Annotated in this window: 108 protein-coding genes, 1 tRNA gene and 1 pseudogene (1 of these 110 cut by a window edge); 55 read left to right on the top strand and 55 right to left on the bottom strand. The window is 65.4% G+C overall.

Annotated elements, in window-relative coordinates; translation table 11 throughout:
- The 17 genes from IM784_RS12580 to IM784_RS12500 form a co-directional block, all read right to left on the bottom strand.
- Positions 1-429 carry a ribbon-helix-helix protein, CopG family gene (locus tag IM784_RS12580; protein WP_066648874.1) on the bottom strand — a complete coding sequence of 143 codons (429 nt, stop codon included), beginning with the start codon at positions 427-429 and terminating at the stop codon, positions 1-3.
- The gene (locus IM784_RS12575) at positions 426-2,486 is read right to left on the bottom strand and encodes a conjugal transfer protein TraG (RefSeq protein ID WP_199555678.1); all 2,061 of its coding nucleotides are present in this window, start codon (positions 2,484-2,486) and stop codon (positions 426-428) included. The genes IM784_RS12580 and IM784_RS12575 overlap by 4 nt, the downstream gene beginning before the upstream one ends.
- A 34-nt stretch (positions 2,487-2,520) precedes the next feature.
- A complete protein-coding gene (locus IM784_RS12570) occupies positions 2,521-4,275 on the bottom strand; it encodes a relaxase/mobilization nuclease domain-containing protein (protein WP_199555677.1) in 1,755 nt (584 codons plus the stop codon).
- Positions 4,276-4,510: 235 nt separating this feature from the next.
- A complete protein-coding gene (locus IM784_RS12565; RefSeq protein WP_199555718.1) occupies positions 4,511-5,143 on the bottom strand; it encodes a lytic transglycosylase domain-containing protein in 633 nt (210 codons plus the stop codon).
- Positions 5,144-5,287: 144 nt separating this feature from the next.
- Entirely contained in the window at positions 5,288-5,620 is a 333-nt protein-coding gene (locus IM784_RS12560; RefSeq protein ID WP_199555676.1) for a DUF736 domain-containing protein, read from the bottom strand.
- A complete protein-coding gene (locus IM784_RS12555) occupies positions 5,617-6,210 on the bottom strand; it encodes a S26 family signal peptidase (RefSeq protein WP_199555675.1) in 594 nt (197 codons plus the stop codon). The genes IM784_RS12560 and IM784_RS12555 overlap by 4 nt, the downstream gene beginning before the upstream one ends.
- Positions 6,207-6,728 carry a DUF2840 domain-containing protein gene (locus IM784_RS12550; protein ID WP_199555674.1) on the bottom strand — a complete coding sequence of 174 codons (522 nt, stop codon included), beginning with the start codon at positions 6,726-6,728 and terminating at the stop codon, positions 6,207-6,209. Before IM784_RS12550 ends, IM784_RS12555 begins: the two co-directional genes overlap by 4 nt.
- A 247-nt stretch (positions 6,729-6,975) precedes the next feature.
- Positions 6,976-7,842: a replication initiator protein A gene (locus tag IM784_RS12545; protein WP_037491898.1), complete on the bottom strand. Its 867-nt coding sequence runs from the start codon at positions 7,840-7,842 to the stop codon at positions 6,976-6,978.
- Positions 7,842-8,093: a helix-turn-helix transcriptional regulator gene (locus IM784_RS12540; RefSeq protein ID WP_006964014.1), complete on the bottom strand. Its 252-nt coding sequence runs from the start codon at positions 8,091-8,093 to the stop codon at positions 7,842-7,844. The genes IM784_RS12545 and IM784_RS12540 overlap by 1 nt, the downstream gene beginning before the upstream one ends.
- Positions 8,094-8,211: 118 nt before the next feature.
- Complete coding sequence (locus IM784_RS12535; protein WP_199555673.1) at positions 8,212-8,667, bottom strand: DUF2285 domain-containing protein; 456 nt, start codon at positions 8,665-8,667, stop codon at positions 8,212-8,214.
- A 118-nt stretch (positions 8,668-8,785) separates the two neighbouring features.
- A complete protein-coding gene (locus tag IM784_RS12530; RefSeq protein ID WP_199555672.1) occupies positions 8,786-8,983 on the bottom strand; it encodes a transcriptional regulator domain-containing protein in 198 nt (65 codons plus the stop codon).
- Between the two features lie 137 nt (positions 8,984-9,120).
- Positions 9,121-9,384 (bottom strand): DNA -binding domain-containing protein, encoded by a 264-nt coding sequence (locus IM784_RS12525; RefSeq protein ID WP_199555671.1) that lies wholly within the window; start codon positions 9,382-9,384, stop codon positions 9,121-9,123.
- Positions 9,385-9,610: 226 nt separating this feature from the next.
- Positions 9,611-9,829 (bottom strand): helix-turn-helix domain-containing protein, encoded by a 219-nt coding sequence (locus IM784_RS12520; RefSeq protein WP_013831674.1) that lies wholly within the window; start codon positions 9,827-9,829, stop codon positions 9,611-9,613.
- Between the two features lie 93 nt (positions 9,830-9,922).
- Positions 9,923-10,240 carry a DUF736 domain-containing protein gene (locus IM784_RS12515; RefSeq protein ID WP_199555670.1) on the bottom strand — a complete coding sequence of 106 codons (318 nt, stop codon included), beginning with the start codon at positions 10,238-10,240 and terminating at the stop codon, positions 9,923-9,925.
- 379 nt (positions 10,241-10,619) lie between these two features.
- Entirely contained in the window at positions 10,620-11,099 is a 480-nt protein-coding gene (locus tag IM784_RS12510) for a hypothetical protein (protein ID WP_199555669.1), read from the bottom strand.
- A 105-nt stretch (positions 11,100-11,204) separates the two neighbouring features.
- On the bottom strand, positions 11,205-11,369 hold the full coding sequence (locus IM784_RS12505) for a hypothetical protein (protein WP_006964003.1): 165 nt from the start codon (positions 11,367-11,369) through the stop codon (positions 11,205-11,207).
- Between the two features lie 637 nt (positions 11,370-12,006).
- A tRNA-Gly gene (locus IM784_RS12500) sits at positions 12,007-12,081 on the bottom strand.
- A 157-nt stretch (positions 12,082-12,238) separates the two neighbouring features.
- Here IM784_RS12500 and IM784_RS12495 point away from each other — a divergent pair.
- Together IM784_RS12495 and IM784_RS12490 are read left to right on the top strand one after the other, a co-directional pair.
- Positions 12,239-13,159, top strand: a complete 921-nt coding sequence (locus IM784_RS12495; RefSeq protein WP_328799528.1) for a tetratricopeptide repeat protein — start codon at positions 12,239-12,241, stop codon at positions 13,157-13,159.
- A gap of 25 nt (positions 13,160-13,184) precedes the next feature.
- Complete coding sequence (locus IM784_RS12490) at positions 13,185-13,835, top strand: LON peptidase substrate-binding domain-containing protein (RefSeq protein ID WP_199555668.1); 651 nt, start codon at positions 13,185-13,187, stop codon at positions 13,833-13,835.
- Between the two features lies 1 nt (position 13,836).
- Here the strand turns inward: IM784_RS12490 and IM784_RS12485 are convergent, their stop codons facing one another.
- Positions 13,837-15,066 (bottom strand): UbiH/UbiF/VisC/COQ6 family ubiquinone biosynthesis hydroxylase, encoded by a 1,230-nt coding sequence (locus IM784_RS12485; RefSeq protein WP_199555667.1) that lies wholly within the window; start codon positions 15,064-15,066, stop codon positions 13,837-13,839.
- Positions 15,067-15,517: 451 nt separating this feature from the next.
- Between IM784_RS12485 and IM784_RS12480 the strand changes: the two genes are divergently transcribed.
- Entirely contained in the window at positions 15,518-17,875 is a 2,358-nt protein-coding gene (locus tag IM784_RS12480; protein ID WP_199555716.1) for an FtsK/SpoIIIE family DNA translocase, read from the top strand.
- A gap of 157 nt (positions 17,876-18,032) precedes the next feature.
- On the opposite strand, the gene IM784_RS17450 is transcribed toward IM784_RS12480, so the two are convergent.
- Positions 18,033-18,167, bottom strand: a complete 135-nt coding sequence (locus IM784_RS17450; RefSeq protein WP_268920849.1) for a hypothetical protein — start codon at positions 18,165-18,167, stop codon at positions 18,033-18,035.
- Between the two features lie 183 nt (positions 18,168-18,350).
- On the opposite strand from IM784_RS17450, the gene IM784_RS12475 reads away from it, so the two are divergent.
- Complete coding sequence (locus IM784_RS12475; RefSeq protein WP_199555666.1) at positions 18,351-19,187, top strand: oxygenase MpaB family protein; 837 nt, start codon at positions 18,351-18,353, stop codon at positions 19,185-19,187.
- Positions 19,188-19,414: 227 nt separating this feature from the next.
- Here IM784_RS12475 and IM784_RS12470 read toward each other — a convergent pair whose 3' ends face one another.
- Positions 19,415-21,067 (bottom strand): electron transfer flavoprotein-ubiquinone oxidoreductase, encoded by a 1,653-nt coding sequence (locus IM784_RS12470; RefSeq protein ID WP_199555665.1) that lies wholly within the window; start codon positions 21,065-21,067, stop codon positions 19,415-19,417.
- Positions 21,068-21,201: 134 nt separating this feature from the next.
- Between IM784_RS12470 and IM784_RS12465 the strand changes: the two genes are divergently transcribed.
- The 7 genes from IM784_RS12465 (at position 21,202) to IM784_RS12435 (ending at position 28,273) form a co-directional block, all read left to right on the top strand.
- Positions 21,202-21,918, top strand: a complete 717-nt coding sequence (locus IM784_RS12465; RefSeq protein ID WP_199555664.1) for a uracil-DNA glycosylase — start codon at positions 21,202-21,204, stop codon at positions 21,916-21,918.
- Positions 21,918-23,669: a lytic transglycosylase domain-containing protein gene (locus tag IM784_RS17285; protein WP_199555663.1), complete on the top strand. Its 1,752-nt coding sequence runs from the start codon at positions 21,918-21,920 to the stop codon at positions 23,667-23,669. Before IM784_RS12465 ends, IM784_RS17285 begins: the two co-directional genes overlap by 1 nt.
- Complete coding sequence (moaB, locus tag IM784_RS12455; RefSeq protein ID WP_199555715.1) at positions 23,669-24,193, top strand: molybdenum cofactor biosynthesis protein B; 525 nt, start codon at positions 23,669-23,671, stop codon at positions 24,191-24,193. The genes IM784_RS17285 and moaB overlap by 1 nt, the downstream gene beginning before the upstream one ends.
- A 155-nt stretch (positions 24,194-24,348) precedes the next feature.
- On the top strand, positions 24,349-24,681 hold the full coding sequence (locus tag IM784_RS12450) for a hypothetical protein (RefSeq protein ID WP_199555662.1): 333 nt from the start codon (positions 24,349-24,351) through the stop codon (positions 24,679-24,681).
- 14 nt (positions 24,682-24,695) lie between these two features.
- Positions 24,696-25,721 (top strand): magnesium transporter CorA family protein, encoded by a 1,026-nt coding sequence (locus tag IM784_RS12445; RefSeq protein WP_199555661.1) that lies wholly within the window; start codon positions 24,696-24,698, stop codon positions 25,719-25,721.
- A 39-nt stretch (positions 25,722-25,760) separates the two neighbouring features.
- Positions 25,761-26,828: a PA0069 family radical SAM protein gene (locus IM784_RS12440; RefSeq protein ID WP_199555660.1), complete on the top strand. Its 1,068-nt coding sequence runs from the start codon at positions 25,761-25,763 to the stop codon at positions 26,826-26,828.
- Positions 26,829-26,905: 77 nt separating this feature from the next.
- On the top strand, positions 26,906-28,273 hold the full coding sequence (locus IM784_RS12435) for a helix-hairpin-helix domain-containing protein (protein ID WP_199555659.1): 1,368 nt from the start codon (positions 26,906-26,908) through the stop codon (positions 28,271-28,273).
- Between the two features lie 97 nt (positions 28,274-28,370).
- Here IM784_RS12435 and IM784_RS12430 read toward each other — a convergent pair whose 3' ends face one another.
- Together IM784_RS12430 and IM784_RS12425 are read right to left on the bottom strand one after the other, a co-directional pair.
- Positions 28,371-28,955 carry a hypothetical protein gene (locus IM784_RS12430; RefSeq protein ID WP_199555658.1) on the bottom strand — a complete coding sequence of 195 codons (585 nt, stop codon included), beginning with the start codon at positions 28,953-28,955 and terminating at the stop codon, positions 28,371-28,373.
- A gap of 11 nt (positions 28,956-28,966) precedes the next feature.
- Positions 28,967-29,650, bottom strand: a complete 684-nt coding sequence (locus IM784_RS12425) for an MBL fold metallo-hydrolase (protein ID WP_199555657.1) — start codon at positions 29,648-29,650, stop codon at positions 28,967-28,969.
- A gap of 52 nt (positions 29,651-29,702) precedes the next feature.
- Between IM784_RS12425 and IM784_RS12420 the strand changes: the two genes are divergently transcribed.
- Positions 29,703-31,529 (top strand): ABCB family ABC transporter ATP-binding protein/permease, encoded by a 1,827-nt coding sequence (locus IM784_RS12420; RefSeq protein WP_199555656.1) that lies wholly within the window; start codon positions 29,703-29,705, stop codon positions 31,527-31,529.
- 8 nt (positions 31,530-31,537) lie between these two features.
- On the opposite strand, the gene IM784_RS17445 is transcribed toward IM784_RS12420, so the two are convergent.
- The 5 genes from IM784_RS17445 to IM784_RS12400 all read right to left on the bottom strand — a co-directional run bounded on the left by IM784_RS17445 (position 31,538) and on the right by IM784_RS12400 (position 36,806).
- Complete coding sequence (locus IM784_RS17445; protein ID WP_268920848.1) at positions 31,538-31,669, bottom strand: hypothetical protein; 132 nt, start codon at positions 31,667-31,669, stop codon at positions 31,538-31,540.
- 249 nt (positions 31,670-31,918) lie between these two features.
- On the bottom strand, positions 31,919-32,686 hold the full coding sequence (locus IM784_RS12415) for an ABC transporter ATP-binding protein (RefSeq protein WP_199555655.1): 768 nt from the start codon (positions 32,684-32,686) through the stop codon (positions 31,919-31,921).
- On the bottom strand, positions 32,683-33,477 hold the full coding sequence (locus IM784_RS12410; RefSeq protein ID WP_199555654.1) for an MlaE family ABC transporter permease: 795 nt from the start codon (positions 33,475-33,477) through the stop codon (positions 32,683-32,685). Before IM784_RS12410 ends, IM784_RS12415 begins: the two co-directional genes overlap by 4 nt.
- A gap of 54 nt (positions 33,478-33,531) precedes the next feature.
- Positions 33,532-34,068, bottom strand: a complete 537-nt coding sequence (locus IM784_RS12405) for a SixA phosphatase family protein (RefSeq protein WP_199555653.1) — start codon at positions 34,066-34,068, stop codon at positions 33,532-33,534.
- Positions 34,068-36,806: an ATP-dependent DNA helicase gene (locus IM784_RS12400; protein WP_199555714.1), complete on the bottom strand. Its 2,739-nt coding sequence runs from the start codon at positions 36,804-36,806 to the stop codon at positions 34,068-34,070. Before IM784_RS12400 ends, IM784_RS12405 begins: the two co-directional genes overlap by 1 nt.
- Here IM784_RS12400 and IM784_RS12395 point away from each other — a divergent pair.
- From IM784_RS12395 to IM784_RS17280, 3 genes are all read left to right on the top strand, one after another.
- A complete protein-coding gene (locus tag IM784_RS12395; RefSeq protein ID WP_199555652.1) occupies positions 36,805-38,418 on the top strand; it encodes a lysine--tRNA ligase in 1,614 nt (537 codons plus the stop codon). The two genes, IM784_RS12400 and IM784_RS12395, sit on opposite strands and share 2 nt — an antisense overlap.
- Complete coding sequence (locus IM784_RS12390; RefSeq protein WP_199555651.1) at positions 38,415-39,179, top strand: tetratricopeptide repeat protein; 765 nt, start codon at positions 38,415-38,417, stop codon at positions 39,177-39,179. The genes IM784_RS12395 and IM784_RS12390 overlap by 4 nt, the downstream gene beginning before the upstream one ends.
- 125 nt (positions 39,180-39,304) lie before the next feature.
- On the top strand, positions 39,305-40,168 hold the full coding sequence (locus IM784_RS17280; protein WP_235977150.1) for a PEPxxWA-CTERM sorting domain-containing protein: 864 nt from the start codon (positions 39,305-39,307) through the stop codon (positions 40,166-40,168).
- A 54-nt stretch (positions 40,169-40,222) separates the two neighbouring features.
- On the opposite strand, the gene IM784_RS12380 is transcribed toward IM784_RS17280, so the two are convergent.
- On the bottom strand, positions 40,223-42,031 hold the full coding sequence (locus tag IM784_RS12380) for a DUF885 domain-containing protein (protein ID WP_199555650.1): 1,809 nt from the start codon (positions 42,029-42,031) through the stop codon (positions 40,223-40,225).
- Between the two features lie 325 nt (positions 42,032-42,356).
- Here IM784_RS12380 and rplU point away from each other — a divergent pair, with 325 nt between their 5' ends.
- On the top strand, positions 42,357-42,653 hold the full coding sequence (gene rplU, locus IM784_RS12375; RefSeq protein ID WP_199555649.1) for a 50S ribosomal protein L21: 297 nt from the start codon (positions 42,357-42,359) through the stop codon (positions 42,651-42,653).
- A gap of 12 nt (positions 42,654-42,665) precedes the next feature.
- On the top strand, positions 42,666-42,932 hold the full coding sequence (gene rpmA, locus IM784_RS12370) for a 50S ribosomal protein L27 (RefSeq protein ID WP_199555648.1): 267 nt from the start codon (positions 42,666-42,668) through the stop codon (positions 42,930-42,932).
- A gap of 146 nt (positions 42,933-43,078) precedes the next feature.
- On the opposite strand, the gene IM784_RS12365 is transcribed toward rpmA, so the two are convergent.
- Entirely contained in the window at positions 43,079-43,243 is a 165-nt protein-coding gene (locus tag IM784_RS12365; RefSeq protein WP_199555647.1) for a hypothetical protein, read from the bottom strand.
- Positions 43,244-43,388: 145 nt separating this feature from the next.
- On the opposite strand from IM784_RS12365, the gene obgE reads away from it, so the two are divergent.
- The 16 genes from obgE to IM784_RS12285 all read left to right on the top strand — a co-directional run bounded on the left by obgE (position 43,389) and on the right by IM784_RS12285 (position 56,994).
- Entirely contained in the window at positions 43,389-44,414 is a 1,026-nt protein-coding gene (gene obgE, locus IM784_RS12360) for a GTPase ObgE (protein WP_199555646.1), read from the top strand.
- Positions 44,414-45,538 (top strand): glutamate 5-kinase, encoded by a 1,125-nt coding sequence (gene proB / locus IM784_RS12355; protein ID WP_199555645.1) that lies wholly within the window; start codon positions 44,414-44,416, stop codon positions 45,536-45,538. Before obgE ends, proB begins: the two co-directional genes overlap by 1 nt.
- 49 nt (positions 45,539-45,587) lie before the next feature.
- Positions 45,588-46,820: a glutamate-5-semialdehyde dehydrogenase gene (locus IM784_RS12350; protein WP_199555713.1), complete on the top strand. Its 1,233-nt coding sequence runs from the start codon at positions 45,588-45,590 to the stop codon at positions 46,818-46,820.
- Between the two features lie 28 nt (positions 46,821-46,848).
- Positions 46,849-47,460 (top strand): nicotinate-nucleotide adenylyltransferase, encoded by a 612-nt coding sequence (locus tag IM784_RS12345; RefSeq protein WP_199555644.1) that lies wholly within the window; start codon positions 46,849-46,851, stop codon positions 47,458-47,460.
- Positions 47,457-47,843, top strand: a complete 387-nt coding sequence (gene rsfS / locus IM784_RS12340) for a ribosome silencing factor (RefSeq protein ID WP_199555643.1) — start codon at positions 47,457-47,459, stop codon at positions 47,841-47,843. Before IM784_RS12345 ends, rsfS begins: the two co-directional genes overlap by 4 nt.
- Before the next feature lie 241 nt (positions 47,844-48,084).
- A complete protein-coding gene (locus tag IM784_RS12335; protein WP_199555712.1) occupies positions 48,085-48,504 on the top strand; it encodes a 23S rRNA (pseudouridine(1915)-N(3))-methyltransferase RlmH in 420 nt (139 codons plus the stop codon).
- 89 nt (positions 48,505-48,593) lie between these two features.
- Positions 48,594-49,931: a S41 family peptidase gene (locus IM784_RS12330; RefSeq protein ID WP_199555642.1), complete on the top strand. Its 1,338-nt coding sequence runs from the start codon at positions 48,594-48,596 to the stop codon at positions 49,929-49,931.
- On the top strand, positions 49,928-50,401 hold the full coding sequence (locus IM784_RS12325; RefSeq protein WP_199555641.1) for a disulfide bond formation protein B: 474 nt from the start codon (positions 49,928-49,930) through the stop codon (positions 50,399-50,401). Before IM784_RS12330 ends, IM784_RS12325 begins: the two co-directional genes overlap by 4 nt.
- Positions 50,398-50,931, top strand: coding sequence for a demethoxyubiquinone hydroxylase family protein (locus IM784_RS12320; protein ID WP_235977148.1), 534 nt, complete (start codon positions 50,398-50,400; stop codon positions 50,929-50,931). The genes IM784_RS12325 and IM784_RS12320 overlap by 4 nt, the downstream gene beginning before the upstream one ends.
- A 234-nt stretch (positions 50,932-51,165) precedes the next feature.
- The gene (locus IM784_RS12315; protein WP_199555640.1) at positions 51,166-51,738 is read left to right on the top strand and encodes a manganese efflux pump MntP; all 573 of its coding nucleotides are present in this window, start codon (positions 51,166-51,168) and stop codon (positions 51,736-51,738) included.
- Positions 51,739-51,797: 59 nt separating this feature from the next.
- The gene (gene moaA, locus IM784_RS12310; RefSeq protein ID WP_199555639.1) at positions 51,798-52,796 is read left to right on the top strand and encodes a GTP 3',8-cyclase MoaA; all 999 of its coding nucleotides are present in this window, start codon (positions 51,798-51,800) and stop codon (positions 52,794-52,796) included.
- Between the two features lie 8 nt (positions 52,797-52,804).
- On the top strand, positions 52,805-53,590 hold the full coding sequence (locus IM784_RS12305; protein ID WP_199555638.1) for an NAD kinase: 786 nt from the start codon (positions 52,805-52,807) through the stop codon (positions 53,588-53,590).
- Between the two features lie 27 nt (positions 53,591-53,617).
- Positions 53,618-54,541, top strand: coding sequence for an alpha/beta hydrolase (locus IM784_RS12300; RefSeq protein WP_199555637.1), 924 nt, complete (start codon positions 53,618-53,620; stop codon positions 54,539-54,541).
- A 22-nt stretch (positions 54,542-54,563) separates the two neighbouring features.
- Positions 54,564-55,046, top strand: coding sequence for an RNA pyrophosphohydrolase (locus IM784_RS12295; RefSeq protein ID WP_328799526.1), 483 nt, complete (start codon positions 54,564-54,566; stop codon positions 55,044-55,046).
- Positions 55,047-55,122: 76 nt separating this feature from the next.
- Positions 55,123-56,109 (top strand): biotin synthase BioB, encoded by a 987-nt coding sequence (gene bioB / locus IM784_RS12290; protein ID WP_199555636.1) that lies wholly within the window; start codon positions 55,123-55,125, stop codon positions 56,107-56,109.
- Between the two features lie 105 nt (positions 56,110-56,214).
- Positions 56,215-56,994, top strand: a complete 780-nt coding sequence (locus IM784_RS12285) for a hypothetical protein (RefSeq protein WP_199555635.1) — start codon at positions 56,215-56,217, stop codon at positions 56,992-56,994.
- A gap of 4 nt (positions 56,995-56,998) precedes the next feature.
- Here IM784_RS12285 and IM784_RS12280 read toward each other — a convergent pair whose 3' ends face one another.
- The gene (locus IM784_RS12280; protein ID WP_328799525.1) at positions 56,999-57,427 is read right to left on the bottom strand and encodes a DUF1801 domain-containing protein; all 429 of its coding nucleotides are present in this window, start codon (positions 57,425-57,427) and stop codon (positions 56,999-57,001) included.
- Between the two features lie 111 nt (positions 57,428-57,538).
- On the opposite strand from IM784_RS12280, the gene IM784_RS12275 reads away from it, so the two are divergent.
- Positions 57,539-58,630, top strand: a complete 1,092-nt coding sequence (locus IM784_RS12275; protein ID WP_199555634.1) for a hypothetical protein — start codon at positions 57,539-57,541, stop codon at positions 58,628-58,630.
- A 10-nt stretch (positions 58,631-58,640) separates the two neighbouring features.
- On the opposite strand, the gene thiS is transcribed toward IM784_RS12275, so the two are convergent.
- Complete coding sequence (thiS, locus tag IM784_RS12270; RefSeq protein WP_199555633.1) at positions 58,641-59,645, bottom strand: sulfur carrier protein ThiS; 1,005 nt, start codon at positions 59,643-59,645, stop codon at positions 58,641-58,643.
- A gap of 48 nt (positions 59,646-59,693) precedes the next feature.
- Here thiS and aroQ point away from each other — a divergent pair, with 48 nt between their 5' ends.
- From aroQ to IM784_RS12245, 5 genes are all read left to right on the top strand, one after another.
- Complete coding sequence (aroQ, locus tag IM784_RS12265) at positions 59,694-60,143, top strand: type II 3-dehydroquinate dehydratase (RefSeq protein WP_199555632.1); 450 nt, start codon at positions 59,694-59,696, stop codon at positions 60,141-60,143.
- Between the two features lie 27 nt (positions 60,144-60,170).
- Complete coding sequence (accB, locus tag IM784_RS12260) at positions 60,171-60,641, top strand: acetyl-CoA carboxylase biotin carboxyl carrier protein (RefSeq protein WP_235977145.1); 471 nt, start codon at positions 60,171-60,173, stop codon at positions 60,639-60,641.
- Positions 60,642-60,646: 5 nt separating this feature from the next.
- Entirely contained in the window at positions 60,647-61,999 is a 1,353-nt protein-coding gene (gene accC, locus IM784_RS12255) for an acetyl-CoA carboxylase biotin carboxylase subunit (RefSeq protein ID WP_199555631.1), read from the top strand.
- Between the two features lie 176 nt (positions 62,000-62,175).
- Positions 62,176-62,610, top strand: a complete 435-nt coding sequence (locus tag IM784_RS12250) for an ester cyclase (protein WP_199555630.1) — start codon at positions 62,176-62,178, stop codon at positions 62,608-62,610.
- Between the two features lie 44 nt (positions 62,611-62,654).
- Positions 62,655-63,947, top strand: a complete 1,293-nt coding sequence (locus tag IM784_RS12245) for an Hsp70 family protein (RefSeq protein ID WP_199555629.1) — start codon at positions 62,655-62,657, stop codon at positions 63,945-63,947.
- Position 63,948: 1 nt separating this feature from the next.
- On the opposite strand, the gene IM784_RS12240 is transcribed toward IM784_RS12245, so the two are convergent.
- The 4 genes from IM784_RS12240 to rpsU form a co-directional block, all read right to left on the bottom strand.
- Positions 63,949-64,905 carry a hypothetical protein gene (locus IM784_RS12240; protein WP_199555628.1) on the bottom strand — a complete coding sequence of 319 codons (957 nt, stop codon included), beginning with the start codon at positions 64,903-64,905 and terminating at the stop codon, positions 63,949-63,951.
- A 62-nt stretch (positions 64,906-64,967) separates the two neighbouring features.
- Positions 64,968-65,369, bottom strand: a complete 402-nt coding sequence (locus tag IM784_RS12235; RefSeq protein WP_199555627.1) for a DUF805 domain-containing protein — start codon at positions 65,367-65,369, stop codon at positions 64,968-64,970.
- Positions 65,370-65,472: 103 nt separating this feature from the next.
- Positions 65,473-65,994: an FKBP-type peptidyl-prolyl cis-trans isomerase gene (locus IM784_RS12230; protein ID WP_199555626.1), complete on the bottom strand. Its 522-nt coding sequence runs from the start codon at positions 65,992-65,994 to the stop codon at positions 65,473-65,475.
- An 11-nt stretch (positions 65,995-66,005) separates the two neighbouring features.
- Positions 66,006-66,212, bottom strand: a complete 207-nt coding sequence (gene rpsU / locus IM784_RS12225) for a 30S ribosomal protein S21 (protein ID WP_199555625.1) — start codon at positions 66,210-66,212, stop codon at positions 66,006-66,008.
- 201 nt (positions 66,213-66,413) lie between these two features.
- Here rpsU and IM784_RS12220 point away from each other — a divergent pair, with 201 nt between their 5' ends.
- The 3 genes from IM784_RS12220 to feoB are packed head-to-tail and all read left to right on the top strand — an operon-like array spanning position 66,414 to position 69,230.
- A complete protein-coding gene (locus IM784_RS12220) occupies positions 66,414-67,094 on the top strand; it encodes a COQ9 family protein (RefSeq protein ID WP_199555624.1) in 681 nt (226 codons plus the stop codon).
- A 40-nt stretch (positions 67,095-67,134) separates the two neighbouring features.
- Positions 67,135-67,359 (top strand): FeoA family protein, encoded by a 225-nt coding sequence (locus IM784_RS12215; protein ID WP_199555622.1) that lies wholly within the window; start codon positions 67,135-67,137, stop codon positions 67,357-67,359.
- On the top strand, positions 67,356-69,230 hold the full coding sequence (gene feoB / locus IM784_RS12210; protein ID WP_199555620.1) for a ferrous iron transporter B: 1,875 nt from the start codon (positions 67,356-67,358) through the stop codon (positions 69,228-69,230). Before IM784_RS12215 ends, feoB begins: the two co-directional genes overlap by 4 nt.
- Before the next feature lie 101 nt (positions 69,231-69,331).
- On the opposite strand, the gene IM784_RS12205 is transcribed toward feoB, so the two are convergent.
- On the bottom strand, positions 69,332-70,438 hold the full coding sequence (locus IM784_RS12205) for a DUF3667 domain-containing protein (protein WP_199555618.1): 1,107 nt from the start codon (positions 70,436-70,438) through the stop codon (positions 69,332-69,334).
- A 92-nt stretch (positions 70,439-70,530) separates the two neighbouring features.
- On the opposite strand from IM784_RS12205, the gene ssb reads away from it, so the two are divergent.
- Positions 70,531-71,034, top strand: a complete 504-nt coding sequence (gene ssb, locus IM784_RS12200; protein ID WP_199555616.1) for a single-stranded DNA-binding protein — start codon at positions 70,531-70,533, stop codon at positions 71,032-71,034.
- 14 nt (positions 71,035-71,048) lie between these two features.
- The gene (mce, locus tag IM784_RS12195) at positions 71,049-71,468 is read left to right on the top strand and encodes a methylmalonyl-CoA epimerase (protein ID WP_199555614.1); all 420 of its coding nucleotides are present in this window, start codon (positions 71,049-71,051) and stop codon (positions 71,466-71,468) included.
- 413 nt (positions 71,469-71,881) lie between these two features.
- On the opposite strand, the gene IM784_RS12190 is transcribed toward mce, so the two are convergent.
- The 4 genes from IM784_RS12190 to IM784_RS12175 are packed head-to-tail and all read right to left on the bottom strand — an operon-like array spanning position 71,882 to position 75,024.
- Positions 71,882-72,454: a nucleotidyltransferase family protein gene (locus tag IM784_RS12190; protein ID WP_199555613.1), complete on the bottom strand. Its 573-nt coding sequence runs from the start codon at positions 72,452-72,454 to the stop codon at positions 71,882-71,884.
- Positions 72,436-73,419, bottom strand: a complete 984-nt coding sequence (locus tag IM784_RS12185; protein WP_199555612.1) for a molybdopterin-binding domain-containing protein — start codon at positions 73,417-73,419, stop codon at positions 72,436-72,438. The genes IM784_RS12190 and IM784_RS12185 overlap by 19 nt, the downstream gene beginning before the upstream one ends.
- A gap of 28 nt (positions 73,420-73,447) precedes the next feature.
- The gene (locus IM784_RS12180) at positions 73,448-74,368 is read right to left on the bottom strand and encodes an XdhC family protein (RefSeq protein WP_199555611.1); all 921 of its coding nucleotides are present in this window, start codon (positions 74,366-74,368) and stop codon (positions 73,448-73,450) included.
- 2 nt (positions 74,369-74,370) lie between these two features.
- Entirely contained in the window at positions 74,371-75,024 is a 654-nt protein-coding gene (locus IM784_RS12175; protein WP_199555610.1) for a CoxG family protein, read from the bottom strand.
- Positions 75,025-75,246: 222 nt separating this feature from the next.
- Here IM784_RS12175 and IM784_RS17655 point away from each other — a divergent pair, with 222 nt between their 5' ends.
- The 5 genes and pseudogenes from IM784_RS17655 to IM784_RS17265 all read left to right on the top strand — a co-directional run.
- Positions 75,247-75,912, top strand: a complete 666-nt coding sequence (locus IM784_RS17655) for a cold-shock protein (RefSeq protein WP_328799524.1) — start codon at positions 75,247-75,249, stop codon at positions 75,910-75,912.
- Entirely contained in the window at positions 75,905-76,417 is a 513-nt protein-coding gene (locus tag IM784_RS12165; protein ID WP_199555609.1) for a DUF192 domain-containing protein, read from the top strand. Before IM784_RS17655 ends, IM784_RS12165 begins: the two co-directional genes overlap by 8 nt.
- Positions 76,418-76,469: 52 nt before the next feature.
- The gene (locus tag IM784_RS12160) at positions 76,470-76,859 is read left to right on the top strand and encodes an NADH:ubiquinone oxidoreductase subunit NDUFA12 (protein ID WP_199555607.1); all 390 of its coding nucleotides are present in this window, start codon (positions 76,470-76,472) and stop codon (positions 76,857-76,859) included.
- Between the two features lie 7 nt (positions 76,860-76,866).
- Positions 76,867-77,370, top strand: a complete 504-nt coding sequence (gene mlaD / locus IM784_RS12155) for an outer membrane lipid asymmetry maintenance protein MlaD (RefSeq protein ID WP_199555606.1) — start codon at positions 76,867-76,869, stop codon at positions 77,368-77,370.
- A pseudogene (locus IM784_RS17265) lies at positions 77,367-77,900 on the top strand (DUF2155 domain-containing protein); the annotation flags it as partial. The gene mlaD and the pseudogene IM784_RS17265, both read left to right, overlap by 4 nt.
- 35 nt (positions 77,901-77,935) lie before the next feature.
- Here IM784_RS17265 and aat read toward each other — a convergent pair.
- Positions 77,936-78,718 carry a leucyl/phenylalanyl-tRNA--protein transferase gene (gene aat / locus IM784_RS12150; protein WP_199555604.1) on the bottom strand — a complete coding sequence of 261 codons (783 nt, stop codon included), beginning with the start codon at positions 78,716-78,718 and terminating at the stop codon, positions 77,936-77,938.
- Positions 78,719-78,935: 217 nt separating this feature from the next.
- Between aat and IM784_RS12145 the strand changes: the two genes are divergently transcribed.
- On the top strand, positions 78,936-80,420 hold the full coding sequence (locus IM784_RS12145) for a Do family serine endopeptidase (protein ID WP_199555602.1): 1,485 nt from the start codon (positions 78,936-78,938) through the stop codon (positions 80,418-80,420).
- Between the two features lie 253 nt (positions 80,421-80,673).
- Here the strand turns inward: IM784_RS12145 and IM784_RS12140 are convergent, their stop codons facing one another.
- The 3 genes from IM784_RS12140 to IM784_RS12130 all read right to left on the bottom strand — a co-directional run bounded on the left by IM784_RS12140 (position 80,674) and on the right by IM784_RS12130 (position 83,926).
- A complete protein-coding gene (locus tag IM784_RS12140; protein ID WP_199555601.1) occupies positions 80,674-80,949 on the bottom strand; it encodes a hypothetical protein in 276 nt (91 codons plus the stop codon).
- 178 nt (positions 80,950-81,127) lie between these two features.
- Positions 81,128-83,113, bottom strand: a complete 1,986-nt coding sequence (locus IM784_RS12135; RefSeq protein WP_199555706.1) for an acetyl-CoA carboxylase biotin carboxylase subunit — start codon at positions 83,111-83,113, stop codon at positions 81,128-81,130.
- A gap of 252 nt (positions 83,114-83,365) precedes the next feature.
- Positions 83,366-83,926: a YqgE/AlgH family protein gene (locus IM784_RS12130; RefSeq protein WP_199555599.1), complete on the bottom strand. Its 561-nt coding sequence runs from the start codon at positions 83,924-83,926 to the stop codon at positions 83,366-83,368.
- Positions 83,927-84,037: 111 nt separating this feature from the next.
- Between IM784_RS12130 and IM784_RS12125 the strand changes: the two genes are divergently transcribed.
- Positions 84,038-84,520, top strand: a complete 483-nt coding sequence (locus IM784_RS12125; RefSeq protein ID WP_199555598.1) for a peroxiredoxin — start codon at positions 84,038-84,040, stop codon at positions 84,518-84,520.
- 12 nt (positions 84,521-84,532) lie between these two features.
- Positions 84,533-85,246: a dienelactone hydrolase family protein gene (locus IM784_RS12120; RefSeq protein ID WP_199555597.1), complete on the top strand. Its 714-nt coding sequence runs from the start codon at positions 84,533-84,535 to the stop codon at positions 85,244-85,246.
- Positions 85,247-85,502: 256 nt separating this feature from the next.
- Here IM784_RS12120 and IM784_RS12115 read toward each other — a convergent pair whose 3' ends face one another.
- From IM784_RS12115 to IM784_RS12105, 3 genes are read right to left on the bottom strand one after another with little or no spacing between them, the layout of a single operon-like run.
- The gene (locus IM784_RS12115; RefSeq protein ID WP_199555596.1) at positions 85,503-85,904 is read right to left on the bottom strand and encodes a DUF2147 domain-containing protein; all 402 of its coding nucleotides are present in this window, start codon (positions 85,902-85,904) and stop codon (positions 85,503-85,505) included.
- A 49-nt stretch (positions 85,905-85,953) separates the two neighbouring features.
- Positions 85,954-86,805: a 2,3,4,5-tetrahydropyridine-2,6-dicarboxylate N-succinyltransferase gene (gene dapD / locus IM784_RS12110; protein ID WP_199555595.1), complete on the bottom strand. Its 852-nt coding sequence runs from the start codon at positions 86,803-86,805 to the stop codon at positions 85,954-85,956.
- The gene (locus IM784_RS12105; protein WP_408015295.1) at positions 86,802-87,422 is read right to left on the bottom strand and encodes a pyrimidine 5'-nucleotidase; all 621 of its coding nucleotides are present in this window, start codon (positions 87,420-87,422) and stop codon (positions 86,802-86,804) included. The genes dapD and IM784_RS12105 overlap by 4 nt, the downstream gene beginning before the upstream one ends.
- A gap of 138 nt (positions 87,423-87,560) precedes the next feature.
- Here IM784_RS12105 and IM784_RS12100 point away from each other — a divergent pair, with 138 nt between their 5' ends.
- The 3 genes from IM784_RS12100 to IM784_RS12090 all read left to right on the top strand — a co-directional run bounded on the left by IM784_RS12100 (position 87,561) and on the right by IM784_RS12090 (position 92,373).
- Positions 87,561-89,813, top strand: coding sequence for a S8 family peptidase (locus IM784_RS12100; RefSeq protein ID WP_199555594.1), 2,253 nt, complete (start codon positions 87,561-87,563; stop codon positions 89,811-89,813).
- A gap of 44 nt (positions 89,814-89,857) precedes the next feature.
- The gene (locus IM784_RS12095) at positions 89,858-90,931 is read left to right on the top strand and encodes a calcium:proton antiporter (protein ID WP_199555592.1); all 1,074 of its coding nucleotides are present in this window, start codon (positions 89,858-89,860) and stop codon (positions 90,929-90,931) included.
- A gap of 65 nt (positions 90,932-90,996) precedes the next feature.
- A complete protein-coding gene (locus IM784_RS12090; RefSeq protein WP_199555590.1) occupies positions 90,997-92,373 on the top strand; it encodes a M20/M25/M40 family metallo-hydrolase in 1,377 nt (458 codons plus the stop codon).
- Here IM784_RS12090 and IM784_RS12085 read toward each other — a convergent pair whose 3' ends face one another.
- The 8 genes from IM784_RS12085 to metZ form a co-directional block, all read right to left on the bottom strand.
- Positions 92,374-94,098 (bottom strand): efflux RND transporter periplasmic adaptor subunit, encoded by a 1,725-nt coding sequence (locus IM784_RS12085; RefSeq protein WP_199555589.1) that lies wholly within the window; start codon positions 94,096-94,098, stop codon positions 92,374-92,376.
- Positions 94,095-94,940, bottom strand: coding sequence for an efflux RND transporter periplasmic adaptor subunit (locus IM784_RS12080; protein WP_199555587.1), 846 nt, complete (start codon positions 94,938-94,940; stop codon positions 94,095-94,097). The genes IM784_RS12085 and IM784_RS12080 overlap by 4 nt, the downstream gene beginning before the upstream one ends.
- 6 nt (positions 94,941-94,946) lie before the next feature.
- Positions 94,947-97,010, bottom strand: coding sequence for a hypothetical protein (locus IM784_RS12075; protein WP_199555586.1), 2,064 nt, complete (start codon positions 97,008-97,010; stop codon positions 94,947-94,949).
- A 7-nt stretch (positions 97,011-97,017) separates the two neighbouring features.
- Entirely contained in the window at positions 97,018-108,702 is an 11,685-nt protein-coding gene (locus IM784_RS12070; RefSeq protein WP_199555585.1) for an isopeptide-forming domain-containing fimbrial protein, read from the bottom strand.
- Positions 108,699-110,591: a TolC family protein gene (locus IM784_RS12065; RefSeq protein WP_199555584.1), complete on the bottom strand. Its 1,893-nt coding sequence runs from the start codon at positions 110,589-110,591 to the stop codon at positions 108,699-108,701. The genes IM784_RS12070 and IM784_RS12065 overlap by 4 nt, the downstream gene beginning before the upstream one ends.
- 357 nt (positions 110,592-110,948) lie before the next feature.
- Positions 110,949-111,731: a LysR family transcriptional regulator gene (locus tag IM784_RS12060; protein ID WP_199555583.1), complete on the bottom strand. Its 783-nt coding sequence runs from the start codon at positions 111,729-111,731 to the stop codon at positions 110,949-110,951.
- Between the two features lies 1 nt (position 111,732).
- Positions 111,733-112,146, bottom strand: a complete 414-nt coding sequence (gene apaG, locus IM784_RS12055; protein ID WP_408015294.1) for a Co2+/Mg2+ efflux protein ApaG — start codon at positions 112,144-112,146, stop codon at positions 111,733-111,735.
- A protein-coding gene (gene metZ, locus IM784_RS12050) for an O-succinylhomoserine sulfhydrylase (RefSeq protein ID WP_199555582.1) crosses the window boundary here: on the bottom strand, positions 112,143-112,176 show its 3' portion. 1,175 nt of this gene lie beyond the right edge of the window; the window shows 34 of its 1,209 coding nt (coding positions 1,176-1,209); the start codon falls outside the window, past its right edge — the gene reads right to left on this strand; its stop codon occupies positions 112,143-112,145. The genes apaG and metZ overlap by 4 nt, the downstream gene beginning before the upstream one ends.

Here is a 112,176-nt window from a genome sequence, read left to right as displayed (position 1 = left end):
TCAGCTGATTGATGCGTCGGACTTCCCAAGTTCGACTTCATCCCGCAGCTTTGGTCCCGCCTCCATGCGCCGCGAGAGTGATTCCACAAATCCGTGCCACCTCTTCTTGCCCATCGCCTGCGCCGCCTTCATCGCGGCATCAGGCAGCGGCGGATTGCTGGTGAGCCAGAAGCGCACGAACAGGCCGATCGCTTCGTTCGTCAATTCCACATGCCATTCGAGCCGATCCAATTGCCGCGACAGACGATCGAGCCGTCTCGCCAGAGCGGCTTCCATCCGTTCATCCTGATCGGACTGCAGCAGAGACATCAACGCCGCCTCCACCACTTCGGTGCGCGAGACGCCGCGGGCATGAGCGCGTTCCTCCAGCAATTTGGCCAGTTCGATATCGAGCCGGAAGGTTTGTTTGCTGTGGGGCTTCTTCCTCACAGGTCGATGCCGTCATCGGGGTCGAGCGATGCATTGCGGGCATTGCGGTTCATTGTGCGATCAGCTTCCCGTTTGACCCTGGCTGCGTCATCCTCGGGCACATCGCGATCAAGATCGAACTCATTGACCGGTGGCTTGGGGACGGGAACGACATCCTCATGTTCGCCCAGTTCGGGTTCTCGCCTGATCCCGGAGTTCGCCGTATCATTTTCTGATTTGGCCCGATCAGCAGCTGACGGCACACCCGGCTTTGGCTGATCAACTGGCGGCTGTTCGGAGCATTTCTCTTCTGCCTTGGCTGGTTTGGTCGGCAGCGGTGCCGCAATGGGTGCGAGCGCAGACCAGTCGTCCTTTGGCCGTTTTTTTGGGTGCAGCGGCTTGGGAGTGGGTGCGGGTAGAAGACGCGCGCGAAACCGTGGGTCGAGAAAGTATTTTGCCTTTTCCGCGCGGATCGGCGGAGTGCTGGCCACCAGCACTATCTCCTCGTGCTCAGAAAATTGCTGAACTTCGCCGGGGGTCAGCAACGGCCTCGCGGTCTCAGTACGTGAGACCATGATATGGCCGAGCCATGGCGAGAGGCGATGCCCGGCATAATTCTTCATTGCCCGCATCTGGGTGGCGGTGCCGAGCGCATTGGAAACGCGGCTGGCGGTATTGTCATCATTGGCCGCGAACGCGACGCGGACATGGCAATTGTCGAGAATGGCGTTGTTTGACCCGTAGGCTTTTTCAATCTGGTTGAGCGACTGCGCGATCAGGAATGCCTTGATCCCGTAGCCTGCAACAAAGGCCAGGGCGCTTTCGAAGAAGTCGAGCCTCCCCAGAGCCGGGAATTCGTCGAGCATGAACATGACGCGCTGTCGGCGTCCTTTGGCTCTCAGCTCTTCGGTCAAGCGGCGCCCGATCTGATTGAGCATCAGGCGGACGAGCGGCTTGGTCCGGCTGATATCGGAAGGAGGAATGACCAGATAGAGCGACACAGGTGCCGCTGAATCGACAAGATCGGTGATGCGCCAGTCCGAGGCTCCGGTCACCTGCGCAATCACAGGGTCGCGGTAGAGGCCGAGGAACGACATGGCCGTCGACAGGACGCCAGACCGCTCATTGTCAGACTTGTTCAGCAGTTCCTGTGCTGCGGCAGCCACGACGGGGTGAACACCGTCTTTACCCAGGTGCGGGGTCGTCTTCATGCGGTGCAGCGTGGTTTCTATCGAACGGCGCGGATCGGAAAGGAAGCCAGCGACCCCGGCCAGCGACTTGTCTTTCTCGGCATAAAGGACGTGCAGGATCGTGCCGACGAGCAGCGAATGACTGGTCTTCTCCCAATGCGTGCGCTTTTCCAGTGACCCTTCTGGATCGATCAAGATGTCGGCGATGTTTTGGGCGTCACGCACTTCCCAATCGCCCTTCCGGACTTCGAGCAGCGGGTTGTAGGGGTTGGATGCGGGGTTGGTCGGATCGAACAGCAAGACGCGGCCATGCCGGGCGCGAAAGCCCGCTGTCAGATCCCAGTTCTCGCCCTTGATATCGTGGACGATGCAGCTGCCCGGCCAGGCGAGCAGCGAGGGGATTACGAGACCAACGCCCTTGCCGGAACGGGTCGGCGCAAAGCAGAGAATATGCTCGGGGCCATTGTGCCGCAGATACCGGTTCTTGTGCGAGCCGATCACCACGCCGTCTTGCTTCAGGAGGCCCGCCTTCTTGATTTCCTTGTCGGTTGCCCACCGCGCAGACCCATAGGTCTCTGACTGCTTCTCCTCCCGCGCGCGCCACACTGACATGGCGATCGCGATGACTATGGCGGCCATGGCACCCGAGACCGCGATGAATGCGCCGGTCTGGAAGATCTGTGGTGCATAGGCGTCGAACGCAAACCACCACCAGAAGAAGGCGTAGGGCGGGTAGATTGGCCAAGGTCCAAGCCAGAACCAGGGCTGGCCGAGCTCGGGTTGGTACGCAAGGGCGTGGGCCGTCCATTGGGTGGCACACCAGATGCCAAGCAAGGTGACGCTGATGACGGCGATGACCTGACCCCAGAGAATACGGGTGGCGTTCATTGAAAGTTACTCCTGATGAGGGGGTAAATGAGGGTCACAGGCTGATCCCGCGTCCGCGGCCCAAGGCCCAGTCGACAGTACCGCCCGGCGACATGGTGCCGGTGATGTGCTGGCCGAGGTGCTGATCGAGCGCCGGGCGCCAGGGCACGAGCTGAAAGCCCAGCCCTTCGTCGATCATCGCGAAGCGGCCCGTCGAAAGCGTCACGCGCTCCCGGTAGATGCCGCTGACATAGTCGCCTGCGCTCGATGGTTTGTGCTCAAGTCCCGTGCGCGCGGCGATGGCCTGAGTGACGGCCGTCAGTTCCTGATTCTTCAGCGTCCCAACGAGATCCTGAGCAAGGATGACCCGCTGGCCCTGCCGGCGGGCAAGACCCTGGGTTTCGAGATGGCTGGCGCGGGCATCCAGGGCATCGCGCACCTCGCGCCCGAAACCATTGCCCGTTGCGACGGGATCGCGGGCCACAAGCTGGCGATCAAGCCACGTCGCGCCAGGTGCTTTGATCTGTGCCTCGAGGGGTATGTCTGATCGTGTGGCGAGCGACAGCCGGTCATCCCCTTTGGCATCCTCCCATGAGCGCAGTTCGACGATCGACCCGGCTTTGGCGTCGCCGGTCATCTCCATGTCCTTGAACCGCAGATGGTGCGTGCGACCATCGACGCCGTCGACGATGGCATAGGCGCTGCCCGTTAGCTCGTTGTGGAGGCCACGTTCGACCAGGCGTCCGATGACCGGTTCGCTTGGAACGTCCTGATGCAGGGCCAATGCCGATACATCAAACCGCCCGCCGTCGCGGCTTATGGCATTGTGCATCGTCTTGATGATGTCGTTGCGCACCGAAAGGTCGCGCAATGTGGCTTCTGCACCGGGCTCCAGAGCCCACACCGCAGGCCCTTCGCGCGCGGCCAGTCCCAGCTGTTCTAGTTTGGCGGCGCGGCCCAGCAGCAGCCGGCGCATTTCGGGATCGGCGTCGCCGCCTGGACGCAGATCGACAAGGCCTGCGGTATCCTGACCCAAGCGTTCAAGCTGCCGGTCAAGACTGGTCCAGCGCTCTGCATCGACCTCGCGTTCGAGCGCGGTGCGGATGTCCAGCTCGGTGCGCGGCCCCAGTTCGAGCGTCACCCGCTCTTCCGCCCGGAACCGCAGACCTTCGCTGATATAGCCCCGGTCAATGACAAGATCGGTGCCGTCACTGGCAACGCCGCGCACCAGCACATGGATGTGCGGATTGTCGGTGTTCCAATGGTCAACGGCGACCCAGTCCAGTTCGGTGCCCAGATCCTTGGCCGCGTCAGCCATCAATTCGCGGGTGAAGCTGCGCAGGTCTTCCATGTCCCCTGCATCTTCGGGCGAGACGATGAAGCGAAAGTGGTGCCGGTCATCTTCGCAACGCCCTGCAAAGGCATCCCGATCAGCGCTGTCGTTCTGCGCATCGAACATTGAGGCGTCGCGCCCGTCGCGGGACACGCCATCACGCTCAAGATAGATGATGTGCTTTGCCAGCGGTGCGGCGCGGTACTGTGCACCTTTATGCCGAGCGATGCGCGCCATGACAGTAACGCGGCGTTGGCCAGGTGTGCGGCGCATCGCGGCAACCGTCCGACGCCCGCGCGCGGCTTTGCCGCTACCGCTGCCGCGTTTCAGACCCGCTCGCCGTGAACCCGCATGGCCCGCCTTGTTGGCGGCACGCTGGACCTGAGCCGCCAGCTTCTGGCTTCGCCTTCCAGAGGCTGCACCGCTGTCCCTGCTTCTTCCCGGCCGCACCCGAAATTCATTGTCGTCGCGGCTCATTTTGAAGGTGCCAGACGATTACGCCGCAGTTTTGCGGGTGTTTGGGAAACATTGTATGGCAGGCTTTGCCCGGTGCCATACGAAATTATCGCACTACAACAATCACATGAGAGCCAGGTGCTGGCACTCCTTTTATCTTGCCCTCCAAAATTGCCCTTTCGCTCAAACATATGCTTCCCCGCCGTGTCCATCCGACACGACGCCAGAGCTGCCTGAAGTATGCTTGAGCATCCCATCACGGATTTCGCGGTGAAAGCGACACAAACAGGGGGTGCGGCGCGGGGGTCGGTGACGGCAAAGAGGCCGACGGCGACGCAAGCTGGGTACGCTGTGGCTGCACATCGGCAGCACCGTCATTGCTGCTTGCTTCTCCATCGCCGCGTGGTGTGAACAATGTAGCCTGACGCCAGGGATGAGCATTGGCAGGTGGCATGGCAGCAGGCGAAGCGATGCGGGCCATTCCAAGACTTGGCGCGATCTGGGCGACGTAGTTGACGGTTTCTGCCGGAAGACTGCGACGACCGGCAGCATAACCATCGGCACGGCCTGGTCCGGCATTGTAGGCCGCCAGCATCAAGCTGACATTGCGATACCGGTCCCACATGGCGCGCAGATAGGCCGCACCCCCAAGGATGTTCGCACGCACATCGAACGGGTCAGAGCCAAGGCCATGCCGCGCGCTCAGCATCGACCAAGTGCCGGGCATGATCTGCATCAGCCCTATGGCCCCTGCAGGCGAAACCGCGCGCGAATTGCCGCGACTTTCCGCCCGCATCACCGCCCATATCCACAGCTCGGGAATGCCGAAGCGCTGCGATGCCTCTGCGACATGCGGCGCATAAGGATGCGATGCAAACTGGTCAGGCACCGTCGCAACCGCGGCAACCGGAGACGTCGCCGCTGCCAAGCCGAGAGCGAAACAAGTGCCGGGAAGGAGAAGGTGAATGCGCAGCCGAACGGCAATCCAAATTACGGAACACCGGCGACGGCGAAGCAAAGCAACGGTCATGGCTTATTTCCGATCGCGATTGGTCGGACGCGACCAGAGCAGGTGATGCTCGTCGTCACGGGACATGGAGCGAAGCAGGTTGGCGCGCAGGGGTTGGGCAAAGGCTGGGTCGTCGATCTGCACCGCGACAAAGGCACCGGCGCGCTCGCCTGTGCGGTTCCAGCCAGCACCGATTTCAGTGCCGGTTTCGGCATCGCCGAGCAGCACGCGCCAGTCGGGTGCATTGCCGCTGTCGTTCGATGGAGCCGGGACGAGCGTCACGACAGCATCGAGCGTGAGGGTCCGGATTTGCCCGGTGAAACTGTCCTGCGCGGAATGAAAGACGCCGATCATCATGGCCTGTGCTCCTGGTTGGTGGTTGGGGAAGCGGCGGATGCACCAAAGCCTCGCCAGCGCAGGGACTGGTCAGGTGCATCACGGGTAAGGATGGGGTGTGCCGTGCCGATAAGACCGGCTGCCGGCAGAGCGCCGAAATAGCGCCCATCAAGGCTGTCGGGCGCCGGGTTCAACAGGAACAATTCGTCTGTCCGAACACGGTGACAGCCCTGCCAGCTTGGCAAAGGCCGACCCATTCTGTCGTGCGATTTGGCTATGGCGACACGCTTGCCGTCCACCGAGACGACAGCGCCGGCGCGGCACGCCCATTGCCCGGGCAAGGCCGCGATATGTTTCATGAGCGGCACGCCGATGGGCAGATAGTGGCGCTCGGCCATCATCCGTGCGGTCGCAGTCGGCGGCACAATGGCGACCAGTTCGCCGAGCCTTGGGCGTGTGTCGCTCACGAGGCGATAGAGGCCGACGGGCGCACTGGCGCTCGCGTTCCACATCAGTCGCGGTCGCGGCGATAGCATGGCGACTGCTGCGAACCCGGCGCTGAACAAGCCTGCCCACAGTATCGTGGCGCGAACATAGCGGCGGCGGCTCATGCTTCGAGCGCCTTGCGCCGGAGCCAGGCCGCGTGCCGCTCCGCTGTGTAAGCCCTGAACGGCATTCCGGCATTCAGCCGGTTGCCGACGTGGCGCCAGTGATCGGGCGATGCGTCGCACGGATCAACACCGGCGGCTTCGACCGCATCGATGGCCTGCAACACCTGTGCGACCTTGGGCCAGCCGTCGATGTGCAGCAGAATGTCAGCGCCGGGACGGACAAACGGCAACGTCGTGTAGGCCTCGCCCGGTGCCACGGCCGTCACGATGTCGATGCACGAATGGATGGTGCCATAGTCGTTCGAGGACCAGCGCACGAAGGCGAAGACCGCGCCGGGACGGAAGGCGATGACGCGCGTGCGGCGGTTGATGATCGTGTCAGCCGCGATGCGCCCGAAGCGGATCCATTGTTCGTAGCGCTTCTCGATCCAGGTCACTTCGACTTCGGTCAGGGCGCTGGCTGTTGCTGACCTGATGGCGTGCGAGGAGCTGTGCCGCTGCGCAGTTGGCTCGCTCATGGCCGCGCTCCTGCCACCGCGAACCCGACAAGCTTGACACGGACGTTGAGCAGGCTCGTCGCACCGCGATTATCCACAGGCTGCAAAAGGGTTAGCAAGAATCCGAAGGATTCTTTTCTATTAGCATCGTTAGAGGAGCGCCGATTTGCCGCAGAATTCTGCGGGTTTCCGCATGGTCCCGGTTTTCGATAGGCCGAGGATCGGGTTTCCGATGGGCCGAGTCCGACGGTTTTTAATAGGCCGAATGTCATGCCAACTTCTCCACAGGGAAACCGACGCGCCGGGCAGCGGCAACGAATGGGTCGACGGGGATGGGTTTGAAGATCAGCCGCTCGCGGCCGAAGCTGTGCTCAAGGCTCAAATGGTAGCCCGGGAGAGACTGCTGCCGGACGATGGTCCGCAGCTCGAATGCGAATTGCTTGAGAGGCGAAAGCGCACCTGATTTGAGATGAAGGTGCGGAACGTCGAAGCTCCAGCCACCGCGCTGATGTCCACCATGCTTGCGCACGATACGGTAGAGCCAGCGCTCGACGCCGCCAGTCAGCGCAAAGTAGGCGCGGTCGATTGTCAGGATCAGGCCGCGATCGAGCACACCCGCATAGAACCAGTCGGGCAGGATGAGCTCGATGCCAACGGCTCGGCCACGGTCGTCGAGTGTCTCCCGCCATTCGTTGATCCAGGAGAAGCGGTGGCGGCGGCGCTGGTGTTGCTGGCGGATCGACGTGGCAACGGTCGTCGATTGCAAGCGGTCGAGCGCTGCGCGCAGCCGCTCATAATGGTCCTTGCCAGTCCCACGCCCGATGAAGGTCAGAATCTCGTGCGGACGGGCGGCGATGTGCCGAGATGTCGGGCGGCCTGCGTCGCGCGCTTCAACGAGCTGACTCGCCGCCCAAATCAGAATGTCGGCATCCCAGATGGTCGCCATGCCGTGTTCGGCTACGGCTTCGACCGAGATCCATGTGGCCCCCATCGCAAAGTCGATCGGTGCGGAACGCCGCGACTTGGCAAGGCTGAAGAAGGGCCAGGACATCAGATCCTGAGCATCGCGCGCGGCAATGTCACCGGGCATCGAGTAGAACAGGTCGAGCTGTTGCTGGGGGCTCACCGAACGCATCAACGGCGCACCGGTCGTGCTGACAGGCAAATGCCTTGTCCGGGATCGGATGTTGAATTGCGGCGACCATTTTGCGCCCAGGCATCGAGATCGACTATGGCATAGACGATCCGCCGACCGAGTTTGTGAAAGGCCGGCCCCGTCCCATAGCAACGATGCTTTTCAAGCGTGCGGGCTGACAGACCCAAATGCACGGCAGCATCTGGCGTCCTGACATAACGCGGGAATACCGGGACGAAATCTCCATCCATGAAACGTCTCCTGTGAAGTGCCGGACACAAGGGGTGGGCCCGGCGAGCAGGAGGCGAGATTTGAGATTTTCAGGGACTTGGGTGAACGGACATAGGGCAGCCCTGCCGAATGTCCCGATCAGTGGCCGCTCAACAGGGCGATATAGCCGCCGTCGCGCATAGCGAGCGCCTGTCGCTGCCAGCGCGCAATCCGCTTACGCTCGCTCGACGTGTCCCATTCGGCGGCCGAATATCGCCCGGCATCGCGGGCGATAAGTTCGATGGCCAATTCGCGCGTGGTTGCACCGCCGGACAGCGCATCGAGCAACCGAAGCCATTGGACCAGACGCCAGTGCTCTGACGGACCGGGCGCAAGGCAGAACGGGAGCTTCTTCACATGTCCGAGATGGCAATGCTCATGAAAGTCGGAAACGGCGGCCTTCCGTGTTTCCCAAAATGCGTCGCCCGGAAGAACATAGGCGAGCGGTTCGGTCTCTGTTGTCTCGCCGCGAATATTCAGGCGGTAGCGGCGCTTCGCCGTCGAGAGGACGAGATGCCGCCCTTCATCATCGCGGTGCTCGGCCGCGATATCCATGCCGCCGACAATTTCGGCTTGGCTGCAGCCGTCGCAAGGGAAAGGAGCCGGGCGCAAAAGGATGACGCTGGCCGCTGTAGATGGGTGCCAGATGATCGGGAGATGGTGGGCCGGGAGGTCAGGGTCCGCAGCGAAAGACCAACCCCCAGTGCCGAGCCAGACGCCTCAGCGCGAGTGGCGCAGCGTCAACGGCTTCAGCATATTGGTCGCGGTATTCAGGATTGCGGCGCAGGAATTCCTGCGCGAAATCCGTGCGGTCATAGTTTTCATACGCTTTGGCGTAATTCTCCGAACGCCAGTCGGGCGGCTTCTCCATCGCACCTCTCCTATGAGGTTTTTTTGGAGTCGAACGATCACGTCGGAGCCGTGACGAGAGAAGTGCTCGAGTCAGTTCCGGGCTCCCCCGCGGCAAGGCACAATCGATTGCGCCAGATTGGTGCTAAATGCCCAGTTTTATTGGGTTCGCGGGACCATCAGGTGTTTGTAGCCTTGTTCCGTCATCCACCTGGCGCGGGCGAGATGGGTATCATAGACCCTTCGCGCGCGGTCCGGCTCACTGGCGGGATCAATGGCGAAGATGATCGAAACCACCTCTTCCCATGATGCCTCGTCCTTTTCGGCATCCAGCAGGCGAAGATACGTGACGAGGTGGCGCTCATCATAAGCGCTCAATCGGTCTGACTGCGGTGGTTCATCGGCAAACTCAGGAGCCGACATGGGTCTCTCCTTGTAGCAAAACCTGTTTAGTGACTGCGCCCCTGCAACGCGCGCAGAGAAGCAGGGTGAACTTATCCCCAATAGGGCAGTGCGCTATCCCCAGCACGGGATAATGCCGAGCCCAGATTGCCGGGGCAAAACATTCCCAGAGGCAATGATCTGCCTGTTGTAGTTCAGAAATTGTAAAATTGCTGCTGAGATTCGGTGAATGGCGGTGGGTTTGCGTTCAACGACCGCCAGGTTTTTCGAAAAATCGCACGGGATCGACGGCAAGTTCTTCTGCGAGTCGCTCAATCGTGTCGAGCGTCGGCGAATTGGCTGCGCGTTCGAGAAGGCCGACATAGTTTCGGTTGATTCCGGCACGATGCGCCAATTCCTCCTGCGAAAGCCCACTGGCGTGTCGCAATCGCCTTAAATTCGTCCCAAAAATCTCCCGAAGCCTCATGCTTCGTGGGTCGGCGTAACCCTAATATACTGCCACCCAATATACTAGGGATTCGTCATCGCCCGGTGTGACCCGGGCGATGACTTGGTCGATTCAATGGTCGTTGCGGCGGCTCGGGCGGTTCCAGACCAGATCGTGACTGCCGTCTTCGGCTTCGAAGAGCTGTGCGAAGATTGCGGCAGTAAAGCTGGGGTCGTCGAGCTTCACCGAGAGGTAAGGCCGGTCGTCCTGGGTGTGCTTTTTCCAGGCTGCGCCGATTTCGACTTCGCCGATGAGGACGCGGTGGGTCGGGGCATTGCCGCTGGTGTTTTCTTCCGCGACGATCCTGACTGATTTGGCCTGAAGGGCGAGAGTGACGATCTGGCCCCGGAGTTCGCCCGAAACCATCTTGAAGTTGCCGATCTTTGCCATGGGTATTTCCTTTCCGTTGGACGGGACCGCGCCAGTGCGGCCTCGATGCGCGGATAAGGGTCAGCCAGTGGCAGGCGCCGCAGCGTCAGCCCGCAGCGTTAGCGAAGGACGGTGTGGCCGGGCTTTCTTGTCTCGCGAGGAACGGCGGAACGCCGGGGGAAGAAAGTTCGGCAAGCACCGTTGCGGCAAGCCTGCCAAGCGAAGCGTCTGGCTGACATGGGCGCGGATCGAAAGAGGCCGTACTGGTCGGTTCTGCCGGGAAGGACGCCAGATGCTGATCGCATGCACTGGCTCGGGTGAACGCAGGCCCCGAACCCTCGGTTCAAAATCGGCCCCGCAAAGGAAGCGTCTGGACCGCCGGTATTGCCCCCTCACGCCATTACTCGGCCGACATGGATTGGCCTGTAGAGGCTTGCCCAGCCACGGGACCGGCAAACTGTGAGGTGACGTGGGTATCACGCTCCGACATCGTCACGCTTCGCCATGCCGAGAGGGATGTCGCCATAGCAGCGATGTATCCAAGGATCGCCAGCAGCATGCTGTTGTCCGTTGCCAGTGATCCAAGCGCGTGCGCGGCCTGAAAGCCGGCGATGCCCGCGGGTATGGCAAAGAGGAGCGCGATCCCGACACGGAGCATGGGAGAGCGGACAAAGGCGATGAGGCCCTGTCCAATCAGAAGCGTAGCAATGCCTGCCGACAGTCCGCCCAGGATTGCTCCGAGATGACCAACATCATGGCGGAGCAGCAGGAAAGCACACGTGAGCCCGACATAGACAGGCAGCGCGTAGCTGGCGAGGCGGAAGAGCAGCGCGAGCACATAAAGGCCAGCCACGGCCCCGAGGATGAGAAAAATGGTCATAAGCGTCCCTTGTCTGGACGCGCTCGCCACCACCTCCTCAGCGCAATCTGCGGTGTAAGAATAGCACGGCAGGGCACAGGCCGAAAAGGCGAAATGTGCCTGAGGTTAGCGGCTGAAGGGGTCATATTCGCGAACCACCTGTTCGGGGTCACCGTCAAATTCGTCAGCGGGGATGACGAAGTAGCCCTGATTGGTTTCGATGAGGACGATGACCGTCATCAGCGTCCGGGAGAGGTTCCAGCCAAGCGATTGTGCGGTTGCCAGTGGCATTTTGCGGCTCCTGCCTAGGAGCGGGACCACCCCGCTCGACAGTCGCCCCACAGGCCGGGGGCTGGCCGCAATCACCGCAGCAAAGCTGCGGCCGCACGCGCACGCGTAGCGGACCCTTCACGGGTTGATTGAAGGAGGACAGGCTTCGAGCCCAGGGATCAGCGGCTAATGCGAGCGAGTGGTTCTGCGGCGGTTCGAGTTATGCCAATTGCGCCAGTCAGATTTCGGCGGTGACATATTCTTCAGGTATCCGCCGTTGACGGCCAGTTTCTCAAGAACGGTCAGGCACTACGCGGCCGGCAATATCGATATGTGCGACCTCGGCGATCCGAAAAAGACTTTACCTTGCGCTGTTCTGGCGCAGCACGCTGCCCCTCGGCCAAGGCGCCCGACTGCTAGCAGCGAGATGAGCCGTTTCACACCACACGTTAGGCGCAAGTTCGGGCGACATTGATCGACAATTTAGCTGCAAAAAGGGGGCTCAAAATTCACGAGCTACGACCGGCTTTCCCCACGACGCCCCAACCTGTACCAAAATTGGAGACAATATGGAGACAATGGGGGTCTCGGTGAGGCGTTGTCTCCAGAATTTCAAGGGTCGCCGGTCGGCGAAATCTTTGATTTTCTTGGAGAAAACTGGAGCGGGCGAAGGGATTCGAACCCTCGACTTCAACCTTGGCAAGGTTGCGCTCTACCCCTGAGCTACGCCCGCATCCGGCACAAAAGGCAGAGGCTTCAAGGCACCCTGCCGGGGTGAGGGCGCGGCTTTAACGGACGAATGCAGCCCGCGCAAGCCCCTTCCATAACTCTTCTTGCGCGCCCATATGACCGCCAGCATTTCTAGACCCACAGAAGGCCGGAGCAGCAACGTGGCATCAGTTACTCCCCCCATCGGCGGACTTGGCGGCATGTCCGCCGAAGATCGCGCTTCCATCGAGGCCTTCCGCCGCGACGTTCTGGAGGCCTCGCTCACCGGGCTCGTCATCGTCCGCTTCACGGCAGACTGGTGCGGGCCCTGCAAGCAGCTGGCCCCCGTCATCGACAAGGTGATCGCCGAAAACGGCCAGGGCCGCACCACGCAGGTCGTCGTCGACATCGACCGCCAGCGCATGATTGCCGAGCAATTCCGCATCCAGTCCGTCCCCACTGTCTATGCCTTCCTTGGCGGACAGCCGGTCGACGGCTTCGTCGGCGTCAAGTCCGAGCGCGAGCTGAAGGCCTTCATCGACAAGCTGCTCACCAGCCTGCCCCCCACCGAAGAGGAAGTGTCGCTGGAGGCGCTGCTGGAGGCGGCGACTGCAATCCTCGAAGAAGGGGACGCCGAGCAGGCTGTCGGAGCCTTTGCCGAACTGGCCAGGGAAGCGCCCGAGCATCCCGGCATCATCGCCGGCTATGCCCGAGCCCTGCTGGGGCTGGGCCATGTCGAGGGCGCCGAGTCCGCGCTCGCAACCCTGCCGGCCGATCTCAAGGATCAGGCGGTCGTGCAGGCCCGCGCCGCGCTGGATCTGGCGAAGTCCGCGGCTCCTGCCGGCGAACTGGCAGCACTCGAATCGCGCATCGCTGCAAACCCGCAAGACCATGAAGCCCGGCTGGAGCTGGCAAGCGCCCTGTTCGCCGCCGGCCGCCACGACGAGGCCGCCGACCAGCTCCTCGCCTCCATTGCCGCCGACCGCGAATGGAACGAAGGCGCCGCCCGCGCCCAGCTGCTGAAATTCATCGAGGCGCAGGGTCTCGCCAGCCCCTGGGCCGCCGGCATCCGCCGCAAACTGTCCTCGATCCTCTTCACATGAGCAGCGGCCACAAAAGGCAGCGGGCATGACGTTGCAGCCGCCAGCGAGCATCGCCGACCTTCCGAACAGGGTCCGGCTGTTCCCGCTTGGTGGCTCCATCCTGCTGCCCCGCGCCGTCATGCCGCTCAACATATTCGAGCCGCGCTATCTGGCCATGGTGCGCGATGCGATGGCCGACGATCATATGATTGCGATGATCCAGCCCCGGGCCGAAGGCGAGCCTCGCCCGCCTCTGTATGAAGTCGGCTGTATCGGCAGGATCACGCAATATTCCGAAACCGGCGACGGCCGTTTTCTGATCGCCCTGACCGGCCTTGCCCGCTTTCAGCTCCGCAGGGAGCTGTCGGTCACCACCCCCTATCGGCAGGCAGAGGTGGAGTATGAGGCCCACGCAGCCGACTGGAGCCCGGCCGAACCGCTGGCAGCCACCGCCCGGGCCAATCTGGAGGACGTGCTGAAATCCTATCTCGAGGCGCAGGGCCTGTCGGCGGACTGGGACGCTGTTCGTTCCGCCGACGACGAGAGCCTCGTCAATACGCTGTCCGCCGTCTGCCCGTTCGTCCCGTCCGAGCGGCAGGCGCTGCTGGAGGCCCAGGGCCTTCCAGAGCGGGCCGATACGCTGGCCACGCTGATGAGCTTCGCTCTGGGCGCCTCCGACGGCCGCACCCTGCAATAACTCAGCCGAGCTCGCCTCTCAGCAATGGCGGCAGATCGCCGCCCTCGCCGCGCGCCACGCGCATGAAGGCCTGCCGCAGCCGCGGCATCCGGTTCACCGCCGCCAGCCCAAAGCTGCGCACCTCTTGCGGCAACCGCCCCGGCAGCCCGAACAGACGCACCAGCCCGTCGGTCGCAAACGCCGTCGCCCAATTATCGCCCCGCCGCCACCGCTCATAGCGCCGCGCCACGTCGGGATGGCCCAGATCCATGCCGATCCGCGCCGAGCTGCTCAGCACTTCCGCCAGCGCCGCCACGTCGCGCAGCCCCATGTTAAGGCCCTGCCCGGCAATCGGGTGGATGGCATGCGCCGCATCGCCCACCAGGATCAGCCGGTTCGCCCAATAGCGCTCGGCATGGTGCAGCCCCAGCGGAAAGCTGGAGGCCGGCGCCAGCAGCTCCAGCCGGCCCAGGAAGCCGCCCATCCGCTTCTCGGCCTCACGCGCAATTGCCCGCGCGGAGAGTGCCTTGATCCCCTCTGCTTCGCTGCTCCTCACCGTCCACACCAGGGCGGAGCGATGCCGCCCGTCCGGCAGGTCGTTCATCGGCAGCTGCGCAAAAGGCCCGTCGGGAAAGAACAGTTCCGACGCCACATGTTCGTGCGGCTTCTCATGCGCCAGCATCGAAACGATCGCCGTCGCGTCATAGCGCCAGTTTGCCGTGCGTATGCCCGCGTCGCGGCGCAGCCCGCTGTGCCGGCCGTCGCAGCCGAGAATCACCGGCGCCGCAAGCATCCGCCCGCTAGCCAGCGTGACAGTTGCCCGGTCGGCTCCCCGGCCGATCGCCGCGATGTCGGCGGGCGCAACCAGCTCTATTCCGACCGTCTCGCGCACCCGCGCCAGCAAAGCCACCCGCAGCATCCTGTTTTCCAGCATCGTGCCCAGCGGCTCCGCCGGTTCGGCCTCGGCGCTGTCGAAATGCAGGTGGCGCGGAGACAGGCCTTCGGTCACCCGGATCGCCCGGATCGTGCAGCCTTCCCGATCGAATGTCTCGGCAAGGCCCAGCTTCCGCAGCATCCGCGCGGTGGAAGAGGCTATCGCCGAAGCCCGGCCATCGAACTCTGGCGCCAGATGCGCTTCCGGATCGCTGCGCTCGATTACCGCCACATCCAGCCCATGCGCCACCAGCGCCAGGGCAAGCGCCTGGCCCACCAGCCCGCCCCCCACGATTATCGCGTCAAACCTGTCTTGCATGCAGCCCTGATAGACCGGTGGCATATTCCACCCAAGCCCGGAATGTGCCGAAATTTCGTGCATGCGCGCAACATCGAAACAAAAATGCCCTATTTTTGAGCATTGTTTGTCACATGGCCTTCCAATGTCCACTACGCAACCACTTGGGCAACCACTTGGGCAACCACTTGGCACAACTCTTGAAGAGGCATTTGCGGGTGCCTTCGGGCTCCTGTGCTCGCTTCGGGACTTTCATAGGTCCTCTCCTTTCAAGGCCCGGGACTGCGGTTCCGGGCCTTTTTTATGCGCGCGTTCGTGCTCACAGCGCCACACCGCCTCGCCCATCGCACCAAAATCGGGGACATAAAGGGAACAGACTCTTGACCGCCGCGAGTCCCACCGGGCAAGGATTGCAACGTGCGGGCCATTCGGCCCTTCGGGAGGCAGCGTGGCAACGACCTATCAATCGCTGATGGATGCCGCCCCGTGGCGACGTTCGCGAAAGGAAGCCGGCGGCCCGGCTTTGGCTGACCGCCTGCGCGCGTTCGGCCGCGCCTTTCTGCGCGTGTTCGCCGGGATGGCGCTGGCCGCCCTCGGCCTCTCGCTCGCCGCCGCGCTCCTCAGCTATCACCCCTCAGACCCGTCCATGAACAGCGCCACCGACGCCGCGCCGCTCAACCTGCTTGGCCGCCCCGGCGCCTGGTTTGCCGACCTGGTCCTGCAGGGCTTCGGCCTCGCCGCTATCCTGCTGATCCCGATCTTTCTTGCCTGGGGCGTCCGGCTGATCGTCGCCCGCCCCATCCGCCATCCGCGCCGTTCTGCCCTGCTCACGCTGGCGGCAATGCTGATCGGTTCCGCCGCGCTTGGTCTTGCCTGGCCCGCGCCCATCGGCCCTCTGGATGCAGGCGCCGGCGGCGTCGCCGGGCTTGCGGCCGCGCACATCGTCTCCACCCTCCCCTGGCCGCAAGGCTTCGATCCCGCACTTGCCGCCATCGGATTCGCGCTTGCCTCTGGCCTCGGCGCACTCTGGCTGTTTGTCTGGGGGCTGGGCATCAACCGGGAGGAGCTGGCGGCGGTCTCGGGCCTCATCAGCTTCCGCCGCAGCTACGACGAGGAGGAGGCCGAGGAGGACGAACCCTATCGCCCCGCTGCCGCCCGTCCGCAGGCGCGCCCGGCGCGACAAAACCCGCTCCCGCCAGAGGATATCGAGCCCGAGGCCCCCACCCGCCGCATCGCCGGCCCGGCGCCGCGCCCCAGCCCGCCCAAGGTGGAGCCCGGCCGCCAGACGAGCCTGCAACTGGGCGACCGCGCCGACCTGCCACCGCTCAGCCTGCTGAAACCGCCGCCGCGCGGACCTTCGGTCGGCCTCGATGAAGCCGCGCTGGAGCAGAACGCCCGGCTGCTGGAAGTCGTGCTCGACGATTATGGCGTGAAGGGCCGCATCGTCGGCTTGGCCCAGGGCCCCGTCGTTACCCTCTACGAACTGGAGCCGGCCGCCGGCATCAAGGCCAGCCGCGTCATCGGCCTCGCCGACGATATCGCCCGTTCGATGAGCGCGGTTTCCGCCCGCGTCGCCGTCATCCCCGGCCGCAACGTCATCGGCATCGAGCTCCCCAACATGAAGCGGGAAATGGTGTCGCTTTCCGAGCTGCTCGCCGCCGACAATTTCCAGAATTCCGCCGCCACCCTGCCGATGATCCTGGGCAAGGACATTTCCGGCGCCCCCGTCGTTGCCGATCTCGCCCCCATGCCGCACCTGCTGATTGCCGGCACCACCGGCTCGGGCAAATCCGTCGGCCTCAACGCCATGATCCTGTCGCTGCTCTACCGGCTCCGCCCGGACCAGTGCCGGATGATCATGATCGATCCCAAGATGCTGGAACTCAGCGTCTATGACGATATCCCGCACCTGCTGGCACCGGTCGTCACCGAGCCGACCAAGGCCATCCGCGCCCTCAAATGGGCAGTCGAGCAGATGGAAGACCGCTATCGCAACATGGCGCACATCAACGTGCGCTCCTTGAGCGGCTACAATGAAAAGGTCCGCGAGGCGCAGAAGGCCGGCAAGCCTTTCGTAAAGCGCGTGCAGACCGGCTGGGACGAGGAAGGCAAGCCCGAGTTCGAGGATGTCTCGCTGCCGCTGGAGCCGCTGCCGCTGATCGTGGTCGTGGTGGACGAGCTCGCCGACCTGATGATGACGGCCGGCAAGGAAGTCGAATTCCTGATCCAGCGCCTCGCGCAAAAGGCCCGCGCCGCCGGCATCCACCTCATCATGGCGACGCAGCGCCCCTCGGTCGACGTCATCACCGGCGTGATCAAGGCCAACCTGCCCACCCGCATCAGCTTCCAGGTAACCAGCAAGATCGACAGCCGCACGATCCTGGGCGAAATGGGCGCCGAGCAGCTGCTGGGCAAGGGCGACATGCTCTACATGCCCGGCGGCAAGCAGTGCGTCCGCGTGCACGGCCCCTTCGTCTCCGATGAAGAAGTCGAGGAAGTGGCAAAGCACTGGAAGGCGCAAGGCTCGCCCGACTATATCGGCGCCGTCACCGAGGAACCCGAAGGCGGCGACCTGCTGGCCGGCCCCGGCGCTGCCCGCGGCGAAGGCAAGATGGCCGTTGCCGGCGACGGCGACATCCTTTCGCAGGCAATCCAGGTGGTCGCCACCAGCCGCAAGGCCACCATCAGCTACCTGCAGCGCCAGCTGCGCATCGGCTACAACAGCGCCGCCCGCCTGATCGACCAGATGGAGGAAATGGGGCTTGTCTCCTCGCCGGATCATGTCGGCCGCCGCGAAGTGCTGATGGATGAGGCCGGAAATCGGCTGTGATTAGCGCGCAGCGCTAACTCATAGACTCGATTGCAGGCCCGGCCGGCGGGGCGGCGGGTCTCAACCCGCCGAACCCGTCCGACGAGCGGGCTTCGCCCGCAACTTCTTCCCTTTTATCTCTCCCCAGCGGACTCGGCAGCTTTGCTGCCGGCCGCTGTCAGCGCGTCTTTGCGACTGCGACAGCCGCCGCCAGCAACAAGCCCAGCACGACACCCACCACCAATATTCCGACTGCGGACGTCGCTTTCGGCTCGATCTCCACGCGATCGAACAGCGATTTCCCTTCCGGCATGGCATTTCCCCTGCTGTCAGATGCTGAAAATCTAGCACGATCTGGCCTAAACGTCTGTAGTCAGCCTGAAATCCCAATAACTCGCGCTCTCTTGCAGCCGGTTTCCCTTCAACAGAGACTTCGTTGACCAACATGGCGGACCCTCTCCTTGGCCGCGGCGCCGTTTTCCCCCATCATGGCGTAATGGCGCTGAGAGACCGGATTGCGGCACAAGTCCGCGCGAGCTTTGCCGACCCGTCCGGGCGAAAAGTGACGCCGGCGCGACAGGATGCCCGGCTGTTGCCGCCGGGCTCCGTCGCGTTCGATGTGCATGCCGACGTCACCACCATGATGATCGGCGGCATTTCCTCGCTGCTGCTGCAGATGCTGCACCCAAAGGCACTGGCCGGCGTCTGGGATTTCTCCAATTTCCGCGACGATATGGGCGGCCGCCTGCGCCGCACAGCCGCCTTCATCGCTGTCACGACCTTTGGCGAGAAGCACGCCGCCGAAGTAGCGATTGCCCGCGTGCGCAGCATTCACGACCGGGTGGAAGGCCTGCTGCCCGATGGCACAGCCTACCGCGCTGCCGATCCTGGCCTGCTGGCCTTTGTCGGCGCGGTCGAGGCGCTGTCCTTTCTCGGCGCCTGGATGCGCTATCGCGATCCGCTGATGCGCCGCCGCGATCAGGATCGCTACATGGCGGAGATGGCGGAGGTTTCGCGGCTGCTCGGCGCCGCTCCGGTGCCGGAAACGCGGGCCGGGGCGATAGACTATATTCGATCCATGCGCCCGGAGCTGCGGGTGGATGATCGAACCCGCGAGGTTTCGCGCCTGATGCTGACGGCGCCGCCACCCTCCCCTGCTGCCGCACCCGCGCAGCGGCTGCTGGTGGAGGCCGGTATCGACCTGCTTCCGGATTGGGCGCGGCGGATGCACGGCTTTTCGGGGCCGGGGCTGGCGACGCCCGTGGTGCGGGCGGGTGCCGGGGGTATGAGCATGGTGCTGAGATGGGCTTTGAAAGCGCCTCTTTCGACGTGATTTTCCTACAGCCGTTTCGCGTAAGTTTTTGAAATTCCTGCGTGTAGGATTGTTCCACGTGGAACAATGTTTGTAACCACATTGGATTGTTCCACGTGGAACAATTGTCTTTACCGGCCGGCAGCAAAGTCTGCGCCGGTCGGGTTCGGCGGGCTGATAACCGCCGCCCCGCCGGCCGACATTTCGGCGAGGCTGTGCGTTAGCGCGTTGCGCTAACGCACAGCCGCCTACATGTTGGGATAGTTCGGCCCGCCGCCGCCCTCCGGCACAACCCAGTTGATATTCTGCGTCGGGTCCTTGATGTCGCACGTCTTGCAGTGCACGCAGTTCTGCGGATTGATCTGGAACCTGGGTTCGCCGATCTCCTCGCCCACCACTTCATAGACCCCCGCCGGGCAATAGCGCTGCGCCGGCTCGTCATACAGCGGCAGGTTGATGCGGATCGGAACCGTCGGATCCTTCAGCTGCAGGTGGCAGGGCTGATCTTCCTCGTGGTTGGTATTCGACAGGAAGACGCTCGTCAGCTTGTCAAAGCTGAACACGCCATCGGGCTTCGGATAGTCGATCGGATGGCAGGCTTCCTTGCGCCAGATCTTCTCGTTGTCCGGCGTATGCCCCAGCGTGAAGGGCAGTTTCAGGCCCCAATTCTCCAGCCACATGGTGATGCCACCCAGCGCCGTGCCGATGACCGGCCCGAACTTCGCCATCAGCGGCTCGACGTTGCGGACGACCGACAGCTCCTTTTCCACCCAGCTCGCTTCATAGGCGGCCGGATAGGCGGAAAGCTCGTCGCTGTGGCGTTGGCTGGCGATGGCGTCGACCGCCGCTTCCGCCGCCATCATCCCGCTCTTCATGGCAGTGTGGCTGCCCTTGATCCGCGGCACGTTCAGGAAGCCCGCCGCGCATCCGACCAGGGCTGCCCCCGGAACCACCAGCTTCGGCACCGATTGCCAGCCGCCGTCGCTGATGGCGCGGGCGCCATAGGAAACGCGGCGGCCGCCGGTCAGGATTTCCTTCACTGCCGGGTGCGTCTTCCAGCGCTGCATTTCGTCGAACGGGCTGAGGTGCGGGTTGCGATAGCCCAGCCACACCACGAAGCCGAGCGCCACCTGGTTGTTGGCCTGATGATAGAGGAAGCCGCCGCCATTGGCATCGGTCAGCGGCCAGCCCTGGCTGTGGATCACCCGGCCGGGGACGTGCCTGGCTGGATCTATATCCCACAACTCCTTGATTCCAATGCCATAAATCTGCGGCTCGCAATCCTTGCGAAGATCGAAGCGGTGGATCAGCTGCTTGGTCAGGTGGCCGCGCGCGCCTTCAGCAAAGAAGGTGTATTTCGCGTGCAGCTCCAGCCCCGGCTGATAGTTGGGGCCATGGCTGCCGTCGCGGAGGACGCCCATGTCGCCCGTCGCCACGCCCTTCACGCTACCGTCCTCGTGATAGAGGATCTCGGCCGCCGCGAAACCCGGGAAGATTTCCACGCCCAGCGCTTCCGCCTGGCCGGCCAGCCAGCGGCACAGATTGCCGAGGCTTCCTGTATAGGTGCCTTCATTGTGCAGGAACTTCGGCGTCACCCAGTGCGGCATGTCGAATTTGCCGGTCTTGCTGAGCAGCCAGTGATGGTTTTCCGTCACCGGCGTTTCGGCCATCGGGCAGCCCTGTTCCTTCCAGTCCGGGATCAACTCGTTCAGCGCCTTCGGATCGACAACGGCCCCCGAGAGGATATGGGCGCCCACTTCCGAGCCCTTTTCCAGCACGCAGACCGAAAGCTCCAGCCCCTTTTCGGCTGCCACCTGCTTCGCCCTGATGGCGGCCGACAGCCCGGCGGGGCCGGCGCCCACGATCACCAGGTCATACGGCATTGCTTCACGTTCGCTCATCCGGGTTCACTTCCCTCTCGTCAGGCCAGTGGGCCTCTATTCATCGCAGTGTCACGGGTTTTCAACCCGAAATGACCACGACCGGCATATGCCGGGGTTGACCGCCAGACGAACCCTGCCAATTGTCGCGGACTATGCAAGAGGGTCATAGTGGTTCGCAGGTGGAAACGCCGGCGGCTGTTGCTGCATTGCTGGATTGGTGGAAGCTCTCCGGGGTGGACACGCTGGTCGGGGATATCCCCGAAAGCTGGTTTGTGCCCGAAGCGGCTGTCCCGGCAGCGCAGCCGGCGGCGATTGAGCGAAGGCCGGCCCCAGCCCGTACAGATGCCTATGCCACGGCCCAGACGCTGGACGATCTGCGGGCGATGGTCCGCAAGGGTGCGCCCTTTGCTGACGGAAACCCGCAATCGGGCCTATGGATCGTCGGCGAAGCGCCTTCTGCCGAGGACCTGCGCACCGGCCGCCCGTTCACCGGCCCGGCCGGGCTGCTGCTGGACCGGATGCTGGCCGCCATCGGACTGGATCGTTCCCGGGTCTATATCACCCTGCTCTGCCCCGAGCGGCGGGTGCCCGGAACCCCGGCACCTGAGGATATCGCTGCTGCGATGCCCTTGCTGCAGGCGCATCTGCGGTTGGCGCCGCCGCGCCTGATGCTGCTGCTGGGGCAAAATCCGGTGCAGGCGCTGGCCGGCGAAACGATTGCCATCTCGAAGATTCGCGGCCAGTGGCTGCAGGTGGGCGATGCCCCTGCACTGGCGACTTTCAATCCGGCCTATCTGCTGCGCCGGCCCGAGGAAAAGGTGAACGCCTGGGCCGACCTGCTGGCCTTCCGTAAACGATTGCTCAATTGATGCGCGCCTTCCTTCTTGCTGCGGCGCTGGTCGCTTCCTCCGCCCATGCGCAGGAGACCATCGAGGTTACCGCGACACGGCCTCTTTCGGCCGCCGAACGATCGGTTCCGGCCCAGCTTTCGACTGCACAACGCGAACAATATACGCGTATTTTCAAATTGATAGACGCCGGAAAAGCCTCCGCAGCGTCGGACGAACTGGCCGCCATGCCGCGCGGCGTGCTGCACCCCACGGCCGAGGCGCAGATCCTGATCGCGCAAGGATCGGGCGCCGGAATGATGCGACTGGTCGCCTGGCTGGAATCCAATCCGGACGGCCCGCAGGCCTCTGCAATCGCCGGGCTGGCGCGCAAGGCCGGGGCCACCACCCTGCCCCCGCTCGCGCATGTGAAACAACTCACGCCGGTTCGCCTGACGCCGCCGCTGGGGCCCCGCAGCGCCCGCACCGCGAGCTCCGCCGATACCGAATTCGCCACGGCCGCCAAGGCGGCGATTTCGGCCAATGCACCTTCGGAAGTGGAAAATCTGCTGGATCGCTATGGCAATGCGCTGACGGCGGAAGTGCGCAGCGAATGGGCCGAACGGGCGGCCTGGGATGCCTATCTGGACCTCGACGATGTGACGGCAAAGCGCCTGGCGGTGCGGGCTGCGAACGGACAGGGCGAGTGGGCGGCGATGGGCAATTGGGTGGCTGGCCTCGCCTCGTTCCGGCAGAATGACTGCGAAGATGCGTCGAAATATTTCGATGCGATTTCAAATGTCTATACAGCAGGCTCTGACCTCCGCGCGGCAGGTGCCTTCTGGGCGGCGCGCAGCCATGTGCGCTGCGGAAGGCCGTGGATGGCGCCCGAGCGGCTGAAGGCTGCCGTCGCCCGCGACCGCGACGGCTTCTATGGTCTGCTTGCCTCCCAGGTGCTGGGCGTGGCGCCGAATTTCGACTGGAAGGAGCCGGACTTCATCCAGGCCGACTGGACGACACTGAAGATGCACCCAGGTGCGCAGCGGGCTGCCGCGCTGGTGGAAATCGGCCAGCTTGGCCTTGCCGACCGGGAGCTTCGGCATCTGGCGGCGGCCACCGCCAACGACACCTATGAGCCGATCCTGCGCCTTTCCGCCCGGCTGAACCTGCCTGCCACGCAATATTGGCTGGCGCAGAACCCGCCGCCGGGAATGATGCCGCCGATGTCGGCGCGGCTGCCGACGCCGGACTGGAAGCCGGTGCGCGGCTGGCGTGTGGACAAGAGCCTGGTGTTTGCCCACGCGCTGCAGGAATCGAAGTTCATCACCGTCGCCCGTTCCGGCGTTGGTGCCAAGGGGGCCATGCAGATCATGCCCGGCACGGCGCGCGATCTGGCCAAGGCGATGGACATGGAGCATCGCGACGACCTGCTTTCTGACCCGTCTTTCAACGTCGAATATGGCCAGAGTTATCTGGAGATGCTCCGCGACAGCCCCTACACGCAGGGCCTGCTGCCGAAGGTGATCGCCGCCTATAACGCCGGGCCCGGTTCGGTACAGAAGTGGAACGCCGGCGGCCTGAAGGACAATGGCGATGTGCTGCTGTTCCTGGAAAGCATTCCCTTCCGCGAGACGCGCCACTATGTCGAAGTGGTGATGCGGAACTATTGGATGTACCAGATGAAAGAGGTGGCCGGCGCCCCCGGACGTGCCGCCGAGCAGCAATCCAGCATCACTTCGGTGGCGCAGAACCAGTGGCCGCGCTTCCCCGCCACCCGCACGGCGGTGCGTTAGTGCCGATCGACGAGACGCGCGCCTTCAAACCGGTGCGCATCGCCGTGCTGACGGTTTCCGATACGCGAACCCTTGCCGACGACCGATCCGGCGACACGCTGCAGCAACGCATCGAGGCGGCCGGGCACCAGATCGCCGACCGGCGGATCGTGACCGACGATAGCGACCTGATCGTCGAGACGCTGGCCGAATGGATCGAGCGCGACGACGTGGACTGCGTGATTTCCACCGGCGGCACCGGCGTAACCGGGCGCGATGTGACGCCCGAGGCGGTGGAGGCCGTGTGCGACAAGATCATTCCCGGATTCGGCGAGCTGTTCCGCTGGATATCCTTCGCGAAGATCGGCACCTCCACCATCCAGTCGCGTTGCACGGCCGGGGTGGCCCGCGGCACCTATATCTTTGCGCTGCCGGGCAGTTCGGGCGCGGTGCGCGACGGTTGGGACGAGATTCTCGTCCATCAGCTGGACAACAGGTTTCAACCTTGTAATTTTGTTGAACTTATGCCACGCCTTGTGGAATAATAGACGTGCTGCAAGGTTGTTCAGGACTGGACTGGAAAACGGCAGGTTGACGGCCTTTCGGCCGGACACCCAAAGCCCCCGCCAAGAGGAGCAGTGTTCTGGAATATATTAATCTCAACCTGCTGCCCATCTCGATTGCAGCGCTGGTCGGCCTGATGATCGGCCTTGGGCATTTCCTGCTGTCCCGGCCCGGTGAGCGGCCGGGCATGGATTTCGTGCTGCTGGCGGCGATCGCGGAATTCTGGCTGGCGGCGATCCTGGCGGGCGCGCTGATCATGGGGCCGAAATACGGCCACCCCTGGATCGTGGCGCTGGGGACTGCGGTCGTCATCTGGATCGGTTTCATCGTGCCCGTGCTGATGGTGACGCTGCGGTTTCGCGGGATGCCGGGCCATATGGCAGCCGCCGACAGCCTGCACTGGCTGGCCGTGCTGCTGATCCAGACGGTGGTCATGCAGAGCCTTGGGCTTGTCGTGCCGCCGATGTAGGCTATGCGTGCGGCATGCTTCGCCTCCACGCCCCCGACCGGACCACTGAACCGCTGACCGCCGAAGTAGTGGCAGGAGGCGGCACGCCGATTCTGACGCTGCCCTCTGCGCAGGAGATACAGGCCGCGGTCTGGGTCGATCTTGCCTTTCCGCTGGAGGTCGAGCGGCGGCTGGTGGAGGAGGCGCTGGGGCTGGAGCTGCCGGACAAGTCCGACATGACGGAAATCGAGGCCTCCAGCCGCGTATATCGCGAAGGTACGGCGCATGTGATGAACGTGCTGATGGTGGTGGGGGTCGATTCCGGCGAGCCTGCAGCCGTTCCCGTCAGCCTGATCCTGCTGCCGGGCAAACTGGTGACGGTGCGCTATTCCGATCCGCGGGCGTTTCGCAGCCTGGACCAGAGCTGCGGGCGGCTGGCGCCGGGGGCGAACGCCGTGCATCTGCTGACCCGATTGCTGGACAATGTAGTGGACCGCACTGCCGACATACTGGAGCGGATGGGCGGGGAGATCGACAGCCTTTCCAACCTGGTTTTCGGGCTGGATCGGCCGAAGTCGCTGCGCATGTCCAACACCGATCTGCAGACCATATTGCGGCGGATCGGCAGCACGCAGTTTGTGCTGAACAAGGTGCACGACAGCCTGGTGACCTTGCTGCGCGCGCACAGCTTCCTGTCGCTGGGGCAGGAAGCGGGCGAGACCCGCGTGAAGCCCGACAAACATGTGCGCGAGTCGCTGAAATCGCTGAACCGCGACATCATGAGCCTGCTGGAGAACAGCGCCCATCTATCGCAGAATGTCAGCTTTTTGCTGGACGCGGCGCTGGGGCGGATTTCGATCGAGCAGAATGCCATTGTGAAGATCTTCTCGGTGGCGGCGGTGATCTTCCTGCCACCGACGCTGGTGGCGTCGATCTACGGGATGAACTTCGTGCATATGCCGGAGCTGGAATGGGTAGAGGGCTATCCGATGGCGCTGGCGCTGATGGTGATGTCGGCAGTGCTGCCCTACCTGTATTTCAAGCGCAGAGGCTGGTTGTAGCGGCTTCCGGACGGCAAATGTTCCTGTTATGTTCTGTGCATGTCCGGACGTGGCGCTCCTTCGAATCAGCTATCCGGCCGATTTGGGCTGCCGGCTCGGGAGGCTGATGGCGATTGGCTGGATTGGGCGGCGGGCGAGGAGGAGCTGCCGCCTTTGAAGACGACGGTGCAGATCGAGCATCCGCGCCACGCCATCACCCGCAACGATAGTCCGGACATTCCCTTCGACCGCAGCTTCAATGCCTATCGGGGCTGCGAGCATGGCTGCATCTATTGCTTTGCGCGGCCGACGCATGCCTATCACGACCTGTCGCCGGGGCTGGATTTCGAGACGAAGCTGTTTGCCAAGCCCGTTGGTCCGGCGCTGCTGAAGCGGGAGTTCGCCAAGGCGGGGTATCGGCCGGAAGTGCTGGCGATGGGGACGAATACCGACCCCTATCAGCCGATCGAGCGGGATTTCGGCATCACGCGGGCGGTGCTGGAGCTGTGCCTGGAGACCGGGCATCCGGTGAGTATCACGACAAAGTCCGACCGGGTGTTGGGCGATATCGGGCTGCTGACGGAGCTGGCGGCAAAGGGGCTGACGGCGGTGATGCTGTCGATCACCTCGCTGGACCGGAAGTTGGCGCGCAACATGGAGCCTCGGGCGGCGGCGCCGCACCGGCGGCTGGAAGCGATGCGCCGGCTTGCGGCGGCTGGTGTGCCCGCGTTCGTTTCGGTTTCGCCGATCATTCCGGGGCTGAACGACCATGAGCTGGAGGCGATCCTGCAGGCGGCGGCCGAGGCCGGCGCGAGCGGCGCGTTCTGCCAGCCGATCCGGTTGCCGCACGAGGTGGCGCCGCTGTTCGAGAGCTGGCTGGAGGCCTGCTATCCCGACCGGGCGCAGAAGGTGTTGAACGGTATCCGGGCGATGCGCGGCGGCAAGCTCTATCGCTCGGACTGGTTCGAGCGGATGCGGCCGCAGGGGGAGTGGGGGCGATTGCTGAGAATTCGGCTGGCCGCGGCGAAGCGGCGGACTGGGCTGGACAGGCCGCATCCGGTGCTGCGCACGGACCTGTTCCGGCCTCCCGCGCGCGAGACCGATCCGAGGCAAGGCCTGCTCTTCTGAACAGCGGATAAACAGTTTGGGATTCCTGTGGAATCGGATTAGCTTCCCGTCAGCTTGAAAGTAAGGGGAATTAGAGAATGCTTGCCACTGCATTTCACGTAGGCTGGTGGATCATCCTGTTCTGGATTTTCATCGGCATTGCGATCGGGGGGCTGATCGCGTGGTTGATGGGTTCTTCGCGTACAACGACAAGTCAATCGCTGGGGGTTGCCGATTTCGAGGGCAAGACTGCCACGGTCCGCACCGAGACGACGCATTCGGCTGACCAGCTGGAAGCTATCGAAGGGGTCGGTCCGCAGATCGCCGAACTGTTCCACAAGAATGGCGTGCATCGCTTTGGCCAGATCGCCGCGATGAGCCCGGCGGATATCTCCAAGATGCTGGCGGCTGGCGGCAGCAATTTTACCATTGCCCAGCCCTTTACCTGGCCGTTCCAGGCGAAGCTGCTGGAGAATGGCTGGATCGCCGAATTCCTGACGGTGGGCCAGAAGCTGACGGCCGGGCGGCTGCCGGTGACGGGGCTTGCCGGTGTCGGTGAAGCAACGGCGCAACGGCTTTCGGCGGCTGACGCGGGTTCGGTCGAATCGCTGGCCTCTGCCGATGCGGCAGCGCTGGCGGCGAAGGTTTCGGCCTCTGGCGACAGCATTTCGGAATCGCGGCTGGCGACCTTCATCGCCGAGGCGAAGAAGATCCTGAACGGCGACATGACTGCGCTTGCGGCCTTCTTCGGGCTGCCGGCCACGGTGCTGAGCACGCGCTCGACCGCGACCTACAAGGAAACGCGCGAGGTTGCCGGGCCTGTTGTGAATGCGCAGGGGCTGCTGGGTGCGGTGCCTGCCGTGGCGGCGACCAGTGGCGGTTCGCTGCTGCCGGTGTGGCTGGGCCTTGGCGGCGCGGCACTGCTGGCGCTGCTCTGCATGCTGAAGATCATCTGCCCGGCGATGCCTGTTGTCGTTGAAGAGGAAGTCGCTGTCGTGGAGCCGGTGGTTGCACCTCCGGCCATTCCCGAGGGCGAAGGCCTGATCGCGCAGGAAGAGAATGGCAAGCCGATGCTGATCGTCTTCTTCGCGACGGCGAAGTCTGACGTCACCAACGAGCTGTCGACGGAGTCGGCGAAGCTGAAGACCTATCTGGACGAGCATCCCGGATCGCGCCTGAGCGTATCGGGCTATGTCGATCCGCGTGGGGATGCAGCCTTCAACGCCGAGCTTTCCAAGAACCGCGCCGAGAAGGTGGCCGCTGCGCTGGCTGCGGCCGGTATCGCGGCGGATCGGATCGATCTCGACAAGCCGGCCGATGTGGTGGCCAATGAGGCGACCATGGCCAATGAACGCAAGGTGGAGGTGAAGGTGAAGGATGCGGGCCAGACCGCCTCTGACGTCGGCACCACGGTGGACCCGACCGCAACGCCGGAAACGGCTGCGGAGAATGCCACCGCCAAGTAACGAGCTCCTGTGAGAGAGGGGAGATCCGCCCGGTGCGCCACGCGCGCCGGGTGGATTTTTTTGAGCATGTTCCGCTTTGCAGGAACCGGAAGGTGGCTCAGCTGATGCGGTCGTACATCAGGAAGAAATAGCCGGCCTGCAGGAACAGCGCGGTTGCGACGAGGGCGGCGTGGACACGCGGGTTACGGCTGGTGGCGCCGATGGCGGCGATGGCGAAAAATGCAACGCAGTGCGCGATATAGGGCGAGCCCAGATGTTGAAAATAGGAGCGGCCCTTCAGCAGCGTGTCGCCGACGTCGAGGACGCAGGACAGCGCCATGAAGCCGAAGATCCAGCGTCTGCGGGACAGGAAATAGTCCTGAAAATCCTGATATTCCTGCAAATTGTCGGGAAACAGCAGGCTGCAGACCATGAAATAGCTGCACGCATACGCGAAGAAGAAGAGATAGACGCCGAACGTCCATTCGGCGAGGTGGATGAGGCGGAATTCCCACCACCAGAAGCCGACCAAGCTGAGCAGCGCCCACAGCACCCAGCCGACATGCACCCACCAGGCGATGCGCAGGCGGGGATGTTCGGCGAAGCGGGCGAGGCCGTTCAGCAGGCGGGTGACGGAAAGACCGAGGATGACTCCGATCAGCACGCGCACGTGCAGGAACAGCTCAAGCGCGGGCGTTTCCATCGTTCACGCTCCTAAAGGACGGCGTCCCCGACGAACGGGTTGGTCTGCCGTTCGCGGCCAAAGGTGCTGACCGGGCCATGCCCGGGGACGAAGGCAGTCTGGTTGCCGAGTGGCCAGAGGCGGCCGGTGATGGAGTTTACCAGCTGCTGGAAATCGCCCTGGGGAAAATCGGTGCGGCCGACACTGCCCTGGAAGAGCACGTCGCCGACGATGGCAAGGTTGGAGGCCGGGTGGTGGAAGATCACATGGCCGGGGGTGTGGCCGGGGCAGTGATAGACATCGAGCGTGAGGTTGCCGACCGTCACCTGATCGCCGTCGTACAGCCAGCGGTCTGGCGTGAAGGCGGTGGCGCCAACGACTCCATATTGGGCGCCGACGGTCGGGTTCATGTCTATCCAGAATTTGTCGTCCGGGTGCGGGCCCTCGATGGGGACGCCCAGCCGCTCGGCGAGCACGCCGGAGAGGCCGCAATGGTCGATATGGCCGTGGGTGATCAGCAGCTTCTCGATGGTGACGCCCTGCTCTTCGGCGACCTTCAGCAGGTGATCGAGATCCCCACCGGGATCGGTGAAGGCGCCGCGCATGGTTTGCGTGCACCAGATCAGCGTACAGTTCTGCTGCAGCGGGGTGACGGGCACGATCACCGCCTTCATCGGTGGACTCTGCGGCGGGTTGCTGGTGGGTTCACTTGCCATGTTCTGCCAAGTGGCATTGCGGGAGCGGCTTCGCAATGCCACTTGAGTGGGAATGCCGCCTGAAGCCCCCTCAATTCCAGACTCCGCGAAATCGAGCGCCGACTTCGGGACGTTGCGGCGCTTTCTTCCCTATCTGTGGCCGTCGGATGCGCCGGAGCTGAAACTGCGCATCGTGCTGGCGATGTTGCTGGTGCTGGTTTCGAAGGCCGTGCAGCTTTCCATGGGCTTCCTGTATGCGGGCGCCATAGACCGGATGGCGCCGGGCAAGGAGCCGCTGGCGATGCTCGCGATCGGGCTGGTGCTGGCCTATGCGGGCGCGCGATTCGGGGCGGTGCTGTTCGACAATCTGCGCAACGTCATCTTCGAGAAGGTGGGGCAGGATGCCGCCCGCCGGCTGGCGGAGGATGTGTTTGCGCACCTGCACCGGCTGTCTCTGCGCTTTCACATGAACCGCTCGACCGGGGCGCTGGCAAAGGTGGTGGAGCGCGGGATCAAGTCGATCGAGGTGATGCTGTATTTCCTGCTGTTCAACATCGCCCCGACCGTGATCGAGCTGGCGGCGGTGGGCGTGATTTTCTGGACGCGCTTTGGTGTAGAGCTGGTGGTGGCGACCGCGGTGATGGTGGTTGCCTATATCAGCTTCACCCGGCGGATCACCGACTGGCGCAACAAGCTGCGCGAGGAAATGAACGAGCTGGACACCGCGAGCGTTGCGCGTTCGGTGGACAGCCTGCTGAACTATGAGACGGTGAAATATTTCACCGCCGAGGCGCGCGAGACGGATTATTATGGCCGGGTGATGCGGCGCTATGCCGATGCGACGGTGAAATCCGAAAATTCGCTGGCGCTGCTGAATGTCGGCCAGTCGCTGCTGACCAACCTGCTGATGGGCGGGGCCATGGCCTATAGCGTCTGGGGCTGGTCGCAGGGGCGCTTTTCCACCGGCGATGTGGTGCTGGTGAACACGTTGCTGGCGCAGCTGTTCCGGCCGCTGGACCTGCTGGGCATGGTCTATCGCACGATCCGGCAGGGGTTGGTGGACATGGCGGCGATGTTCGACCTGATCGACACGCCTGCCGAGGTGGTGGATGCGCCGGGTGCGATGCCGCTGCTGGTGACGGGCGGCGAGGTGCGATTCGAGAATGTGCGTTTTGGCTATGATCCGGGGCGGGAGATCCTGAAGGGCCTGAGCTTCGTGGTGCCCGCCGGCTCGCGCACTGGAATCGTCGGCGGCTCAGGGGCGGGAAAATCCACGATCGCCCGGCTGCTGTTCCGCTTCTATGACGTGACAGGGGGGCGGATCCTGATCGACGGGCAGGATATCCGCGAGGTGACGCAAACGAGCCTGCGCGGCGCCATCGGCACGGTGCCGCAGGATACCGTGCTGTTCAACGACACGCTGGGCTATAACATCGGCTATGGGCTGGCCGATGCCAGCCGCGACCAGATCGAGGCGGCGGCTGCCGCGGCGCAGCTGGGGCGGCTGATCGAAAGCCTGCCGGACGGCTATGACACGCGCGTTGGCGAGCGGGGTTTGAAGCTGTCTGGCGGGGAAAAGCAGCGGGTGGCGATTGCGCGCACGCTGCTGAAGAACCCGCCCATCCTGATCCTGGACGAAGCCACCAGCGCGCTGGACAGTGCCACCGAGGCCGACATTCAGGAAGCGCTGGAAGTCGCCGAGGAAGGCCGCACGACGCTGGTTATCGCGCACCGGCTTTCGACCGTGGTGGATGCCGATCAGATCCTGGTGATGCGGGCGGGCGAAATCGTGGAGCGCGGAACCCACCAGCAGCTGCTGGCGGCGGGCGGCGCATATGCCGAGCTGTGGGCGCTGCAGGCAGCGGAAGAGGAAGGCAGCGCTGCCGCCCTGCTTTCCTGAAGTCGCGGCTAGCGGGGGTAATCCTGTGCGGTGAAGTCGTAGCCGCTGGTGTTGGCGGCAGCGACGAACGAAAAGCCGCCAATGAACCCGAGCGCTATCGCGATCAGGAGAATTTGTCTGTTGGACATCACGTCGACCATTCCCGAACCCTTCCCGATGGCAGTGCAATTCCTCCTTGCCCGGCCATCGCAACACTCAGATGACAGTGGGGCGGAAAATCCAAGTCAAGGATTGTAAACCCGCAGTCACTTTTCCGGCGGCATCCCGGCACGCGATGGAAAGCGCCGGTAATTGAACCACTTTGCTGCATGCAGGATTTACGGCAGCGCTTCGCGGAGTTGCGGATAGGGCAGCCCGTTAACGCTTTTCGACGAACCGATCCGGCGATTTCAGGCGGTGGTCGCGACTCGCATCGGACCTTCGCGGCGGCCGTGGACGAACTGGTCGACATAGTCGTTGCCGCTGGAATCGAGCTCGCTGACCGGACCCTGCCAGATGATGCGGCCGCCATGCAGCATGGCGACGCGGTCTGCGATGTGACGGACAGAGGCCATGTCGTGGGTGATGGTGAGTGCCGTGGCGCCGAGGGCCGTCACCTGTTCGCGGATCAGGGCATTGATGACGTCGGCCCGTATCGGATCGAGGCCGGTGGTCGGTTCGTCGAAGAAGATGATTTCGGGCTTTGCAGCGATGGCGCGGGCGAGCGCCACACGCTTTTGCATGCCGCCCGAAAGCTCCGACGGGCGGAGATCGGCGACGCGTGCCTCCAGCCCCACCTTGGTGAGATTCTCGATGGCGAGCTTGCGCATCTGCGCACCGCCGCCAAGCTTGCCCTGCGTCAGCGCAAAGGTGATGTTGCGCCATACCGGCAGGCTGTCGAACAGGGCGCCGCCCTGGAACAGCATGCCGAAGCGGGCGCGCGCTTCTTCCAGCGCCCTGCCCTTCAGGCCGACAAGCTCCTTGCCGTCGAGCAGGATGGAGCCGGCGTCGGGCTTGATGAGGCCCAGGATGCACTTCAGCAGCACGGACTTGCCGGTACCGGAGCCGCCAATGATGACGAGGCTTTCGCCCGGCGCGACGGACAGGTCTACGCCATCGAGGACGACCTTGGAGCCGAAGGCCTTTTTCAGGCCGCTTATCTTCAGACGCTCGGTCAATTTCCGAAAACCAGCACGGTAATTGCGAGGTTGAAGAGCAGAATCAGGACGAAGGCGAGCACCACGGCGTTGGTGGTGGCGCGGCCAACCCCGGCTGCCCCGCCCGACGAGCGGAAGCCGTGGTAGCAGCCGGCAAGCGCGATGACGAAGCCGAAGACCGCCGCCTTGACCAGACTGGAGAGGATGTCGTCGGCTTCGATGAAGCGCCGGGTGGTGGCGAGATAGTTGGCGGCGTTGAAACCGAGGCGGAAAACCGAGAGGCCATAGCCGCCGAGCACGCCGATGATGTTGGCGATCAGCACCAGCACCGGCAGCATCAGCGTGGAAGCGACGAGGCGAGGGGCAATGAGATAGCGCCACGGGTCTGTGCGGAGCGTCACCATGGCATCGAGCTGTTCGGTGACGCGCATGGTGGCGAGCTCTGCGGCCATGGCGGAGGCGACGCGACCGGCGACCATCAGGCCGGCAAGCACCGGACCGAGTTCGCGGACGATGGCGATGACGGTGACGGCGGGCACGGTCGATTCCGCCGAGAAGCGCTGCCCGCCGACATAGATCTGCTGGGCGAGCGCCGCGCCGGTGAACAGCGCGGTGAGCCCGACCACGGGAAGTGAGAACCAGCCGATCAGCGCCATCTGCTCGAACAGGCGGGCGGGATACCAGGGCGGGGTGGCGGCGGATTTCAGCGCGCGGGCGGCGAAAATCGCCAGTCGGCCGATGGCCGCGAATGCGCCGATGACGAAAGCGCCCAGAGCGATGAGGGGCTTCAGAAGGGTGTCGGCGGCGGACATGTCGGGCGCTGGTAGCTGGGAGGATGGCCTGAGGGCAAGCCTCGGTCGCCAGTCTCAGTCATCGGGGCCGAGGGTGGGATCGAGATCGCGCGGGCGGACGAAGCGGGTCAACTTCGCGCCGCCCTCCGCTGCGTCGGCCCAGCTTTCGATCGGAAGCTCGATGCTGGCGAAGGTGGCGGTCGGGTACTTCTGGTGCGCTTCGGCGCGGAGCGGGCTGCTGTCGCCCTCGGTTGCGAGCAGGAGGAGATCCTCGACGCCGGGGTTGTGGCCGATGAGGAGAAGCGATTGCACCTCGTCCGGCGTTTCGCGGATCAGATCATAGAGGCCGGCAGCGGACGACATGTAGATGCGCTTGTCGAATTCGGGGCGCAGGCGGCTGCCCAGGCCGGCCTCGACACCCTCTATGGTCTGGCGGATGCGGAGCGCCGGCGAGGCGATGATGCGGTCGAATACCGGCCCTTCCGCCTGCAACCACTCGCCCATGCGGCGGGCGGCGCGGTGGCCTCTGCCGTTCAGCGGGCGGTCGAAATCGCGCTCTACGGGATCGTCCCAGCTCGACTTGGCGTGACGCAGCAGGTGCAGGCTCTTCATCAGGCGGGCCGGTCTCCGTGAGGACCACCAACTCCTAGGGGGGCGTTTTCGGCTTCGCAATCCCCGGACAGGAACTCGCGGATTCTATCGGCGGCAGTGGCCAGCGGGATGCGGGCGACGGGCACCTCCGGCGGGAAGGCCGCGAGCAGGCGGGAGGGGACGGAGGCGCCCAGCAGCACGAAGGCGCCGCGATCGTCGGCCGAGCGGATGAGGCGGCCGAAGGCCTGCGCCAGCCGGTGCTTTACCTGAATATCCTCGTAGGCGGAGCCGCCGAGCGCGGCGCGGCGGGCAGCGTTGAGGATGGTGGGGCGCGACCAGGGAACGCCTTCGAAGACGATGAGGCGGAGCGAATCGCCGGGGACATCGACTCCGTCGCGCAGGGCATCGGTGCCGAACAGGGTGGCGTGCGGATCGGCGCGGAATAGATCGACGAGGGTGCCGGTGTCCACCGCGTCGACATGCTGGGCGAAGAGCGGCAGGCCGGCGCGGGCCATGCGGTCTGCGAGGCGGGCATGGACGGCGCGCAGGCGGGCGATGGCGGTGAAGAGGCCCAGCGTGCCGCCGCCTGCTGCCGCGATCAGCTCGTGATAGGCGTGGGCGAGGCTGGCGCTGTCTTGCCGCTGGACGTCGGTGGCGATGAAGATGCGCGCCTGCCGGGCGTAGTCGAACGGGCTCTTCACACGGAAGATGTGCGGGGCGACGTGGAGATAGGAGGAGCCGGCGGCCGCCTCGGGCGGGTTGCCGAGGGTGGCCGAGGTGACGGCGACTCCGTGCGCGGGGGCGAGGACGGCGCCGGCGAGCGGTTTCAGCGGATCGAGCCAGTGGCGGTGGATACCGCAATCGAGTTCCCGGCCTTCGGTGCGGACGAGGGCGAACCAATCGACGAAATCTTCCTCGGGCTCGGCGGTGACGCGGGCGAGCAGGCGCTGCCAGGCGCCGAGCAGGTCGAGGCGGAGTTGCAGGCCTTCGGCGGCAGCACCGAGGCGGGCGATGCCGGGCTGGTCGAGCCATTCGGGGCGTTCCTCGGCAAGCGCGAGGAGGCGTTGGCGCAGCGTGAGCGCCGCCTTTGCCATGCGGGCAAGCGCCGCGGCGGCGGTGTCTACCGCCTCTGGGAGGCCCGGCGGCAGGGCGGCGATTTCGGTTTCCAGGCTGAAGCCGCGCTCTTCGTCGGTTGCCTTGGTGAGGACATGGGCGCGGATGGCGGCGGCCAGCGCCTCGATCGGGCCTTCGGGTTCGCCGGCGGCGATACGGCTGAGCCAGTCGGCCGAGGGGAGCAGGCGGGCGGCGTCCAGCAGTTCCTCGAGCGCGGTGCCGCCTTCGCCGTCGTAGCTGGTGACATCGAGCAGGCGGGCGGCGAGGCCGCGCCGGCGTCCCGAGCGGCGACCGGGGCGGTCGGGGCCGAGCAGCCAGCGGCGGAGTTCGATGGCCTCGCCGCCGGTCAGCGCGATGGAGAAGGCGCCGTCTGCCGCGGCGTGCAGGTGGTGGCCTTCGTCGAAGACGAGGCGGGACAGGCCCTGCCCTTCTGCCCGCGCGCGGACGGCGTTGGCCATGACGAGGGCGTGGTTGGCGATGACCAGGCTTGCCTGCTGGCCCTGCCGCTGGCTCTTTTCGATGAAGCAGCGGCGATAGTGCGGGCAGGCGGCGTGGATGCATTCGCCGCGCCGGTCCGTGAGGGCCGGCAGTGCGCCGCTGCGGCGGAACAGGCCGGCGAGCCAGCCGGGAAGGTCTCCGCCGACCATGTCGCCGTCTTCGGAGAAGCGCGCCCAGCGGGCGGCGAGATCGGCAAAGATTGCCGGCCGACCGGCGAAGGCGCCCTGCAGCGCGTCCTCCAGGTTGAGCAGGCAGAGATAGTTTTCGCGGCCCTTGCGAACGACGATTTTCCCGGCCTGCACCAGATGCGGCAGGCTGCGGGCGGTTTCGGCCTTCAGCTGACGTTGCAGCGCGCGCGTATAGGTGGAGAGCCAGACGCTGCCGCCGGTTTCCTGCGCATAGAGCGCGGCGGGGGCGAGATAGCCGAGCGTCTTGCCGATGCCGGTGCCGGCCTCTGCCACGACGAGATTGGGACCGTCGCGGCTGTCGCGCGGCTGGAAGGCGTGGGCGATTTCCTGTGCGAAGGCCTTTTGTCCGTCGCGCGGCTCGCGGCGGTTGCCGGCGAGCTGGGTGAGCGTCGCGGTCACCTGAGCGGGCTGCAGGACAGTGATTCGCGGGGCAGCGCGCGGCGGGACATCGGCCCATTCGGGGAGCGCTTCGAACAGGCTGGGGGCCTGTCGGCGGGGGCCGGAATTTTCGGAGGCCATTTCCTCGTCGAGGAGGCGGCTCCAGAGCCAGCCCTTGCGGTTCAGGCGGTCGAGGCTTTCGCGGGAGCCGGCGAGCGCGGGCCATTCCGGGCGGGAGGCTGTATCGATCAGGGCGGCCGCCGCCTGCTGCAGGAAGGCGGGCTCGGCGGACTGGTTGGCGGGCGCTTCGAGGCCGAGGAAGGCGGCGAGGCCGCCGGCGGAGGGGACGAGGAAACGCGCCGGATGGACGAAGGCGAAAAGTTCGAGAAGATCGAGGCCGGAGACTTCGGCAAGGCCGAGGCGGGCGGCGACCTGTGGCGCGTTCAGCAGCAGATGCGGGGTGTCCGTGAGACGGCGGACGGCCTCGGCGCGCGAAACTGCGCCTGCATTCCCCTCGGAATCGGCGCGCCAGAGGCCCGCATGGGTTGCGACGAGTGCCGGATATTGCAAAGGGGCACGCATGTTCACCGGACTCGACAGCCTTTCGCCCCCTGAATTGCAAGCCCTGCGCGACGAAGCGCAGGCAAGCAAGGCCTGGCCGTTCGAGGAAGCGCGGAAATTGGGGAAGCGCTATGGAGATGCGTTTCCGGCGTCGGGCGTGATCTTCGAGACCGGATACGGGCCTTCGGGGCTGCCGCATATCGGCACATTCGGCGAAGTTGTGCGGACGACAATGGTGCGACGCGCCTTCGAGCTTTTGTATCCGGGCGTGAAGACGCACCTGATTGCCTTTTCCGACGATATGGACGGGATGCGGAAGGTCCCGCCGCACCTGCCCAACCAGGAGCTGTTGAAGGCGGCGCTGGACCTGCCCTTGACGGCAGTGCCCGATCCCTTCGGCACGCATGAGAGCTTTGGCGCGCACAACAATGCGCGGCTGCGCGCGTTTCTGGACAGCTTCGGCTTTGACTATGAGTTTCTGAGTTCGACCGATTGCTACAAGTCGGGCCGCTTCGATGCGACCTTGCTGCGGGTGCTGGCGAAGTATGACGAGATCATGGCCGTCATGCTGCCAACGCTGGGGGCCGAGCGGCAGGCGACCTATTCGCCCTTCCTTCCGATTTCGCCGACGACAGGCAAGGTGCTGCAGGTGCCGATCACCGCGCGCGATGTGACGGCGGGCACGGTTTCCTTTGCCGACCCGGACAGTGGGGAGACGGTCACGGTTCCGGTCACTGGCGGGCATTGCAAACTGCAGTGGAAGGTTGACTGGGCGATGCGCTGGGTGGCGCTGGGTGTCGACTATGAAATGTCGGGCAAGGACCTGATCGATTCGGTGGCGCTTTCCTCGAAGATTGCGCGCGTGCTGGGGGCGAAGCCGCCGGAGGGCTTCAACTATGAGCTGTTCCTGGACGAAGCCGGCGCGAAGATTTCCAAGACCAAGGGCAATGGCCTGACCATCGAGGAATGGCTGCGCTATGCGCCGCCGGAGAGCCTCGCCTTCTATATGTTCCAGCAACCGCGCGCGGCGAAGAAGCTGTATCTGGGCGTCGTTCCCAAGGCGATGGACGAGTATTTCCAGTTCGTCGCCGCCTATCCGGGACAGGCCGTGAAGGAGCGGCTGGGGAACCCCAGCTTCCATGTGCACGGCGGGCCGCCGCCGGCCTATGCGCCGCCCGTCAGCTTTGCGCTGCTGCTCAATCTGGTCGCGGTTTCAGGCGCCACCGACGCGAAGATGCTGAGCGCCTATCTGAAGCGCTATGCGCCGGATTGCGATCCGGAGGGCGATCCGCGGCTGAAGGCGCTGATCGATGCGGCGATTGCCTTCCATGCCGATCATGTGGCGCCGACCCTGCAGCGGCGCGCCCCCGACGCGCGCGAACGTGCCGCGCTGTCGGAGCTGGAGGCGTGGCTGGCGGCAAATCCGGATGCCGACGCGGAAGCGATCCAGTTCGAAGTATATGAGACCGGCAAGCGGCATGGATTCGAGCCGCTGAGGAGCTGGTTTCAGGCGCTTTACGAAATTCTGCTCGGATCGTCGCAAGGCCCTCGAATGGGGACCTTCTTTGCGCTATTCGGGAACGAGAACAGCCGCAAACTGATTGGGTCTGCCTTGAATCAAGAAACTGTGTGATCCGCAGCCTCGCGCTACTCCTGCTGCTGACCTCCCCCGCGCATGCCGCGGCGCCCGAGAAGGCCGCGACGCTGTTTGCAACGGGCAGCTATCGCGAGGCGGCGGCGCAGGGCCGGCTGGCGGATACGGCCGACGGCTATATCCTGGCCGGCAAGGCGACCGGCACGATGGCGGCCTTTGCCACCACCGACAAGGCGGTGGCGCGGGTGCAGCTGCAGACGGCGGAGGCCGATTTCGACAAGGCGCTGGAGAAATCGCCGGGGAACTTCGACGCGCTGCTGCAGAAGGCAGTGGTGATCGGTTATCGCGCCAAGCTGGATTCCAACCCCGGGCTTGCCAAGCAGGCGCGGCGAAATTTCGAGGCGATTGTCGCCCGCTATCCCAACAGCCCGCTGGCAAATGCGGCCCTCGCCGGGTGGCACGGGGAATCGGTGGCGACGCTGGGGAAGTTCCTGGCCGGGACGGCGCTGGGCGCCAAGGAAGCGCAGGCGCTGAAACTGTATGAAAAGGCGCTGGCGCTTCCCGGCGGCGATCCGGTCGTGCCCTATTTCTATGCGTCGAACCTGCTGACGCTGTCTTCGCCTGATGTGGCGAAGATCAGGGCGCTGCTGCAGCGCAGCCTGAAGGCGAGCCCGGACGACGGCTTCGAGCGGCAGGTGCAGAAGAATGCGCGGGCGCTGCTGGTTTCGCTGGAGAAGGACGATCCCGCCGATACGCGCGCGTTGGCACGCAAGCTGTCGCCGCTGGGTGCGGTCCGCTGAACGGGATTTTTTCCAGCACGCGGTGAGCCGGTTTCCCGATGTTTCCCGCTTTATCTGTCGAGGGCCGCAGCCTGCGGCCCCGGCCGGCACATGCCGGGTAAGCGTTTGACAGGGGTATCGGAAACATGGGCAAGAATGGACGTGGCGCCGCGCTGGTTGCGGCAGCGGTTCTGGCATCGACGGCGAGCGCGGCAGAGGCCGGTTATTTCGTGCGGCCGGTGGCGCAATATGGCCAGGGCGAGATGATGGACGGGCTGGTGCGGAACGGGGCAACCAGCAAGTCGGTGCAGTTCCACGACGGCTATACCGCGCTGGAGGCGAGCGTGGACCTGGCCGACGGCACCATCAAGACCTATGTCAGCTCCAGCGGGCCGCAGAGCAATTATCTGATCGCCACCGGTATCTATGGCGACACCATCCGCTATTCCGGCAACAGCCTGGAGGCGGTCAGTTTCACGGTCGATTTCGACGGCATGATCTACAGCTTCCAGCAGGACATGGGCGCCGAATATCCGAACGACAGCCGCTTCATCGGCGTCGACGCCTATTTCGCGGTGTTCGAGGCCGGCACCGGGGCGACATGGGATTGCTGGACCGTTGTTTGCAGCGGCCTGGAGGGGGTGGCGCTCTATAACGACCGGCATTTCCAGAGCTGGACCGACGAGGGGCTGGATTTCTACACCGACTTCAACTTCCAGATGGGCGACAACCTGCTGCTGGAGAACAACAAGAGCTACGAGGTGTATGTCGCCTTCAACCTGCTGCTGAACCCGGGCCAGTATGACGGTTTCATCGAGATGAACTCGCTGAACACCAGCCGGCTTTCGATTCAGGCCGGCAACGGCAGCTTCACCTCGGATTCGGGGGCGCTGCTGGGCTTCGAGAAGACGCCGGCGGGCGTTCCCGAGCCTGCCAGCTGGGCGATGCTGATCGCCGGCTTCGGGCTGGTGGGCGCTGCCGCCCGTCGTCGCCGGCCGGCCATGGCCTGAGCAGAATGCGAGAGGGGCGCGGCCGGGGTTTCCGCCCCGGCCGCGCCCTTTTCTTCACTTGCCGCCGGCTGCGATCCAGCGGTCGATCTTGGCGTCGAGCACTTCCAGCGGCAGGGCGCCCGACATCAGCACCTGTTCGTGGAACTTGCGGACGTCGAAGTTGGCGCCCAGCGCCTTTTCGGCGCGCTTGCGAGCGGCCCGGATGCGCAGGTTGCCGACCTTGTAGGCGAGCGCCTGTGCCGGCATGGCCACATAGCGATCGACTTCGTTGACGACGTCGGTTTCGCCCTGCGACGAGTTGGCAAGCATATAGTCGATCGCCTGCTGGCGGCTCCAGCCCTTGGCGTGGATGCCGGTATCGACGACCAGCCGCATCGCGCGCAGCATCTCGTCGTCGAGGCGACCGAAATACTGGTACGGATCGGTGAACATGCCGAGCTCCTTGCCGAGGCTTTCGGCATAGAGGGCCCAGCCTTCGGCAAAGGCGGTGTTGCCGCCGAAGCGCTGGAAGCTGGGCAGCTTGTCATTCTCTTGCGCCAGCGCGATCTGGAAATGGTGCCCCGGCGAGCCTTCGTGGAGATAGAGCGTCTCCATCCCAGGCGTGGTGCGGCTGGGGAGATCATAGGCGTTGAAGTAGAAGATGCCGGGGCGTTTTCCGTCGGGCGTGCCGGGCTGATAGGAGCCGCCAGCCGAATCCTTTTCGAGGAATTCGGGGTAGGGGCGGATCTCCAGTGGCGTCTTCGGGAATGTGGAGAAGAGCTTGGGCAGCAGCTTATCCACCCGCTTGCCGATGTCGTAATAGCCCTGGGTCAGTGCTTCGCGGCTGGCGACCTTGAACTTGGGATCGGTGCGCAGATACTGGAAGAATTCGGCGCGGGTGCCCTTGAAGCCTACCTCCTGCATCACCTTGTCCATCTCGCCGTGAATGCGCTTCACTTCCGAAAGACCCAGATTGTGGATCTCGTCCGCGGTCATGCTGGTGGTGGTCTGGGTCGCGATCAGGTGCTGATAGAGCTCGGAGCCGCCAGGCATGGTGAGGAGGCCTGGCTTTTCGTTGCCGCGTGAGGCCGGGAGATAGGTCGTCTGCACATAGTCGCGCATGCGCTTGTAGCTGGGCAGCACCTTGTTGCCGACCATGTCGGCATAGGCGGCCTTCAGCCGGGCCTGATCGGCGGCGGGCATGTCCTTCGGGAAGTTGGCGACCGGCATCATCAGCGGCGATTTTTCGACGCCGCCCTCCACTGCCGCGTTCAGCTGGTTCAGCACCCGTTCGGTGACAAGCTTCGGCTGGGTGACCCCGGCGGCGACACCCTGCTTCATCCGCTCCAGCGAGCGGTCCATGGCCACCGTGAAGCCGTCAAGGCGTTTCAGATTGTCCTCATAGTCCTTGACCGTGTTGAAGGGAGCGGCGGACTTGCCCGAGAAGATATCGGGGATGAACTGGTGCAGGCCGTTGAAATGGTCGATCGGGCGGAGAACCTGCGCCTTCAGGATGGCGGGATCATATCCCTTGAGGTCGGTGGTGCGCTGCCATTTGAAGACGTCATAGCTGATCTGCTCGTCGGGAGTCAGCTTCGAGCGGTCGATGGCGGCGAGCGCCTTCAGGTCGGCTTCGACAGCGGCCTTCTCGGCGGCGAAATAGGCGTCGGTGATATAGTCGCCGAACTGGTCGGCATAGCGCAGATCGCCGCGGAAGATGCCGTAGATCGGATTGCGCTTCAGCATGGCTTCGTCGCTGGCGGCGAAGAGCTGCGACAGCTGGGCAGACGGCGTTTGGGCGGCTGTGGTGGGGGCAGGCTGCTGGGCAGCGGCGGGGACAGTCACCAGTGCGAGCGCCGTTCCGGCGAGCAGGATTTTGAGCATGAATCGTCCTTGCTTGTGTTGTTGCCCCCTCTCCTCCCCGGCGCATAAAGAGCGGGTCGGATAGTGCAAGCGCTGTCTCCATCTGTGACAGCTGTTTCGTCGGGAGCAAGGATATCCTGCTTCTGCAGGCCGGGCGCGCCGCGTCGAGCTGATATGGGTGGAGGGCGCATCCTGAAAATCAGGGTGTGGCCGTTACGGTTGCTGCGTTGACAAACTGGCCCCTTCGCCATAAGAGGCGCGCTTTCCGCGGCACGCCCCCAATGCGATTGGGTCGGTTGGCCGCGTTTCCTATCTTGGGGAACTCCCCGCCATAAGGATTACTGAGATGTTCGCGGTTGTGCGCACGGGTGGCAAGCAATATCGGGTCGCAGCCGACGACCAGATCGTGGTCGAGAAGCTGGAAGGCGACGCCGGTTCGAAGATCGAACTGGGCGAAGTGCTGCTGGTTTCCGATGGCGGTGAGCTGAAGGATGCGGCCAAGGTGAAGGTGATGGCGGAGATCGTCGCCCACAACCGTGGCGACAAGGTGATCATCTTCAAGAAGAAGCGTCGCCACAACTATCGCCGCAAGAACGGCCATCGCCAGCACCAGACGGTGCTGAAGATTCTCTCGATCGCGTAAAGGAGCCCCAGCATGGCACATAAGAAGGCAGGCGGCTCGTCGCGTAACGGCCGTGATTCGCAGTCCAAGCGTCTTGGTGTGAAGCTGTTTGGTGGCCAGGAAGCCATCGCCGGCAACATCATCGTTCGCCAGCGCGGAACGCGCTTCTACCCCGGCACCAACGTGGGCCTTGGCCGCGACCACACCCTGTTCGCGACCGCCGACGGCCGGGTGGAATTCCACGACGGCAAGCAGGGCCGGAAGTATGTTTCGGTGCGGATGGCCGAAGCCGCCGAATAAGCAGGACCTGGCCGGTCAGCACCCCGGCCGCAAAGCGGCCGCAAGCCCGACCGGCCGCCGCGCCAAGTGGCGCGAACCTGCGAAGCAGAAAACAAAAAAGAGGGCCGGAGCTTGCGCTTCGGCCCTCTCTTGTAGAGGTCGCAGGCTTATTGCGGCTTCGCGGCCGACTTTTCCTTCGCGGCTTCCTTGTGGTGCGACGTCGTTTTCACGGCGGTCGTTTCCTTCTTCGGAGCCGGGGTGGCGGCCTGTGCGGCGGCGCCTCCTACGAGAGCGAAAGTCACGGCTGCGGCAACAAGGCTTTGCTTCAGCATGGTCACTGTCCTTCATTCGTGCGCGTCGCGATTGGTGCGCACGGCCAGTTAGCTGCTCCCTTCCGGCTTAACAGCCGATGTCCTTGCTGTTAGCTGCCGTTCAGACTGTGCTACCGTTCCCATCCACCACTGGATTGCCTCTGCCATGATGTTCCTCGACCAGGCTAAAATTCACCTGAAGTCCGGCTGGGGCGGCGACGGAGCCGTGAGCTTTCGGCGGGAGAAATTCGTCGAATATGGGGGCCCCAACGGCGGCGATGGCGGCAAGGGTGGCGACATCGTCTTCGAGGCGGTGCCTGGGCTGAATACGCTGATCGATTTCCGCTATACCCAGCACTTCCGGGCAGAGCGCGGGCATGGCGGCATGGGCAATGACCGGCACGGGGCGCAGGGCAAGCTGCTGGTGATTCCGGTGCCGGTGGGCACGCAGATCCTGGCCGACGACGAGGAGCGCAGCCTGCTCGCCGACCTCGACACGCCGGGCACCCGCCTGCTGTTTCTGAAGGGCGGCGACGGCGGCAAGGGCAATGCCCACTACAAGACCTCTACCAATCGCGCGCCGCGCCAGTTCCAGAAGGGTTTTCCCGGGCAGGAAATGAGCGTGTGGCTGCGGCTGAAGCTGCTGGCCGATGTGGGGCTGGTGGGGCTGCCGAATGCGGGCAAATCGAGCTTTCTGAATGCAGTGACCAACGCCAGCGCCAAGGTGGGGGCCTATGCCTTCACCACGCTGAAGCCGCAGCTTGGCGTGGTGTCGCACAAGGGCCGCGAGTTCGTGATGGCGGACATCCCCGGGCTGATCGCCGGCGCGGCCGATGGCGCCGGAATCGGTGACCGATTCCTGGGCCATATCGAGCGCTGCCGGGTGCTGCTGCATCTGGTGGATGCCGGCGGCGAGGCGCCCACCAACGGCTATGACATTGTCCGCGGCGAACTGGATGCCTATGGCGCCGGACTTGAGGACAAGCTGGAGATCGTTGTGCTCTCCAAATCCGATACCGCGACGCCGCAGAAGGTCGCGGCGGTGTCCAAGGCCATCGAGCGGCGCACCGGGGTGCCGCCGCTGGTGGCGTCGGCGATGACCGGGGCCGGGATGGACAAGGTGCTGGACGTGGTACTGGCGGAGGTTTTCCCCGAACAGGCGTCGGCTGGCGGCGATTGGTCGCCACTCTGATGCAACGCGCCGGAGCTTTTTCGCCTGCGTCCGCAGGCCGTCTGGTGGTGAAGGTAGGTTCGTCGCTGCTGGTTGCGGCTGACGGCGAAGTCCGGCGGGAATGGCTGGAAACGCTCGTTGCGGATCTGGCCGCACGCTATAAAGCCGGGCAACAGATCATCCTGGTTTCCTCTGGCGCGATTGCGCTGGGGTCGCGCAAGCTGAAGCTGGCCAAGGGCGGGCGGGCGAGCCTGGAGGATGCGCAGGCTGCCGCTGCTACCGGGCAGATCATCCTGGCCGGGCTATGGTCGGAGCTGTTGGGGAAGCATGGCATAGTTGCCGCGCAGATGCTGGTGACGCTGGGGGATTTCGAGGACCGGCGGCGATTCCTGAATGCCTCTGCGACGCTGGACCGGCTGCTGCAGCTGGGCGTGGTGCCGATCCTGAACGAGAATGATTCGGTGGCGACCGAGGAAATCCGCTTTGGCGACAATGATCGGCTGGCGGCGCGGGCAGCGCAGGCGGCCGGTGCACAGGCGCTGATCCTGCTGTCGGATATCGATGGGCTTTATACGGCAAACCCTTCGGAGGACGCCTCGGCGGAGTTCATCGACACCGTGCCCGACATTGCCGCGATCGCGCATATGGCGAGCCGGGCGTCGTCTTCCGGCATGGGCTCGGGCGGGATGGCGGCGAAGGTGGAGGCAGCGCGGATTGCGCATGCGGCCGGGGTACCGGTGGCGATTGTCGCCGGGAAGCCCGAGCATCCGCTGGCGGCATTCGACAGGAGCGGGCACGGCACCATCTTCACCGCGCCCGACCCGATGCAGGCGCGCAAGGCGTGGCTCGCCGGGCGGATGCAGGTGGAAGGGAAGCTCACCATCGATGCCGGGGCCGCGAAGGCGCTGAAGGCGGGGAAGAGCCTGCTGGCGGCCGGGCTGATCGGCATCGAGGGGCAGTTCCGGCGTGGCGATGCCGTCGACGTGGTCGACGAGGGCGGTCGTTCGATCGCGCGCGGGCTGGTGAGCTATGATGCGGCGGACGCGCGGGCGATTGCCGGCAAGCGCAGCGATGCCATCGCAGGAATTTTAGGTTATGCACCCCGCAGCGCGGTAATCCATCGCGATCAATTGGTGATGCTGTAGGCATCACGGGGCAACTGGTGATGCTGTGAACGCTTTGACGACTCCGAAGATGCTGATGGCCGATATGGGCGAGCGAGCGCGTAGCACTGCGCGGCGGCTGGCGACGGCGACGACTGCGGAGAAAGCGGCAGCGGTGCGGGCGATGGCAGCTGCGATTCGCGCCGCTGAAGGCGCGATTCTGGCGGCCAATGCCGCCGACATGGAGGCCGCGAGCGAACTTTCCCCAGCCATGCGCGACCGGCTGTTGCTGACGCCGGCGCGAGTCGAGGGGATGGCGGCCGGGCTGGACGTGGTGGCGGCGCTGCCGGACCCCGTGGGCGAGACGATCCGCGAATGGGCGCAGCCGAACGGGTTGCAGTTCCGCCGGGTGCGGGTGCCGCTGGGTGTGGTGGGCATCATCTATGAAAGCCGGCCCAATGTGACGGCGGATGCAGGCGCGCTGTGCCTGATGTCGGGGAATGCCTGCATCCTGCGCGGCGGCTCGGAGGCGCTGGCGAGCAGCAAGGCCATTCATGCGGCGATGCTGGCGGGGCTGGAACAGGCGGGTCTTCCGGCGGATGCGATCCAGCTGGTGCCGTCTGCCGACCGCGAGCTGGTCGGGGCAATGCTGGGCGCGGCTGGCCTCATCGACATTCTGATTCCGCGCGGCGGCAAGGGGTTGGTGGCGCGGGTGCAGGCCGAGGCACGGGTGCCGGTGCTGGCGCATCTGGATGGGAACAATGCCGTCTATGTGGACAAGGCGGCCGATCCGGCGAAGGCGGTTTCGATTGCCGTGAACGCCAAGATGCGGCGCACCGGTGTGTGCGGGGCGATGGAGACGTTGCTGGTGGATCGGGCCTATGCCGGGACCCCTGCCCTGCTGACGGCCTTGCTGGACGCAGGGTGCGAGCTGCGGGTGACCGACGATCTGCTGGGGCTGGATTCGCGGCTGAAGCCGGCCGGGCCCGAGGATTGGGATACCGAGTATCTGGAAGCCATCTGCGCGGTTGCCAGCGTGGATGGAGTGGCGGAAGCAGTAGCGCATATCGCCGCGCACGGAAGCTCCCACACCGATGCCATCGTCACCGAGGATGCGGGCGTTGCCGATCGATTCCTGTCGGCCGTCGATTCGGCGATCGTGCTGTGGAACGCCTCGACCCAGTTTGCCGATGGTGGCGAGTTCGGCTTTGGCGCCGAGATCGGGATTGCGACCGGCCGGCTGCACGCGCGCGGGCCGGTCGCGCTGGAAGGGCTGACCACCTACAAGACCGTCGTTATCGGAACCGGACAGGTCAGACCTTGAGAGGGAGGCCATCCGGCCTCGGCCCGGTTTGAGAAAGGGGTTTTCGGTCGGGCTGCTGGGCGGTTCGTTCAACCCGGCGCATGGCGGCCACCGGCGGATGAGCCTGGCGGCGCTGGAGCGGCTGGGCCTGGACGAGATCTGGTGGCTGGTTTCCCCGCAGAACCCGCTGAAGCCGGTGGCGGGGATGGCGCCGCTGGCGGCGCGGCTGGCTTCGGCGAAGCGGGTTGCGCGGCATCCGCGCATCCGGCCCACCGCCATTGAGGCCGAGCTCGGCACGCAGCTGACCATCGACACCCTTCAGGCGCTGAAACGGCGGTTTCCGCAGGTTCGCTTCGTGTGGCTGATGGGATCGGACAACCTGTTGCAGTTCCATCGCTGGGCCGCGTGGCGCGAAATCGCCCGGCAGGTTCCGATTGTGGTGATGGCGCGGCCGCTCTATCATGGACGCAGCCAGTCTGCCCCGGCCATGGGCTGGCTGAGGCGATACCGCCACAGGAACGCCGCCGGATGGAGGAGCTGGGATCTGCCCGCCATCGCACAGGTGAACCTGGGGCTGGATACCACCTCTGCCACCGCACTCCGCCGGTCTGACCCCGACTGGGCCGACGACATTCTCGAGAAACAGGAACCTGCCGCTTGACCGACCAATCCCGCGCCGAAGCGCATGTCGAAGCACTTCACGCCCTTATCCTGAAAGCGCTGGAGGATGGGCAGGCGGAAGAAGTCGTCACCATCCCGCTGGCGGGGAAGAGCGCGATTGCCGACCATATGGTGATCGCGTCCGGCCGCTCGACGCGGCAGGTGGCGGCGCTGGCGCAGCGCATCGAAAGCGACGTGAAGCAGCAGCTGAAGACCAATGTGCGGGTGGAGGGCCTTGCCTCTGCCGACTGGGTGCTGATCGACGCGCATGATGTGATCGTGCACCTGTTCCGCCCGGAAGTGCGGCAGTTCTACGGGCTGGAGAAGATGTGGGCGTTTGACGCCGATGGGGCGCCGGTGCGGGCGCTGGCTGCGAAGCCTTGATTTTTGGTCGGCCTGCGGCCGGTTCCGCGCACTTGCGCGGGCGCGCGGTCGCGCTTGCGGGCTGCGAAGCCTTGATTCTTGGGCGGCCTGCGGCCGCTTCCGCGCACTTGCGCGGGCGCGCGGTCGCGCTTGCGGGCTGCGCCCGGTTTTGGTGCGGCGCTCCGCGCCGGTTCCGCGCACTTGCGCGGGCGCGCGGTCGCGCTTGCGGGCTGCGCCCGAGGTGCCGCGGAGGCGTGAGGCCCTGAAGTTCTCGATCATCGCCTATGGCAAGGCCGGGCGCGGGCCTGAGGCTGAGCTGGTGGCGCGTTATCTGAAACGCATTCCGTGGGGCGCGACGGTTTCCGAATTATCGGAAGGCAGTGCCATTCCGCCCGCGCCTGCGGGAAGCCGCACCGTTGCGCTGGACGAGCGGGGCGCGGCGGTTTCCAGCGCTGCGCTGGCGGCGAAGCTGGGCCAGTGGCGCGACGAGGGGGTGCGCGACGTACGTTTCCTGCTGGGCCCTGCGGACGGGCATACGGCGGAAACGCGGGCGGCGGCCGATCTGGTGCTGGCGTTTGGGCCGGCCACCTGGCCGCACATGTTGGCGCGGGCGATGCTGGCCGAGCAGCTGTATCGCGCCTGGTCGATCATCACGGGGCACCCCTATCATCGTGAAGGATGAGGCCTGCCGCTTTCACGTCGCGTTCAAGCTGCTAAGCTTATGCGCTAAAGACTACGACTCGCTGTGTGCGGGTGCTTGAGGGTCTGTCGATGAAGCCTATTGCCCATACTCTTCTTGCTGCGTCTGCCGGTGCTGTGCTGGCGATTACCGTGCCGACTGCGGTGAGCGCCGCTCGCGAGAATGAGACCTGGCGCGAGCTCGACACGTTGATGGACGTGTTCCTGAAGGTGCGCGAATCCTATGTGGAGCCGGTCGACGACAAGAAGCTGATCGAGGGCGCCATCAATGGGATGCTGGCGAGCCTGGACCCGCATTCCAGTTACCTCGACGCGCGCGACAGCGAGGCGATGCGCAGCCAGACCGATGGCGAATATGGCGGTCTGGGCCTGACGGTTTCGACCGAGGACGGCGCGGTGCGCGTGGTGGCGCCCACCGACGATACACCTGCCGCGCGGGCCGGCATCAAGTCCGGCGACTTCATCACCCATCTGGACGACCAGCTGATATTCGGCAGCACGCTGAACGAGGCGGTGGACAAGATGCGCGGCAAGCCGGGCACCTCGATCAAGCTGACCGTGGTGCGCCCGGGCGCGCCGAAGCCGCTGACCTTCAATCTGACGCGCGAAGTGATCAAGGTTCGCCCGGTGAAGTGGGAAGCCAAGGGCAATGTCGGCGTGATCCGCATTTCCAGCTTCAACCGGCAGACTGGCGAAGCCACCCGGCAGGCCGTCACCGAGCTGACGAGCAAGATCGGGCCGAATCTTTCGGGCTTCGTCATCGATCTGCGTTCCAACCCCGGCGGGCTGCTGGATCAGGCGATCGACGTGTCCGACACCTTCCTGGAGCGCGGCGAAATTGTTTCCCAGCGCGGCCGGGCCAAGGGCGATATCGAGCGCTACTATGCCCGTTCCGACGATTTGAGCGGCGGCAAGCCCATTGTGGTGCTGGTGGACGAAGGTTCGGCCTCGGCGGCGGAAATCGTTGCCGGCGCGCTGCAGGACCAGAAGCGCGCGATCGTGATCGGCCAGCGGAGCTTTGGCAAGGGCAGCGTGCAGACGCTGATCCCGCTGGGGCCGGATAGCGGGCTGCGGCTGACGACGGCGCGCTACTACACCCCGGCCGGCCGTTCGGTGCAGGAAGCCGGGATCGAGCCGGATATCGTGGTGCCGCAGCTGACGGACACCACGCGCAACGACCGTCCGCGGCTGCGCGAAGCCGATCTCCGCAATCACCTGATCGCGGAAAAGGCGGTGGACGAGAAGCTGGTGGAAGATGACGGCAAGCCCGATCCGCGCTTCAAGATGACCGCCGAGGAGCTGAAGAAGCAGGGCGTCACCGACTTCCAGCTGGACTATGCCGTGCGGCTGGTGGGGCGGCTTGGCCCGTCGGCACCGCCCGCCGTGCAGGTGGCTGCCACAACCAAATGATTGCCGAGAAGCAGGCGCCATTGCTGCTGTTCGCGACTTCGGGCGCGCTACTGCTTGGCGCGCTTGGCTTCCAGTTCATCGGCGGACTGGCGCCGTGCGAGATGTGCTACTGGCAGCGCTACGCGCATCTCGCCGTGCTGGCGGTGGCGGGCGCTGCCTATCTGACGGGAAATCGCGCGCTGGCCTGGCTGGCCGTCGTGGCGATGCTGGGGGCGGCAGGCCTTGGCCTGTTCCACGCGGGCGTCGAGCAGGGCTGGTGGGAAGGGATTACTGCCTGCACCGCGCCGGTTGCCGCCGGCATGAGCCAGGCGGACATGCTGGACAGCCTGATGCATGCGCCGCTGGTGCGCTGCGACCAGATCCCCTGGAGCCTGCTGGGCATTTCCATGGCCGGCTGGAATGCGCTGGTGTCGCTGGGCGCGGCCATCTGTGCCAAGGCGGTGCTGATATTCTCGAGGAAGATGGCATGACCAGGCTGGCTGGCGATCCCGGTGCGGACAGCAATTCGATGATCCGCGTAGACCATGCCGGGGAATATGGCGCCGCGCGCATCTATGCCGGGCAGCTGGCGGTGATGGGCACGCGCGGGCCGGTGGCGGGCGAAATCGCCCGCATGGCCAGCCAGGAAGACCGGCATCTGAAGGCGTTCGACCGCATGATCGCAGAGCGGGGCGTGCGGCCTACCCTGCTGATGCCGGTGTGGCATGCGGCAGGCTTTGCGCTGGGGGCAGTCTCGGCGCTGGTCGGGCCGAAAGCGGCCATGGCGGTGACCGCCGCCGTCGAGACCGAGATCGATCGCCACTATCAGGCGCAGCGCGACCTGCTGGACGGCAGCGACCCGGAGCTGGAGGGCATGATCGCCGAATTCCAGGCCGAGGAAGTGGAGCACCGCGAGACGGCGGTGGCGCATGGCGCCGAGCAGGCCGTTGCCTATCCGCTGATGTCGGCGGTGATCCGCGCCGGATGCCGGGCCGCCATCCGCGTGGCGGAAAAGATCTGAAGCGTTCCGCGCGCCGGCTTGTTCGCGCCCGCTTTTGCCTCTAGGGACGCCGGCGTTGGGGAGTAGCTTCCGGCGCGTTCATGCCGGGATCGTGTCAACATACTCGTCGCCTTGCGGTGCAGGGCGCGTGGCGCGATCGGCGGACTGATTTTCCGCCTTGCGAGACCAGCGTGTTCGCAACCCGTACCGGCCGGGTTTCGAACGCGCTGCGTCGTGTGCCCGGTGGAAGTTTACATGACTCCTGTTGCCATCTTGGTCCTCTCGCTCAGCATGTCGGCCGATGCCTTTGCCGCGGCTGTCGGGCGCGGTGCTTCGCACCGGCCGACGGCTCCCGCCGCCATCAAGGCCGGGCTGGTGTTCGGCATCATCGAGGCGATCACACCGCTGATCGGCTGGTCCTTGGGCATTGCCGCTGCCGGCTATGTGGAGCAGGTGGATCATTGGATCGCCTTCGGGCTGCTGGCGCTGGTGGGCACCAACATGATCCGCCAGAGCCGCCGCGTGGAAGCGGAGGGGGAGGAGGACCTGCCTCGGAAAACGGGGCCGTGGGTGCTGATCGCAACGGCCATCGGCACCAGTATCGACGCCGCCGCCGTGGGCGTCGGCCTTGCCTTCATCGGTGCCGATATCCTGATCATTGCCGCCTCGATCGGCTTTACCACCTTTGTCCTCACCACCATCGGCATGCTGATCGGCAAGGCCGTTGGCGTGCGCTTCGGCAAGATGGCGGAGCTGGTGGCCGGCATCGCGCTGATCGGGCTGGGCCTTGCGATCCTGCTGGAGCATCTGGGCTATCTGGGCGGCTAAGCGCGCCCTCTCCTATTTCAACCTTTGTGCAACGCGCGGACAGTGCCTAGATAGGCGGGATGGCACCGCGTCCTCTCATCGACGGCTTTGGGCGGCGCATTTCCTATGTGCGGCTCTCGGTGACGGATCGTTGCGATTTCCGCTGCAGCTATTGTATGCCGACCGAGATGGAGTTCCTGCCGAAGCGCGACGTGCTGACGCTGGAGGAACTGGACGCCATCGGCTCGGCATTCGTGGCGCGCGGGGTTTCGCGACTCCGGCTTACCGGCGGCGAGCCACTGGTGCGAAAGGGATTTCTGGAGTTGGTGCAAGGGCTTTCCCGGCATATCGGCTCCGGACTGGACGAACTGACGCTGACGACCAACGGCAGCCAGCTGGCGCGTTTTGCCGAGCCCCTGTTCGCAGCCGGCGTGCGGCGGGTGAATGTGAGCCTGGATACGCTGGATGCCGGACGCTTCCGCGCGATCACGCGGCGCGGCGAGATCGGGCCGGTGCTGGAGGGGATTGCGGCTGCGAAGGCGGCGGGGCTTGGCGTGAAGATCAACATGGTGGCGCTGAAGGGGCTGAACGAGGACGAGATATCCTCGATGGCGAGCTGGTGCGGCGAGCGCGGCTTTGACCTCACCTTCATCGAGACGATGCCCCTGGGGCTGATCGAGGAGGATCGTACCGATCGCTATCTGCCGCTGAGCGAGGTTCGGCGGGAGCTGGAGCGGCGGTTGACGCTGGTGCCGCTGACCGAGCGGACGGGCGGCCCTGCGCGCTATGTTCGGGTGGCTGAGACGGGCCAGAAGCTGGGCTTCATCACGCCGCTGACGCATAACTTCTGCGAGAGCTGCAACCGTGTGCGGGTGACGGCGACAGGCACGCTGTTCATGTGCCTGGGGCAGGAGGATCGGGTGGAGCTGCGCGATCTGCTGCGCTCGGGCGGGCCGGATGCGCTGGATGCAGCGCTGGACCGGGCTATGCTGCTGAAGCCGAAGGGGCATGACTTCGTGATCGAGCGCCGCGCTGCGGAACCTGCGGTTGGCCGCCATATGTCGATGACGGGCGGCTGAGGGCTTTGATGACGCAGGGGAACGGGGCGTTGAAGCTGGGGCTGCTCGTGTCGAAGACGCCGCAGGCGGAGCTTGCCGAGGCGGAGCTGCGCGCGGCGCACCCGTTTGCCGAATGGCCCGAGACGGATCGGCTGATCGCGCTGGGCGGCGACGGCTTCATGTTGTCGGTGCTGCACCGGATCCTGGATTCGGTGTCACCGAAGCCGGTGTTCGGGATGAACCGTGGGACGGTCGGCTTCCTGATGAACGATTATGGCGTGGAAAATCTGGTCGCGCGCGTGGCGGCGGCGAAGAGCTTCTTCCTGTCGCCGCTGGTGATGGAGGCGACGACGGCGGACGGGCGGCGCGTGGTGTCGCCGGCGATCAACGAGGTGTCGCTGCTGCGCGAAACGCGGCAGGCGGCCAAGATCGAGATCATGATCGACGGCAAGGTGCGGCTGGACGAGCTGGCTTGCGACGGGGTGATGGTGGCCTCGCCCGCCGGGTCCACGGCCTATAATCTTTCCGCCGGGGGCCCAATCCTGCCGCTGGACTGCGATCTGCTGGCGCTGACGGCGCTGAGCCCTTTCCGGCCGCGGCGCTGGCGGGGGGCGCTGGTTTCCAACAAGTCCGTTGTCGAGTTTCGCATATTGGAAAGCGAACGGCGCCCGGTGAGCGCGGTTGCCGACCAGGTAGAAGTGCGAGACGTGCGGCACGTAAAGGTGAGCTATGACCTGTCGCGCCGGCTCGAGCTGCTGTTCGATCCGGACTATGCGCTGGATGACCGGATCGTGATGGAGCAATTTCTGAGCTAAACAGGCCGGATTTGGGGAGAGTGGAAGATGGTGTTTGTGCGGGAGGATGTGCAGCAGCTGCTGACGATGATGGCCTCGGTTCCGGGGCCGCAGATGCACGAGGTGGACCCGGCGACGGCGCGTGCCATGTATGTGCAGATGGGACAGATTGCCGAGCGTCCGCTGCCGGAAGGTGTGGCGACGGCTGACATCGAGATTCCCGGGCCCGCGGGCGCCATCCGGGCGCGGACTTACAGGCCGGCCAATGCCGCCGCCGATGGACCGACGGTGGTTTTCTATCACGGCGGCGGCTGGGTGATCGGCGATCTCGATTCGCACAACAGCCTGGTCGGCGAAATTGCGAAACTGACCGGCTGGAACGCCATTGCCGTCGATTATCGGCTGGCGCCGGAGGCGGTGTGGCCGGCGGCCGTGGACGATGCGCTGGCGGCGGCGCGCTGGGTGGCGGGTTCGCCATCGGCGCTGGGGTTCAAAGCGGGGCCGCTGCTGTTCTGTGGCGATTCGGCGGGCGGCAATCTTTCCGCCATTGCGGCGCGCGCGCTGCGCAAGGAGCTGAAGGTGCTGGCGCAGTGGCTGATCTATCCGGGTGTCGACATGACAAACGCCACCGGTTCGATGGAGGAATTTGCGGAAGGCTATCTGCTGACGGCAGCTGGAATGGCCTGGTTTGGCGGGCATTATGCTGCCGAAGTGACCAGCCCGCTGGCGTCGCCGGCACTGTCCGACGATTGGGCGGACCTGCCACCGGCCCTGGTGTTCACCTGCGGGCTGGACCCGCTGCGCGACCAGGGCCGGGCCTATGCGGGGAAGCTGATTGCCGGCGGTAACCGGGTGATCTTCCGCGAGGCGGCCGGGCAGATCCACGGCTCGGCGCAGCTGCGCGGGGCGCTGCCTTCGGCGCAGGCCGATCTTGAGGGGCAAGTGGCTGATCTGAAGGCGCTGCTCGCGTGAACGACGCGGAAGGAAGAATAGCGTGAAGGATCTCCCCTATCGGGCGGGCGTTGGCGTGATGCTGGTGAACGGCGCCGGCCGCGTCTTTGTCGGCCAGCGCTTCGATTCGGTGGTGGAAGCCTGGCAGATGCCGCAGGGCGGCATCGATCCAGGTGAAGACCCCTATCAGGCGGCGCTGCGCGAGATGGAGGAGGAGACGGGGGTTAAGCCTCATCTTGTCGAGCTGATTGCCGGCACCGACGACTGGCTGACCTATGACCTGCCGCCCGAACTGGTGGGGACAATCTGGAAGGGGCGGTATCGCGGCCAGCGGCAGCGCTGGTATGCGCTGCGTTTTCTGGGAACGGACGCGGACGTGGACCTGATGGCCCACGCCGCGGCCGGCCATGCGGAATTCAAGGCGTGGCAATGGGCTGATCTGGCGCAGCTGGCCGAGTTGATCGTGCCCTTCAAGCGCGATCTGTATCGGCAGCTTGTGGCGGAGCTGGGGCCGAAAATCGCCTGATCCTGTCAGTGGTTGCTCTTGACCGCGCGGGAATCGCGCGGGCAGTGGTGCAGCGCACAAGAAAACAGGAGATCGCATGCAGCAGCCGCAAATCCGCACCGACTGGAGCCGGGCCGAAATCGCGGCGCTGTTCGATCTGCCCTTTAACGATCTGCTGTGGCAGGCGCAGCAGGTGCACCGGGCGCGCTTCGATGCGAACGCCGTGCAGCGTTCCACCCTGCTGTCGATCAAGACCGGCGGATGTGCCGAGAATTGCGGCTATTGCAGCCAGTCGGCGGCGTTCGAGACGGGGCTGAAGGCGACGAAGCTGTCGGGACTGGAGGACGTGGTGGAAGCGGCGAAGGCCGCGCGTGACGGCGGTTCGACACGTTTCTGCATGGGAGCGGCCTGGCGTTCGCCGAAGGAGCGGGACATGGCGCCGCTGCTGGAGATGGTGCGCGAGGTGAAGGCGCTGGGGCTGGAAACCTGCATGACGCTGGGGATGCTGACGCCGGATCAGGCCGGGCGTTTTGCCGATGCCGGGCTGGATTACTACAACCACAATCTCGACAGCTCGCCGGAATATTATGGGCAGGTGGTGACCACGCGCACCTATGGTGACCGGCTGGATACGCTGGAGCATGTGCGCGAGGCGGGGATCTCGGTGTGCTGCGGTGGGATCGTGGGCATGGGCGAGGCGCGGGAGGACCGGATCGGCTTCCTGCACGCGCTGGCGACCTTGCCGGCGCACCCGGAATCGGTGCCGATCAACCAGCTGGTTCCGGTGGCGGGGACGCCGCTGGGCGATATGCTGCGCGGCACGCCGATGGGCGAGATCGACGAGATCGAGTTCGTGCGGACGGTGGCGGTGGCGCGCATCCTGATGCCGGGATCGATGGTGCGGCTGTCGGCCGGACGGGAGAGCATGTCGGCCTCCACGCAGGCGCTGTGTTTCCTGGCCGGTGCCAACAGCATGTTCACCGGCGACAAGCTGCTGACGACGGGCAATGCCGGCGCGAACGCCGATGCGGCGCTGTTCGAGCGGCTGGGGCTGACGGATATGGTGCTAGAGGCGACCGAGTAGCATCAGGCGCACGGCGCGGGCTATCACTGAGGTCGGGGTGCACTTCTATTGCCAGCGGCGAGTTGCACATGCAGGCTGGGTGCTCGCTTAACGAAGGTTATGTGCATGGCGTTGGTGTATATGTCGGTTCTCAGTGTTGCGGCTGCTGTTGCAGCAGCCCCTGTTCCTATAAATGTCGCAGAGAATGTTACCGGCGGAGCCGCCAGCGCGGAGAAGATATTGGCGGCAAGCAATTCTTCGCAAATGCTCGCCGCGCAATTTCGTGCGCTGGTTGCGGACGGCCGACTGAAGGAGATAAGGATCGTTGCGCCTGAACAGGCCATCAATCGGCAAGGTCGTGAGTTGCAGGGCTGGTATGACAGCGGCATCATCTATCTGACGACGGATATCATTGCGAAATTCTCCACCGTGGAAAGCGGACGCTCCGACACACTGGATTATTCCACAAATAACCCGAACGACTTGGTATTCCTGCTGGGTTTTCTGGCAGAGCGGGCACAGAATGCGGCTTCAAACACTGCAGAAATCGCGAAGATCCAACAGCGAATGAAGGATGAAGCCTCTAAGCTGAGGCCGGATCAACCCTTCAATGTCACTCCCATGGTGAACGAGCTGCTTGCAATTCAGCTGGGATATGCGGCGCGCGCATACATCAATGGCTGGGGCGTTATGAGAGAAGCGGCGGAAACGAAGAACGGCAAGAAGCTCGACATGAAGAGTTTCGCTGGGCTTATGATGAAATCCCGCACGCTTCCTTTACTGCATCTTGCAATCAACAAGCCGAATTTTTCCCTGGGTTCGGATGGACGCATCAGGCCGATAGCCGCAAATGTGGGAGCCGTAAGCCTTGCTTTGCAAGAGACTCCTATGCCGGAATTTGACTGACAGGCTAAAGCCGCTCGCCCGGCAGGATGTGTGCCTGCCGGACCCAGTCCGCGAACTGTACCCAGTCGAAGTCCTGGTCTTCGTGGATGTGGACGTAGCGGGTGTCGCCGCTTTTTGACGGTTCTGGCGGCATCGGGCTGAGCGACTGGCCCCGGAAGAAGGTGATTTTCACATAGCGGTTGAAGCAGTGGAAGACGAGGAACCAGCCGGCCTCCTTGCCGTCGGGCGAGCCATAGAAGGGCGAGTTCCATTTCACCGCCTTGCGGACGCCGGGGACCGTTTCGCTGACCGTGGAGTCGATGCGGCGGCCGATGGCCTGCTTCCAGCCGGGCATGGCGGCGATATAGGCCTGCACCGAGGCGTCACCGTCACCCTTGGGCATTTGCGGGTTGCCGCCGCTGAGTAGGCGGGGTTCGTCTTCTTTATCGATCACATTTCAATCCTTTAGCGATAGAGCAACTGCTTCTCCATTCTTGTGATCAAACGCACAGTCACATCTCGCGCGCCAAGATAGATAATGTGTTTCTGGGTATGGAGAATCGCCATGTCATGGCAAGCGGTCTGGAACAGTCTCATTGAGCAGTTCAGTGGGGTCAGTTTTGTAACTTCTGGCTACGGGCAGTCACTTCGAGACAATTTCATCACTCTGAACCCAGCCGATCCAGGTTATCCGCAAAAGCTTGCCGAGCAGGATAAAATTCGCAATGCTTTGGAAGCTGAAATTTCTAAAATCGAACCGAACTTCACGCAGCTTTTTGCCATAGAGATCAAGCTTGCGGAGATTTTACCGGACGAACATGTTACTGCGCGATTCTGGGCAGTCGAAGACAGATTCCGGCGCATCGTTCCGACATCATCCCAGACATCCTATATGGCCAGTATCCCTTCTAAAGGCGAACGCCAATGGAAAGACACCAGATTTTTGCGTCAGCAGACATTGGCGCTGCTTGAGGTAATTCATTCCGACATTCTGATAAATTTCTATCGTGAGAAGTCGATAAATAGACTAAAGCTGTTTCTTTTCATTATCGTTCTCATTGCTGCTGCAACGGCTTATACAATCAACAGCGCATTATCGCTGCTCTTTGTATGTGGCGTGTTGGGCGCCGCCACTAGTGTGATGCAGCGGCTGCAGACCGCTGTCGCCAACGATGCGATGACCCAAGATGGCCTTTTCGAGTTGATCGGCCTGAGATTAGGCTGGATCGGTATTTCCCTCTCGGCTCTTTGGGGCGGGATATTCGCCCTCTTGATGTACTGCATAGTAATGGCGGGCGCGTTGGAACTGGCAGCGCCCGCCAGAGCCGGAGAAAAGGCAACCCAATCGATCGTTTCCGCAAATTTGGATCAACAAGCAAATGCTCCCGATGCGGTTGTTCCGCCCGACAGGAATGCCCCGTCTGGGCGCCCGAACATGTCAGCTACCTGCATGGTCGCACAGAATGGCAAGGATGAAAAACCTGTCGCCAATGCCCTGGACACGCTCGGATGCAGGCATTCTGTTGCCTTGGGACTGAATTCGGGCGCTGACTTTTTCAAGATTCTGTTGCTGGCGTTCATTGCCGGATTTGCGGAGCGCCTTGTTCCGGACATCCTGTCCCGTATCAGTAAGAAATATTCTTCTGCCCTGAACTGACGGCAGGCCGCTAAATCAAGCCTGCCAACGGACTTGAGGGATCGGCGTAGCGGCGTAGCGGCATGCGGCCGGCGAGATAGGCGTCGCGCCCGGATTCGACCGCCGCCTTCATCGCGCGGGCCATGCGGACCGGATCCTTGGCTTCGGCGATGGCGGTGTTCATGAGAACGCCGTCGCAGCCGAGTTCCATGGCGATGGCGGCGTCCGACGCGGTGCCTACGCCTGCGTCGACCAGCACCGGCACCTTCGATTGTTCGACGATGAGGCGGATGGTGATGCGGTTCTGGATGCCGAGGCCGGAGCCGATGGGGGCGCCCAGCGGCATGATCGCGGCAGCGCCCGCTTCCTCCAGGCGCTTGGCCACGATGGGGTCGTCGGTGGTGTAGACCATCACGTCGAAGCCCTCCCTCACGAGAGTTTCGGTCGCTTTCAGGGTTTCGACGACGTCCGGGTAGAGTGTTTTCGCGTCGGCCAGCACTTCGAGCTTCACGAGGTTCCAGCCGCCGGCTTCGCGCGCGAGGCGCAGCGTCCGCAGCGCATCGTCTGCGGTGAAACAGCCGGCCGTGTTGGGCAGATAGGTGTAGCGTTTCGGATCGAGGAAATCGGTCAGCAGCGGCTGCGACCTGTCGGTGAGGTTCACGCGGCGGACGGCGACGGTGACGATTTCCGCGCCCGATGCCTCGGCTGCGGCAGCGTTCAGCGCATAGTCCTTGTACTTGCCGGTCCCGACTATGAGGCGGGAATTGAAGGTGCGGCCGGCGACCGTCCAAGTATCGCCGGGGTTACCGCCGGTTGGCCAGCTGTCATCCTGCCCGCCGCCTACGAAGTGGACGATTTCCAGCGCGTCGCCGTCTGCAAGGGCGACTTCGCCCCACTGGCTCATCGGCACGATCTCGCGATTGCGCTCCACCGCCACCCTGCCCTTTTTCAGCTCCAGGCTGGCGACGAGGTCGGCGACATGGGTGCCGTCAGCGATGCTGCGCGGCTCTCCGTTCAGGGTGATGGCGATTTGCATGAATGCCTCTATAAGCCGCCAGACCATTTGCTCAACCGGAGGCGACGCTTGGCTGATCTTGTTCTCGTGCTGAACGGCCCGAACCTGAACCTGTTGGGGACGCGGGAGCCCGAGGTCTATGGCAAGACGACGCTGGACGATATCGCCAACATGCTGGTGACGCAGGGCGACAATCTGGGGATCGAAGTGGATCTGCGCCAATCGAACCATGAAGGCCATCTGATCGACTGGCTGCACGAGGCCGCCGGGCGAAGAGCGCTGGCGGTGATCCTGAATGCTGGCGCCTATACGCACACGTCTATCGCCCTGCGGGATGCGATCAAGTCGATCCCGGTGCCGGTGATCGAGGTGCATCTTTCCAATCCAGCCGCGCGCGAATCCTTTCGCCATGTGAGCCATGTCTCGCCGGTTGCGGCTGGCGTTATTCAGGGCTTTGGCGCGGCCGGATATGCCCTTGCGCTGGACGCCGCCGCGCGGATGCGGCAAGAGCGCGGCTAATTCATATTTACCCAAAGGGACTATAGAATGGCTGCTTCCAAGACGGGGGAAAGCGACAGCATGCGGGTTGAAGTGGCGCTGGTGCGCCAGCTTGCCGCGCTGCTGGACGAAACCAACCTTACCGAAATCGAAGTGCATGACGGCGACCGCGCCATTCGCGTGGCGCGCGGCGGCGTCGCGGTGGCGGCGGCTGCGCCTGCGCCCGTGGCGGCGGCTCCCGCGCCTGCGGCAGCTGCGCCTTCTGCTGCTGCCCCTGCCGAGCATCCTGGTACTGTGAAATCGCCGATGGTGGGCACTGCCTATCTGTCTCCTGAACCGGGGGCGAAAAATTATGTCGAGGTCGGCGCTTCCGTGAAGGAAGGCGACACGCTGCTGATCGTGGAAGCGATGAAGGTGATGAACCCGATCGTTGCCCCCAAGGGCGGCAAGGTGAAGTCCATCCTCGTCAGCAACGAGCAGCCGGTCGAATATGACCAGCCGCTTGTGATCATCGAATAACGGGCATGTTCCGCAAGATCCTGATCGCCAACCGGGGCGAGATTGCGCTGCGCATCCTGCGTGCGGCGCGTGAAATGGGCATCAAGACGGTTGCCGTGCATTCGACCGCCGACGCCACCGCCAAGCATGTGCGGCTGGCCGACGAGGCGATCTGCATCGGGCCGCCGCCGGCCTCCGACAGCTATCTGAACATCCCGAACATCATCGCTGCGGCGGAAATCGCGCAGGCCGATGCCATCCACCCCGGCTATGGCTTCCTTTCCGAGAACGCGCGCTTTGCCGAGATCGTGGAGGAGCATCGGATCACCTGGATCGGGCCGTCCCCGGATCATATCCGGACGATGGGCGACAAGGTGGAGGCGAAGCGTACGGCAGGCGCACTGGGGCTGCCCCTGGTGCCCGGTTCCGATGGGGCCGTGGAGACGGTGGACGAAGCCCGCGCTGTTGCCGAGAAGTTCGGCTATCCGGTGCTGGTGAAGGCCGCAGCCGGCGGTGGTGGCCGCGGCATGAAGGTGGTGGAAAACGCCGCCATGCTGGAAGGCGCGTTTCGACAGGCGCGGCAGGAGGCGAAGGCCGCCTTTGGCCATGACGCCGTCTATATCGAGAAATATCTTTCCAACCCGCGCCACATCGAGTTCCAGGTGTTTGGCGACGGCAAGGGTGCTGCCATCCATCTGGGTGAGCGTGACTGTTCGCTGCAGCGGCGGCATCAGAAGGTGCTGGAGGAAGCGACCTCCCCGGCGCTGGGCGAGGTCGACCGCAACCGCATGGGGCTTATCTGCGCCAAGGCGATGGCGGACATGAAATACCGCGGCGCCGGCACGATCGAGTTCCTGTGGGAAGATGGCGAGTTCTACTTCATCGAGATGAATACCCGCCTGCAGGTGGAGCATCCGGTGACGGAGCTGCTGACCGGCATGGACCTGGTCAAGGAACAGATCCGCGTGGCGGCTGGGATGCCGCTGTCGAAGACGCAGGCCGACGTGCATTTGAAGGGCCACGCCATCGAGGCGCGGATCAATGCGGAAGACCCGCAGACCTTCGCGCCTTCGCCGGGACTGGTGAACGAGTTCCACGCAGCCGGCGGGCCTGGCGTGCGGATCGATAGCGCGCTCTATTCCGGTTATCGGGTGCCGCCGACCTATGACAGCCTGATCGCCAAGCTGATCGTGCATGCCGACACCCGCGAGGAAGCGATTGCGCGGATGAAGCGGGCGCTGGAGGAAATGGTGGTTTCCGGAATCAAGACGACCATCCCGCTGCACCAGCGGCTGATGGACGAGCCGGACTTCATCAGCGGCGATTACAGCATCAAGTGGCTGGAAGCCTTGCTGGCGAAGAAGGCTCCGCAGGTCTGATTCTGTTTCCCTCTGTTGGTGTTCCGCAGGGGGAAACTTCCCAAACTTCCCAGTGACTCCTGCGTGGGCGGGCGCGCGTAGCCGATGGGCTGGCTGTAGGACAGGGAAATTTGCGAGGTGGTTTGCCGCCTGCACCCATGCCTTGTGGCATGAACCGGGGTTTGTAGGACAGGCTGATGACGACTGGACGCAAGGAACTGCTGGCGCGCTTCATCCGGCAGGTTTGGGATGACGGCGATGCCGAGGCGGCGGGCGATTATCTGGCGCCGGCCTATACCATTCACCACGACCCGGGTGACCCGTGGGAAGGCCGGACCCTGGACCTGCAGGGATTCCGCGAGCGGCTGGTGCAATCGCGGGCTGCGTTTCCCGATCAGCGGTTCGACGTGCAGGGGATGTTCGCGGACGGCGACGGGGTGGTGATGACCTGGCTGTGGGAAGCCACGCATGCGGGCGATATTCCCGGGTATCCGGCGACGGGGCATAGGATCCGGATGTCTGGGGCGACGCTCTATCTGTTCGATGCGGAGGATCGGCTGACCGGTCATTGGCAGATTGCCGACCGGCTGGGGGTTTTTCAACAGTTGCAGCGGAACGTCGCGGCGGGCTGAAGGCCTTTGCTCTTGGGGACGCAAATGTGTAGCAGCCGCCCCCCATGCCCGATTCTGCTCCCTTCACCCTTGGCCTTGATTTCGGCACCACCAATTCGGTGGCGGCCGTTGCGCGCGGCGGCGTTTCCGACCTGTTGATGCTGGATTCGCCGGATGGGCCGGAGGCGGCGTTTCGCTCTGCCCTGTGCTTCTGGGAAGATGAGGGGTTTCGCAAAGGCATCGCCCATGAGGCGGGGCCCTGGGCGATTGCGGAATATCTGGCCTATCCGGGGGGCAGCCGGTTCTTGCAGTCGTTCAAGTCGGTGGCGGCGAATGCGACCTTTGAACATGCGACGATCTTCGAGCGGCGCTACAAGTTCGAGCAGCTGGGCGGGGCGTTCCTGGAGAAGATGGCGCTGCGGGCGAAGGGGGCATTTCGGGGCGCTTCGCGGGTGATTGTGGGGCGGCCGGTGGTCTATGCCGGCTATCGGCCGGACGAGAAGCTGGCGCGGCAGCGCTATGACGCGATGTTTGCCGGGCTGGGGGCCGAACTGCACTATGTCTATGAGCCGCTGGGGGCGGCGTTCAGCTATGCCTCTCGCATCAGCGAGCCGGCGACGATCCTGGTGGCGGATTTCGGCGGCGGCACCAGCGATTTTTCCGTGGTGCGGATCGAGGCACCGGGTGCGGTGCAGCGCTGCGTGCCGCTGGGGCATGACGGGGTGGGGATTGCCGGCGACCGATTCGATGCGCGGATTGTCGACCATCTGGTGATGCCTCTGTTGGGCAAGGGCGGGCGTTATCGCTCGTTCGACAAGGTGCTGGATATACCGCCGGGCTATTTCGCCGATTTTGCCGACTGGTCGCGGCTGGCGCTGATGCACAACAAGCGGACCATGGCGGAGCTGGAGTCGCTGCGGCGATCGGCGCTGGACCCGGAGGCGATCGGGCGGATGATGGCCGTGATCGAGCAGGAGCTGGGCTTTCCGCTGCACGAGGCGGTGGGACAGGTGAAGCGCGAGCTTTCGGTGGCGGAAAGCGCGGTGTTCCGCTTTGCCGGGGCCGGGCTGGCGATCGAGGCGGAGGTTACGCGGGCGGAGTTTGAGCGGTGGATCGCGCCGGATGTGGCGGCGATGGAAGCGGCGGTGGATCGGGCGCTGGCGAAGGCGGGGGTTGCAGCGGCGGAGATCGACCGGGTGTTCCTTACCGGCGGGACTTCGCTGGTGCCGCGCGTGGCCCGGCTGTTTGCCGAGCGCTTTGGCGACGAACGGATAGCGACCGGGGGTGAACTCACCTCTATTGCGCATGGGCTGGCGCTGATCGGGAACGAGCCGGATATTGGGGCCTGGGTGGTGTGAGCTATTGGCCCGGGAAGGCGCAGGTCAGTTCCCATGCGGCGCCGGGGCGGTCCAGCTCTACCGTGGAGCAGTAGCGCAGCACGTCACGGCCGATCAGCATCCAGGGTTCGCGGCGTTTGCCCTTTTCCTTTTCGGCCGTGACGACGATGGCGTCGGGGTCTTCCTGGCTGTCTCCGGTGATGCCGGCGGCGGCGCGGGCGTCCAGCTCTTCCGCGCGGGCCTTGGTGATGCGGGCGTTTGGGCGCATGAGCGGAAGACCGAGAATTTCGGCGCCTGCAGTGGGGGTGAGGGTTTCAACCGGCAGCTTGAGCGCCGGGACCGGGGACCACAGACCGACGCGGCCGGTGCGGCGGACGAGGCCTTCGCGCTCCAGGACTGTGGCGGCGGCGGCGTTCATGACCGTCGCCTCGCTGGTGAAATCGAAGACGATGTGAACCTTTTCCCTGCCGGCCTTCCAGAGCATGTCGCTGTCGCCCTTGCCCGCGCGGGCGAGGCGGAAGGTACGGGTGCCGGCGGTGGGGGCCGTCGGGTTGTGGATGCGGACGCGGTCTGCGTCGAAGGCCATGACCGAGACGACGCCGGCCTGCGGGGCGGGGACAACATCCTTGTCGATCCAGGCGGTGGGAAGTTTCTGGTCGCCGGTGCCGCCGACGTTGGCGGTGATGAGGTTGCCGCGGATGGTCGCTTCGCCGCCGGGGAGCTGTGGGTTTTTCAGCTTGAACTTGCCGATGATGGGGAAGGGTTTCAGCTTCAGATCGAGGGCGGGCTGGAGGTTCAGCAGCATCGCCTTGTCGAAGCCGAGGCTGACGCGGACGGGCAGGCTGCCGCGCTTCAGCTGGACGGTGGTGAGGGGGATCGGATTGGCGGTAAGTTCGACGAGGGGGACGGGCTTTGCACGCAGCGGAGCGGCAACAAGGAGCGGGGCGGCGAGGAGCAGGATGGGGATTGCGGCGCGCATGGGGGCATCATGGCGCCAGCTGCGGAATGGCGCCAGCCATAGCGCGGCGCCGGTTGCGACGATCAGTCGAAAATGCCGTGGGCGTCTGATCCAAGCGGATCGGGGCCGAAGCGGTTTGCGCCTTCGGTGCCCTTCAGGATCAGGAAAATCAGGAGGACAATGCCGCCGACGATCGGGACAAGGCCGATCAGATACCACCAGCCGCTGCGGTCGGTATCGTGCAGGCGGCGGATCGCAGCCGACAGCATCGGCAGGAAGATCGCGACGAGGCCGATCAGCACAAGCTTTGGATAGGATGTCGGGTCTTCGGGATTGTAGCCGAACGCGACCATGTCGAGGATGGTCAGCGCGAAGAAGACGAGGAATGTGAAGAGGTAGAACCACCAATATTCGGAGCGGGAGGCGCGGCCTGAGAAGGTGGCGTATTTCCCGAGACAGGTACGAACAGCGTCTGAAAAGCCCATGATCTTCCCCCCGAACCGAAACCAGCAGCAGTTGGACCTGCTGCAAAACAAAGACAGGCGGCAGGTTGGCCTGCCGCCTGTTATTGGTCAAGTTGAGAATAGGTTACCGCTTGGGAGCGATTGCCAGCAGTTCGACATCGAACACCAGAACCGCGTTGGGCGGGATCACGCCGCCGGCGCCGCTGGCACCGTAGCCGAGTTCGGGCGGGATGGTGAAGCGGGCCTTGCCGCCCGGGCGCATCAGTTGCAGCCCTTCCGTCCAGCCCGGGATCACGTCGCCGACACCGAACACAGCGGGCTGACCGCGCTGGTAGCTGGAATCGAAGACGGTGCCGTCGGCCAGACGCCCCTCGTAGTGGACGAGGACGGTGTCGGTGGCGGTGGGCGTCGGGCCTTCGCCCGCTGCCAGCATTTCGACCTGCAGGCCGCTGGCCGTTGTCTTCACGCCGGGTTTCTCCGCATTAGAGACGAGGAAGCTGTTCGCTTCCCGCGCGGGGGCGCGGAGCGACGAGGTGCCTGCGAGCGCCAGGGCGACGGCAGCCGTCGACAGCACGACACCCGCGACGATCCACTTGCCCAGACCTGAACCACCGGACTTTGCGCCCGGAGCGGTCGAATCAGCCATTTTCGGAGCGCTTAGCGCTGACCGTCGCGCTCGGCGCGCTTGCGGTCCAGCTTGCGGGCGCGGCGGATGGCGGCGGCCTTTTCGCGGGCGCGCTTTTCCGACGGCTTCTCGTAATGGCGGCGCAGCTTCATTTCGCGATACACACCTTCACGCTGCAGCTTCTTCTTGAGCGCGCGGAGAGCCTGATCGACATTGTTGTCGCGAACCATGATCTGCATAAAAAGGTCAGCACCTTCCTGAAAGTAGTAAACCTGAGATAATTCAAACTCTTGTAGCCGGCAGCGCGTTGACGGCTGGCCCGAACAGAATCGGGTTCGCCGCCGGGTGGCCGGCGTCGCTGGCGGGCCCATAGCAAAGAGGGGGGTTTGCGGCAACCCTTGGCCTACCCAAGCCGCGGCCAAGGGCCTAGAAGGGCTGGCATGACCGAAATTGCCAATCTCGCGCCCCGCGACATGACGTTGGATGAGCTTCGCCCGCTTTTGGTGGAGGCGATGCTGCCGCATGTGCCCTTTGATGGCTGGAGCGACAAGACGGTGGATGCTGCCGCCGCCGATCTGGGCGTGGCGCCGGCTGCGGCGCGGCTGGTGTTTGCCGGCAGTGCCATCGCGATGGTGGAGGCGATGATTGCAGGCGCCGATGCGAAGATGGCGGCGGCGCTGGACAGCGATGCATTCCGGGCGCTGAAGGTGCGCGAGAAGATCACGGCGGCGATCCGCACACGGCTGGAGCAGGCGGCGCCGCACCGGGAGGCGGTGCGGCGGGCGGCGCATATCCTGGCGCAGCCGCAGAATGCGCTGCGGGCGATGCGGGCTTCGTGGGCGACGGCGGATGCCATCTGGCGGGCGGCGGGCGACAGCTCGACCGATTTCAACCATTATTCGAAGCGGACGCTGGCCGCCGGCGTCTATGCCGCTACGCTGCTGTACTGGCTGGGGGATGACAGCGAGGATTTTGCCGATACCTGGGCGTTTCTGGATCGGCGGATCGCCGACGTGATGCGGATCGAGACGGCGAAGGCGAAGCTGAAGCCGTCTGGTGGCGATGAGCGGCTGAGTCTGGCGCGCTTCCTTGGACGGCTGCGTTATCCTGTAGAGGGGTAGTGGGTTTCCATTTGCGGGTGTTACTGATAGTCGCTCGCAAGTGACTCTGGACGATCTCCCCATTTCCGTGCCGGCGCGCGTTGCCGGATTTGGCCCGCTTGCCGCCGATGTCGCCGACCGGCTGGTCGAGCTGGGCTTTGACGAGGGCGCCGAGGTGGAAACCCTGCACCGGGCGCCGCTGGGCGATCCGATTGCCGTGCGGGTGGACGGGGCGACCGTGGCGCTGCGGCTGGCGCTGGCGCGCGCGATCCTGGTGACGCCATGAACGTCGTGGAAACGGTTTCGGCGGAAACCCGGCTGCCGATGGTGGCGGTGGTGGGGCATCCCAATGCCGGCAAGACCTCGCTGTTCAACGCGCTTTCCGGCGCGCGACAGAAGGTGGGCAATTATCCCGGCGTGACGGTTGAGCGGAAATCCGCCGAGCTGGCGCTGCCTTCGGGCGGCAGGGTGGAGCTGGTGGACCTGCCGGGCTGCTATGGGCTGGTGCCGCGCTCGCCCGACGAGGCGGTGACGCGCGACACGCTGCTGGGGCGGCAGGCGGGCGAACGTCGGCCCGATGCCGTGCTGATCGTGCTGGACGCGACCAATCTGGCGGCGCACCTGCGCTTTGCGCTGGATGTGCTGCGGCTGGGCATCCCGACGGTGGTGGCGCTGAACCGGATGGACATGGCGGCGCGCGACGGGCTGGTGCTGGATTCGGCGCTGCTGGCGGCGAAGCTGGGCGTGCCGGTGGTGGAAACGATCGCCGTCAGGAAGCGCGGGCTGGCGGCTGTGCTGGAGGCTGTGGAAGCGCGGGTGGCTGTGCCGCGCCCTGCCCTGCCCGATTTTACGCCGGGCGACCCGCGCAAGCTGGGCCGCGAGGGGCGCGATCTGGCGAAGGCGGTGACGCTGCAGGAGGGCTCGGCTTCGCGGATCGGGCGGCGGCTGGATGCGGTGTTGCTGCATCCGCTGCTGGGGCCGGTGATTCTGGCGGCCATCCTGTTCCTGATGTTCCAGGCGGTATTTTCCTGGGCGGAAGCGCCGGTGGGCTGGATCGAGGCGGCGGTAGCCTGGCTGCAGGCGATCGTCAGCGGGCTGCTGCCAGTGGGCGTGGCGCGATCCTTCCTGGTGGACGGGGTGCTGGCCGGCGTCGGCGCAGTGATCGTGTTCCTGCCGCTGATCCTGATACTGTTCAGCTTCATCCTGGTGCTGGAAGGCTCGGGCTATATGGTGCGGGCGGCGTTCCTGATGGACCGGATGATGGCTTCGGTGGGGCTGAATGGGGCGGCCTTCATTCCGCTGCTGTCGAGCTTTGCCTGCGCCATTCCGGGGATCATGGCGACGCGGACGATTCCGGACGAGAAGGACCGGCTGACGACGATCCTGATAGCGCCGTTGATGACCTGTTCGGCGCGGTTGCCGGTTTATGCCGTGATCATTGCAGCGTTCATTCCGGCGCAGCGCGTGTGGGGGCCGGTGGGTTTGCAGGGGCTGGTGCTGTTTGCGCTGTATCTGGCGGGCATCGTGGGGGCGATGGTTGCCGCACTGATCCTGCGGCGGACGGTGACCAAGGGGCCGGCGCCGACCTTCCTGATGGAGATGCCGAGCTATCAGGTGCCGGCGCTGCGCGACATTCTGGTGGGGCTGTGGCTGCGGGCCGGGGCGTTCCTGAAGCGGGCTGGCACGATCATCCTGATGGTGACGGTGACATTGTGGGTGCTGGCGAGCTTCCCGAAGGTTCCGGAGGGCGACGGACGGACGCAGGTGGAATATTCGATCGCCGGACGCATCGGCAACGCCATCGAACCGCTGGTGCGGCCGATCGGCTTCAACCATGAAATTGCGATGTCGATCCTGCCGGCGATGGCAGCGCGGGAAGTGGCGGTTGCGGCGCTGGCGACAATCTATGCGATCGATGCAAGCGACGACGACACCAGCGGGCTGATCGAGCGGCTGCAAGGGAGCTGGCCGTTGCCGACGGCTTTGGCGTTCCTGGCCTGGTTCGTGTTTGCGCCGCAGTGCCTTTCGACGCTGGCAGTGGTGCGGCGGGAGACGGGCGGCTGGAAATGGCCGCTGTTCATGTTCGGATACCTGTTTGCGCTGGCCTATGTGGCGGCGGGGATCACCTTCTGGGTGTCGAGCGCGCTGTTGGGTTGACGTAGGCACGCTTCGGCGCGAGCGTTACCGGCATCGAGAAGCGGGGAGGAATTACGATGCGGGTGGAAACCAGCGGGCAGGCCTGAGGGGCGAGCGTTACCTTAGTCGAGAAGGCCGAGCAGCAGGATGCCGGTGAAGTAGGTGACGAGGGTAGTGAAGGCCAGGAGCGATAGCACCGACGTGCGCCACGCTGCCGAGAAGCCGCTGAGGCGGTAGCCGCCCTTCAGTTGCGCATAGATGTGGACGATGGGGATGAGCGTGAAGAGCAGTGCATAGACGATCGGCTCGGTGACGCCGGCAGCTGCGCACAGGGCCCCCGCCATGAACAGCAGCGACATGAAACTGATGGAATACAGCAGGAAGACGACGTGATCATAGGCCTTCACATCGCGCTTCCAGGCAAACAGCAGCCACATCCACGGTAGCGACAGCGGCACCAGCAGGAAGGAGAGTTTATAGCCCTTCTGCTGCATCTTGTAGAAGACGAACTCTGGATTGTTGAGCGCTGCACGGAGCTTTTCGTTGAGCTTGCCTTCGCCTGTTTCGAGTTTCAAACCGTTGGACTTGATGGCACTGGTGATCGCCTCGCCCACCGATTGGTTGGCCATCGCGGGCGTACCACCATCCTTTTCGGCCAGAAGCGCGTCGCGCGCCTGCACCGCCGTTGCACGTGTGACTTTCAACGCTGCAAGATCTGCCGCGCGGGCCGGGTCGGTACCGATTTCGCGGATTTCCCGATCCATTTCTGCGATGCCGGTGTTCGCTGTGGCCAGCGCCTTTGCCTTGCGGACCGGATCGGTGACCACGGTCATGCCATCCGGCGCCGAAGCGCTGCCAAGGAAGCCGAATACGAAGAACATCGTGAAGACGGTGAGCAGGAACAGCGCAACCGGGCTGATGAAGCGAGCGCGGTGGCCGTGCACATAGTCCCAGGTGAGCTTGCCGGGGCGAAACAGCAGCAGCGGCAGTGTGTGCCAGAGCTTGCTGTCGAAATGCAGGATACCGTGGAGGAACTCCTCGACGGCGTGCAGGATGGAGCGGTGGAGGTGGGCCTTTTGCCCGCAATTGCTGCAGTAGGCGCCGCTGAGCGGGGCTTCGCAGTTGAGGCAGGCGCCGTGGCCCTCCACCTGCGAGGCGGGGGGATCGAGTATAGTTGCGGCGGCTGTCGCGGTTGCCAGTGCGCCTGCGGTTTCCAGCCCGCTATCCATGTTGACCCCTGACCCTGTGTTGCTTACGCCGCAGTTTGATGCTGGCTCATAGCGGGGCCGGAAACGAAAATCGAGTTCGAGGGAGTATGCCGATGGCGGGCGTTAACAAGGTAATCATCGTCGGCAACCTGGGCGCCGATCCGGAAGTGAAGAGCTTTGCCAATGGTGGGCGCATCGCCAACCTGCGCATCGCGACATCGGAAACATGGACCGACAAGATGACCAACGAGCGCAAGGAGCGCACGGAGTGGCATTCGATCGTGCTGGACAACGACAATCTGGTGCGGGTGGCCGAACAGTATCTGCGCAAGGGCAGCAAGGTCTATGTCGAAGGCCAGCTGCGGACGCGGAAGTGGCAGGATCGCGACGGCAACGACCGCTATACGACGGAAGTCTATGTCGGCCGCTTCAAGGGCGAGCTGACGCTGCTGGACAGCCGGCGTGAAGGCGCTGGTGGCGGTGGCGGATATGGTGGCGGCGATGACTATGGCTCGCCGGCGCCTTCGCGGGCGCCCGCCGGCGGTGGCATGGGTGGCGGTTTTGGCAGCAAGCCATCGCAGAACTTCGACGATATGGACGACGACGTTCCATTTTGAGCCGAGGATTCGAGATGCAGATTGGCAAGTTGAACCATGTGGGCGTTGCCACGCCCTCGATCGAGGACAGCGTGAAGCTGTATCGCGATCTGCTGGGGGCGACGAAGATTCATGATGCCTTCGATTTGCCCGAGCAGGGGGTTCGGGTGTGCTTTGTGGACCTGCCGAACAGCCAGATCGAGCTGATCGAGCCGTTGGGGGCCGATAGCCCTGTGCTGGCGTTTCTGGCGAAGAACCCGAAGGGCGGGCAGCACCATGTGTGCTTTGAAGTTCCCGACATCCTGGCCGCGCGGGACTGGATGGTTTCAAAGGGGGCGACGGTGCTGCGCGGCGGCGAACCGCGGATCGGGGCGCATGGCGTGCCGGTGATCTTTGTGCACCCGAAGGACATGGGTGGGGTGCTGGTGGAGCTGATGGCGGAACCAAACCATTAAAATGGTTTGGATTTTGATTTGAGTCCGGCGGTTCCCGCCGGTTCCGCGCATTGGCGCGGGCGCGCTTGCGGGCTGCGCCCGGTTTGGTTTGGCGCTTCGCGCCGGTTCCGCGCATAAGCGCGGGCGGCCGGTCGGCCTTGCGGGCTGCGCCCGGTCTTGCTTGCGGCGCTGCGCGCCGGCTCCGCGCACTGGCGCGGGCGCGCGGTCGCGCTTGCGGGCTGCGCCCGGTCTTGGTTTGGCGCTCCGCGCCGGTTCCGCGCACTTGCGCGGGCGGCCGGTCGGCCTTGCGGGCTGCGCCCGGTCTTGGTTTGGCGCTTCGCGCCGGTTCCGCGCATAAGCGCGGGCGGCCGGTCGGCCTTGCGGGCTGCGCCCGGTCTTGCTTGCGGCGCTGCGCCCGGTTTTGGGGGGCGGGCTCAGGCTCTGTTGAGGTCTGCGGGTTCGTCGAGGTCGTGGTGGATGCCGGGGTCGTCGACTGCGATCTCGTGGGTTTTGAGCTGATGCAGGAGGCTGCGGGCGCCGCGGTCGCCTTCCAGTTCCAGCAGCTTTGGCCAGAGGTGGCGGGCGAATCCTGCCGGGTTGCCCTGGCGGCCTGAATCCAGCGGGACCACGGCTTCGGCGCCCGCTTCGAGGCAGTCGGCCAGGCGGCGGAGTGTATCGGCGGCGACGAACGGCATGTCTCCCAGCACGATGAGGGCTGCGGTCCAGTCTTCGGGGGCGGCGGCCAGGCCTGCCTTCAGGCTTTCGGCGAGGCCCTCTGCATGGCGGGCGGCTCGGATGTGGGGAACGCCCGGGACGACCTGCAGCACGGCTTCCTCGTGCGCGCCGGTGACCAGAAGCAGCGGCAGGCCGGCGGCGGCTACCTGCGCGACGGTTCGCGCCAGCATCGGCTGGCCGCCGACCGGGAGCGCGAGTTTGGCGGCCCCCATGCGGCGGCTGAAGCCTGCTGCCAGCACGATGGCGCCTACCTTCACGGCGACCAGCCCCAAGGGACGGGGCGCCCGCCTTCCTCCAGCAGACCGCCCACGCCCATCGCGGCTATGTCGGCAGCGTCCGCTTCGAGACCTGCGGCCCAGCGTTCGAGAATGAGGTCGAGACCGTTGCGGCGGGGGCTTCTGGCGCAGCCGGGGAGACCGATGACGAGCGCTTCGCCGATGCGCCCGAGGACGAGCAGGTTGCCCGGATCCACGGGCATGCCGACGCGGAGGACTTCGCCGCCGGCCGAGATGATGGCAGCGGGGATGACGTCGCGCGCGTCCGAAGTGGCGGTGGCGCCGGCGACGAGGCGGAGCGGTGCCGAGGACGACGCCAATGCCTGCGCCAGCGGTTGCACGGCATGGAAAACGGTCGGTTGCTGCTGCAGGGCGACGCCGAGCTGCTGCAGGCGGGCGGCGGTTACCTCCGCCGTTTTTGCCAGCAGCTTTTCGGGCGTGCCGGGGCGGTGGGTCTGGACCAGCGTTGCCGCCAGGCCGGGCCGCCAGCCTCGGACTTCGATCGGTGTCGGGGTGATGGCCGCGAGCAGGGTGGCAGGCACGGCATAGGGGATGATCTTCACCGTTGCCAGCAGATCGCCGGCGCGGACCGGGGTGAGCGGCGGGCGGGTGGAAATGCCGATGGCGTCACCCTGCCGGTTTGCGGCGGCGATGGAATCGGGGTGGAGCAGGAGGAGCCCGTCGGCGGTGGCGTGCAGGTTCACCCGGCCGTTGGCAGGGGCCCGGGCCTGTAGGCCGGGGCCGGCAAGCTGCGCGGCGATGCGGGCTGCTGCTTCGTCTTCGGGCACGTCGCCCGATTCCAGCCGGGCGACCCAGAGATGGGTTACGGATTGCGCGACGGCAGCTGCCAGAAGAGCTTCGCCGATCTCCGTGCCCTTTGGCCAGCGCTTGCCGCCGAGGTCTATGGCGTGGGCGAGGATTGCGCCCCTTGTCTCGGAGAGGGGCAATTCGGCGAAGATCACTGCCCCTGCCGTTTCACCGTTGCCCGCTTCATTTCGGGCCTCGCCAGCTCGCCACCATCTGCGCGGCGACGCTCAGCGCGATTTCGGCCGGATTGGCGGCGCCGATATGGAGGCCGGCGGGGCCGTGGATGCGGGCGAGATCGGCTTCGCCGAAGCCCTGTGCGGCGAGGCGCTCGAGACGGGCGGCGTGGGTTTTGCGGGAGCCAAGCGCGGCGATGTAGAAGGCCGGGGATCGAAGCGCCGCGGCCAGCGCCACATCGTCGAGCTTCGGGTCGTGGGTGAGGGTGACGACGGCGGTGGCGCTGTCGGGCTTCCAGTCCGCCATGGCTTCGTCGGGCCAGCGGCTGTCCACCTCGAAGCCGGCAAAACGGGGGCCGGCGGCAAAGGCGCCGCGCGGGTCGACAAGGAGCGGCTGGTAGCCGAGCGCCTGCGCCATGGGGGCAAGCGCCTGCGAGATATGGACGGCGCCCACCAGCATCAGCCGCTGCGGCGGATCGAAGCGGTGGACGAAATCGCCGGCTTCGGCTTCGGTGGTGCTGCCGGCGGCGAAATCCCAGCCGAGAGTCAGGCTTTTGCCGGTGGTGCGGGCGGTTGCGAGTTTTTCGAGCAGCTCGGGCGGGAAGCCGCCTTCCGCGACGGCCTGCACGTAGATGGCGATTTCGCCGCCACAGGCGAGGCCGACTTCCCAGGCGGTTTCATTGGCGACGCCGAAGGTGAGGAGTTCGCCGCCGCCCCTGGAGATGCGGGCGAGCGCTGCCTCGATCACTGCGCCTTCGACGCAGCCGCCGGATACCGAGCCTTCGAACAGCCCGTCGTCGCGCACCAGCAGCTGGCTTCCGGTGCGGCGGGGCGCCGAGCCCCAGGTGCGGACGACGGTGGCGATGGCGAGGCGGTGGCCTGCCGCCCGCCATTCGCGGGCGCGATCGAGCAGGAGGCCTGTTTCGTCCATGCTCAATAGATGGCGACGAGTGCTGCGATCACCAACAGCACCAGACCGCCGATCCAGACCCATCCGGGGAGGCCGGGACGGGCGGCTTCGACCGCGTTGACCGCGGCGCTGGCGGCATCGGCGCGGATTTCGGCGGCGGAGGGGGTGGCGACCGGGTCCAGGGGAGTTGCGGCGGGAAGCTCGGCTGCGGCCGCTGCCTCGGGTGCTGGACTATCCCCCTCCACCTCGGCCTTGAAGGCGGCAAAGAAATTCTCCGCGTAACTGCGGGCGGTGCCTTCGATCAGGCGGGTGCCGAGCTGGGCGAGCTTGCCACCCACCTGAGAGCGGGCGACATAGGTAAGCCGGGTGGCGCCGCCCTCTGCATCGGATAGCGCGACTTCGGCCGAGCCCTTGGCGAAGCCGGCGACCCCGCCCTTGCCTTCGCCGACCAGCACATAGCGATTGGGCGGATCGAGCTCTGTAAGATCGACCTGTCCGGTGAACCTGGCCTTCACCGGGCCGACCTTTGCATTGAGGACGCCGGCAAAGCGGTTTGGCTCCACTTGTTCAAGGCTTTCGACGCCGTCTATGCAGCGCGCAAGGACAGCCGGATCGTTGAGGGCAGCCCAGACACGATCGCGCCCGGCCTGAATCAGCGTTTCACCTTCGAGGTTCACAGTTCCGAAACTTTCATTACCGGCGTGTAAAAAAGTTAATCTTGCGCGCGATGTGGCCTGTGTTAGCGTGCGCCTGTCATCATTGAAAGTTCGGCTTTCGGAAGGTCGTACGCTCACGGTGGCCGGCAGGGTTCGACGGGCACCGTTTACGCGTATCTTTACACGGGGAACGTGGCCGGCGAGGAGCCTGCAAACAGGGTAGGCTTGCGAGGGGATAAACTGGTGACAGAAGGAGTCCATGGCGCGGGAGCGGCGGCCGGACTCGAACCACAAGGCAAATCCGGTGTCGCCGGGTTGGCCGGGGTGAATGCGAAGGCCGATACGGCGGCCGCTACCGACGAGTCGATTGCCCAGGAGGCGATTGGCGAAGAGGTGACAGGCCGGGTCAAGTGGTTCGATATGGTGAAGGGTTACGGGTTCATAACCCCGGAGGACGGGGGTGGTGATGTCCTGATCCATTACAATCTGCTGAGTCCATTGGGGCGGAAATCCCTGCCCGAGGGGGCGAAGGTGGTGGTGCAGGCGCGCGCGGGGCCGCGCGGCCGGCAGGCGACCAACATCCTCGATCTCGATCTTTCGAAGGCTATAGGCCCGGATCAGGACCGGATTGCCGAGCGATCGGCGAACCGGGTGGATCCGCTGGACTTCATCACCGATGCCGGCGATTTCGAACCCGTTCAGGTTCGATGGTTCAATCGGGCCAAGGGCTATGGCTTTCTGTTGAGGGATGATGGTGTCACCCAGATCTTCATTCACATGGAAACAGTCCGGCGCGGCGGGTTTGAAACGCTGCAGCCCGGTCAGCTTCTCAGGGCGCGGGTCCACGACGGGCCGCGCGGGGCGCTCGCCGTTGCAGTGGAGCCGGAGGCCCTTCTCGACGATGCGTGACCTGTTGCGGGCGGCCGGCGTCTTGCGGGCGGCCGGCGTGGCTCTGGCGGTGCTGGGATCGGCGTTGCCGATTTCGGCGCCGGCGCTGGCGCGCGAGGCCGCCGCAGTTGGCAAGCCGCAAAGCGGGCTGAAGGTGGTGCCGCTGACCATCGAGACGGCGGCAGGGCGGAAGTTCCAGTACAAGGTGGAGGTCGCGGCGACGTCGGACCAGCAGGCGACCGGCATGATGTTCCGCACGCAGATGCCGCCGATGACGGGGATGATCTTTCCGATGAGCCCGCCGCGGACAGCGGGATTCTGGATGGAGAACACGCTGATCTCGCTGGACATCATCTTTGTCGGCTCTGACGGTCGGGTGCGCAATGTGGCGGCGGAAGCGGTTCCGCAATCGCGCGCGGTGCTGCAGTCGGTGGGCCCGGTGGCTGCCGTGCTGGAACTGAAGGGCGGAGAGGCGGCCCGAATCGGGCTGAAACCGGGCGACAAGGTGAGTTGGGGCAGCAGGTGAGCGTATGGGAAGTAACTTGCGCCTGACGGGCCGGCCGCGCTAGGGCAGGCCCATGGGCTTCAATCTCTTCACCTGGTGGACCGGCAGCACGTTTGGCACCTGGCTCAAGACCGTGCGTTTCGGCACGGAAGTGGGCCGCGATGCCGATGGCAATGTCTATTTCGAGGATCGTGACGGCAAGTCGCGGACCGGCCGTCGCTGGGTGATCTATGCCGGCTCCACCGATTCGAGCCGGGTGCCGCCGGAATGGCATCTGTGGCTGCACCACACGCGGGCGGAAGCGCCGAGCCAGGTGCCGCTGCCGGTGAAGGCGTGGGAGCGGCCCTGGCGCCCCAACCCGACCGGAAGCGACCGCGCGGAACTGCCGAAGGGTGCGCTGGCGGCGGGTGGAAAGCGGGCGCCGGCTGCCGCCGATTATCGCCCCTGGACTCCGGGTTCCTGAGATTTCCATGCCGCAGCTTTTGAAGGATCATGTCGCCGAAGCTCTGGCCGGCCTGGCCGTGGTGGCGATTGCCGTCTGGTTCATGGTGTTTGCGTTGGGGCGCACCGGATCGAGCGGCAGTGACAGCTATCTGCTGACCGCGCGCTTTCCCAATGCGTCCGGGATCTCCGTGGGTTCCGACGTGCGGGTTTCCGGGCTGAAGGTGGGCAGCGTCACGGCGCAGAAGCTGGACCCGACGAGCTATCAGGCGGTGACGACGATTTCGGTGGACAGCAAGGTGAAGCTGCCGCTGGACAGTTCCGCCGCCATCACCTCGGAAGGCCTGCTGGGCGGGAGCTTCATTTCGCTGGTGCCGGGTGGCGACACCGAGCAGTTGGCGCCAGGCGACGAGATAACCGACACGCAAGGGTCGACCGACCTGATGGGGCTGATCGGATCGGTGATCAACCGCAGCGGCGGATCTTCGGACAGCAAGGACAAGACGGAAGCGGCCCCGGCGGCGAGCGAATGACGGCCCGACTGGCGTTGCTGGGAGCATCGATGCTCCTGGGGACGGTTGGCGTGGCGGTTGCGCAGGAAGCCACCGAGACCCCGGCGCCGGTTGCGCAGCCGGCTGTCGTCGAGCCGGCAGCCCCGCCGCCTGCCCCTGTTCCGACACCTGCGCCGCGCGCGCCTGCGCCAACTCCTGCTGTTGCGGCTGAGCCTGAGGCGCCGGCCTTGCCACGCGCGACGCCGGCACCTGCGGCGGCCGCGCCGGCCGCCCCGCGCAAGCCGGTTGCGCCGGAGCCGGCACCCGGCGAGCGCATCGGCGTGATCGGCGTGCTGGACAAGCGGCTGGGAACGACGGCTGATTTCACGCTGAAGCCCGGCGAGCGGTTCCAGTTCGGCCGGCTGTCCGGGATCATGCGGACCTGCGAGCGGACGCAACCGTTCGAGCGCAAGCAGTCGGCGGCCTTTGTGCAGGTGGTGGAGCAGCCGCCGACGCTGCAGGGCAAGCCGAAGCCGGCGCTGCGGACGGTGTTTTCAGGCTGGCTGTTTGCCGAATCGCCTTCGCTCAATCCGTTTGTGCATCCGGTCTATGATGTCTGGCTCAAGAGCTGCGCGATGCACTTTCCGGATGGCCCCAAGCCGCCTGCCTCGCCATCGAAGCGGCCGGCCCGCAAGCCGGCTGCTGCGGCGCCCTCTCCACCGTCGGAATAGCGCTGCGTTTCCTGCAGATGGTCGAGTAGCCGCCAATCCGCCGGGTGGCTGGTCGCAGCATTGAGCATGGCGAGATACTGGGTGCGCTTTACCTCGACGCCGCCGAAGCTGGCGAGATGGGCGGTGAGGAACTGGGTATCGAGTAGGCGGAAACCGCCGACGCGCAGACGGACAACGAGGTGCGCGAGTGCGGCCTTGGAGGCGTCGGTGGCGCGGCTGAACATGCTTTCGCCGAAAAACGCGGCGCCGATGCGGACGCCATAGAGGCCGCCGACGAGCCGGCCCTCCCTGTCCCATGTCTCTATGGAGTGGGCGTGGCCTTCGGCATGGAGGCGGCAATAGGCGTCTTCGATGCTGGCGTTGATCCAGCTTTGTTGCCGGTCAGCCGTGGCGGCGGCGCATTCGGCGATGACCGATTCGAAGGCGTTGTCGCAGCTGTGGCGGAAGCGTTCCTGCTTCAGCACCTTGGCAAGCGAACGCGACAGGTGAAAATCCTGCAGTGGCAGGATTCCGCGACGCCGGGGCTCGACCCAGAAGACATCCTCGGCCTCGCGTGTGTCGGCCATGGGGAAGAGCCCGGCGGAATAGGCGCGCAGCAGCAGCCCGGTGTCGAGCCGTTGCGCAGCGCCGGCCGAGGGCAGGCTGCTTAGCGAGGCCATGGGGGCTGGTTTCTGTCGTCGCCTGCGTTGGGCATCTTGATGCTCCCGATCGGGAACGCGCATGCTGGAATCGCTGGACGCATTTGTCAAAGGGGGGATTTCGGGGCCATCCGGCTTGCCGTTCAGCCGTGCTTCAATTGCCTTGCTTCAGGGGCTTGCAAGCTGAACGGGCCGCGACAATCTGTTGCAGGGTCAGGCTGGAGGAACAGGCAGTCGAATGAAGATCAAGGGCATGGCGTTGCTGGCGGCGGGGGCTGTGGGTGGTCTGGCGCTGGCGCTTTCGATAAATAATTTCAACGGTTTGGGCACAGCTTCCGCACAAGACGTCGCTGAGCTTGCGCGGGCGACGGGTGGCGAGGCGCCACGTACGGTGCCCAGCGGCATGGCGCAGGTCAATCTGTCCTTCGCGCCGGTCGCCAAGGCGGTGCAGCCGGCCGTCGTGAATATCTTCACGGCGCGGGTGGTGCGCCAACGGCAGCAGATGAGCCCGTTCTTCTCGGTGTTCGACAGCCAGCCGCGGGTCGAGAATTCACTCGGCTCCGGGGTAATCGTCGACAAGGCAGGGCTGGTCATCACCAACAACCATGTGGTGCAGGGTGCCGATCAGATCGTCGTGGCGCTTTCCGATCGCCGCGAATATCCGGCGAAGCTGCTGTTTGCCGAGCCGCGGCTCGACCTGGCGCTGCTGCAGATCGACCCGAAGGGCGCGGCACTGCCGGCCGCCAGGCTGGGGGACAGCGACCGCGCCCAGGTTGGCGACCTGGTGTTGGCGATCGGCAATCCGTTTGGCGTAGGCCAGACGGTGACGCAGGGCATAGTTTCGGCGACGGCCCGCACCGGGATCGGCGTTTCCGACACGCAATTCTTCATCCAGACCGATGCCGCCATCAACCAGGGCAATTCGGGCGGCGCGCTTGCCTCGATGAACGGCGAGGTGATCGGCATCAATTCGGCGATCCTGACCGGCGGTCAGGATGGTGGCTCGATCGGACTTGGCTTTGCGATCCCGTCGAACATGGTGAAGATCTTCCTGCGCGGGGCCTCGGGCGGGAAGCTGGTGACCGCCTGGATCGGCGTGGAAGGCGAGGCCTTGACGCTGCAGGCTGCGCAGCAGGCCGGGCTGGAGCGGCCGACGGGGATGCTGGTGACTGGCGTTTCGGCTGGGTCGCCATCGGCTCTGGCCGGACTGAAGCCGGGCGATATCGTCTATGCGATCGATGGCAAGGAAGTTTTCGACCCGTCGTCGCTGCGCTATCAGATTGCGACGCAGCCGGTGGGCGAGAGCGTGACGCTGACCATTGTTCGTGGCGGGACAGCGCAGAACCTGAAGATGCAGCTGTCGGCGCCGCCGGAAAGCCCGGCGCGGCAGCTGACGCAACTCCCCAACGGCAGCATCCTGGCGGGGGTATCGATCGCCAATCTGTCGCCGGCGCTGGCGCAGGAGCTGGGCGCCGGGTTGCCGGAGAAGGGCGTGGTGGTCGTGCAGGTGCCGCCGCAGGCTCCTGCCGCGCAGACCGGCTTTCCGCGGCCGGGCGACATCGTGGAGAGCATCAACGGGCAGAGGGTGGGGAGCGTCGGTGAAGTGAATTCGGCGCTGGGCGCTTCGCCGCAACGCACGCTGTTCGGGATCAACCGCGGCGGTCAGCGGGTGGAATGCCTGTTCCAGGCACCGCGCAGCTTTGGTTGCAGGGCGGCGGCATAAGCGAAACATCGGCCGGACAAAGACCGGGCGGAGCCCGCAAGCGCGACTGCGCGCCCGCGCAAAGGCGCGGAACTGCGCAGACAAGAACCGCGCGAAGCGCGCAAGCGCGACTGCGCGCCCGCGCAAATGCGCGGAACCGGCCGCAGGCCGCACAAGAAAAGGAAAGGGCCGGCGCCAAGGGCGCCGACCCCAATTTTTGCAAGAAGAGAATGGCAGGCGGTAGAGTCCGCCTTTGCCGCTTGGTTATCCGGATTCAGGCCGCGTCTGCGAGCTGCCCTGCCTCGTTGGCGGGAACCGGGTGCTGCATGGTGAGATGGGGGGCGTAGGGCCTGGGCTTGGGTGCCTTTTCGCGGCTGCCGATGCCGTTTCCGGCTGCGAGCCCGACCATGGCGAGGGCGGCAACGCCGAAGACCCAAGTATGCGGCTCCAGCAGGAAATCGAGAGGCACCGCAGATGCCGAAGCGAATGCCGGAGATGCGGCTATAAAGGCGACGGTTGCACTTATCGAATACTTCAGAACGCTGCGCATTACCAATACTCCCGGTTTTTGTTCGTTTCGCCCGATCGTGAATTCAACGGACGGTTACGTTATTTCTTGTTCCGGTTGACCCTAATGTCTGGAGCATAGTGCGCGGTTAACGCAGGGAAAGCAACGCCGGCATTGTCAAGGATTGCAACCCTTTCGGGCTGCAATCCGGAAGCGGCGGCTATTCGAATTCGAGGATGATGGCGTCGACCGCCAGGCTGTCGCCGGCCTTGGCGTGCAGTTTCGAGACCACGCCCGATTTTTCCGCACGGAGGATGTTTTCCATCTTCATCGCCTCGACCACGGCAAGCGTCTGGCCGGCTTCGACCTTGTCGCCTTCTGCCACCGAAATGGAGACGATGAGGCCAGGCATCGGGCAGAGCAGGAAGCGGGAGAGATCGGGCGCGACCTTGGGCAGCATGATCTTTTGCAGCTCTGCCGCGCGCGGGGTGAGCAGGCGCATGCTGTGCTGGCGGCCGTGGTGGGTGAGGTGGAAACCGGAGCCCTTGCGATCGACCTGCACGGCGAGCGGGCGGCCATCGACGCGGGCTTCGACGACGCCCTGGACCGGCACCTTGCCGCCGGTTTCGACGACGAGCCGCTTGCCGTCGACGGTGACGTGATAATCCTGGCCGGCGGCGGCGAGATCCACGGCATGTTGGTCGCCGTCGAGCTCGACGACCCAATTGTGGGTGTGGCCGTTGGAACCAAGGCGGCCTTCGATATGGGCGGCGCGGTCCGCGGCGCTCTGGCCGATGACGGCGGCGACGGCGAGCAGCGCGGGGAGGCGGGAGGCGTCCTCGGCGGCGCCGTGGAAGCCTTCGGGATATTCCTCGGCAATGAAGGCCGTGGTGACGGTTTCGCCGGCGCGGAAGCGCGGGTGCTGCATCAGCGCGGAGAGGAAATCGGCGTTGTGGTTGATGCCACGCACATAGAAGCGATCGAGCGCGGCGATCTGGGCGTCGGCGGCTTCGAGGCGGGTGGGAGCGTGGGTGATGAGCTTGGAGATCATCGGATCGTAGAACATCGAGATTTCGCTGCCCTCGACGACGCCGGAATCGACGCGGACGCCACCGACTGCTGCCGGCTCCTGATAGGAACTGAGGCGACCGATGGAAGGGAGGAAGCCGCGATAGGGGTCTTCCGCGTAGAAGCGGTTTTCGATGGCGTGGCCCATCAGCTTCACGTCGGACTGGCCGAATGCCAGTTTTTCACCGGCGGCGACACGGATCATCTGCTCGACGAGGTCGAGGCCGGTGATGCATTCGGTGACCGGGTGTTCGACCTGCAGGCGGGTGTTCATTTCGAGGAAGTAGAAGCCGCGGTCGGCGCCGGCGATGAACTCGACAGTGCCGGCCGAATAATAGCCGACCTTGCGGGCGAGCTCGACGGCCTGCTCGCCCATGGCCTTGCGCATTTCCGGGGTGACGAAGGGCGAAGGCGCCTCTTCGACGACCTTCTGGTGGCGGCGCTGAATCGAGCAGTCGCGCTCGTTCAGATAGAGGATGTTGCCGTGCTTGTCGCCGAGCAGCTGGATTTCGATGTGACGGGGCTGTTCGATGAACTTCTCGATGAAGACGCGGTCATCGCCGAAGGAGGCCAGGCCTTCGCGCTTGGTGGCTTCGAAGCCTTCGCGGACGTCGGCTTCGCTGTAGGCGAGGCGCATGCCCTTGCCGCCGCCGCCGGCCGATGCCTTCATCATCACCGGGTAGCCGATGCCGTTGGCGATCTCGACGGCGTGGTTGGTATCGGAGATTTCGCCGACGAAACCCGGGACGACGCTGACCGCGGCGGCAACTGCGAGCTTCTTCGATTCGATCTTGTCGCCCATGGCGGCAATTGCCGAGGCGGGCGGGCCGATGAAGGCGATGTTCGCCTCGTCCAGGGCCTTCGCAAACCATTCACGTTCGGAGAGGAAGCCGTAGCCGGGGTGGACGGCCTGGGCGCCGGTGGCTTTGCAGGCCTCGATGATCTTTTCGCCCAGCAGGTAGGATTGGGCAGCGGGAGGCGGGCCGAGATAGACGGCTTCGTCGGCCATTTCGACGTGGAGCGCGGCGGCGTCAGCGTCGGAATAGACGGCGACCGTCCGGATGCCGAGCTTGCGGGCGGTGCGGATGACGCGGCAGGCGATTTCGCCCCGGTTGGCGATCAGGATCTTGTCGAACAGCTTGGCCAAGTCGGCGTCTCCCTGATGCGGGTGGGCCCCGCGAAAATCATGTCGGGCTGAACCCGCGATAGTCCGGGCGTGAAAGACCAGCCCTTCCCCAACGTCAAGTGCGGGAAGGCGCTCTCCTGTTTCTTATCGCAGTCGCAGCAATGCGCAGCCAACCCGAACCCGAAGCGTTCGCAAGCGCGACTGTGCGCCCGTGCGCGTGCGCGGAGAGGGCGCGGAGCAGGCGCGGAGCGCCGCAGACAAGTCTCATGCGTTTCCTATGTCGGCGGACAGGAGCCTTATATCGATGCCGGAGGCGGCGAAACCTTCGCGCCAGCGGTCGGCCATCGCGGTTTTCCAGATGAGGGCCATGGTGGCGGGAGTCTGGAACCAGCCGTGCTGGTGGAGTTCGCCCTCCAGCTGTCCACTGCCCCAGCCGGAATAGCCGACGGCGGCAATCCAGTGTCTGGGCCCCTCCCCCCTGGCGATGGCTTCGAGCACGTCGCGGGTGCCGGTAAGCGCCCAGCGGCCTGCCACATGGCTGGTATCGTCGCCGCTCCAGTCCGGGGAATGCAGAACAAAGCCGCGATCGGTCTGTACCGGGCCGCCCAGCAGGACCGGGATTTCCGCCGTTTCGCCCGGATCGATCTTCAGCTGCCGCATCAGTTCCGGAACAGTGAGGCCTTCGGCCCGTTGGTGCAGGCATAATCCGAAAGCGCCGCCTGCATCATGCGCGCAAATGGCGATCACGCTGTTTTCAAAGCGTGGGTCGCCGATGCCGGGCATTGCCAGCAGGAACTGGCCCGAAAGGGAAATCGGCTGGTTCATTTCCGAGGCCAATAGGACGAAGCCACTGTCATGAACAGGCGGTAGACGGGATGGGATTGGGGCATTAACGCCGTTTATCGAGTTGGTTTAGCACGTTGAGGGAGATCAGAGATGACGATCAAGGTTGGCGATAGCGTTCCGCACGCAGTTCTGACGAAGATGACCGAGAACGGCCCTGCCCCGGTCGACACGAACGAGCTGTTTGGCGGCCGCACCGTGGCGCTGTTTGCGGTGCCGGGCGCCTTTACCCCCACCTGCTCGGCGAAGCACCTGCCGGGCTTTATCGAGAAGGCGGACGAGATCGGCGGCAAGGGCATCGACGAGATCGTCTGCCTGAGCGTGAACGACGCCTTTGTGATGGGCGCCTGGGCCAAGGCTTCGGGGGCCGAGGGCAAGATCACCATGCTGGCCGACGGCAATGGCGACTTCGCCAAGGCGCTGGGGCTGACGATGGACGGTTCGCGTTTCGGCATGGGAACGCGGGCGCAGCGCTTTTCGATGCTGGTGAAGGACGGCAAGGTTACCGAGCTGAACGTCGAGGAGCCGGGTGCGTTCAAGGTTTCGTCGGCCGAGCATCTGCTGAGCCAGCTGTAAGGGGGCGCAGCCATGGACTTCGAATATTTCGACGGCGGCCAGCGCTGCCTGGGCGTGCTGGAGCTGCCCGATCCAGCGAAGTTTCCGGGCAAGCGCCCCGGGGTTGTGGCGGTGCACGAGGCCTGGGGCCTGGGCGCACAGGTGCAGCGGCGGGTAAAGATGCTGGCCGAGCTGGGCTATATCGCGCTGGCGGCTGACATCTTTGGCGACCGGCTGATCCCCGCCGATCCGCCGGAGGCGTTCAAGATCATCGGCGATCTGGCGGCGGACGCGCCGAAGCTGCGCGGGCGCGTGGCGGCGGCGGTGACGGCGCTGAAGGGACACGAAGCCTGTGACGGGCGGATTGCCGCCATTGGTTACTGCTTTGGCGGGCGGACCGTGCTGGAACTGGCGCGCAGCGGCAATCCGGATGTGCTGGGGGTGGTAAGCTTCCATGGCGCGCTGGATACGCCCGCCCCGGCGCAGGCGGGCGTGGTGACGGCAAAGATCCTGGTGTGCCATGGCGCTGAGGACGAGCTGGTTCCGCATGCGCATCTTATGGCCTTCCTGGACGAGATGGCAGCGGCGAAGGCCGATTGCCAGACCATCGCCTACACGGGTGCGAAGCACAGCTTCACCAACCCGGAGGCGAAGGGCCAGCTGATGCCGACCATCATATATGAGGAGAACACGGATCGCCGCTCCTGGGCGGCGATGCGGGTGCATCTGGACGAAGTGTTCGGTTGAAACCGGAGGGCCGCGCCGCGCGCGGCCCCTCCCTGTCAGGACATGAACCCGCGAACGGGAGGCATTTTGACGCGGTTTTCAGCCCCGAGGCGGGTTACCAAGCGCAGACCGGCTACCTGCAGGTAGCTGGCAAGCGCAGCGAGCGCTGGATCGGCGCTGAAGACCGCGCCTTCGGTGGCTCAGGCAGGCGAGAGCCGGTGACGAGGCAAGCCAAAAGAATTTCATCGCTCCTGAAGTGGCGAGCGGGGTTTTGGGGTCAGTTGCCGACCCGCGTCCAGACTTCGCTGCGGCAGCCCGAGTTGCGCACCAGGCAGCCGCGCACGGTGATGCTGGTGGCGCTGTCCATGGTGAGGGTGCCGTTGAAGCGGCGGTTGATGTCGGGGACGAAGACCCGGCCGTTGAACGTGTTGGCGCCGGTGCGGCTGAAATCCTCGAACAGCTGCATGCCGACAAGGTTGGGGTGACCGCCCCGCGCGGCGTCGGCCTTGGCGCGCTCGCTGGCCCAGGCGACCTTGCCGCAGATGTTGGCGCCGCATTTGGAGATGCGCAGGCGGGTGTTGCCGCCGGGGCTTTGCCAGACGCCCGACGGGGTCATCTGCTTGGCTGCGAGGACTGGCGATGCCGCCAGCAGAGCTGCCGCGAGAAAGGTGAGCCGCATATCCTGAATCTTCCCTTGTTGCCCGGCTTCATAGACTGAGGCGGAGGCCTTAATCCCGCAAGAGTTCGTTGACGCCGGTCTTGGCGCGGGTGCGGGCATCGACGCGCTTGACGATGACGGCGCAGGCGAGGTTGGGGCCTGGGGTGCCGTCTGGCAGCGGCTTCCCCGGAAGCGTGCCGGGCACCACGACGGCATAGGGCGGCACTTCGCCGATGAAGACCTCGCCGGTGGCGCGGTCGACGATCTTGGTGGAGGCGCCGAGGAAGACGCCCATCGAGAGGACGGCGCCTTCACGGACGATGACGCCCTCTGCCACTTCGGAACGGGCGCCGATAAAGGCGCCGTCCTCGATGATGACCGGGCCCGCCTGCAGCGGCTCCAGCACGCCGCCAATGCCGGCCCCGCCGGAAATATGGACGTTGGAACCGATCTGCGCACAGCTGCCGACGGTCGCCCAGGTATCGACCATCGTACCCTCGCCCACATAGGCGCCGATGTTGACGAAGCTGGGCATGAGAACGACGCCGGGGGCAATGAAGGCGCCGCGCCGGGCTATTGCTCCCGGGACCATGCGGAAGCCGGCTTCGGCAAAGCGGTTCTGGCCCCAGCCGGCGGTCTTCTGCGGCACCTTGTCGAAGGCAGGGGCGCCGGCGCCCTCTGCCACGCTGTTGCCGTTGAGGCGGAAGCTGAGGAGGACCGCCTTTTTCAGCCACTGGTTGACCTGCCAGAAGCCGTCCGGCTGGCGTTCGGCGACGCGGACGGCGCCTGAATCGAGGCCGGCGATTGCGGCTTCGACGGCGGCTGCAGCGGTGCTGTCGGCGGGCGAGAGCGTGTCGCGCTGGTCCCAGGCGGCTTCGATGGCGGCCTGCGTTGCGGCCCAGTCGATCTGGATTGCAGTCATGCGGTCAGTTCCTCCAGCCAATCGGTCAGATCGGTCATTTCAAAATCGATGAAGTCGGGGTGATGGCCATGGTCGCCGCGCTCGGAACCGTTGTTGACCCAGGCGGTCGCCATGCCGAGTGCGTGCGCCGGCTTCAGATTGTGGGCCATGTCGTCGACGAAGAAGGCGCGGGCGGGATCGATGCCGTGCGCGGCGCAGACGCCGGCATAGGCGCGCGGATCGGGCTTTGGGTTGTAGTCCATCGCATGGACGTCGTGGATGGCCTCGAAACAGTCGAGGATGCCGACGGCGGACAGGACGCGTTCGGCATAGGGGCGGTCGCCGTTGGTGAAGACGATGCGGCGGCCCGGGAGTTTCCGGAGGGCGGCGCGGAGCCTTTCATCCCGGTCCAGAACGGATGTGTCGATATCATGCACGTCGGCGAGAAAGCTGTATGGATCGACATTGTGACTGAGCATCAACCCCTTCAGCGTCGTTCCATGTTCGTGGAAATACCCCTTCTGCACGGCGCGGGCCTCCTCTCGGCCGAGGCCGAGGAGCTTGCCGACGAAGGCCTCCATCCGGCGGTCGATCTGCGCGAACAGGTTGGCGCGCGCCGGATAGAGCGTGTTGTCCATGTCGAACAGCCAGCAATCGACTGCGGCAAGGCGCCCCGGCAGCGTGGCGCCGGGCTTTGGAGATATGTTGCCGGAGGCTGCGGGATGCTGCATGCGCCGCCCATAGACGAGGATGCAGGTTTGAGGCCAGATGTGGCGATGAGCGATACTGTCGATTGGCCGAAGGGCGGCTTGCGGATGCTGCTGCTGGCTGGCGGCGCGCTATGCCTGCAGGCCTGTGGTGGAGGTGGCGGCCCGGGGCCGGCGACCGTTTCTTCGGTTCCGCCGCCGGTCGTGACGCCGACGCCCACGCCAACCATAGTCTATGATACCGCCGAATATCGGCGTTCCGATGCGGCGGTGTCGTCCAGGGCGATCGCGGCCTGGCAGGCGGGGGCGAGCGGAGCCGGGGTGACGGTCGCCTTCATCGACAGCGGCGTTGACCTCACCAATGTGGAGTTTGCAGGCCGGATTTCCACGCTGAGCCGGGATGTGACGAGCGCCGGGCGCAGTGCACAGGACTCCTCTGGCCATGGAACCGCCGTGGTTGGCGTGGCGGCTGCCGGGCGCAACGATTCGGGTACGATGGGGATCGCCTGGGGCGCGACCATCGCCATGTTCCGTGCTGACAGCGGCAATTGCGCGGACGGCTGCAATTTTTCCGATTCGGCGATTGCGGCCGGGCTGGACGCGGCGGTGAGCGCTGGCGCCCGAGTGGTGAACATCTCGCTGGGCGGGTCAAACGGCAATACCCAGCTGCGCAACGCCTTTGCGCGGGCGGCGGCTGCCGGCACGATCCTTGTCGTTTCGGCGGGCAACGACGCCGGCGCGCAGGTGGACCCATTGCCGCTGGCGGCGCTGGCATCGGGCGGCGCGGCAGCGGTGATCGTGGCAGGTTCTTCGAACGCGCAGGGTGCGATCAGCGATTTCACCAACCGGGCGGGGACGGCGCAGAACAATTATCTGCTGGCGCTGGGCGAGGATGTGCGCAGCTTCAACCACCAGGGGCAGGCCTATTATTATTCGGGCTCCAGCTTTTCCGCGCCAGCCGTCACCGGGGCGGTGGCTTTGCTGGCGCAGGCCTTTCCGAATCTGACGTCTGGCCGGATCGTGGAGATCCTGCTGCGGACGGCCGATGATGTGGGGGCGAGCGGCACGGATGCGGTGACCGGCCGTGGGCTGCTGAATATCGAACGGGCGATGCAGCCGATCGGGCAGACGAGCCTGGCTGGAACCGCCATCGCCGTGCCGACGGGTGCCAGCGGCTCGCTGGGCTCGGCGATGGGCGACGGACTTTCCACCGGCAGTGGCATGCGGGGCGTGCCGATCACCGACGGCTATGGTCGTGCCTATACGCTGGAGCTTGGCGGCACGATGCGCAGCGCCGCGACCGGCAGGCTTGCCGGGCGGTTGCAGGCTGCCGGGCTGGAAACGGCAGCGACGGGAAGCAGGGCTGGCGGCCTTTACGCAGCGATGGAACTGCGCGCCACACCGTTCCGCGACGAGCCCGGGCAGGACAGTTTCCGCAATTCGGATACGGGCGTCGCGCATCTGGGCTTTGCCCAGCGAGGCGTGGATGCCAATGCGGGCGCCCGCAACCCCTTGCGCGAGACCCGCCTTTCGTTGCGCAGCGGGGCGATGGGTTTGACGGCGGCGACGGGCAGGCTGGCGACGGAAAGCCTGCCAGGCTCGGCGTCCGCCGGATTTGTCGCCGATGATGGGCTTTCGCCCGACGAAGCCACCGGGACGGACGGACGGCAGATGCTGATGGTCGACAGCCGCATCGATACCGGCATCGGGCCGCTGACGCTGGCGTTGGCGGCGAGCAGCCGGAATGTCGCGTTGCCACCGACGTTGGGGCTGATGAAAAGCGCGCGGCAGGACCAGCTGATGCTGGCGGCGAGCTGGGCGGCGGGGCCGGCGTCCGTTGCCGTGCATGCCGCCGACACGACGGACGACGGGGCGCTGCTTGGAACGCGGCTGGACCCGGCCTTCGGGCTGCTGGGCGGGCGGACGCAGGCCTTGGGGGGATCTTTCGAGCTGGGTGCGGGGGGCTTTGGATTGCGGCTGGCGGGGACGCAGGGCTGGGTTTCGCCCCGCCTGGCCGCCGCCGGGCTTCTGCGGGCCGATGGCCTGCTGGTGACGCGCAGCTGGTCTGCGACGGCGCGGGCGCCGGTGCAGGGCGGGCAGCTGAGTTTCAGGTTGGCGCAGCCGCTGGCGGTTACCTCGGGGCGGTTCCTGTTGGCGAACGGCACGCCATTGTCGGCGGCGGTGACGGCAACAGAGACGGCGGCGGAGGTCGGCTTTGACCGGGGGGACTTCTCTCTGGCCGCCTTTCACCGGCAGGACGCCGGAAATATCCGCGGGCGCACCGACACCGGCACGGCTGTCACCTTCCGCACGCGCTTTTAGCGTCTCGGCTTGCCGCAGGGGTTGCGGCGCCGCATAGCGGATCGATGCCCGCCACCGCCCTCCTGCGTTCGCACTGGACGATGCTGGCGCCCGTTGCAGGGGCGCTGGCGATCGGGCTTGTGCATCTGGCAGGCAGTGTCCACGGTCTGTTGGCGATACCGGTTCTCGCCCTGCTGATCCTTGTGGTGTTTGCCTCGGTTGAACATGCCGAGGCGCTGGCCGGGCGGTTGGGGCCGGCCCTGGGCGGGCTGTTGCTGGCGGTATCGGTGACGGTCATCGAACTCTCGCTCATCCTGTCGATCCTGCTGCATGGCGGATCGGAAACGAGCATGGTGGCGCGCGACGCCGTGTTCGCCTCGATCATGCTGACGACCACCGGGATTACCGGGCTGGCGCTGCTGATTGCCGGAGCCCGCTTTGGCGATGCCGCCTTTCAGCCGCGCGGCGCAGGATCGCTGCTTTCCGTGCTGACCGTGCTGTCGGTGCTGGTGCTGATCGTTCCCAATTACACGCTGGCCGAGGGACCGGCCTACAGCAGCGTGCAGCTGATATTTGTCGCCGTGGTTTCGCTGACGCTCTATGCTGTGCTGGTTTTCACACAGACGGTGCGCCACCGCGAGCTGTTCCTCGCGGAAGAAGGCGATTTGCCCGAGCGGCCCTTGCGCCACCCTGTGTGGGTGTCCGCGCTGCTGCTGATCGCCTGCCTGACGGTGGTGGCGCTACTGGCCGATACGCTGGCGCCGGCGATGCATGCGGTGGTGGTGGCGACCGGTGCGCCGTTCGAGGTCGCCGGGGTGATGATCGCCGTGCTGGTGCTGTTGCCGGAAGCGCTGGTGGCCCTGAAGGCAGCGTATCGGAACAAGCTGCAGGTGAGCATCAACGTAGCGCTCGGCTCGGCGTTGGCTTCGATAGGGCTCACCATTCCGGCAGCCGCCTTTGTCGCGCCGCTCCTGGGTGAGGAGCTGATCCTCGGAATTTCAACCGAGCAATCGGTACTGCTGGCGCTGGCGCTGATTTCCGGCACGCAGACGCTGGTGAGTGGACGGGCGACAATTTTGCAGGGCGCCGTGCACCTCACCCTGTGTGCCGCCTATCTGTTTCTCGCATTCCGCCCATGAGGCTTGCGCCCGCGCGGCCGGCGGTCGAATATCGGCGTTTCCGGTCGCCACAAGGAAGAATGTTCATGCGCCCTCTGCTGCTTGCCCTCGCCCTCCTCTCTTCCGCCGCGCATGCCGGCCCCAACCCTGCCGCCGAGGCGCAGGCGCTGGAGCTGGCGAAGAAGGCGATTGCGATCAGATCGGTGAACGTGCCGGGCGGCAGGACGGCCGATGTGGCGAAACTGTTCCAGGATGCGCTGGTGGCGGGCGGGTTCGCCGCATCCGACATCGAGATCGTGCCGGTGGACAACACCGCCTATATGATCGCGCGCTGGCCCGGTTCTGATCCGAAACTGAAGCCGCTGGTAATTTCCGGGCATATCGATGTGGTGGAGGCGAAGCCCTCCGACTGGCAGCGCGACCCGTTCACACCGGTGGTGGAGAATGGCTATCTGTTCGGCCGCGGCGCCTCTGACATGAAGAGCGATGCGGCGCTGGCGGTGGCGACGCTGATCGACCTGAAGAGGACCGGCTACAAGCCGAAGCGGACCATCATCCTGGAATTCTCGGGCGACGAGGAAACCACGATGAAGACCAGCAGCATCATTGCCGAGCGGCTGAAGGATGCCGAACTGGTGCTGAATGTCGATGGCGGTGGCGGCCGTTTCTCCGCCGACAACAAGCCGCAGTATATGACCTGGCAGGGTGCAGAGAAGACCTATGCCGATTTCGAGCTTACCGTCACCAATCCGGGCGGTCACAGCTCGGCGCCTTCGCCGGAGAACGCCATCGCCCAGCTTTCCGCGGCGCTGGCGCGCATCGGCGCCTATCGTTTCAAGCCGGAGCTGAACGACATCACCCGCGATTCCTTCGTGAAGGCGGCGGGGTTCGAGCGCGATGCGAAGACGGCGGCGGCCATGCGGGCCTTTGCGAAGAACCCGGCCGATGCGCAGGCGATTGCGGTGCTGCAGGCGAACCCCAGCTATGTGGGGCAGATCGGCACGACCTGCGTGCCGACAATGGTGAACGGCGGCCATGCGCTGAACGCGCTGCCGCAAAAGGCGACCGCCAACATCAACTGCCGCATCTTCCCCGGACATTCGCCCGCCTCGATCCTGGCCGAGCTGGAAAAGGTGGCGGCAGAGCCGGCGGTGAAGTTTGCCGATGTGACGGAGGGCAGCGTGCCGAACGACGCCTCTCCGCTGCGGCCGGACCTGGTGAAGGCGGTGGAAAATGCGCTGGGCAAGGCATGGCCGGGCGTGCCGGTGTTTGCGTCGCAATCCTCGGGCGCGAGCGACAGCATGTGGTTCCGCTATCACAAAGTGCCGAGCTATGGGGTTAGCCCCCTGTTTTCGAAAGACAATGACAGCTTTGCGCACGGGCTGAACGAGCGGGTGCAGCTGGTGAACTTCGCGCCGGCGATCGTCTATTACCGGTCGCTGTTCACCGAATTGTCCAAGTGATCAGAGCCAGATTTTGAGGCGGAGCCAGCGGACGGCTGGTTCCAGCAGCTGCCAGGCGAGCGGGCGCCAGCCGGTGCGGATGCGGCCTGTCCCCTCCATGCCGGGGCGCAGCGTGTCTGCTTCGGCGTCCAGGCTGGCGATGACGCGGAAGACGTTGCCGGTGCGGGTGACTTCGGCGACCGGGTAGATGCGGCTGACGCGGGCCGACTCGCGCGAGAAGGGGCGGGCGGAGAGCGCCAGCGAGACCGTGTCGCCCAGTCTCACGCGACCGATGTCGCGGTCGGAAACCATCAGCTCGGCGCGCATGCCCGTGCCTGCCGACACGGTGAACAACTGCTCGCCGCGGCTGACGGTGGCGCCCAGCCGCTGCTTCAGGTCGGAGCCGCCTACGGTGCCCGCCATCGAGGCGCGGACCTCGCCCTCGGCAATGCGGCCTTCGAGCGCGGAGAGATTGGCCTGCACCTGCGCCATGCGCAGCTCGGCGAGGCGCGCAGCGTCGCTGTCGCCCTCGTCGCGGGCGCGGCCTTGCTCGACGGCGGCAGCCTGCAATTGGGCGCTGGCTTCGTCGCGCTCCCGTTCGAGCGCGTGGGTGTCGAGGAGGAGCAAGAGCTGACCTGCCGTGACCCGGTCGCCCGGCTCAACCTCGACGCGGTCTATGCGGGCGGAAAGCGGGGCGGTGACGATGCGCTTTACCTGCGGTTCGATGCTGAGCGGGGCGGAGACGGCGGCCGGAAACGGCAGGAGCAGGAAGGCCGCAACGAGACCGGCGGCGAGCTGGCGGGCGAGGCGGGGGCGGCGTTCGGGCTGGATAGCTGCGGGCCAGGGCAGCCTCTGCGCCAGCGTATCGAAGCGGTCGGATAACCTCGGGCGGCTCTGGCGGGCGATGGCGACTGCACCCGCGAGCGACAGCGCGCCGGCGAGTTCGGCCTCTTCGACGCTGCCCCAGAGGATTGCCACCAGCCCGTCGCCGCCGGACAGGCGGGCAAGGCCGATGCAGGTTTCGCCGGCGGTCAACGCTTCGAAACCCGGCAGGCCGGAGCCTGGCCCTCGTACGGCGACGGGCATGTCAACGACTTCGCCGAGCGCGAGCGCGATCTGGGCTTCGGCGGATGGGGGCAGCTTGTCGCCGGCGGCTGTATCCCAGGGCGAGACGATCTTGAGCCCGCGCACCAGCCCGGCGGCGACCCGGCCGGCCCCGAGGCGGGATTGCAGCGCAGTTGCCAGCAGCTTTGCGGTCTCGGACGGATTGGCAGCGGCCGCGCGGATCAGCTGCCCGGCGAATTCGGCGCCGGGATCGGACTTTCCGCCGGCGACCAGCAGGCGGGAGAGGGCGCCACTGAGCTCGAGCCTCTCCTGTGCGAAGGCGATGGTAAGCGGCGTAGCCTGCGCGAGGCGGTGCAGGGCGATCACCACGCCGTTTCCGGCGCGTCCCAGCGGGGCGGCGAAGGCTACGTCGCCCGCCCCGCCCTGCATGTGGATCGCGCCGTCGCGGGCGGCGTCGCGGGCGAGGGCGGCCTCCCCGGCTGTCGGCTGGGTGTTGCCCTCCAGCGCCCGGACTTCGGTGCCCTCCACCAGCAGCAGGCGGCTGGATACGGCGTTCAGCAGATCGCCCTGCAGCTTGCACAGATGTGCGGCGAGCGTTCCGGGCGGTGCGTGCACGACCTCGTCCAGCGCTGCGCGCAGCGGCGTCGGGGCATTGCCGGCGGGGCGGGAGCGGGCACTCATCTGGGGGCCACTATTACCCGCGCCTCCAGCCCGGAGGGAATGGGGTTGCTCCGATTGTCGATGGTGAGGACGGCGCGGACCATCCCCGCCTCGATCACCGGATCGACATAGGTGAGCACGGCATCGCGGACCACGTCGAACGGGGCGCCGAAGCGGACGGGGTAGCGGGCGCCGACCTTGAGCTGGCGATAGGCGCGGACCGGGACATAGGCCTCTGCGCGGAGCGTGCCGATATCGACGACGGTGGCGACCGAATCCGACTTGCGCACGGTGGAGCCGGTGCGGGCGCTGAGGCGGGTGACGCGGCCGTTGAAGGGGGCGCGGACGATGTAGGAATCCAGCACGGTCTGCTCGAGCCCGAGCCGCTTGCCTTCGATGGACTGCCTGTCTTGCGCCATGCGGAGGTCTGCCTGCGCCTGCGCAGCGGCGGCGGTGGCCTGGCGTACTTCCCAATCGGTGGCCGCGCCCTTGGCTGCGGCTGCCTTGACGCTGGAGAGTCGGGCGTTTGCTTCCTGCGCGCGAACGCTGGCCGAGCGCGCCTCTGCGCTGGAGCCGGCTGCCTGCGCCGCAAGCGACACGCGGGCGCGTTGTTCGCGGTCATCGAGCTTCAGGATGATGGTGCCGGCCTTGACCTGCGCGCCTTCGGCGACGCCGACGGAAATCACCCGCCCGTCTGCCCCTGCCTTCAGCACCGCGGTCCGTTCAGCCGTGAAGACCGCCGGCACGGCGAGCGGGCCGGCAGCCGGGCGGGTGGCAATGGTCTTTGCGGGCGCTGGCTTTGGCGGCGTCTGCGCCGTGGCGGGCGCGATCATGAACAGCGCAAGGGGAATCAGCAAACGCATACAGGTCTATCCATCTTGTCTTTGGGCCCGCACGTCCAGCAGGCGGAGCGCGGCAGCGCCGAGCTGCCAGGCGAGCGGTCGCGGCGGCTGGCCGATCCGCGCCTCGATCCGTTGCCCCATGAACAGCGGTGGCGCATCGGCATCGGGCCTGGCCCAGAATTCGACATGCGAGGCGACAGCCGCCTTGCCCTTAGGATCGTCGGGGCGGGTTTCGATGCTGCCGCCTGCTCCCCGGCCCAGGGCGGCACTGGGCAGATCGACGATGCGCTCGCCAACACGCTCTACCGTGGCGCGAAACTGGCCGGGCCTGCCCCATATGCGGGCCGTGACACGGTCGCCGGGGCTGATGCTGCCGATGCGATCCTCTGCCACGAGCAGGTGCAGGCGAGCCGGGCCTTCGCGCTGCAGCACAGCCAGCGGCTTGTCGCGGGCGATGCTCACCCAGCCGCCGGCGTAGCTGGAGGAATCGAGCGGATCGAAGCGGCCCGGTGCTTCTGAAACCGTTTCCAGCCGGGCGACTTCGTTGTCGAGTGCGGCGAGCTGGGTATCGAGGCGCTGCACCTGTTCGGCGGCAGATTGGGTGCCGCCGGCGCCGGTATCGGCGGCGCGCCGCCAGGTGATGACGGCCGCTTCGCGCCGGGCCGCTGCAATGGCCCGGTCCTCGGTTGCGTCCGGAGATTCGAGGAGCAGCAATGGGGTGTTTGCAGCGGCGCGGCCGGCAGGGGCGACGGCGAGCAGGCGGGCGTCGCGCGGCGCATAGATGAGCGTGGAGGCTGGCAGTTCGACAAGGCCGGATGCCGGAACGCCCGCAGGGAGCGGCAGGAACAGCGCCACGGCCGCAGCGACGGCGGCCGAGATCCAAAGCTTGCGCTTTACGGGCGACGGTTCAGGCGCCATCGCGATCAGCGTACGGGCAGTGGCGTGCACCGGACGGACGATCAGCAGCGAAAAGGCGATCAGCAGGATGACGATGGATAGCGCAGGCGCGAAGTCGTGCACCAGCCAGGCCATGCCGACGAAGACCAGCACGCGATAGCTGTAGCCGCCGAGCCAGTAGAGGAGCATCGGCCAATCGGGTGGAGTGGCGGCTGCCTGCGGACTGACGCGGAACAGCCGGGCTGCAAAGGCGTTGGCGGCCTGCGAGGCTTGTCCGAGCAGATTGGGGCGTTCGGCGAGATCGCCCAGCACATAATAGCCGTCCATGCGACCAAGTGGGTTCAGGTTGAACAACAGGGTGGTGACGCCGGCAACGGTCGCCACCTGGATGCAGATTGTGCGCAGCACTTCGGAGCTGGTGAAGCTCCAGAGCAGCAGGGCAAGCGCCGCAATCCAGATTTCGACATACATGCCGGCGCAGCCGATTGCCGCGCGGCGCCACTTGCTGGAGAGTTTCCAGGCGGCCGAGACGTCGGTGAAGGGGAAGGGCATCACCAGCATCACCATCAGCCCGGCGCGGATGGATTGCACGGCCCTGCCCTCTGCCGCGGACATGCGCCAGAGGGCGAGGCCGTGGCCAAGCTCGTGCGCACCCTTCAGCAGGAGGAAGAACAGCCAGAGCATCAGCGCTTCGCCGGCGGCGAGCTGGCTGAGCCAGGCGAAGGGCTGGGAATCGGCGCGGCCATCCAGGAAGCGCAGCAGGGCGACGAGGACGACAAGGCCAAAGGCGATGAGGCCGCCGCGGGTGAACATCCAGCCGAACAGGCGGTTCACAACGGGCATCAACGGTGCGATGTCGACGAGTTCGCGGCGGAAGAAGAGGATTCTTCCCTCGGCCGGGCCGGTAGGGCGCGGCGCGGCGGGCTGGCCGGGGAGTTCGACAAGACGAGCGGCGACGAGACGCTGCAGCACATGTTCGCGAAGCGCCGGCGGCGGCAGGCCGGGCGCCGGGTCGGCGATCAGGTCATCGAGACTGGTTTCGCCATCGATGCGCTGAAGCAGCCGGTAGCTTTCGGGGTTGAGCGATATGTGAGCGCCGGCGAGGGGTGCGCTGACGACATAGCGCACCCTGCCCCGGAACAGGCTGCGGTTGACGCTGAGTTGCGCGGCGCGGCGCGGCGCGGCGGCATCCATCGATAGGTCAGTTCGTGCCGGCGCCAAGCGAGTGGGCGTTGAACCGGTTCAGCGCTGCCATGCCGCCCTGATCGCGGGCGAACGCCTCTGCAACCGCGGCCGAGGCGGCTTCGCGCATGACCTTGTCGATGGTCAGCCCTTCGCTGGCAAAGGACAGGCCCTGCTGGCCGGGGGCGTAGAAAAGGCGGATGGGGTCGCCGTCGGAGCCGGGCAGTGCCCATGCCGGCTGCGTAGCTACGAGGGTGATCGGCCGCGAGATGAGCGAGGCGTGGGTGCCGATCGGTACGGCGAAGCTGCGTGCGTCCTCTGCCCAATCCGGATGATCGTGGAACATCGGATCGGCGGAAGCGAACAGCCGGGTGGAGGCGAAATAATCCTCGATCGAATAGTCGCTGTGGTTGCTGGAGGCGGTGACGCCTGAAGCGCGGACGATCCAGTTGCCGCCGGCATCTGCCGTGGCGGCTGCCATCTGGGCGCCGCCGCCCAGCGCGTCCTGGATCTGCACGACGACACGGGCGCCCGGCTGGGCCGCGCCGCTGTAAAGGGTGGTGGTGGGAACCTCGATGAACCGGCGGGCGATCCAGTTCTCGACCGACTGCCTTGCCCCTTCGTCGATGCTGTTCGGGGTGGGCGGCGGCGGGATCAGCAGGTCTATCACGACGCTGTCGGTCGCTTCGCCGGGGCGGCCGCCGTTGCCGGGCTGGCTGTCCCAGGTGACAACCGCCGTGTTGACGACGGGCTGGGTCGGATCGAGATCGAAGGCGAGGCGGGCGCTGTAGGTGATGACGACCTCCTGCCCCAGCGGCAACAGCGGGGTGGTGACGGTGGTGCCGTTGACGACCGTGCCTTCCGGGCCGCTGACGATGGTGATCGGCCCTTCCAGCGTAAGGCCGGGTTGCAGCAGGTCGGTGATGACGATGTCGGAGGCGGCCAGCAGGGCATAGTCGGCGTTGCTGACGCGGATGGTATAGGGGATGAGGTTGCCGGGCAGGATGTCGCCGGGGGGAACCGTCTTGTCGATGACGAGGGCGGATTCGACGATGGCGACGGGAACGCCCGAGACATCATAGCCAGGGCCGGTTGCGGTGCCGAAATCGACCTCTGAACCGGTGTCGAGGATGTCTCCCTGGACGTTGCGCGGATCGTCGGGCACGCGGCCGACAACGTCGATGGAGATGGTGTCGCGGGCATCGATGATATTGTCGCCGGCATTGGTGACGCGGCCGAAATCCCAGACGATGGTGTCGGCGATGCCGTCACCGTCGGTGTCGCTGAGCTGGGCATTCGGGTTGGCGCGTTCGGCGGTGATGCCGGCGCCGAGCACCGGGGCAGCGATGGATTCGATAGAGATCACGCCGTTGGCGCCGGATGGCAGCCGGTGGGTGACGATGAAGCTGTCTGTCGTGCCCTCGTTAAGGGTGGTGGTGAGGCGCCAGACGATTTGTTCGCCGATGCCGAGATCGGTGACACCGGGCTGCACGGCGCCGACGCCTGAGTTCGGATTGTCGGTTGAAACAATGTCGGTGCGGATCGTCGCTTCGCCGAAGCTTTCGATGGTGAAGCTGTCGCTGCTGCCGCCCGGGCGGCCGCCGGGGCCGGCGGCGCTGTCGAAATCGAGATAGACCTCGTTGGTGAGTTCCGTGTTCCACAGCGTGGCGTCGGTGATGCGGGCCTGATAGGTGATATTGAAGCTCTGATCGAGGAGCAGCTGCGGCAAGGTGACGACGAGGCCGTCCGCGCCGGTGGTTAGCGTGGCGCCGGCGATGTCGACAGAGGCGCTGCCTGCGATCAGCTCCAGCCCGGCGGGCAGGATATCGCGCACGGAGAGATCATAGGCGGGCCCGGTGGCGCGATCCGTGTGCTGGATGTGCAGCGTATAGGTGAAGATGTCTCCGGCGGTGCCGCTGAGGTCGCCCGGTGCGGGGCCGATGCCGTTCAGGCTGCCGCTGTCGCCTTCGGACTTGACGGAGAGCTTCATGGTGACCGGGCTGCCGAGCACGATGTCGACGCCCGACTGCGCCGTGAGCTGCGCGGCGGCGCCCAATGCCGTGACATAATCCAGCCGCACGGGCAGATCGAGCATGTCTCCGGGCTGGTTGCGCAGCAGGTTCTGCACCTGCACACCATAACGGATATCGAGCGTGTGCAGGCTGGGATCGACGCTGCCCGGGATGACGATATCGCCGAAGTTGAAGCGCAGCTGATCGGTGCGCAGATCGCCGTCGCTGTCGATCGCGGTGACGGTGTAGCTGGCGGGATCCAGCACCACGCCGCCCAGCGAAGCGATCACGGTTCCCGGCTTGAAGCCCAGCAGGCCTGCCGGCGACGCCAGCGCATCGGTGACGACGACATCGCCGGTAGTGCCCTTGGGCAGCGTGACCTGGAGGAAGACGACGCCGCTTTCGCCGATGGTGAAATCGGTGATGTCGGGGCGGAACTGTTCGGCGTTGGTGTTGGGATCGTCGGTGCTGGGGACAGGGATGAACTTGGTGATCTGCACCGGCACCGTCGGCGTCAGCGTGATCGCGGCCGTGTCGCTGGCGGGAACGGCGTCGCGCTCGTCCGGGTCGACTCCCGGCAGGCTGTCGCCGGCTACGGTGGCGGTGTTCACCAGCGTGGAGCCGACGAGCGGCGAGTCGCCGATCTGCTGAACATAATCCACCGTTACGGTTTCGCCCGGCATTAGCCGGAGCAGCGGCAGGTCTGCCAGCGACGTTACGGTGGTGGTCACGCCGCCCTGCGTAAGCGTGTAGCCGCTGACGAGATTGAGGCCGGGATCGGCGAGATCGGTGATGCCGAGATCATAGACCGGCCCGAGGCCGTTGTTGCCGATGGTGAGGCGGTACGAGATGAGGCTTCCGGCCTCGCCGGTGGACGGCGTGAAGCTCTTGTCGATGACGAGGCCGGGCTCGACGAGGTCGACGCCGGCGCTCGCGTTCTGCTGGTTGTCAGGGTTCGCCGGAACCGACCAGGTCAGCGTGGCGGGCAGATCGAGCTGGTCGCCCGAGCTGTTGCCGGGCCGGTTCAGGGCGATTGCCGTGTAGGTAATGACGATCGCATTGTCGGTCAGGTCGTTGTCGCCGGGGTTGATGAAGGTACCGAAATCGAAGCGGATGCGATCGGTGACGCCGTCGTTGTTGTCGTCGATTTCGAGGATGGTGACAGGCACATCAGCGCCGTCGTGCGTGGCGGTGATGCTGCCCGGAAGCAGGCCGAGCTGGGCGCCGCCACTGGCCAACAGGTCCTCTACGACGAGTTGATTCACCGTGCCTTCCGCAAGGCCTATGGTGAGGACCACTGTCGCGCGTTCACCGATGGCGAGGTCGGTGATGCCTGGGCGGACTGCCGCCTCGCCCGTATCGACCAGCGAGGTGCCGGCGACGGCGATCTCCTTGGTGAGCGTGTAATCTCCGACGACGGTGACCGGCGCAACGACCGGACCAACCATATAGTCGCGCGCTTCCGGATCTGCCGGCAGGCTGGAGGTTTCCGCACCGGCGCTGTTCGGCAGGACGTCGCCGGGGGAAACGCCGTCCCCGACGATGGCATGATAGGTGACGGTGACGCTTTCGCCGGGCATCAGGCGGGCGATGGCGACGGCATCGAGGCTGGCGAATATGCCGTTGAAAGCGCCGGTCACGGTGACGGGGGCGCCGGTGAAACTGACATTCGGCGGCAGGATGTCGGTGAGGTCGACATTGTAGGCCGGCGCGGTGCCGTTGTTGGTGAGAACAACCGTGTAGGTCAGCGGATCGCCGGCATCGACCTCGGTTACGTCCACCGTCTTCGCGATGCCGAGATCGGGCTCGACGATGTCGACGATGATCGAGGACGCGATGGTGCCGGAGCCGTAGTTGAAGGTGGCCGGGAGCAGGAGGATATCGCCGGCGCCGTTGCCCACAGGGATGGCGTCGGCCGGGATATCCTGGGCGCGGGCGACGACGGTGATGGTGAGGGTGGAGGCGGCGCCGCTGCTGTTGGTGACGGTGCCGAAATTCCAGCCGAGTGCGTCGGTGCGGCCGTCGCCGTTGGTGTCTGTTTCCTGCAGCACCGGGTTGGGGATGCTGGCGGTGACGCCCGTGCCGAAGGCGATGGCAGGGGTGGCGGCGAGCTGCAGCAGGCCGGTGCTGCCGACGCCGAGCAAGGTGTCGGCGATGGAGACGTTGGTGACGCCAGCGGCAAGGGTGACGGTCAGTGTGTAGGTGACGGTTTCGCCGATGGTGAGATCGGGGGCGCCGGGGGTGAACTGGATGTTGCCGGTGTCAGGATTGCTGGTGTCGGTGATTGCCTTCACGAAGCCGGGCACGGTGACGTCGACGCTGTCGATTGCGGTGTCGGGCCGGCCGCCGTTGCCGGGCTGGCTGTCGAAATCGGCGACTGCCGTGTTGGTGACAACTGTGCCGGGCGCGACCGGCTGCAGGATCGCCTGATACCGGATCACGGTTTCCTCGCCGAGCAGCAGCGTGGAGATATCGACGCTGTTGACGCCTGCCGTGCCGGGGCCAGACAATATGACCATCGAGCCGGGGACGAGGACCAGCTGACCGCCTGCAAACAGGTCGGTGAAGTTGAGATCCTGGGCCGCGGCCGTGGAATCGGCGGTGTGGCGCAGGGTAACGGTGTAGGTGACAATGTCGCCGGGCTGGGCGCTGGTGACGTTGGCGGTCTTGACCGCCTGCAGCTTCGGCTCGACGACTTCGAGCCGGGTTCCGGCGCCCAGCGTGCCGAGCGGCGTGGAGAGGCTGGCGCCCTGCACCTGCACGCGGCCCGGGCCGGCGAAATTCGCCGCCACGTCGGGGACGATTGCCTGGTAGCTGATGACGATGTCGTTGTTGCCCGGATCGTTGTCCGGGTCGATCGTCACCGTGCCCAAATCGAAGGTCAGGCTGTCGGCGATGCCGTCGCCGTTGGTGTCGGTGAGCGTCGGGGTGATGGCGGTGGTGCTGCCGTTGAGGGTAACCGTATAGCTGCCGGCGACGGGCGCGAGGGTACCGACACCGGCCGGCGAAAGCAGGCTATCGGTGAGGATCACCGGGCCGATCACGCCTTCGGGGAGGGTTGCGACGAGGTTGAACGTGACGGTTTCGCCGATGGTGACGTCGTCCACGGTCGGATCGAACTGCTCGGCATGGGTAGTTGGGTTGTCGGTGGCGACGATGGTTTTCACGAAGGCCTGATCGCCGGTTATGAAGATGGTGGCGTCGTCGCTGGCGGTGCGGTCAGCGCCGCCTGCGCCGGGCAGCGTGTCGTATCCGATGTCGCCCGTGTTGGTGATGCTGCTGGGCACCTGCACGGTGTCGATGATGCGGGCGGTGTAGATTATGGTGAGCGTATCGCCCAGCGCGATACTGTCACCGGAGACACGGACGGTGTTCGGCAGGCTGAGATCGAGCGTCGCCCCGGCGGCGGCGCTGCCGGAAAGGGCAGGCGTACCCACCAGTTGCACCCCGGCAGGTAGAACGTCGGCGAAAACATAATCATAGGCGACGCCGGTGGAGACCGCCGTGTCGTTGGCGACGACGACTGTATAGGTGACGAGATCGCCCGCATCGCCATTGAGCCCGCCGTTGACCAGAGCGGACTTGCCGACGGTCAGCACGGGATCGACGATCCGGACATCCCGGGTGTCGGCGACGACACCGAGGTTGGTGGTCACGTCGGCATCGTTCGTGAGGATTGTGCCGGCGATATTGCCGGGGACATCCATGACGATGGCCTGGATTTCCAGCACGACCGTGTTGTCGGGATTGGCGGACGGGTTCGTGATTTGCCCGAACTGGATGGAGACGGTCGGCCCTTCCGTCAGCGTTCCCGCCGGCGGCGCGGCGCCGAACATCGAGATCGCCTTGAAGCTGCCGACTACATATTGCAGGCCGGAAGGGAGCGTATCGTTGAAGTTCAGGTTGGTCGTGCCGTCGGGCAGGGTGGCGACCATGCGGAAGGTGACACGTTCGCCGATCTGCACATCGGGATTGGCGTCGTTGCCGATGCTGGTGGTGAGGATGGTCTTGTCGAAGCTGACCGGCCCGCTCACGGTGATGAATGCCTGGTCGCTGGGCGGAACGAGGGGTTCGCGGCCGACGTCGCCCTCTCCCGGAAGGCTGTCGTAATAGGCGGTCGCCGTGTTGACGATGGTGCTGCCAAGCCGGGCGGTATCGAGCACGGTCGCGCGGTAGGTGATGGTGAAATCGCCGCCGGCGACCAGGTGATCGACATGGATGTCGCTGAAACTGTTGTAGGTGCCCTCGGCGCTGCCGGCGTCGGCGCCGCGGACTTCGATGGAGCCCGGCACCAGCGCCAGCTCCGGGGCGAGCGGATCCGTGATGGTGAGGTCAAAGGCGGTGCCGGTTCCGAGGTTGCGAATTTCGACCAGATAGAAGGCGACTTCGCCCGCCTGACGGTTCAGTGAAAGTTCGATCTTGTTCACGCGAATATCGGGCTCGATGACCGTTACACTGGCCGTGCCGACCACCGGGGACAGCAGCAGCGGCCATACCTGGGCGCTGTTCAGCAGCACGGTGCCGTTCACGTTGCCAATGATGTCCTGCACGGTTGCGCGCAGGGTAAACACGATCGTGTCGTCGGAATTGGCGGCCGGGTTGGTTATGGTGCCGAAATCGAGGGTGGTCGTCTGCCCCACCGTGTCCAGCGTGTAACTCTGGTAGTTGGTGTCGCCGAGGAAGCTTTCGAGCACGACCGAGCCGGCCACCAGCTGCAGGCCGCTGGGCAGGGTATCGGAAAGCTGCAGGTTGGTGGTGCCGTTGGGGATGGTGGCAACCACGCGGAACTCGACGATTTCCCCGATCTGCACGTTGGTGTCTGCGTCGGCGTTGATCGAGGTCCAGATCACTTCCTTTGTGAGAGTGGACGGACCGGTGATGTTGATGACGAACTGCGACGAGCCGCTGTCTGCGCGGCCGCCTGCGCCAGGGAGGCTGTCGAAGCTGGCGTTGATGACGTTGGGGATGCCGGAACCGAGCAAGGCGGCATCCTGAACCACCGCCGAGTAGGTGACGGTGAAGGCGGCGCCATTGCCGGCAAGGGTGATGGGCGGAATATCGGCAAAGGAAGCGTAGCTGCCCACGGCCGCGCCGGCCGATGGCCCCTCGACGGTGATGAGCCCCGTGAGCAGCAGATTTGGATTGAGAACATCGCTGAGGATCAGATCGAAGGCCGTACCCAGGCCCGTATTGGTGACCGATACGGTGTAGGTCTCTGTTTCACCCGCCTGGATGTTGGGGCGGTTACCCTGTTTCAGGAGCGTGAGAGACGGCTCGACCACCTGCACCGTCGACGAGGCGTTGGTGGTGCCGATTCCGAAGTTGACGGAGGCGTTGTTCACGAGGGACGTCTGGTTGGCGATGGTCTTGCCGACATTTCCGGGCACATCCGCCACCAGGGCAATCGCCCGCACGGTGATGATGTCGGCCTCGGAAATGGCGAACATACCGTCCTCGGCTATGGTGAGCGTGCCGAAATTGAAGGTGAACGCGTTGCCCGCGACGGTGGCCGTGTCGCCCACGGCAACCTGCGAACCGGTGATATTGCCTCCGGATGTCGCGCCGGCTGCGGTCTGCCCGCCTATGGAGATGAGCTGCGCGGACTGCAGGACCAGGCCGGCGGGGGCAAAATCGCTGAGGGTGACCGGGGTGACGCTGGCCGGCAGGGTGATGCGCAGATCGAACGTCACGAACTCGCCGATCTGGACGAGCGGACTGGTATCGTTGCCGACCGAAGTGGTGAAGATGGTCTTGGTGAGGCCCGCACCTTCGAGCTGGACCTGCGCCGATACCGGACTTTCGGTGAGTATGCGGGCGGTGGCGAAATCCGGGCTGGTGGCGGCGAGCGTGGTGTAGGGATCGAGCGTCGCATGGTTTACCAGCACGGCGCCTGCCGAAAGGGTCGGCGAGGATTTCACGGTGAACAGAACCGTTATCAGGCCGCCATTGTCCAGGCTGTCGGCCGTGACGGTCACGACACCGGCGGCATCCGCAACGGCGTCGGCGTTTGTGGCACCGTTCGAAACGATGCTCTGGATGGTGATGTTCGTGAACCCGAGCGCTGCAAGATCGGAATCGGTCATCTTGAGGCCGAAGGCCGTCGTGCCGGCGGCGTTTGCCGGATTGCTGATGACGAGCGAGTAGGTGATGATCTGCCCCGCCTCGACGATCGTCGTGGGGTTCGCAGTCTTGGCGATCGACAGATCGGGTACCACCAGCCGGACCCCGACCTGCGCGCTTTCCAGATAATTGTCGGTGCTGCCATCCTGATTGGTGGTGACATATCTTGCGTCGGCGCGGTTCGATGGCGTGAGGCCGCGGACATTCTCGACCACGTCGGAAGCCCGGGCGTTTACCTCTATCACGATGGTGCGGTCGGCCTCCGTGCTGCCGGAGTTGACGCTGACATCGCCGAAGGTCGCGATATAGCTGTGCGTTCCGCTGTCGAAGGCAATGGAGCTGCCGGCGGGCGGAACGCCTGCGCCGCTGATCGCGCCGCCGACCGAGACAATGCTGGCGCTGACGTTGCCGAGCGTTCCGCCTGCGCCGAGCGGCAACAGATCCGACAGGACGAGGCCGCGCGTCTGACCCTCTGGCAGGACATAGGTGAGGCGGAAGGTGGCGACTTCGCCGATGGCGAGGTCGCTGCCGGGCGTGAAGCTTTCCGACGTACTCTGCAGCACCTTGGTGGCGGTGACGGGGCTGATGGTGACGGAGGCGTCGTCGGTGATGGGATTGAAGACTAGGTTGTTGCCGCCTTCCTGGCCGGCAAAATGGTCGACGCTGGCGGTGTTGGTCCAGACCTGGCGCGGCTGCACGGCGGCGGTTGCGACCAGATCATAGGTGATGATGACGATGTCGTTGGTGGTGGTGCCGCCCTGCCCCTTCGCGGGATCCGCGGCGAGTGCGCCGTCCACGCCGTCGACCAGCCGGATGCCGTTGCCGAAAAGGCCGCCGCCCAGATCGGTGTAGGCGACGCTGGTGCCGTCGCCGTAGGTGACCTTGAGGTTGAGGCCGGCGGCGTCGGCGGGAATCTCAAAGCCGTCTGGCAGCAGGTCCTTGATGGTGACGTCGAAGGCGCCGCGGATGCCGGCGCCATTGTTGTTGACGGTGATGGCGAAGGTCACCTTGTCGCCGGCGTCGACGCCGGTGAGGTCGGCGTCGATCAGGCCAGTAGCGAGCGCGGCGTCGGTGATGAGGCCGGTGAATACTGCCGGCGACGTGTTGCCAGCCGCGCCATCGAAGGAGACACCACTGGGCTGCCTGCTGCCGACAAAGGAACCGGCACTGTTGCCGGCGAAATCGACGACGCCCTTGTCGATGACAATGTCCGCCTCGCCCACCTCGAACTGGGCGATGACGCTGGTGATCGTCTGTTCGCCCTCGCTGTTGCTTTCGGTGCCCTGCAGCAGGTTGGTGAGGAGGAGGCCGTCGCCATAGGACATGTCGTTTACGCGTAGCGTGAGCAGCAGATCGATGACGGTGGTGATGGGCTGGTTGCCGGGCGCCTGATCCTGGAAGCTGTAGGTGCCGTAGTTGAAGCGGATGGCGTTGGCGTCGGTATCGAAGGTGACGGTGGGCGTCGGCGCGTTGGTGAGATCGCTGAAGCTGTCCAGCGGGCCGAAGGTGAATTCCCCCTCGGCCGGTATCGTACCTTCGGGAATGAAGGTGAGATTCTGCGCTGTGAGCACCGGAAGGGGCAGGAAATCGACCAGATTGAAATTGGTGACCGAACTTGTCGGCAGGACATATTGCAGGCGGAAGGTGATGGTATCGCCCTGGGTGACCTGCGGCATGCCATTCGGCCCGAGGAAAAGATCGGTGTCGCCGTTCACCGCGACCACCGATTTCAGCGACAGCGCGCCGGTCTGGATCCGGATGGATGCCGTATCGTCGTCGGTCTGCTGTCCTGTGGGCGGGCCAGCCGGATTGCCATTGGGATAGACGTTTGCCTGAACCGTCGCGCGATTGCCGACCCGGTCGCCCTGGTCGATGGGAACGGTGCCGCCCTGTCCGTCGGGCGCGGAGGAGAGCACCACCGTGCGGAAGGTAAGCAGTGCCATTGTGGGGCCGACACCGAGCAGGGCGTCGCCGGGATGGGTGCGCCCGCCTTCGATGACGCCGTCGCCGCCGGACAGGTTCTGCAGCTCAATCTCGCCGGAAACGTCGAAGTTGATGGTGGTAAGGCCGGTTACGCTGTCATAGACCATGTTGACGTTCGGCCCGACGAACTGGTCGCCCACCTGAACGTTTCCGGTGAAATCCGCTTGCGTGGTGACGCCTCTCTCCGTCAGCGTCAGGTGGGGAGTGAAGCTGCCTTCGAGCTGCTGGCCGCGGGAAAGAATGTCCTGGATGACGATGTCGCCGAAGGAGAAATAATCGGAGAGGTCAACGTGCAGCGTGTATTCCAGCACGTCGCCCGGAGAGAGGCCGGCGACGTTCCTGTCCTCAACGATCACAACGTCCTTGCGCATGGCGATCGAGCGGTTGACGATGCTGTTGTCCACCGGAAGCAGATCCTGGGTGAACTGCTGCTGCGGATCGCGCGGATCGAGAGGGATGTGGGTGCCCTCGGACTTCACATCGTTCAGCGTGACCGAGGAGGCTCCTGAATCCGGATCGAGGACGGGCTGGCCGCCGTCGCCGGAAACATCGTTCACATAAAAGCGCACCTGAATCTGCGCGTCGACACCGGCCGTGCCTGTGATGCTGCCGAAATTGACGATGAGCTGATCGAGACCCGGCGTGACGACGGAGCCGGCTGTGGGCTGGGTGGTTATCGTGCCGCCGCCGCTGGTGACCGTTGCATCGAGAAAAACGATGTTCGACGACAGGATGTCGGTGACGTTGAGATTCTGGATCTGTTGCTGCGGCGCGACGTTCACATCGATGGTGTAGGTGTGGACAAAATTGGGGCCGGTCGCCGTTTCGCCCCTTGGCGCGTCCGATGTCTTCGTCAGCCCGACAAGGATCGGCGTTATGGTCTGGCTATCGGGAACCGGCTGCAGGATTGGCGGATCGACGGTGGGATTGTTGTTGGGATCGCGGCCGAGGGCAAAGCCGCCTTGCGCGGAGAATTCCAGATCGGCGCTGCTGAAATCCGGGGCGAAATCCGCCAGCGGCGAGAGCTGGAATTCCGCGGCGATGGTGACGGCCGGCTGCCCCGGCGTGAAGCTGCCGAATGGCAGGCGCAACACGACAACCTGATCGCCCGGAGCGCCGGTGAGCACGCGAAACTGGCCACTGCTGTCCCTGGCGAAGGGGTGCGTGGCCTGGCCGTTCGCATCGAAGGTGAGGAGCGTCGATTGCACGGAAGCGCCCAGATAGGTGGCGCCGACGAAATCGACGCCGTCGGTCGGATCACTGTTGCCGCCGTCCTTGCCCAGGTGCGGGATGTAGAGATCGACATAGGGGCCATAGCCGACGTTGCTCCCCGGATCTCCATCGGGGATGTTGTCGAAGGTGATGTCGAGGACGAAATTGCTTCCGATCAGCACTTCGGGCAAGCCCGAGGCGGGGGCTATGGTCGCTACCGGCTCCGCATCGAGCATGATGCGATCTTCGAGCGGCATCACCGCGTCCATCAGCCAGCGGCGGGCGTCCATGGGTGCCGGCACGGGCGTCAGCCCCGGATTGAGGAACGAGGCGCCCGCCTTCAGCGCGTTGCGCATGTGGCGGGTGAAGGCGTTCACTGGACCGCCGCCGAGGTTTTGACGACCCGGTAGCGAGGCAGGCCCCTGTCCGCGCCGGAGTCGCTTTCCTCGCGAACGATGGTGAGGCCGTTTTCCTCCAGCAGCGTGCCCCTTGCACGGGCGCGGGCGGCGCTTGCGACCTGGAAAGTGGCCTGCGCGCTCGCAACCTCGAGTTCGGCGTTGGCCACGCGGTCCTGGCTGGCGAGCAGCTGGTCGAGATAGAGGATACCGTCGGAAGCGCCGCCGCCGCCGGAGAGGGAAAGGCCCGAGGCATAGCGGTTGCCAAGCAGTTCGTTGTCGGCGGTTGCCAGCCGCAGCGCTTCGCCGCGCCGCATCAGATCGTTCCAGGCGGCAACATATTCGTTGGCCGTTACTTCCATTTCGAGGATGACGGTTTCGATGGTGGTGCGCGCCTGCATCGCCTGCTGCCAGGTTTCCAGCCGGCGGCGATCGTAGCGGGCCTTGCGCTCGTCGCTGCCGAGCGGGACGGCAAGGCGGAGGCCGGCGACATAGCCGGGCATGCCATACCAGGCGTTGCTGAAGGCGGGACCGTAGGCGACGCCGTCACGCCCGCCGCTAAGGCTGCCCTCCAGCACCAGATCCAGCTGCGGCAGGCTTTCGTTGGCGGCCATGCCTTCGCGCAGCAGCGAGGCGCGGTAGCCGATCATCACCGAGCGCACTTCCGGGCGAGCCTTGACCGCGGTTGCCACATCGGCGGTGAGATCGATGGGGGTGGCCTTTGCGTCGGGGCGGTCGGCAGGGGCGATTTCGGCCGCGCCCACCGCGTTCATCTGCGGATCGTTCACCAGTGCCCGGAGCCGCGCCTCTGCATTGCGGACGGCGTTGCGGGCGCGCACCAGCCCGGCCTTGCGCTCTGCCTCGGTGGCGCGGGCGCGGTTCAGCTGCAGCTCCAGGCTGTCGACGCCCTTGCGGTCCTCGATGCGGCGGGAAATCTGGCTGACGGAGTCGACGGCGCGTTCCTGCTGAACCAGATTGGCGCGGGCAAGGAACAGCGTCCAGTAGGTGCGGGTGACTTCGAGCAGGTGCGATTCGACCTGCCGGCGGAATTCCAGTTTGGCGGCCTCCGTCTCCAGCTCCGCAAGCTCCTCGAAGCTGTTGTTATATTCCAGCCCGCTGTCGCGCAGCAGCGGCTGCACGACGCTGAACGTCGTGCGCGACCGCGACTGGTGATCGGGCACATAGGTGATGATGTTGCTCTCAAGGTCTGAGAAGCGCTGCGACATCGACACCTGAGCGCCGGACTGGATGCGGCTGCGGAGGCCGAATTCGGCGCTGTTCTCGTTTTCCTTCAGGCGCGGATCGCCGCCGGTCTGGTAGAGCGCGGTGGTTGCGTCCTCGCGCCGGGTCGACTTGCCCTCGGCGTAGAATTCGGGCGTGAACCGTCCCCTTGCCTCGGCGATGGACGTATCGCGTATGGCGGGGAGTTCGGCGAAGGTTGCGATCTGCAGCGACGTGGCGGTGGCGCGCTGCAGCAGGTCTGCGAGCTGTATTCCGGCGACAGGCGCGTCTCGCGTGGGCACCGTGCCCATCTTGCCTTCCCACCAGAACAGCTTGCCGGCCACTTCCGGCGAAAGCGAGGAACCACCCGGCTCCAGCGGCGTCGCGACAAGCCCGCGCGCTGCAACTGCGGAGTCCACGAACGCCTCGAAGCGTTGGGTGATGGCGTCGGCGTCGCCGATCTGGTTGCGGGATCGCTTGGCGAGCCCGCTGGGTGCTTCGCCGCGAGCCCGTGGGCCCGGGTCTATCGGGCCGACGACGGGCGCGGACGGTGCGGTTTGCGCCAAGGCAGCCGAAAGTGGCAGGGCGGCCGAAAGTGGCAGGGCAGCCGAAAGTGGCAGGGCAGCCGAAAGTGGCAGGGCTGCAAGCATGGTTGCTGTGCCAATTCGACTGAAGACGCGGCTATTTGCGCTGGCGGCCCCAGACAGTCTGCCGAGCCCCCCTGAATTCAGGTTGCGATCCGACACGCGTGCTCCCCATATTTCATTCGCCCTACGGAAACGCCGCCAGATTGGAAATCCCCCTCCACCAGACGATCCGATAGGATGCTTGCCCATCGATCTCCCGCTTGAACCGGTCGTCGCGAATCTGCCTTCAGAGGCAAAATTGTGCGGCAACTCATGCTCTTGCGAGTGCGGGCAATCCTAAGCCAAATCGCTTGTCGCGCAAGGAAAACCTTTCCGAACGTTCAGCGTTTCAGGCGGAATCAGCCTGTCAAATGCCGCGCCTCAGGCCAGCAGCCGATCGACCAGCGCCTTCACCTTCGCGCTCTTCCACTGCGGCGCGGGTGCACACAGCCAATAGGCCTCTTCCGTCGGGCTTCGCTCCCCGGTTTCGACGATAGTCCCCGCGGCCAGTGCAGATGCCGCCAGCGTCAGCGGTACGCGCGCTTCGCCCAGACCGGCGATTGCCCAATCCAGCGCCTGCCCGGCATCCGGCAGCGCCAGTGCCGGGCCTTCCATGCTGCGCCAGCCGAGCGCGCGGGAGGCGCCGCCGGGGGCTGCAACGGTCACCAGCACCTCTTCGGCGAGCTGGCGGCCGAACACGCCCTCTGCATCCGGGGCCGGGCCGAAGCTGAGCGCCAGATCGAGATTGGCCTGTGCGAAATCGACCGGTGCATCCAGGGCCAGGATCTGGACCGAGGCTTCCGGATTTTCGTCGAGCCAGCCTTTCAGGCGCGGCAGCAGCCAGTGGCGTATCGCGCCGCGGGCGCAGCCGAGTGACAGGCGCAGCGCCCCCTGCCCTTCCTGAAGCGCGGATACCGATTCCTCGAAGGCCGAAAAGCCGGCGCGCAGGTGCGGAAGCGCTCGGCTTGCCTCCGGGGTGAGTTCAAGGCCCTTGGCGGTGCGGCGGAAGAGGATGACACCCAGTGTTTCTTCCAGCGCGCGAATCTGCTGACCTACGGCCGCCGGCGTCACAGCCAGTTCGTCGGCGGCGCGGGTGAAGGACAGGCTGCGGGCGGCGGCGTCGAAGACGCGCAGCGCGTTCAGCGGGATCAGCGAACGTTTCATGTCAGTGCGCGGCCCTTCGGGAATCGGGCGAGATGAGATCGAAGCCGGGAATTTCCACTTCAAAGCGGCGGCCGGCGGAATCGAGCACGCCGAAGCGGCCCTGCATATGGCCGGAGGGCGTCGGGAAATGGCAGCCGGAAACATAGTCGAAGCTGCCGCCCGGCGCGATCCGGGGCTGCTCGCTGACGACGCCTTCGCCCATCACGTCGCGGCGGTCGCCGCGTCCGTCAGTGATGACCCAGTGGCGGTCGATGATCTGGATGCCCATGCCGTCGCCGTTCTCGATGCGGATATGATAATGCCAGACCCAGTGACCGTTTTCCGGATCTGACTGGTCTGCCGCATAGCTCGGCTGCACGCGCACCGTCACGCCTTCGGTCGTCGCCGAAACCGCAAAGAGCGCGGGCAGGCTCAAACGCCGGCCGCCTTCAGTGCCTGGGCCAGA

Origin of the sequence: Sandaracinobacteroides hominis, assembly GCF_016464365.1 — a bacterium.
Lineage (GTDB): Bacteria > Pseudomonadota > Alphaproteobacteria > Sphingomonadales > Sphingomonadaceae > Sandaracinobacteroides > Sandaracinobacteroides hominis.
Note: the sequence above shows the minus strand (reverse complement) of the source record. Positions and strands in the feature narration are given on the sequence as shown.

Excerpts from the sequence above, each read along its gene's own strand:
- IM784_RS12575 (WP_199555678.1), bottom strand. The coding sequence starts at position 2,486 with ATGAACGCCACCCGTATTCTCTGGGGTCAGGTCATCGCCGTCATCAGC.
- IM784_RS12570 (WP_199555677.1), bottom strand. The coding sequence starts at position 4,275 with ATGAGCCGCGACGACAATGAATTTCGGGTGCGGCCGGGAAGAAGCAGG.
- IM784_RS12560 (WP_199555676.1), bottom strand. The coding sequence starts at position 5,620 with ATGATGATCGGCGTCTTTCATTCCGCGCAGGACAGTTTCACCGGGCAA.
- IM784_RS12555 (WP_199555675.1), bottom strand. The coding sequence starts at position 6,210 with ATGAGCCGCCGCCGCTATGTTCGCGCCACGATACTGTGGGCAGGCTTG.
- IM784_RS12550 (WP_199555674.1), bottom strand. The coding sequence starts at position 6,728 with ATGAGCGAGCCAACTGCGCAGCGGCACAGCTCCTCGCACGCCATCAGG.
- IM784_RS12545 (WP_037491898.1), bottom strand. The coding sequence starts at position 7,842 with ATGCGTTCGGTGAGCCCCCAGCAACAGCTCGACCTGTTCTACTCGATG.
- IM784_RS12540 (WP_006964014.1), bottom strand. The coding sequence starts at position 8,093 with ATGGATGGAGATTTCGTCCCGGTATTCCCGCGTTATGTCAGGACGCCA.
- IM784_RS12535 (WP_199555673.1), bottom strand. The coding sequence starts at position 8,667 with ATGGATATCGCGGCCGAGCACCGCGATGATGAAGGGCGGCATCTCGTC.
- IM784_RS12530 (WP_199555672.1), bottom strand. The coding sequence starts at position 8,983 with ATGGAGAAGCCGCCCGACTGGCGTTCGGAGAATTACGCCAAAGCGTAT.
- IM784_RS12525 (WP_199555671.1), bottom strand. The coding sequence starts at position 9,384 with ATGTCGGCTCCTGAGTTTGCCGATGAACCACCGCAGTCAGACCGATTG.
- IM784_RS12520 (WP_013831674.1), bottom strand. The coding sequence starts at position 9,829 with ATGAGGCTTCGGGAGATTTTTGGGACGAATTTAAGGCGATTGCGACAC.
- IM784_RS12515 (WP_199555670.1), bottom strand. The coding sequence starts at position 10,240 with ATGGCAAAGATCGGCAACTTCAAGATGGTTTCGGGCGAACTCCGGGGC.
- IM784_RS12510 (WP_199555669.1), bottom strand. The coding sequence starts at position 11,099 with ATGACCATTTTTCTCATCCTCGGGGCCGTGGCTGGCCTTTATGTGCTC.
- IM784_RS12505 (WP_006964003.1), bottom strand. The coding sequence starts at position 11,369 with ATGCCACTGGCAACCGCACAATCGCTTGGCTGGAACCTCTCCCGGACG.
- IM784_RS12490 (WP_199555668.1), top strand. The coding sequence starts at position 13,185 with ATGACGTTGCAGCCGCCAGCGAGCATCGCCGACCTTCCGAACAGGGTC.
- IM784_RS12485 (WP_199555667.1), bottom strand. The coding sequence starts at position 15,066 with ATGCAAGACAGGTTTGACGCGATAATCGTGGGGGGCGGGCTGGTGGGC.
- IM784_RS12480 (WP_199555716.1), top strand. The coding sequence starts at position 15,518 with ATGGATGCCGCCCCGTGGCGACGTTCGCGAAAGGAAGCCGGCGGCCCG.
- IM784_RS17450 (WP_268920849.1), bottom strand. The coding sequence starts at position 18,167 with ATGCCGGAAGGGAAATCGCTGTTCGATCGCGTGGAGATCGAGCCGAAA.
- IM784_RS12475 (WP_199555666.1), top strand. The coding sequence starts at position 18,351 with ATGGCGCTGAGAGACCGGATTGCGGCACAAGTCCGCGCGAGCTTTGCC.
- IM784_RS12470 (WP_199555665.1), bottom strand. The coding sequence starts at position 21,067 with ATGAGCGAACGTGAAGCAATGCCGTATGACCTGGTGATCGTGGGCGCC.
- IM784_RS12465 (WP_199555664.1), top strand. The coding sequence starts at position 21,202 with ATGCAAGAGGGTCATAGTGGTTCGCAGGTGGAAACGCCGGCGGCTGTT.
- IM784_RS17285 (WP_199555663.1), top strand. The coding sequence starts at position 21,918 with ATGCGCGCCTTCCTTCTTGCTGCGGCGCTGGTCGCTTCCTCCGCCCAT.
- IM784_RS12450 (WP_199555662.1), top strand. The coding sequence starts at position 24,349 with ATGATCGGCCTTGGGCATTTCCTGCTGTCCCGGCCCGGTGAGCGGCCG.
- IM784_RS12445 (WP_199555661.1), top strand. The coding sequence starts at position 24,696 with ATGCTTCGCCTCCACGCCCCCGACCGGACCACTGAACCGCTGACCGCC.
- IM784_RS12440 (WP_199555660.1), top strand. The coding sequence starts at position 25,761 with ATGTCCGGACGTGGCGCTCCTTCGAATCAGCTATCCGGCCGATTTGGG.
- IM784_RS12435 (WP_199555659.1), top strand. The coding sequence starts at position 26,906 with ATGCTTGCCACTGCATTTCACGTAGGCTGGTGGATCATCCTGTTCTGG.
- IM784_RS12430 (WP_199555658.1), bottom strand. The coding sequence starts at position 28,955 with ATGGAAACGCCCGCGCTTGAGCTGTTCCTGCACGTGCGCGTGCTGATC.
- IM784_RS12425 (WP_199555657.1), bottom strand. The coding sequence starts at position 29,650 with ATGGCAAGTGAACCCACCAGCAACCCGCCGCAGAGTCCACCGATGAAG.
- IM784_RS12420 (WP_199555656.1), top strand. The coding sequence starts at position 29,703 with ATGCCGCCTGAAGCCCCCTCAATTCCAGACTCCGCGAAATCGAGCGCC.
- IM784_RS17445 (WP_268920848.1), bottom strand. The coding sequence starts at position 31,669 with ATGGTCGACGTGATGTCCAACAGACAAATTCTCCTGATCGCGATAGCG.
- IM784_RS12410 (WP_199555654.1), bottom strand. The coding sequence starts at position 33,477 with ATGTCCGCCGCCGACACCCTTCTGAAGCCCCTCATCGCTCTGGGCGCT.
- IM784_RS12405 (WP_199555653.1), bottom strand. The coding sequence starts at position 34,068 with ATGAAGAGCCTGCACCTGCTGCGTCACGCCAAGTCGAGCTGGGACGAT.
- IM784_RS12395 (WP_199555652.1), top strand. The coding sequence starts at position 36,805 with ATGTTCACCGGACTCGACAGCCTTTCGCCCCCTGAATTGCAAGCCCTG.
- IM784_RS12400 (WP_199555714.1), bottom strand. The coding sequence starts at position 36,806 with ATGCGTGCCCCTTTGCAATATCCGGCACTCGTCGCAACCCATGCGGGC.
- IM784_RS17280 (WP_235977150.1), top strand. The coding sequence starts at position 39,305 with ATGGGCAAGAATGGACGTGGCGCCGCGCTGGTTGCGGCAGCGGTTCTG.
- IM784_RS12380 (WP_199555650.1), bottom strand. The coding sequence starts at position 42,031 with ATGCTCAAAATCCTGCTCGCCGGAACGGCGCTCGCACTGGTGACTGTC.
- rplU (WP_199555649.1), top strand. The coding sequence starts at position 42,357 with ATGTTCGCGGTTGTGCGCACGGGTGGCAAGCAATATCGGGTCGCAGCC.
- rpmA (WP_199555648.1), top strand. The coding sequence starts at position 42,666 with ATGGCACATAAGAAGGCAGGCGGCTCGTCGCGTAACGGCCGTGATTCG.
- IM784_RS12365 (WP_199555647.1), bottom strand. The coding sequence starts at position 43,243 with ATGCTGAAGCAAAGCCTTGTTGCCGCAGCCGTGACTTTCGCTCTCGTA.
- obgE (WP_199555646.1), top strand. The coding sequence starts at position 43,389 with ATGATGTTCCTCGACCAGGCTAAAATTCACCTGAAGTCCGGCTGGGGC.
- proB (WP_199555645.1), top strand. The coding sequence starts at position 44,414 with ATGCAACGCGCCGGAGCTTTTTCGCCTGCGTCCGCAGGCCGTCTGGTG.
- IM784_RS12350 (WP_199555713.1), top strand. The coding sequence starts at position 45,588 with ATGCTGATGGCCGATATGGGCGAGCGAGCGCGTAGCACTGCGCGGCGG.
- IM784_RS12330 (WP_199555642.1), top strand. The coding sequence starts at position 48,594 with ATGAAGCCTATTGCCCATACTCTTCTTGCTGCGTCTGCCGGTGCTGTG.
- IM784_RS12325 (WP_199555641.1), top strand. The coding sequence starts at position 49,928 with ATGATTGCCGAGAAGCAGGCGCCATTGCTGCTGTTCGCGACTTCGGGC.
- IM784_RS12320 (WP_235977148.1), top strand. The coding sequence starts at position 50,398 with ATGACCAGGCTGGCTGGCGATCCCGGTGCGGACAGCAATTCGATGATC.
- IM784_RS12315 (WP_199555640.1), top strand. The coding sequence starts at position 51,166 with ATGACTCCTGTTGCCATCTTGGTCCTCTCGCTCAGCATGTCGGCCGAT.
- moaA (WP_199555639.1), top strand. The coding sequence starts at position 51,798 with ATGGCACCGCGTCCTCTCATCGACGGCTTTGGGCGGCGCATTTCCTAT.
- IM784_RS12305 (WP_199555638.1), top strand. The coding sequence starts at position 52,805 with ATGACGCAGGGGAACGGGGCGTTGAAGCTGGGGCTGCTCGTGTCGAAG.
- IM784_RS12300 (WP_199555637.1), top strand. The coding sequence starts at position 53,618 with ATGGTGTTTGTGCGGGAGGATGTGCAGCAGCTGCTGACGATGATGGCC.
- bioB (WP_199555636.1), top strand. The coding sequence starts at position 55,123 with ATGCAGCAGCCGCAAATCCGCACCGACTGGAGCCGGGCCGAAATCGCG.
- IM784_RS12285 (WP_199555635.1), top strand. The coding sequence starts at position 56,215 with ATGGCGTTGGTGTATATGTCGGTTCTCAGTGTTGCGGCTGCTGTTGCA.
- IM784_RS12275 (WP_199555634.1), top strand. The coding sequence starts at position 57,539 with ATGTCATGGCAAGCGGTCTGGAACAGTCTCATTGAGCAGTTCAGTGGG.
- thiS (WP_199555633.1), bottom strand. The coding sequence starts at position 59,645 with ATGCAAATCGCCATCACCCTGAACGGAGAGCCGCGCAGCATCGCTGAC.
- accB (WP_235977145.1), top strand. The coding sequence starts at position 60,171 with ATGGCTGCTTCCAAGACGGGGGAAAGCGACAGCATGCGGGTTGAAGTG.
- accC (WP_199555631.1), top strand. The coding sequence starts at position 60,647 with ATGTTCCGCAAGATCCTGATCGCCAACCGGGGCGAGATTGCGCTGCGC.
- IM784_RS12250 (WP_199555630.1), top strand. The coding sequence starts at position 62,176 with ATGACGACTGGACGCAAGGAACTGCTGGCGCGCTTCATCCGGCAGGTT.
- IM784_RS12245 (WP_199555629.1), top strand. The coding sequence starts at position 62,655 with ATGCCCGATTCTGCTCCCTTCACCCTTGGCCTTGATTTCGGCACCACC.
- IM784_RS12240 (WP_199555628.1), bottom strand. The coding sequence starts at position 64,905 with ATGCGCGCCGCAATCCCCATCCTGCTCCTCGCCGCCCCGCTCCTTGTT.
- IM784_RS12235 (WP_199555627.1), bottom strand. The coding sequence starts at position 65,369 with ATGGGCTTTTCAGACGCTGTTCGTACCTGTCTCGGGAAATACGCCACC.
- IM784_RS12230 (WP_199555626.1), bottom strand. The coding sequence starts at position 65,994 with ATGGCTGATTCGACCGCTCCGGGCGCAAAGTCCGGTGGTTCAGGTCTG.
- rpsU (WP_199555625.1), bottom strand. The coding sequence starts at position 66,212 with ATGCAGATCATGGTTCGCGACAACAATGTCGATCAGGCTCTCCGCGCG.
- IM784_RS12220 (WP_199555624.1), top strand. The coding sequence starts at position 66,414 with ATGACCGAAATTGCCAATCTCGCGCCCCGCGACATGACGTTGGATGAG.
- feoB (WP_199555620.1), top strand. The coding sequence starts at position 67,356 with ATGAACGTCGTGGAAACGGTTTCGGCGGAAACCCGGCTGCCGATGGTG.
- IM784_RS12205 (WP_199555618.1), bottom strand. The coding sequence starts at position 70,438 with ATGGATAGCGGGCTGGAAACCGCAGGCGCACTGGCAACCGCGACAGCC.
- ssb (WP_199555616.1), top strand. The coding sequence starts at position 70,531 with ATGGCGGGCGTTAACAAGGTAATCATCGTCGGCAACCTGGGCGCCGAT.
- mce (WP_199555614.1), top strand. The coding sequence starts at position 71,049 with ATGCAGATTGGCAAGTTGAACCATGTGGGCGTTGCCACGCCCTCGATC.
- IM784_RS12180 (WP_199555611.1), bottom strand. The coding sequence starts at position 74,368 with ATGGACGAAACAGGCCTCCTGCTCGATCGCGCCCGCGAATGGCGGGCG.
- IM784_RS12165 (WP_199555609.1), top strand. The coding sequence starts at position 75,905 with ATGCGTGACCTGTTGCGGGCGGCCGGCGTCTTGCGGGCGGCCGGCGTG.
- IM784_RS12160 (WP_199555607.1), top strand. The coding sequence starts at position 76,470 with ATGGGCTTCAATCTCTTCACCTGGTGGACCGGCAGCACGTTTGGCACC.
- mlaD (WP_199555606.1), top strand. The coding sequence starts at position 76,867 with ATGCCGCAGCTTTTGAAGGATCATGTCGCCGAAGCTCTGGCCGGCCTG.
- aat (WP_199555604.1), bottom strand. The coding sequence starts at position 78,718 with ATGGCCTCGCTAAGCAGCCTGCCCTCGGCCGGCGCTGCGCAACGGCTC.
- IM784_RS12145 (WP_199555602.1), top strand. The coding sequence starts at position 78,936 with ATGAAGATCAAGGGCATGGCGTTGCTGGCGGCGGGGGCTGTGGGTGGT.
- IM784_RS12140 (WP_199555601.1), bottom strand. The coding sequence starts at position 80,949 with ATGCGCAGCGTTCTGAAGTATTCGATAAGTGCAACCGTCGCCTTTATA.
- IM784_RS12130 (WP_199555599.1), bottom strand. The coding sequence starts at position 83,926 with ATGAACCAGCCGATTTCCCTTTCGGGCCAGTTCCTGCTGGCAATGCCC.
- IM784_RS12125 (WP_199555598.1), top strand. The coding sequence starts at position 84,038 with ATGACGATCAAGGTTGGCGATAGCGTTCCGCACGCAGTTCTGACGAAG.
- IM784_RS12120 (WP_199555597.1), top strand. The coding sequence starts at position 84,533 with ATGGACTTCGAATATTTCGACGGCGGCCAGCGCTGCCTGGGCGTGCTG.
- IM784_RS12115 (WP_199555596.1), bottom strand. The coding sequence starts at position 85,904 with ATGCGGCTCACCTTTCTCGCGGCAGCTCTGCTGGCGGCATCGCCAGTC.
- dapD (WP_199555595.1), bottom strand. The coding sequence starts at position 86,805 with ATGACTGCAATCCAGATCGACTGGGCCGCAACGCAGGCCGCCATCGAA.
- IM784_RS12105 (WP_408015295.1), bottom strand. The coding sequence starts at position 87,422 with ATGGACAACACGCTCTATCCGGCGCGCGCCAACCTGTTCGCGCAGATC.
- IM784_RS12100 (WP_199555594.1), top strand. The coding sequence starts at position 87,561 with ATGAGCGATACTGTCGATTGGCCGAAGGGCGGCTTGCGGATGCTGCTG.
- IM784_RS12095 (WP_199555592.1), top strand. The coding sequence starts at position 89,858 with ATGCCCGCCACCGCCCTCCTGCGTTCGCACTGGACGATGCTGGCGCCC.
- IM784_RS12090 (WP_199555590.1), top strand. The coding sequence starts at position 90,997 with ATGCGCCCTCTGCTGCTTGCCCTCGCCCTCCTCTCTTCCGCCGCGCAT.
- IM784_RS12085 (WP_199555589.1), bottom strand. The coding sequence starts at position 94,098 with ATGAGTGCCCGCTCCCGCCCCGCCGGCAATGCCCCGACGCCGCTGCGC.
- IM784_RS12080 (WP_199555587.1), bottom strand. The coding sequence starts at position 94,940 with ATGCGTTTGCTGATTCCCCTTGCGCTGTTCATGATCGCGCCCGCCACG.
- IM784_RS12075 (WP_199555586.1), bottom strand. The coding sequence starts at position 97,010 with ATGGATGCCGCCGCGCCGCGCCGCGCCGCGCAACTCAGCGTCAACCGC.
- IM784_RS12065 (WP_199555584.1), bottom strand. The coding sequence starts at position 110,591 with ATGCTTGCAGCCCTGCCACTTTCGGCTGCCCTGCCACTTTCGGCTGCC.
- IM784_RS12060 (WP_199555583.1), bottom strand. The coding sequence starts at position 111,731 with ATGAAACGTTCGCTGATCCCGCTGAACGCGCTGCGCGTCTTCGACGCC.